106 protein-coding genes (2 of these 106 cut by a window edge) are annotated in these 115343 nt (G+C 38.8%); 71 read left to right on the top strand and 35 right to left on the bottom strand.

Annotation, left to right across the window (positions count from 1 at the left end):
* The 4 genes from ABXZ32_RS05175 to tatA all read right to left on the bottom strand — a co-directional run.
* A protein-coding gene (locus ABXZ32_RS05175) for an OmpA family protein (protein ID WP_354617604.1) crosses the window boundary here: on the bottom strand, positions 1–523 show its 5' end (the start). 2123 nt of this gene lie to the left of the window's left edge; the window shows 523 of its 2646 coding nt (coding positions 1–523); it begins with the start codon at positions 521–523; the stop codon falls past the left edge of the window.
* A 337-nt stretch (positions 524–860) separates the two neighbouring features.
* On the bottom strand, positions 861–1784 hold the full coding sequence (locus ABXZ32_RS05180; protein WP_354617605.1) for a PorP/SprF family type IX secretion system membrane protein: 924 nt from the start codon (positions 1782–1784) through the stop codon (positions 861–863).
* Between the two features lie 40 nt (positions 1785–1824).
* On the bottom strand, positions 1825–7008 hold the full coding sequence (locus ABXZ32_RS05185; protein WP_354617606.1) for a T9SS type B sorting domain-containing protein: 5184 nt from the start codon (positions 7006–7008) through the stop codon (positions 1825–1827).
* Between the two features lie 427 nt (positions 7009–7435).
* Positions 7436–7627: a twin-arginine translocase TatA/TatE family subunit gene (gene tatA / locus ABXZ32_RS05190; RefSeq protein WP_354617607.1), complete on the bottom strand. Its 192-nt coding sequence runs from the start codon at positions 7625–7627 to the stop codon at positions 7436–7438.
* A gap of 199 nt (positions 7628–7826) precedes the next feature.
* Between tatA and ABXZ32_RS05195 the strand changes: the two genes are divergently transcribed.
* From ABXZ32_RS05195 to purD, 20 genes are all read left to right on the top strand, one after another.
* The gene (locus ABXZ32_RS05195) at positions 7827–8696 is read left to right on the top strand and encodes a M23 family metallopeptidase (protein ID WP_354617608.1); all 870 of its coding nucleotides are present in this window, start codon (positions 7827–7829) and stop codon (positions 8694–8696) included.
* A gap of 7 nt (positions 8697–8703) precedes the next feature.
* Positions 8704–10209 carry a GH3 auxin-responsive promoter family protein gene (locus ABXZ32_RS05200; protein ID WP_354617609.1) on the top strand — a complete coding sequence of 502 codons (1506 nt, stop codon included), beginning with the start codon at positions 8704–8706 and terminating at the stop codon, positions 10207–10209.
* 81 nt (positions 10210–10290) lie between these two features.
* The gene (locus ABXZ32_RS05205) at positions 10291–11976 is read left to right on the top strand and encodes a DUF6909 family protein (protein ID WP_354617610.1); all 1686 of its coding nucleotides are present in this window, start codon (positions 10291–10293) and stop codon (positions 11974–11976) included.
* A gap of 3 nt (positions 11977–11979) precedes the next feature.
* On the top strand, positions 11980–13035 hold the full coding sequence (locus ABXZ32_RS05210; RefSeq protein WP_354617611.1) for a hypothetical protein: 1056 nt from the start codon (positions 11980–11982) through the stop codon (positions 13033–13035).
* Between the two features lie 3 nt (positions 13036–13038).
* Entirely contained in the window at positions 13039–14064 is a 1026-nt protein-coding gene (gene rfbB / locus ABXZ32_RS05215; protein ID WP_354617612.1) for a dTDP-glucose 4,6-dehydratase, read from the top strand.
* Positions 14065–14146: 82 nt separating this feature from the next.
* Entirely contained in the window at positions 14147–14500 is a 354-nt protein-coding gene (locus ABXZ32_RS05220) for a four helix bundle protein (protein WP_354617613.1), read from the top strand.
* A gap of 62 nt (positions 14501–14562) precedes the next feature.
* Positions 14563–15426, top strand: a complete 864-nt coding sequence (rfbA, locus tag ABXZ32_RS05225) for a glucose-1-phosphate thymidylyltransferase RfbA (RefSeq protein WP_354617614.1) — start codon at positions 14563–14565, stop codon at positions 15424–15426.
* Between the two features lie 245 nt (positions 15427–15671).
* A complete protein-coding gene (gene rfbC / locus ABXZ32_RS05230; RefSeq protein ID WP_354617615.1) occupies positions 15672–16217 on the top strand; it encodes a dTDP-4-dehydrorhamnose 3,5-epimerase in 546 nt (181 codons plus the stop codon).
* Positions 16214–16996: a dTDP-4-dehydrorhamnose reductase gene (gene rfbD, locus ABXZ32_RS05235; protein WP_354617616.1), complete on the top strand. Its 783-nt coding sequence runs from the start codon at positions 16214–16216 to the stop codon at positions 16994–16996. The genes rfbC and rfbD overlap by 4 nt, the downstream gene beginning before the upstream one ends.
* Positions 16997–17011: 15 nt before the next feature.
* The gene (wecB, locus tag ABXZ32_RS05240; protein ID WP_354617617.1) at positions 17012–18151 is read left to right on the top strand and encodes a non-hydrolyzing UDP-N-acetylglucosamine 2-epimerase; all 1140 of its coding nucleotides are present in this window, start codon (positions 17012–17014) and stop codon (positions 18149–18151) included.
* Positions 18152–18702: 551 nt separating this feature from the next.
* Entirely contained in the window at positions 18703–19974 is a 1272-nt protein-coding gene (locus tag ABXZ32_RS05245; RefSeq protein ID WP_354617618.1) for an oligosaccharide flippase family protein, read from the top strand.
* Positions 19961–21301 carry a hypothetical protein gene (locus ABXZ32_RS05250; RefSeq protein WP_354617619.1) on the top strand — a complete coding sequence of 447 codons (1341 nt, stop codon included), beginning with the start codon at positions 19961–19963 and terminating at the stop codon, positions 21299–21301. The genes ABXZ32_RS05245 and ABXZ32_RS05250 overlap by 14 nt, the downstream gene beginning before the upstream one ends.
* A complete protein-coding gene (locus ABXZ32_RS05255) occupies positions 21291–22244 on the top strand; it encodes a hypothetical protein (RefSeq protein WP_354617620.1) in 954 nt (317 codons plus the stop codon). The genes ABXZ32_RS05250 and ABXZ32_RS05255 overlap by 11 nt, the downstream gene beginning before the upstream one ends.
* Positions 22225–23319: a glycosyltransferase family protein gene (locus tag ABXZ32_RS05260; RefSeq protein ID WP_354617621.1), complete on the top strand. Its 1095-nt coding sequence runs from the start codon at positions 22225–22227 to the stop codon at positions 23317–23319. The genes ABXZ32_RS05255 and ABXZ32_RS05260 overlap by 20 nt, the downstream gene beginning before the upstream one ends.
* A 3-nt stretch (positions 23320–23322) precedes the next feature.
* The gene (locus ABXZ32_RS05265; protein ID WP_354617622.1) at positions 23323–24549 is read left to right on the top strand and encodes an O-antigen ligase family protein; all 1227 of its coding nucleotides are present in this window, start codon (positions 23323–23325) and stop codon (positions 24547–24549) included.
* A 4-nt stretch (positions 24550–24553) separates the two neighbouring features.
* Complete coding sequence (locus ABXZ32_RS05270; protein ID WP_354617623.1) at positions 24554–25543, top strand: hypothetical protein; 990 nt, start codon at positions 24554–24556, stop codon at positions 25541–25543.
* 15 nt (positions 25544–25558) lie between these two features.
* On the top strand, positions 25559–26311 hold the full coding sequence (locus ABXZ32_RS05275; RefSeq protein WP_354617624.1) for a glycosyltransferase family 2 protein: 753 nt from the start codon (positions 25559–25561) through the stop codon (positions 26309–26311).
* 83 nt (positions 26312–26394) lie between these two features.
* Positions 26395–27567, top strand: a complete 1173-nt coding sequence (locus ABXZ32_RS05280) for a glycosyltransferase family 4 protein (RefSeq protein WP_354617625.1) — start codon at positions 26395–26397, stop codon at positions 27565–27567.
* 240 nt (positions 27568–27807) lie between these two features.
* Positions 27808–28794 (top strand): UDP-glucuronic acid decarboxylase family protein, encoded by a 987-nt coding sequence (locus ABXZ32_RS05285; protein ID WP_354617626.1) that lies wholly within the window; start codon positions 27808–27810, stop codon positions 28792–28794.
* Positions 28795–28884: 90 nt separating this feature from the next.
* On the top strand, positions 28885–30159 hold the full coding sequence (purD, locus tag ABXZ32_RS05290; RefSeq protein ID WP_354617627.1) for a phosphoribosylamine--glycine ligase: 1275 nt from the start codon (positions 28885–28887) through the stop codon (positions 30157–30159).
* Between the two features lie 82 nt (positions 30160–30241).
* Here the strand turns inward: purD and ABXZ32_RS05295 are convergent, their stop codons facing one another.
* Positions 30242–30463 carry a DUF6341 family protein gene (locus ABXZ32_RS05295; protein WP_354617628.1) on the bottom strand — a complete coding sequence of 74 codons (222 nt, stop codon included), beginning with the start codon at positions 30461–30463 and terminating at the stop codon, positions 30242–30244.
* Positions 30464–30502: 39 nt separating this feature from the next.
* On the opposite strand from ABXZ32_RS05295, the gene ABXZ32_RS05300 reads away from it, so the two are divergent.
* Genes ABXZ32_RS05300 through ABXZ32_RS05310 form a run of 3 tightly spaced genes read left to right on the top strand, consistent with a single transcriptional unit; the run spans position 30503 to position 33135 of the window.
* Complete coding sequence (locus ABXZ32_RS05300) at positions 30503–31441, top strand: DUF6427 family protein (RefSeq protein ID WP_354617629.1); 939 nt, start codon at positions 30503–30505, stop codon at positions 31439–31441.
* A 31-nt stretch (positions 31442–31472) separates the two neighbouring features.
* Positions 31473–32078, top strand: a complete 606-nt coding sequence (locus ABXZ32_RS05305; RefSeq protein ID WP_354617630.1) for a DUF4254 domain-containing protein — start codon at positions 31473–31475, stop codon at positions 32076–32078.
* Positions 32062–33135 (top strand): glycosyltransferase family 9 protein, encoded by a 1074-nt coding sequence (locus ABXZ32_RS05310; protein WP_354617631.1) that lies wholly within the window; start codon positions 32062–32064, stop codon positions 33133–33135. Before ABXZ32_RS05305 ends, ABXZ32_RS05310 begins: the two co-directional genes overlap by 17 nt.
* A gap of 9 nt (positions 33136–33144) precedes the next feature.
* Here ABXZ32_RS05310 and ABXZ32_RS05315 read toward each other — a convergent pair whose 3' ends face one another.
* The 4 genes from ABXZ32_RS05315 to ABXZ32_RS05330 form a co-directional block, all read right to left on the bottom strand.
* Positions 33145–33759: a TetR/AcrR family transcriptional regulator gene (locus ABXZ32_RS05315; RefSeq protein WP_354617632.1), complete on the bottom strand. Its 615-nt coding sequence runs from the start codon at positions 33757–33759 to the stop codon at positions 33145–33147.
* A gap of 235 nt (positions 33760–33994) precedes the next feature.
* Entirely contained in the window at positions 33995–35050 is a 1056-nt protein-coding gene (gene arsS / locus ABXZ32_RS05320; RefSeq protein ID WP_354617633.1) for an arsenosugar biosynthesis radical SAM (seleno)protein ArsS, read from the bottom strand.
* Between the two features lie 106 nt (positions 35051–35156).
* Positions 35157–35492: an arsenosugar biosynthesis-associated peroxidase-like protein gene (locus tag ABXZ32_RS05325; RefSeq protein ID WP_354614135.1), complete on the bottom strand. Its 336-nt coding sequence runs from the start codon at positions 35490–35492 to the stop codon at positions 35157–35159.
* A gap of 582 nt (positions 35493–36074) precedes the next feature.
* The gene (locus tag ABXZ32_RS05330) at positions 36075–38033 is read right to left on the bottom strand and encodes an Ig-like domain-containing protein (protein WP_354617634.1); all 1959 of its coding nucleotides are present in this window, start codon (positions 38031–38033) and stop codon (positions 36075–36077) included.
* 663 nt (positions 38034–38696) lie between these two features.
* Here ABXZ32_RS05330 and ABXZ32_RS05335 point away from each other — a divergent pair.
* Both ABXZ32_RS05335 and ABXZ32_RS05340 read left to right on the top strand, forming a co-directional pair.
* Entirely contained in the window at positions 38697–39692 is a 996-nt protein-coding gene (locus ABXZ32_RS05335) for an NADP-dependent oxidoreductase (RefSeq protein ID WP_354617635.1), read from the top strand.
* A gap of 391 nt (positions 39693–40083) precedes the next feature.
* Complete coding sequence (locus ABXZ32_RS05340) at positions 40084–40920, top strand: patatin-like phospholipase family protein (protein WP_354617636.1); 837 nt, start codon at positions 40084–40086, stop codon at positions 40918–40920.
* Positions 40921–40972: 52 nt separating this feature from the next.
* Here ABXZ32_RS05340 and ABXZ32_RS05345 read toward each other — a convergent pair whose 3' ends face one another.
* Complete coding sequence (locus ABXZ32_RS05345; protein WP_354617637.1) at positions 40973–42022, bottom strand: ferredoxin--NADP reductase; 1050 nt, start codon at positions 42020–42022, stop codon at positions 40973–40975.
* A gap of 476 nt (positions 42023–42498) precedes the next feature.
* Here ABXZ32_RS05345 and ABXZ32_RS05350 point away from each other — a divergent pair, with 476 nt between their 5' ends.
* From ABXZ32_RS05350 to ABXZ32_RS05440, 19 genes are all read left to right on the top strand, one after another.
* Complete coding sequence (locus ABXZ32_RS05350; protein WP_354617638.1) at positions 42499–43971, top strand: DUF5687 family protein; 1473 nt, start codon at positions 42499–42501, stop codon at positions 43969–43971.
* 29 nt (positions 43972–44000) lie between these two features.
* Complete coding sequence (locus ABXZ32_RS05355; RefSeq protein WP_354617639.1) at positions 44001–44696, top strand: ABC transporter ATP-binding protein; 696 nt, start codon at positions 44001–44003, stop codon at positions 44694–44696.
* A 143-nt stretch (positions 44697–44839) separates the two neighbouring features.
* On the top strand, positions 44840–47398 hold the full coding sequence (gene porW, locus ABXZ32_RS05360) for a type IX secretion system periplasmic lipoprotein PorW/SprE (protein WP_354617640.1): 2559 nt from the start codon (positions 44840–44842) through the stop codon (positions 47396–47398).
* A gap of 4 nt (positions 47399–47402) precedes the next feature.
* The gene (locus tag ABXZ32_RS05365; RefSeq protein ID WP_354617641.1) at positions 47403–47822 is read left to right on the top strand and encodes a bactofilin family protein; all 420 of its coding nucleotides are present in this window, start codon (positions 47403–47405) and stop codon (positions 47820–47822) included.
* Positions 47800–48027: an AtpZ/AtpI family protein gene (locus ABXZ32_RS05370; RefSeq protein WP_354617642.1), complete on the top strand. Its 228-nt coding sequence runs from the start codon at positions 47800–47802 to the stop codon at positions 48025–48027. Before ABXZ32_RS05365 ends, ABXZ32_RS05370 begins: the two co-directional genes overlap by 23 nt.
* A gap of 5 nt (positions 48028–48032) precedes the next feature.
* Positions 48033–48434 carry a DUF6168 family protein gene (locus tag ABXZ32_RS05375; RefSeq protein ID WP_354617643.1) on the top strand — a complete coding sequence of 134 codons (402 nt, stop codon included), beginning with the start codon at positions 48033–48035 and terminating at the stop codon, positions 48432–48434.
* An 81-nt stretch (positions 48435–48515) separates the two neighbouring features.
* Positions 48516–49694 (top strand): F0F1 ATP synthase subunit A, encoded by a 1179-nt coding sequence (gene atpB / locus ABXZ32_RS05380; protein ID WP_354617644.1) that lies wholly within the window; start codon positions 48516–48518, stop codon positions 49692–49694.
* Positions 49695–49729: 35 nt separating this feature from the next.
* Positions 49730–49918, top strand: a complete 189-nt coding sequence (gene atpE / locus ABXZ32_RS05385; protein WP_062056832.1) for an ATP synthase F0 subunit C — start codon at positions 49730–49732, stop codon at positions 49916–49918.
* Positions 49919–50013: 95 nt separating this feature from the next.
* On the top strand, positions 50014–50514 hold the full coding sequence (locus ABXZ32_RS05390) for a F0F1 ATP synthase subunit B (RefSeq protein ID WP_062056830.1): 501 nt from the start codon (positions 50014–50016) through the stop codon (positions 50512–50514).
* A gap of 9 nt (positions 50515–50523) precedes the next feature.
* Complete coding sequence (gene atpH / locus ABXZ32_RS05395) at positions 50524–51063, top strand: ATP synthase F1 subunit delta (protein WP_354617645.1); 540 nt, start codon at positions 50524–50526, stop codon at positions 51061–51063.
* A gap of 50 nt (positions 51064–51113) precedes the next feature.
* On the top strand, positions 51114–52694 hold the full coding sequence (gene atpA / locus ABXZ32_RS05400; RefSeq protein WP_354617646.1) for a F0F1 ATP synthase subunit alpha: 1581 nt from the start codon (positions 51114–51116) through the stop codon (positions 52692–52694).
* A gap of 121 nt (positions 52695–52815) precedes the next feature.
* Entirely contained in the window at positions 52816–53676 is an 861-nt protein-coding gene (atpG, locus tag ABXZ32_RS05405) for an ATP synthase F1 subunit gamma (RefSeq protein WP_354617647.1), read from the top strand.
* A 150-nt stretch (positions 53677–53826) separates the two neighbouring features.
* Positions 53827–54342, top strand: coding sequence for a hypothetical protein (locus tag ABXZ32_RS05410; protein ID WP_354617648.1), 516 nt, complete (start codon positions 53827–53829; stop codon positions 54340–54342).
* A gap of 51 nt (positions 54343–54393) precedes the next feature.
* Positions 54394–55857, top strand: coding sequence for a lipopolysaccharide biosynthesis protein (locus ABXZ32_RS05415; protein WP_354617649.1), 1464 nt, complete (start codon positions 54394–54396; stop codon positions 55855–55857).
* Entirely contained in the window at positions 55854–56288 is a 435-nt protein-coding gene (gene dut / locus ABXZ32_RS05420; RefSeq protein WP_354617650.1) for a dUTP diphosphatase, read from the top strand. The genes ABXZ32_RS05415 and dut overlap by 4 nt, the downstream gene beginning before the upstream one ends.
* A 95-nt stretch (positions 56289–56383) precedes the next feature.
* Entirely contained in the window at positions 56384–57400 is a 1017-nt protein-coding gene (locus ABXZ32_RS05425) for a sugar phosphate nucleotidyltransferase (RefSeq protein ID WP_354617651.1), read from the top strand.
* A gap of 25 nt (positions 57401–57425) precedes the next feature.
* The gene (locus ABXZ32_RS05430; protein WP_354617652.1) at positions 57426–58346 is read left to right on the top strand and encodes a tetratricopeptide repeat protein; all 921 of its coding nucleotides are present in this window, start codon (positions 57426–57428) and stop codon (positions 58344–58346) included.
* 11 nt (positions 58347–58357) lie between these two features.
* Entirely contained in the window at positions 58358–59137 is a 780-nt protein-coding gene (locus ABXZ32_RS05435) for a DUF4292 domain-containing protein (protein ID WP_354617653.1), read from the top strand.
* Position 59138: 1 nt separating this feature from the next.
* The gene (locus ABXZ32_RS05440) at positions 59139–60368 is read left to right on the top strand and encodes a murein hydrolase activator EnvC family protein (RefSeq protein WP_354617654.1); all 1230 of its coding nucleotides are present in this window, start codon (positions 59139–59141) and stop codon (positions 60366–60368) included.
* 33 nt (positions 60369–60401) lie between these two features.
* On the opposite strand, the gene ABXZ32_RS05445 is transcribed toward ABXZ32_RS05440, so the two are convergent.
* Together ABXZ32_RS05445 and ABXZ32_RS05450 are read right to left on the bottom strand one after the other, a co-directional pair.
* Positions 60402–60917, bottom strand: a complete 516-nt coding sequence (locus ABXZ32_RS05445) for an acyl-CoA thioesterase (RefSeq protein WP_354617655.1) — start codon at positions 60915–60917, stop codon at positions 60402–60404.
* A 57-nt stretch (positions 60918–60974) separates the two neighbouring features.
* Positions 60975–61919 carry an HU domain-containing protein gene (locus ABXZ32_RS05450; protein ID WP_354617656.1) on the bottom strand — a complete coding sequence of 315 codons (945 nt, stop codon included), beginning with the start codon at positions 61917–61919 and terminating at the stop codon, positions 60975–60977.
* A gap of 104 nt (positions 61920–62023) precedes the next feature.
* Here ABXZ32_RS05450 and dprA point away from each other — a divergent pair, with 104 nt between their 5' ends.
* Positions 62024–63127, top strand: a complete 1104-nt coding sequence (gene dprA / locus ABXZ32_RS05455) for a DNA-processing protein DprA (RefSeq protein WP_354617657.1) — start codon at positions 62024–62026, stop codon at positions 63125–63127.
* A 273-nt stretch (positions 63128–63400) separates the two neighbouring features.
* Here dprA and trpS read toward each other — a convergent pair whose 3' ends face one another.
* Positions 63401–64369 (bottom strand): tryptophan--tRNA ligase, encoded by a 969-nt coding sequence (gene trpS, locus ABXZ32_RS05460; RefSeq protein ID WP_354617658.1) that lies wholly within the window; start codon positions 64367–64369, stop codon positions 63401–63403.
* A 72-nt stretch (positions 64370–64441) separates the two neighbouring features.
* Between trpS and ABXZ32_RS05465 the strand changes: the two genes are divergently transcribed.
* The gene (locus ABXZ32_RS05465; RefSeq protein ID WP_354617659.1) at positions 64442–65200 is read left to right on the top strand and encodes a lysophospholipid acyltransferase family protein; all 759 of its coding nucleotides are present in this window, start codon (positions 64442–64444) and stop codon (positions 65198–65200) included.
* A gap of 70 nt (positions 65201–65270) precedes the next feature.
* On the opposite strand, the gene ABXZ32_RS05470 is transcribed toward ABXZ32_RS05465, so the two are convergent.
* From ABXZ32_RS05470 to recA, 4 genes are all read right to left on the bottom strand, one after another.
* A complete protein-coding gene (locus ABXZ32_RS05470) occupies positions 65271–66758 on the bottom strand; it encodes an outer membrane beta-barrel protein (RefSeq protein ID WP_354617660.1) in 1488 nt (495 codons plus the stop codon).
* An 18-nt stretch (positions 66759–66776) separates the two neighbouring features.
* Entirely contained in the window at positions 66777–67310 is a 534-nt protein-coding gene (locus ABXZ32_RS05475; protein ID WP_354617661.1) for an RNA polymerase sigma factor, read from the bottom strand.
* A gap of 37 nt (positions 67311–67347) precedes the next feature.
* Positions 67348–67770 carry a hypothetical protein gene (locus ABXZ32_RS05480; RefSeq protein ID WP_354617662.1) on the bottom strand — a complete coding sequence of 141 codons (423 nt, stop codon included), beginning with the start codon at positions 67768–67770 and terminating at the stop codon, positions 67348–67350.
* An 88-nt stretch (positions 67771–67858) separates the two neighbouring features.
* Complete coding sequence (recA, locus tag ABXZ32_RS05485; protein ID WP_354617663.1) at positions 67859–68866, bottom strand: recombinase RecA; 1008 nt, start codon at positions 68864–68866, stop codon at positions 67859–67861.
* Between the two features lie 307 nt (positions 68867–69173).
* Between recA and trhO the strand changes: the two genes are divergently transcribed.
* From trhO to ABXZ32_RS05525, 8 genes are all read left to right on the top strand, one after another.
* A complete protein-coding gene (gene trhO, locus ABXZ32_RS05490; protein ID WP_354617664.1) occupies positions 69174–70205 on the top strand; it encodes an oxygen-dependent tRNA uridine(34) hydroxylase TrhO in 1032 nt (343 codons plus the stop codon).
* Positions 70206–70440: 235 nt separating this feature from the next.
* Positions 70441–71625 carry a PSP1 domain-containing protein gene (locus ABXZ32_RS05495; RefSeq protein WP_354617665.1) on the top strand — a complete coding sequence of 395 codons (1185 nt, stop codon included), beginning with the start codon at positions 70441–70443 and terminating at the stop codon, positions 71623–71625.
* A complete protein-coding gene (locus ABXZ32_RS05500) occupies positions 71618–72100 on the top strand; it encodes a gliding motility lipoprotein GldH (protein WP_354617666.1) in 483 nt (160 codons plus the stop codon). Before ABXZ32_RS05495 ends, ABXZ32_RS05500 begins: the two co-directional genes overlap by 8 nt.
* Positions 72100–74430 (top strand): transglycosylase domain-containing protein, encoded by a 2331-nt coding sequence (locus ABXZ32_RS05505; protein WP_354617667.1) that lies wholly within the window; start codon positions 72100–72102, stop codon positions 74428–74430. Before ABXZ32_RS05500 ends, ABXZ32_RS05505 begins: the two co-directional genes overlap by 1 nt.
* A gap of 111 nt (positions 74431–74541) precedes the next feature.
* A complete protein-coding gene (locus ABXZ32_RS05510; RefSeq protein WP_354617668.1) occupies positions 74542–75243 on the top strand; it encodes a CoA transferase subunit A in 702 nt (233 codons plus the stop codon).
* A 2-nt stretch (positions 75244–75245) separates the two neighbouring features.
* Positions 75246–75899, top strand: coding sequence for a CoA transferase subunit B (locus tag ABXZ32_RS05515; protein WP_354617669.1), 654 nt, complete (start codon positions 75246–75248; stop codon positions 75897–75899).
* Between the two features lie 380 nt (positions 75900–76279).
* Positions 76280–76801: a GNAT family N-acetyltransferase gene (locus ABXZ32_RS05520; protein WP_354617670.1), complete on the top strand. Its 522-nt coding sequence runs from the start codon at positions 76280–76282 to the stop codon at positions 76799–76801.
* Positions 76802–76824: 23 nt separating this feature from the next.
* The gene (locus tag ABXZ32_RS05525; RefSeq protein ID WP_354617671.1) at positions 76825–77979 is read left to right on the top strand and encodes a serine hydrolase domain-containing protein; all 1155 of its coding nucleotides are present in this window, start codon (positions 76825–76827) and stop codon (positions 77977–77979) included.
* Here the strand turns inward: ABXZ32_RS05525 and ABXZ32_RS05530 are convergent.
* The 5 genes from ABXZ32_RS05530 to ABXZ32_RS05550 form a co-directional block, all read right to left on the bottom strand.
* Positions 77976–79133 (bottom strand): methionine aminotransferase, encoded by a 1158-nt coding sequence (locus ABXZ32_RS05530; protein WP_354617672.1) that lies wholly within the window; start codon positions 79131–79133, stop codon positions 77976–77978. The two genes, ABXZ32_RS05525 and ABXZ32_RS05530, sit on opposite strands and share 4 nt — an antisense overlap.
* Positions 79134–79183: 50 nt before the next feature.
* Positions 79184–79678: a very short patch repair endonuclease gene (locus ABXZ32_RS05535; protein WP_354617673.1), complete on the bottom strand. Its 495-nt coding sequence runs from the start codon at positions 79676–79678 to the stop codon at positions 79184–79186.
* A 109-nt stretch (positions 79679–79787) separates the two neighbouring features.
* Positions 79788–80534 (bottom strand): succinate dehydrogenase/fumarate reductase iron-sulfur subunit, encoded by a 747-nt coding sequence (locus ABXZ32_RS05540; protein WP_354617674.1) that lies wholly within the window; start codon positions 80532–80534, stop codon positions 79788–79790.
* Positions 80535–80587: 53 nt separating this feature from the next.
* A complete protein-coding gene (locus ABXZ32_RS05545; protein WP_354617675.1) occupies positions 80588–82591 on the bottom strand; it encodes a fumarate reductase/succinate dehydrogenase flavoprotein subunit in 2004 nt (667 codons plus the stop codon).
* 2 nt (positions 82592–82593) lie between these two features.
* Positions 82594–83262 carry a succinate dehydrogenase cytochrome b subunit gene (locus tag ABXZ32_RS05550; RefSeq protein ID WP_354617676.1) on the bottom strand — a complete coding sequence of 223 codons (669 nt, stop codon included), beginning with the start codon at positions 83260–83262 and terminating at the stop codon, positions 82594–82596.
* A 328-nt stretch (positions 83263–83590) separates the two neighbouring features.
* Between ABXZ32_RS05550 and ABXZ32_RS05555 the strand changes: the two genes are divergently transcribed.
* Positions 83591–84556 carry a succinylglutamate desuccinylase/aspartoacylase family protein gene (locus ABXZ32_RS05555; RefSeq protein WP_354617677.1) on the top strand — a complete coding sequence of 322 codons (966 nt, stop codon included), beginning with the start codon at positions 83591–83593 and terminating at the stop codon, positions 84554–84556.
* A gap of 104 nt (positions 84557–84660) precedes the next feature.
* Here ABXZ32_RS05555 and ABXZ32_RS05560 read toward each other — a convergent pair whose 3' ends face one another.
* Positions 84661–87519: a WD40/YVTN/BNR-like repeat-containing protein gene (locus ABXZ32_RS05560; protein ID WP_354617678.1), complete on the bottom strand. Its 2859-nt coding sequence runs from the start codon at positions 87517–87519 to the stop codon at positions 84661–84663.
* A gap of 277 nt (positions 87520–87796) precedes the next feature.
* Between ABXZ32_RS05560 and ABXZ32_RS05565 the strand changes: the two genes are divergently transcribed.
* Complete coding sequence (locus tag ABXZ32_RS05565; protein ID WP_354617679.1) at positions 87797–89089, top strand: aminopeptidase P family protein; 1293 nt, start codon at positions 87797–87799, stop codon at positions 89087–89089.
* Positions 89090–89174: 85 nt separating this feature from the next.
* On the opposite strand, the gene brnQ is transcribed toward ABXZ32_RS05565, so the two are convergent.
* Complete coding sequence (gene brnQ, locus ABXZ32_RS05570; protein WP_354617680.1) at positions 89175–90470, bottom strand: branched-chain amino acid transport system II carrier protein; 1296 nt, start codon at positions 90468–90470, stop codon at positions 89175–89177.
* A gap of 270 nt (positions 90471–90740) precedes the next feature.
* Between brnQ and ABXZ32_RS05575 the strand changes: the two genes are divergently transcribed.
* Positions 90741–90995, top strand: coding sequence for a hypothetical protein (locus ABXZ32_RS05575; protein WP_354617681.1), 255 nt, complete (start codon positions 90741–90743; stop codon positions 90993–90995).
* On the opposite strand, the gene thiL is transcribed toward ABXZ32_RS05575, so the two are convergent.
* Positions 90996–92045 (bottom strand): thiamine-phosphate kinase, encoded by a 1050-nt coding sequence (gene thiL / locus ABXZ32_RS05580; RefSeq protein WP_354617682.1) that lies wholly within the window; start codon positions 92043–92045, stop codon positions 90996–90998.
* A gap of 105 nt (positions 92046–92150) precedes the next feature.
* Between thiL and ABXZ32_RS05585 the strand changes: the two genes are divergently transcribed.
* The 12 genes from ABXZ32_RS05585 (at position 92151) to ABXZ32_RS05640 (ending at position 102159) form a co-directional block, all read left to right on the top strand.
* Positions 92151–92369, top strand: coding sequence for a hypothetical protein (locus ABXZ32_RS05585; protein ID WP_354617683.1), 219 nt, complete (start codon positions 92151–92153; stop codon positions 92367–92369).
* Positions 92370–92595: 226 nt separating this feature from the next.
* Positions 92596–92925 (top strand): HesB/IscA family protein, encoded by a 330-nt coding sequence (locus ABXZ32_RS05590; protein WP_354617684.1) that lies wholly within the window; start codon positions 92596–92598, stop codon positions 92923–92925.
* Positions 92926–92985: 60 nt separating this feature from the next.
* Complete coding sequence (gene sufB / locus ABXZ32_RS05595; protein ID WP_354617685.1) at positions 92986–94431, top strand: Fe-S cluster assembly protein SufB; 1446 nt, start codon at positions 92986–92988, stop codon at positions 94429–94431.
* 50 nt (positions 94432–94481) lie between these two features.
* Positions 94482–95234 (top strand): Fe-S cluster assembly ATPase SufC, encoded by a 753-nt coding sequence (gene sufC / locus ABXZ32_RS05600; RefSeq protein ID WP_062056757.1) that lies wholly within the window; start codon positions 94482–94484, stop codon positions 95232–95234.
* A gap of 69 nt (positions 95235–95303) precedes the next feature.
* Positions 95304–96620 (top strand): Fe-S cluster assembly protein SufD, encoded by a 1317-nt coding sequence (sufD, locus tag ABXZ32_RS05605; protein ID WP_354617686.1) that lies wholly within the window; start codon positions 95304–95306, stop codon positions 96618–96620.
* 181 nt (positions 96621–96801) lie between these two features.
* A complete protein-coding gene (locus ABXZ32_RS05610) occupies positions 96802–98016 on the top strand; it encodes an aminotransferase class V-fold PLP-dependent enzyme (protein ID WP_408016793.1) in 1215 nt (404 codons plus the stop codon).
* 209 nt (positions 98017–98225) lie between these two features.
* Entirely contained in the window at positions 98226–99287 is a 1062-nt protein-coding gene (locus ABXZ32_RS05615; protein WP_354617688.1) for a zinc metalloprotease, read from the top strand.
* Between the two features lie 74 nt (positions 99288–99361).
* Entirely contained in the window at positions 99362–99793 is a 432-nt protein-coding gene (locus ABXZ32_RS05620; RefSeq protein ID WP_354617689.1) for a hypothetical protein, read from the top strand.
* Between the two features lie 37 nt (positions 99794–99830).
* Positions 99831–100253 carry a SufE family protein gene (locus tag ABXZ32_RS05625; protein ID WP_354617690.1) on the top strand — a complete coding sequence of 141 codons (423 nt, stop codon included), beginning with the start codon at positions 99831–99833 and terminating at the stop codon, positions 100251–100253.
* Between the two features lie 43 nt (positions 100254–100296).
* The gene (locus tag ABXZ32_RS05630; RefSeq protein WP_354617691.1) at positions 100297–100626 is read left to right on the top strand and encodes an SUF system Fe-S cluster assembly protein; all 330 of its coding nucleotides are present in this window, start codon (positions 100297–100299) and stop codon (positions 100624–100626) included.
* A gap of 27 nt (positions 100627–100653) precedes the next feature.
* Entirely contained in the window at positions 100654–101157 is a 504-nt protein-coding gene (locus ABXZ32_RS05635) for a DUF2480 family protein (RefSeq protein WP_354617692.1), read from the top strand.
* A gap of 69 nt (positions 101158–101226) precedes the next feature.
* Positions 101227–102159 carry a DUF3078 domain-containing protein gene (locus ABXZ32_RS05640; RefSeq protein ID WP_354617693.1) on the top strand — a complete coding sequence of 311 codons (933 nt, stop codon included), beginning with the start codon at positions 101227–101229 and terminating at the stop codon, positions 102157–102159.
* Between the two features lie 693 nt (positions 102160–102852).
* Here the strand turns inward: ABXZ32_RS05640 and hflX are convergent.
* Entirely contained in the window at positions 102853–104064 is a 1212-nt protein-coding gene (gene hflX, locus ABXZ32_RS05645; protein WP_354617694.1) for a GTPase HflX, read from the bottom strand.
* A gap of 76 nt (positions 104065–104140) precedes the next feature.
* Here hflX and ABXZ32_RS05650 point away from each other — a divergent pair, with 76 nt between their 5' ends.
* Together ABXZ32_RS05650 and ABXZ32_RS05655 are read left to right on the top strand one after the other, a co-directional pair.
* Positions 104141–105115 carry an endonuclease/exonuclease/phosphatase family protein gene (locus tag ABXZ32_RS05650; protein WP_354617695.1) on the top strand — a complete coding sequence of 325 codons (975 nt, stop codon included), beginning with the start codon at positions 104141–104143 and terminating at the stop codon, positions 105113–105115.
* A gap of 192 nt (positions 105116–105307) precedes the next feature.
* Positions 105308–107518, top strand: coding sequence for a S8 family serine peptidase (locus ABXZ32_RS05655; RefSeq protein ID WP_354617696.1), 2211 nt, complete (start codon positions 105308–105310; stop codon positions 107516–107518).
* Here ABXZ32_RS05655 and ABXZ32_RS05660 read toward each other — a convergent pair.
* The 9 genes from ABXZ32_RS05660 to ABXZ32_RS05700 form a co-directional block, all read right to left on the bottom strand.
* On the bottom strand, positions 107515–108228 hold the full coding sequence (locus ABXZ32_RS05660) for a 3'-5' exonuclease (RefSeq protein ID WP_354617697.1): 714 nt from the start codon (positions 108226–108228) through the stop codon (positions 107515–107517). The two genes, ABXZ32_RS05655 and ABXZ32_RS05660, sit on opposite strands and share 4 nt — an antisense overlap.
* Positions 108229–110019: a DUF4153 domain-containing protein gene (locus tag ABXZ32_RS05665; protein WP_354617698.1), complete on the bottom strand. Its 1791-nt coding sequence runs from the start codon at positions 110017–110019 to the stop codon at positions 108229–108231.
* Between the two features lie 254 nt (positions 110020–110273).
* Positions 110274–110747 carry a methylated-DNA--[protein]-cysteine S-methyltransferase gene (locus ABXZ32_RS05670; RefSeq protein ID WP_354617699.1) on the bottom strand — a complete coding sequence of 158 codons (474 nt, stop codon included), beginning with the start codon at positions 110745–110747 and terminating at the stop codon, positions 110274–110276.
* The gene (locus ABXZ32_RS05675) at positions 110747–111973 is read right to left on the bottom strand and encodes a hemolysin family protein (protein WP_354617700.1); all 1227 of its coding nucleotides are present in this window, start codon (positions 111971–111973) and stop codon (positions 110747–110749) included. Before ABXZ32_RS05675 ends, ABXZ32_RS05670 begins: the two co-directional genes overlap by 1 nt.
* Before the next feature lie 368 nt (positions 111974–112341).
* Complete coding sequence (locus ABXZ32_RS05680; protein ID WP_354617701.1) at positions 112342–112851, bottom strand: DinB family protein; 510 nt, start codon at positions 112849–112851, stop codon at positions 112342–112344.
* A 108-nt stretch (positions 112852–112959) separates the two neighbouring features.
* Complete coding sequence (gene hemB, locus ABXZ32_RS05685; RefSeq protein ID WP_354617702.1) at positions 112960–113934, bottom strand: porphobilinogen synthase; 975 nt, start codon at positions 113932–113934, stop codon at positions 112960–112962.
* 92 nt (positions 113935–114026) lie between these two features.
* Positions 114027–114413, bottom strand: a complete 387-nt coding sequence (locus ABXZ32_RS05690; protein ID WP_354617703.1) for a YchJ family protein — start codon at positions 114411–114413, stop codon at positions 114027–114029.
* 12 nt (positions 114414–114425) lie between these two features.
* Complete coding sequence (hemF, locus tag ABXZ32_RS05695) at positions 114426–115328, bottom strand: oxygen-dependent coproporphyrinogen oxidase (protein ID WP_354617704.1); 903 nt, start codon at positions 115326–115328, stop codon at positions 114426–114428.
* A gap of 3 nt (positions 115329–115331) precedes the next feature.
* On the bottom strand, positions 115332–115343 hold the final stretch of the coding sequence (locus ABXZ32_RS05700; protein ID WP_354617705.1) for a DUF6973 domain-containing protein. It continues 450 nt past the right edge of the window; the window shows 12 of its 462 coding nt (coding positions 451–462); its start codon lies off the right edge, out of view; it ends in the stop codon at positions 115332–115334.

Raw genomic sequence — 115343 nt, forward strand, 5'->3', positions numbered from 1 at the left:
ATGGTAATGGAGAAACAGATTTGTCCTTCGGGTCAATTTTATTGGCTTTGCCACCATTATCCACGTTCATCAACCAGAAAGGTTCGGTATAGGAACCATTCAATTGGGAATTACAAGAATTAATTGCTTTGTCCAAAGAATCGTATTGTGCCAAGTAGACATAGTTAAGGCCATTGTCAGCATTGCTTATAAAGCCGGCGTCAAAACCTTTACCTTTGAGTTTTTGCACCAATTTTTTGGCATTGGTCAAGTCAGAAAATACACCAGAAACGATGTAATACCCTTCATCTGCACCTTTTAGATTATAGAAAGTTCTACTGTTGATATTATTTTTTGCAGCCGTTCTTTTAAACGCTTCCCCAGAAACTCGCTTGCTAGGGACCGTTGAGTAAATGTTTCGACTTTTGTTATAATGTGAAACAGAGGCATAATCGCCATTACTTGCTGTATAATTCTTCTTTATACCCTGGGCGCTGCATAATATAGCGAGAAGGAATATATAGGTTGTAAGAAGGTTTTTCATTGGTGCAGCTATTAATTGGGAACTTGTCTTTAAAATCTTTAATTGATAACGTAAAAAGTAACTCATTTATTGAGTTGTTGTACTGTTCTGATTTTCAGTAAGTTTAAATCCTTATTGTCTTTAAACTACGAATTTAACGGATGAAGTGCCATTCGATTACTTTTTGTTGTGAAAGTGATGCATTTTGTCGTAAACAAGGGGTTTATGCTTAGGAGAAGAATCTAAAAACTTCATTTTTCGTGTCAATTAGGGATGAATGAAACTAAATCTAATCGTGTTGGATTTGTATAAATAATAGGAATATAAGTTCGTAAGTAGATTTTTCATGGTTGGTTAATTAGAAAAATCTCGGGGATTTTAGCTTTTTATCTTTTGAAATCAATTGATATCTAAAAAATATCTCATGAGTTCCCTGGTTATAATTATTTAGATCATTAATACTATAGTCATAAGCATATCCCAGATCGATTTTGGGATTTATTTGAAAGCCAAAAAGGCCACTCAACGAATCCTCCCTTCTATAGTTTACCCCTAAATTTAAAGTTTCGTATACTAGGAAGTTAAGCGAAAGGTCAATGGACATAGTGCCTCCTATAACATTCTTGACAAAAAATGAGGGTTTAAATTTCAAATCGGGATTTAGATCAATTACATATCCACCGATAAAGTACAAATGTGTTCTATCCGATGCCTTGGATTCTGCTATGTCATCATAATGTTTTCCGGGCATGATATTGGGGGTGGAGGCGCCGAGGTAGAACGTGTTCGTATAATAAAAGAGACCGGTGCCAATTGTTGGTAGCACTTTGCTATTAATATTTTCATTAAAGGCGGCTTCTGGATCCCTGTATCTACCCTTGGACCAATCAAGGCTTAAAAATTTTATACCAACTTTCATTCCAAGCGCCAATCTATCTCCCTTGCGGTTCAAGATTAAATTGTGGGCATAGTTTCCATCTATATAGGTTTCTTGCGCTGGACCCAGCTCGTCATGTAATATAGAAAGACCCATCCCATTAAAAATACCTACCGGAGTTTCTATACCGAATGTTATGGTTCTTGGAGAGCCCTCAATACCAACCCATTGCGACCTATAAAGTGATATAATGCTTAAATGCCCCCTTGACCCTGTATATCCCGGATTAACAGTCATGGTGTTAATATTATATTGGGTATATTGGGGTTCTTGCTGTGCCTGGACAATTGCTGTTATAAGAAACGGCAATAGTATTATTAAACTTCGTATGGTTTGGGGGATCATTAATGTTTACTTATCTGATTTGTGAAATTGTTAGTTTGTGTTATCGACTAATATATAACCATCCGCTCTTGGTAGGTGTTGCTTCATCGCCGAAGTCCAAAAGATAATAATAGGTGCCAACCGGTAAATTTTCGTCGGAGCCATTAAAACTTTTTACCGAAACGGTGCCTCGCCAATCATTTTTATACCCTTTGGTTTCAAATACTTTGTTTCCCCAACGATTGAAAATCTTTAGGTTGTTTAAAGGGTAATCTTCAATACATTCTATAAAGAAAACATCGTTCAGTCCGTCGTTGTTTGGTGAAAATTCATTGAAAACAATTATACAATCATCCTGAATAGATTTTTCTTCCAATAGATCAATACCTGATTCGGCCATATCATTTTCTGAAACTGGGTCTATTTGGTCTGCAAATGAAAGAATAGCTATATTGACATATTCATTTATTTCGGTTACTGTAACTATCATTTCTAATTGGGTAGCTGAGCCAACACTAAGAAGTGGTATTTCCCATAAGGATGTTGTTCTATTATAACTTCCACTGGCCGCAGCTTCTGATACCAATTGGTATCCCAATGGTAATACATCACTTATTTCCACATTGGTCGCGTCATAAGGACCGTTGTTGGCAACCATAACCGTAAAAACAACGGTATCACCAATGCTAGCTTGTTGCTTGTCTATTGTTTTGCTAATTGCAAGATCTACAGTAGGCGTGGGGATGGTATGGCTGTCCTCATCGTCTTCGCTTTGGTTACTTGTTTCATTATCTGGGGAGGAATCTGGGTCATCTTGGTCAACCTCTGTTATCACTGCAATGTTCTTGTACTCATCCAAAGCTCCAGTAGGAGGATTTACAATAGCCTCGTAGGTCAGGACATGGCTTCCAACAGAAAGATTCGAGATATCCCATGTTATGGCATTATTGGACAAGGTGCCACCATTATTTATCGCCCCTATGTTAAAGCCGCTAGGGACTTGGTCCACCACGGTCACATTAGTTGCGTCATTGGGGCCTTCATTTGTAACCGTCAATGTGAATAGTATGGTATCTCCTACATTTGGGTTGGAGGTGTCTGAAGTCTTGCTCAAACTTATATCGGACATCTCATTAATAGCGACACCAATCTCATCTGAATCGTTAGATGAATGTGTATCTAACTGATCCACGAAAGATAAAGAAGCTATATTATTGTAATCGTTTATGGATGTTACAATAACTGTCAAATCCAAACTGACGGATTGCCCTACTTCAATGCTTGGGATTGTCCACATTGAGCTTGAAGGGTCATAGCTTCCACTTGTAGTAATTGAGGATACAAATTCATATCCGGCAGGCAGTACATCGGTTATACCCACATTAGTGGCAACATATGGCCCACTATTTGTAACCGCAATGGTAAAAACAACCGTATCCCCGATAAAGGACTCTGATTTGTTGACCGATTTATCAATGGCCAAATCTACAGTTGGTGTGGGAATAGTATGGCTGTCCTCGTCATCCTCACTTTGATCATTGTCATCATTGTTCGGTGCAGAATCAGGATCAACTTGGTCCATCTGGGTAATCTCAGCAATGTTTTTGTATTCATTAGCCGTTCCTAGTGGGGCATTTATTATCGCTTCGTAGGTCAGCACATGTGTTCCAACCCCTACAGAAGGCAAAATCCATGTAATTGTATTTGCGTTTAAAGTACCTCCATTGCCTATGGTGCCAATAGAGAATCCACTTGGCACATAATCCACCACGGTCACATTAGTTGCGTCATTGGGGCCATCATTGGTCAAAGTCAATGAAAATAGTACGGTATCCCCTACATTGGGATTACTGATATCCACATGTTTGTTTAAGCTTATATCAGCCGTACCGTTCACCTCTATGGTAATCGAATCGGTGTTTTCACATCCATTTGCATCGGTACCGGTTATGGTAAAAGTGGTTGTTGAGAATAAAACGATCGGTATGCCGTCTACTGCACCGTTGTCCCACATATAAGAATCTGCTCCCGATCCAGTTAAGGTTACCGATTCCCCTGAATTTATTTTCATGGAAGAGGCATTGGCCGTAACTACCGGAGGTGTGTATACTGTTAGTGTGACAGAAGCCGAAGCATCGGCAGGACATATATAGGTGTCATTTGATACCATCACACGATATTGATTGCCATTATCTGAAATTGTCGGATTGGTAATTTGTAATGTGTCTGTTTTAGTACCACTATAAATACCGGTATCACTTAGATCAACCCAAGTAGTACCGTCAAATAATTGCCACTGGTAGTGGTCTGTCCTAATAGCTGTGACTTTAAAGGTTGCGTTATTTTCTGGACATATTTGTACATCTGTAGGTTGAGTGGTAATAGTAGGAGCTGTATTCTCTCTAAATTCATAGATGCCATTATTATCGATGTCCTCTGGTGTTTGATACGTTGCGCCAATCACTACACCATCGGCATTTGTTTTTGGCGGGTTGCCCAATCCGTAATATTCATTATCCCCCTTATCAGCATTCATGTTGAAATATGCTTCATTGGCATCACTACAGCCATCATCATCACTATCTGTATCCATATAATCCGGACCTTGAGTACCATCAGTATTCCTAATAGAATAATTGATTTTTCCACTATCCACGGCTGTTTCTACCACATCCGCCAAACCGTTGGCGCCAAAACTTCCGTTTACAATACCATTGGTGTGTGGTTGTCCGTGACCAGCTTCTACAGCATCATATATACCGTCATTATCAACATCTAAATCCAGTTGATTGGTGACTCCATCGGAGTCGTTGTCCAAGCCAAAGACTTGAGGATCGACATAATTGGTGACACAGCCAAATTCAATGTTGTGTTGTCTTTCAGTAGAGGAAGCCCCGGGAATTCTTGCTACGGCACCTACACGAATTGTTATTTCTGATCTGGAATTATAATTGACACCGAAATTAACTTGGGATTGCTTATTATTTGCTCCCGGATAAGTTTTGTTGCCCCCTGTTCCTATCACCCAATTTCCATCTGTAGACATGGTCAGTTCCGTTGGATTGGCAATCACATAACTGGTAGGATTATAGCTCCAGGTTTGTTCCGCATATTGATTCGTCCCATCTATATCATTAAAATTCATGAAAATCTTGTCCAGTACAACAGGTGATGATCCTCCGGATGTGACAAACCTAATTTTATATTCAATCAGACCCTGCTCCCCCTTATTGGAAAAATTAAAGGCCGTAAAAGGTCTAAAAGCAGCTTTATCCACACTATTATTATCAATGTCCTTAACTGTTGCATTATAGATTTGTACAATTGTGACTAGGGCGTCAGTACCGAAGGTTACATTCGGGATTCTATAAACTGCGCCTTGTTTTAGGGCAACCCCTGAGAGCAAAACTGCATTTGCACTGAAATCCAGAGTAGTTTCACCCCCACATTGCGGTTGGGAATTGTCTATAATCGTGTTTAATTCTTCCACATCAGGGATACCATCATTGTCATCGTCCAAATCTGAACGATCCAGTATGCCATCTCCATCCGAGTCATCAAAAGGAGGAGGAATATCCTCAAATGTTTGAACGGTAACAAGGGCAATATCACAAAAGCCAGTAGTGTCACATATTTGATATTCAAAGGTATCGACCCCTATATATCCTAGGTTTGGAGTATACTGAATTTCTCCTGTTGCTGTTGAGATAGATATAGTTCCATTTGAAGCGTTTAAAAGGCCGTTGTTATTTATGGAGGTAATATCAATATTATTGTCAAAATCCTTATCATTATCAAGGACCTGTATGACAATTGAATTGTTTTTCATCACAGATTCCGTGTCATCCTTTGCACAAGGTTGGGCATAAACGATTACTGTAGTTGCGTTGGAAGGGTCAGGTGTACAGCCTTCACAGGGAGCTATGTTTAACTCATAGGTTCCCGGCTGGTTCACTGTAATCTCATCAAATCCGACTCCCTCCATTTCATTGGTCCCATCTAAAAAGGTCACCCCTTCTGTTAGGGATTTCCAAAAATAAAGGGCTGTTGAGGATTTGAAATTGGCCTGTAGTGAGAGTGTTTGGGTAGGAGTACAACTAGTAAAATTATCAGGCACTGCTAAACTCGTGTCAATTCTACCCTCCTTGGCAGACCCTAAAAATGGAAATGGTCCTGAAAAATCGACCAATCCGGAATTGAAAGATGCGGAGCCCCTTGTTTTAACTAAAACGGCACTGTATGGAAAATAACATGTCCCTTCCATCCCAAAAATAGTGGCAGGGTCAAAACCCAGACCAGTGAAATTGATGCCAACCTCCGCCAAAGATTCCTTGCTATATGTGCTCGAAGGGGATAGGTCAGTGTTAAAAGTTCCCCAAGGCGGGGCCTTAGTGGGGGTACCATTAATTTTGCTGTAGGTATTCCCTCCATAGTTTACATGGGCGTATCCGAACTTTGAAGTAGTGGATTCTCCATCAAAACCGGTATATGTAAAACCGGTATTGGTAATATAATCTGATCTTGAGATCCAAATTCTAATGTCCAAGCTGATGACACTGGATCCGGAATAATCAAATCCAACATCCAAGTCTCCTATTTTAGTGACCTTACCATTGTTGTCAAATTCCCACGCCGTATGGCCTTCATCCGTTCCGACATTGGAAAAAGTATTTCCTGTTAATTTTAATTCTTCTATAAAAAACTCAACATCAGTATAATGTGCGCCTCCATTATCCGAGGTACTCACGGCCATATTCACCCAGAGTTCATCGGTAGGTTTTATGCCATTACGTCTAACATGGACAAATGCATCTACAATATCCGCTTTTTTTGAAATGGAAGAAGGTTTAACAACCCAATTAGCTGGGTTGTCCCCATTTTTTCCATTTCCAAAAGAAGTCTTATCATTTTTTTCGGCAATATAGTCATGGGCAAATAAGGAGCCATACCACAACTTTCCATTGATGTTACTGTAGTTGGGGTTACTCATAAAAGCTTCAAATGCCTTATTTTCACCTGTGTCGATGTAATTTTTAAACAATGCAAGATTGCTCTCGTCAATTACCCCTTGCCCAGAAGTACCAATAAACCAATCGTCAATATTCACGTTGGGGATCCCGGAATATGTGTCGGCCTCGATTCCAAAATCTGCTCCATTGCCCGACTGCGCGCGCATTCCATTGGACGCTAGTAGGAATATAAAACAGCAGAAAAGAACAACTTTTTTACGTGTGTTATGTGTCATTAATATAATTTCATAGGGTTACCCCTATGGGGGGATTATTATTTTTAATATTGTTTAACGTCTATTTGTAATGGGACGTATCCGCAAAGCTAATAGATAACCAAAAAATAGTTAAGTTATTGTTGTGTGCTGAGGTTTAGGTGTGGTGTACAATTGATTTTGTGTAGTGACTACTAATAAAAGGGAGTTAAACAAAACTTCTGAAGCCCTTTAAACTCAATTCTTCATCGACAAAATACAGCAAGGGCAAATTTATTCGAAAATAGAAATTTACTCGATCAGAAATGTAGCAACTTAATAGGGAGAAATACTTTAATATGGTACTTGGGTCTGGATAGCTATTAATAGGAAACAGGAAGTAACTTAGTTGGAGGGGTGTTAAACAAAAAAACACCCACTAGGGGTGTTTTTTACTTAATGTATAAGATTATTTTTTTTCTTCGATTTTGTCTTTTGGAGCATCATCTTCCTTAGATGCGTCTTTAAATTCTTTAATTCCACTTCCAAGTCCACGCATTAATTCTGGAATTTTCTTTCCGCCGAACAATAAGAGAATGACCAAAACCACTATAACTATTTGCCAAGGGCCAACTGCTAAAAAAATGTTAGATGATATCATTTTAGATGATTTAAATAGACCACAAAGGTACTAAAAAAGTAATAAGTAATCAGTTATTATTACAAAGGAAATAGTAATTTAACTTTGTAAACCAAATCCCATTTATCAGCGTATACATTTTAACTGTCAATTGGTTGCAGGGGGTAGAATTATCAAAACTCCTCTGAATTATTCGACAGTAACATTATATTTGTAAACTATGGCCAAGAAAGGTAAAAAAAGGAAAGAAATCAAAAAGAAGCTTTTGCATAAGTATCGCTTGGTGATACTTAATGAAAATACCTTTGAAGAGAAGATTTCCTTTAAATTAAGCCGGTTGAATGTTTTTGTTACCGGCTCCCTTTTGATTTTTGCCCTGATTGCCTTTACTACGGTACTTATCGCCTTTACCCCCTTACGGGAATATATCCCAGGATATTCTTCAACGAAACTTAAAAGACAAGCCACTGAACTGACCTATAAAACGGATTCATTGGTGACCGTATTAAATTATACCAATAAGTATCTTGATAATATCAGAATGGTGCTGAATGGTGATATTGCTAATAATCAGGTCAATAGGGATTCGTTGTTCGAGCAGTTCAAACTGGATCCGTCTTCTATCGACCTTACCCCAATTAGGGAAGATTCCTTATTGCGGGAACAGGTTGCAATGGAGGACAAGTACAGTTTGTTTGAAAGGGACATCAAAGATGTGAACCTGGTTTTGTTTCCTCCAGTAGGGGGAACTATAACGCAAGAATATAACCCTCAAAAGAAACACTATGCTGTGGATGTTGTGGCGGTAACAAATACTCCCGTAAAAGCAGTGGCGGACGGAATGGTGATTTTTTCTGAGTGGACGGCTGATACAGGTTATGTCATCATTTTGGAACATAAAGACGGATTACTATCGGTTTACAAACACAATGGTTCGCTAAATAAGCACCAAGGGGAAATGGTTAGGGCTGGGGAGGTCATTGCGTCTGTTGGCAATACTGGTGAACTTACTACTGGACCCCATCTACATTTTGAACTTTGGAACAATGGTGGTCCGGTCAACCCGTTGGATTTCATCGATTTTAAATAAATAACCTATGTCTATAAAATCGTTTGCAGCACGGATTTTTGCAAGGCGAATTGCGAAGAAAAATGCCAAATGGATCAATGATCCTCTTAAGGCACAGGAAAAGGTGTTTTTAAAGTTGATTAAAGAAGGATCACGGACGAAGTTTGGGCAAGACCATAATTTTGACAGCATTAAATCATATTCGGATTTTTCCAAAAATGTCCCAATTCGGGATTATGAAGAGTTAAAACCGTATGTGGAAGAAGTTATAAAGGGTAAGGAAAATATCCTTTGGCCTGGAAAACCGGCCTATTTTGCAAAAACATCGGGCACCACCTCGGGCGCCAAATATATTCCTATCACCGATGAATCCATCAAATACCAAATAGAGGCCTCTAGAAATGCCATCTTGAATTATATTGATGAAACTGGGAACGCAGATTTTGTGACCGGTAAAATGATATTCCTTCAAGGAAGTCCAGAATTGCAGGAGAAAAACGGAATTAAATTGGGGCGGTTATCTGGAATATCCGCCCACTATGTTCCCAATTATCTTCAGAAAAACCGCTTGCCATCCTGGGAAACAAACTGTATTGAAGATTGGGAAACGAAGGTCAACGAGATAGTTAAGGAAACCGAAAATGAGGATATGACCGTAATTGCGGGAATTCCTTCCTGGGTGCAGATGTACTTTGAAAAATTGAATCAAAAATCAGGGAAGAAGGTGGGAGAACTATTTAAGAACTTCCAGCTATTTATCTATGGGGGCGTTAATTTTGAACCCTACCGCGCGAAATTCGAAAGTTTGATGGGTAAAAGGGTGGACAGTATAGAACTGTTTCCGGCCAGCGAAGGATTTTTTGCCTATCAAAATTCCCAAAAGGAAAAGGGCATGCTCCTGCTGTTGGATTCCGGTATTTTTTATGAGTTTGTAAAATCCGATGAATTTTTTGAAGAGGACCCTAAGCGTCTAACGATAAAAGAAGTAGAACTCGGGGTCAATTATGTCATGATCATTTCCACGAATGCTGGATTATGGGCGTACAACCTAGGAGATACCGTTCAGTTTATTTCTTTAAAACCTTATAAAATAATAGTATCAGGGAGGATCAAACATTTTATATCCGCCTTTGGGGAACACGTGATTGGAAAGGAAGTGGAGGAAGCCATGCGAAAAGCAATCTCTGTAACTGACGCCAGGATCAATGAATTTACAGTGGCCCCCCAGATTGCACCGGAAGGCGATCAATTGCCTTATCACGAATGGTTGATCGAGTTTGAAAAAGAACCTTCAGATTATCAAAAGTTTATTAAGGTGCTTGATCAAGAATTACAAGATCAAAATAGTTACTACTATGACCTTAAAGTGGGTAAGGTGCTGCAAACGTTAAAAATAACACCAATCAGACAAGGTGGCTTTAACGACTACATGAAATCTCTTGGAAAGCTGGGGGGGCAGAATAAAGTACAGCGTCTGTCTAACGATAGGAAGGTTGCCGATGCATTGGCAAGGTATGTCGCAGGAAGTAAATAGTCCTTAAAATATCCAGATTTTAGAAAATAAGCGCACTTATGGGTTATCCTAAATAATAAGTGTAATTTTGCAGGCAGAATTATGAATAAATTGAAACATACAACAAGGGCTCAAGAATCTACCAATGCCATTGAGCGATTATATATTACGATGCGCCACCTTTTTAATAGGGGGTTTTACAAGCCAATGGGCATTTCAGGGGAAACCTTGAGAAATGCCTTATTGCAATTGAGACCAGAGATTTATGGTTCCATTGCTGAGGAAAAAACTGAATTGAACGGTTTGATTTATGTCTTGGAGCGCTTGCCTGAAGGTATTGAGCAATGTAGATTTATCAACCTTACCTCGGACGAAGGATATGGGAAGTCGCACTTTAAACCAATTATTCCCCCAAAAAGAAGGAGAAACTGCTACCGTATAGACGATGAGCAGATGAACATTGAGATTACCAGGGGCCGTTCCGATATTTATGACATTCTTACCCACCTGACTTTCTTATTTATAGAATCCCAGAAAATAGCCAAAAGGGTCTTGATAGAGGATACCGATAGGACCATTAGGGACTGGGTGAAATTGGAGGAGGCCATAGCGAAGAACAAACTGACCCAGACCGAAAGGGAGGTGGCATTGATCCATACTGCCAATATCCTGGGAAGATCCTTTACCGAGGCCATAGAAATACACAAAAAGTTCGCAACGAAAGCAGAACCGGAGCGATTTCTTAAGATCGTTTACTGGCTGGGCAAGTTGGCCATTGAAGAAGAGACTACCGGCAATAAGAGGGCTATCACCTTTACACCTTTATTGAGGGAGCGTTTGGGCCACCACATTCATGGAGAACGATGGGCAAATGATATAAAGGAAACATTAAAAGCACATGGTCTCTTGGAAAGACCCATTCATATCATTAGTGCCAATATGCATAGTGTCATGAATTCCTTGTTCGCAAAAAAGGCGTTGTCCAAGGAGTATGGCAAATCAGCTTCATTAGAGATTTATGAGGCGCTTAGTTCACCTGAAAACGGTGCCCTGAGAAACAAGGTAATATCCGTGGCGAAGAAGAATGGAATGATTTCTTTGGACGATACTTCTGGTACGAATATAGATGTGCAAATATTTGATACTGCCAAATTGGGCAAGGATGCCTGTTGTTTTGAATTGAATGAAAATATTCCCGATGATAAAAAGCCCGTCATTTTTGTGATGGACTACGCATTCGGAGAACAGGCCTATGAAACTATTGACGAGTTTTTAAAGCCTTATAAGAAGAAAAAAAACCAAGAGGTATTTTTAGATGTGGCATCTATTTCCATTATGGGAAAAGCGGGCATACTGGAAGGAGGCAAGGGAGATTTGATGATCCCAACTTCCCATATATTTGAGGGAACGGCGGATAATTATCCATTTAAGAATGAGTTCACCGCAAAGGATTTTGAAGGGAACGGGCTCAAGGTATTGGAAGGCGCCATGATAACGGTTCTGGGGACCTCCTTACAGAATAAGGATATTTTGAAATTCTTCCACGAATCCACCTGGAATGTAATAGGCTTGGAAATGGAGGGAGTACATTACCAAAAGGCTATCCAAGCGGCTTCCAAGGTGCGCAAGAGCATTAGGGAAGATGTAAAGGTGCGATATGCCTATTATGCCTCTGACAACCCTTTGGAAACGGGGAGTACTTTGGCTTCAGGTGGTTTGGGAACCACAGGGGTAAAACCCACCTATTTGATCACTGATAAAATACTAACACAAATATTTAATTCATAATATATGTCCAACCAGCAACCGGTAAACAGCAATTCATCTTCCGAGGAAGTAGATTTGGGACAATTGTTCCAAATGATTGGTAATGGCTTTAAGAAGTTCTTCAACTTTATTGGAAATATTTTTAAAGGCATCTTTAAGATTATAATCCACTTTTTATTATTCATTCAAAAGCATTTTATAAAGTTTGCGATTGCAGGGGTTGTAGGATTGGCAATAGGGGTATATCTCGATATTATCAAAGAGCCCAAATACATTTCTACTATGGTGGTAGAGCCTAATTTTAATAGTGTCCAGCAATTGTATAACAACGTCACTTTCTATAATGAATTGGCAAAATCACAAGATTCCTCGGCATTGGCAGAAGCTTTGGACATTACCCGTTCTGAGGCTGGGCATATTAAGATGTTCAGTGTGGAGTCCTATTCCGATGAAAACCAAAAAGTGCAACTTTTTGATAAGTTTGTGAGGAGTTTGGATACGACCACACAGAAAGCCATTGATATGGAGAAATATCTTTTGAATTTCAACTCCCTTGATGCAAGATTTCATACTGTTTCTGTAACTGCAACAAATAATTCCATTGCCAAAAAGATACAGCCCTCCATTATCAATTCTATCTCCAGGAACGATTATTTCAACTTACAAAAGGACATCAGTGATATTAATTTGAACTTACAGGATAGCATTTATAAGAAGCAGATCAATGAAATAGACTCCCTTCAACTTTTGTACAAAAAGGTAATGATTAAGGAAGCCGACAAGCCCATGCAAGGTACTAGTATTAGCTTGGGCGAAAATGGCGGAAAGGAAAATAAAGAATTGGCTTTGATCAATAAGATGGAAGAGCTAAAGACAAGTTTGGTTCTTTTGAATGAAGAACGTGCGAATAAATCAAGTATCCTTAACGTTATTTCAGCTTTCCCTAGAAGGGGAGTAGAAGTAAAGGGGGTATGGAACAGTTTCAAATTTTGGATTCCTGTTGGTCTTATTGGACTTACATTATTAGTACTAAGTATTCTTGAACTTAATACCTATTTAAAAAATTATAAAAAGGAATAGGCTATGAATATTTTGGTCACGGGGGGAGCAGGTTTTATTGGGAGCAATTTTATTAACTATCTCCTGAAGGCCGATATACATTCTAACGTAATCAATTTGGACGCCTTAACCTATGCTGGAAACTTGCATAACACGGCTCAATTTAAAAATAACATTCGGTATACATTTGTTAAGGGGGATATTTGTGATACAGAGCTAGTAGACCAAATATTTATGGAATATAGTATAAATGCAGTAGTGCATTTTGCTGCTGAATCACATGTCGATAATTCCATTTCGGGTCCATTAGCCTTTATTAAATCAAACATAGAAGGGACATTTGTACTTTTGGAAGCCGCACGAAAGCATTGGACAAATGGGCCATTTATTTTAAAAGAAGGATTTGAAAAGGCAAGATTTCATCATATATCAACAGATGAGGTATATGGTAGTCTAGGACCAAAGGGATACTTCAAAGAAAGTACGCCTTATGCCCCAAACAGTCCTTATAGTGCATCCAAGGCATCTTCTGATTTTTTAGTTCGAAGTTATCACCACACCTATGGCTTAAATGTGGTCACTACCAACTGTTCTAATAATTATGGCCCCCATCAACATGATGAAAAGTTGATTCCCACCATAATAAGAAATGCGATTAAGGGAAGAGACATCCCTATTTATGGAGACGGGAAAAATATAAGGGATTGGTTATTTGTAACTGACCACTGTAAAGGAATATGGGAGGTTTTTAAAAAAGGCAGTTCAGGAGAAACGTATCTTTTTGGAGGAGGAGTAGAAAGGACAAATTTACAAATAGCAAATAGTTTGTGTAGTATTTTAGATGCTATAGCCCCAAAAAAGGAAGGAAGGTATGTGGACCAAATTATCTTCGTTAAGGATAGGCCAGGCCACGATTATCGTTACGCAATTGATTATTCTAAGGTTGAGAAGGAAATAGGTTGGCAACCACAAGAGAATTTTGAAACAGGTTTGGAAAGGACAGTTGGTTGGTATTTAGGAAAGTACGGAAAAGTAGACGAGATGGATTAATGCGGAAATAGTAGAAATAATACGGTTTTGAGTTATGATAGTTATGTTGTGATGGAGTTATAATAAATTCAAATAGAAATTAATGGAAGTTAAATCCCATAAAGATCTCAAAGTATGGAAAGAGTCAATGGAGTTGGTTATAATAATTTATGCCGCTACAAAGGAATTTCCCAAGGATGAACTTTACGGATTAACCAGTCAGATTAGGAGAGCATCAATATCTATACCATCAAATATAGCTGAAGGAGCAGGTAGAAATGGATCTAAAGAATTTATTCGTTTCTTGTATATTGCCTTAGGTTCGTTATCCGAACTTGAAACACAGATTGAAATAGCTCTCAAATTAAACTATGTAAAAAATTTAGACGATGTCATTTTGAAAATTATCTATATCAGAAGAATGTTATCAAAATTGATCACAAGTCTAAAACAATAAAGCTTTTTACAACCCATAACATAACAACATAACATGCGTAACAAGATAACAGTTTTAAAAAAATGAAAGGCATTATTTTGGCAGGTGGTTCAGGTACAAGACTTTATCCCATTACCATGGTGATGAGCAAGCAACTGATGCCGATATATGACAAGCCGATGATTTATTATCCGCTGGCCACATTAATGTCGTCTGGAATTAAGGAAATACTTATTATAACAACACCCGAGGACACAGTCTTGTTCAAGAAACTATTGGGTGATGGTAGCCAATTAGGATGTAAATTTACCTATGCTACACAGGAAAATCCGAATGGTTTAGCAGAAGCCTTTATAATTGGAGAGGACTTCATAGGAAAGGACAACGTGGCACTGATCTTAGGCGATAATATATTTTATGGCACTGGGTTATCAACTTTATTGCAGGAGAATAACGACCCTGAAGGTGGTATTATATACGGCTACCACGTCCAAGATCCTGAGCGGTATGGGGTGGTGGAGTTCGACAGTCAAGGTAATGCGATAAGTATTGAGGAAAAACCAACACATCCAAAATCAAATTATGCAGTACCAGGGATTTATTTTTATGATAATAACGTGGTGAGAATTGCAAAGGAGATCAAACCAAGCAAAAGGGGAGAGTTGGAGATAACTGATATTAATAGAGCCTATTTGGCACAGGGGAGACTAAAAGTGAGTATTTTGGATAGGGGTACAGCATGGTTGGACACTGGAACATTTCAGTCTTTAATGCAGGCCTCACAATTTGTTGAAGTAATAGAGGAGCGTCAGGGACTTAAGATAGGCGCCATAGAGGAGGTTGCATATACCATGGGATATATTTCCAAAGCTCAACTTCATAAGTTGGCAGAACCCCTTTTAAAAAGCGGGTATGGCAAATATCTGATTGGTCTGACAAGAGAATAGCTGGATGATGAGTTATCTAGTTAAGCAGTTACGCCGTTATGAAGCCTAAAATACTTTAATTATGAATTTCCTATTGAATATCTATAATGAATTCAGACGAAGAAAGGAATAAGGGGGTGTTAAAAGCAGATTAATAGAAAAAAGAATTAACTCGTTAACTAAGTAACGAAATGAAGAAGAAGTTAATATGAAACTCTTTAACATCTTCACAAAATAACAGGATAACAACATAATAATATATAATATTGAAAATTACAGAAACCCCATTAAAAGGTTGTTATATTTTGGAGCCGATCACATATGAGGATGAAAGGGGAGTTTTTTATGAATCATACCATAAAGACAGGTTTGAGAGAAGTATCGGGGGAAAGGTAGATTTTGTTCAGGACAATGTTTCTATTTCTAAAAAAGGAGTTCTACGAGGTCTACATTATCAAAAAAGAGATTACGCTCAGGCTAAATTGGTACATGTAGTGAAGGGGGAGGTATTGGATGTGATAGTAGATATAAGAAAAGGAAGTCCATCCTTCGGGAAACATTTTAAAATGAAGCTTTCGGATGAGAATAGAACTTCAATTTTTATACCAAAAGGTATGGCACATGGGTTTTTGGCATTAACAGATCATGTCATATTTTCCTATAAGTGTGATGCTATATACAATCCCAAATCAGAGGCAGGTATTTTATATAATGATCCAGTCCTGGATATTAATTGGGAAATGGCAGAAGACGATTTAATACTTTCTGAAAAGGACCTAAAGCTACCTTTGTTAAAAGATCTGAAATTATGAAGCGGGTATTAGTCACTGGAGCTTCAGGGCAATTGGGGCTGAGTATTCAAGATATTCGTAAGGACTTTCAAGAACTGGAATTTGTCTTTAAAGATAGAAGTCAGCTGGACATAACCAGTGAGGATCAAGTAAAGGATATTTTTGATTATGGAAATTTTGACTACTGTATTAATTGTGCCGCTTATACGGATGTGGAACAAGCAGAAAAAACTCCTACAATCGCCTATAAAATTAATGCGGAGGCAGTAAAGCATATTGCCTATGCGTGTAAGGAGAATAAGGTAGTTCTGATTCATATCTCAACGGATTATGTTTTTGATGGGGAAAAAGGCCTTCCATATACAGTTGATGACCTTCCAAACCCAATCAATGAATATGGGAAGTCCAAATGGGAAGGCGAAAAACACATTCAAGAAATACTAAACCAATATTTTATCATTCGAACTTCTTGGTTGTACCATAAGGAACATGGTAAGAATTTCTATAAAACTATTCTGAAAAAAGCTGAAAAAAGGGAAACCATATATGTTACCGATGAACAGGTTGGTAGTCCAACTGATGCTGCAAATTTAGCGCAATTCATTTTAGGTCTAATTAACAATGAGGATTCTACTTTTGGAATTACTCATTATACTGACGGTGAGGCTATGACATGGTATGATTTTTCAAAGAAGATAATCGCAGAAAACGATTTTAGTAGTATGGCCACAGTTGTCAGAGATAATAATTATCGTAGTTTTGCGCGAAGGCCACGAAATAGTGTTCTGAATATTCTGTGATAACAAAAAAGTAAAATGAAAATAAAGAATCTGATCATTTTTGGAACTAGACCAGAAGCAATTAAAATGGCGCCTTTGGTTAAGGATTTTCAAAAACACTTTGACCAATTTGACACTAAGGTGTGTATTACGGCCCAACATAGAGAAATGTTAGATCAGGTTTTGGAATTCTTTGAAATTACCCCCGATTTTGACTTAGATTTAATGAAGCCTAATCAGAACTTATATACTCTGACCGCCGAAATTATTACCAACTTAAAACCTGTTCTAGAAAAGTTTCAACCGGATTATGTCTTTGTACATGGCGATACCACCACCACCATGGCTGCTAGTTTGGCAGCTTTTTATGCTGGTGCAAAGATTTGTCACATAGAAGCTGGACTTAGAACCTTTAACATGCACTCTCCATTCCCAGAGGAGATGAATCGAAGTGTAACCGGGGTAGTGAGTAACTTACATTTTGCGCCTACAACAACCTCTAGAGATAATTTACTTAGAGAGAATAAAAAGGAAGAGAGTATTATTGTAACTGGAAATACAATAATCGATGCCTTGTTATTTAGCGTCAAAAAGGTGAATAGTAACGATTTTATAGATGCTGAAGTTGTCAAATTAAAAACGATTTTAGATCCCAATAAAAGATTGATTTTAGTTACCGGCCACAGAAGGGAAAACCATGGCCAAGGCTTTATTAATATCTGTGAAGCCTTAAAAGCCATTGCCTTGGATAATCCGGGCACTCAAATTATATATCCTGTTCATTTAAACCCGAACGTACAAAAGCCAGTTTATGAAATCTTGGGGAACATCGAAAACATATCTTTAATCGCACCCCTTTCTTATCCTGCCTTTGTATGGCTCATGGAAAAGTCTTATTTAATTATTACTGATAGTGGTGGGGTTCAGGAAGAAGCACCTAGCTTGGGAAAGCCAGTTTTGGTAATGCGCGATACCACTGAGAGACCAGAGGCCGTTGATGCAGGTACAGTGCTTCTGGTTGGCACAGATAAAGAAAAAATTATTACCGAAACCACAAGGCTCTTGAACGACGCCCAAGCATATGAGCAAATGGGTAAATTACATAATCCTTATGGAGATGGAGAGGCCTGTTCTAGAGTGATTGACTATATCCTGAAATTAAATAACAAACCATAAACTAGGACCCTAATTTTAAAACTAGCGAAGGGGCAAAAGCTTAGATAAATAAAAAAACTAAAGTCAACAAATACACCAGAAGTAGTAATGATAATCCTTGGTTTTATCCGGTTTTCTTCTGCTACCTTGATTTAGTATATAAATTTACCTTTTATGCTATAGATATTATTCCAAATGCAATAGTCTCTATTATAAGGTAAAATCTAAAAAAAAGATCAAGACATAACTTTAAGGGAAGTCATAAATGACGGCTGATTCAAAAAAACGCTGTTTTGTAAATCTCATTTTAGTTCATATACTGTAGTACTAAAGTTGTTTACGGTTAAAATTTAAAATTATAATTATTTAGTTAAAAATTTAATTTTGATAGTTGAAAATGGATGTGAATAAATCACATATAAGGTTTATTAAATTTTTTCCATAAAATAATTAATCACAAAAAACCGATCGTAAAATAATCCCGAAACATATTTGAAATATGTGAATGGTTTATAATTTTTATGATGATCTGTTTGCATAAAACAACATCGTTAGCTTTTCACTAAAATTAAATGGCTCTAAAAAATAATAATTTTCTTTTCACAAAAGACTTAAGAAAGATATTTGTCAATTTTGGATATCTTTCATTACTTCAACTTATTGGGATTATTGGGCCAATTGTTATTTTTCCATATCTCATTGATAAACTAGGAAAGGAAAACTACGGTCTTATTATATTTGCGCAAGCAACTGCAACTTTTTTTGTAGTGCTAGTTAATTTTGGTTTTAACATCACTGCAACCCAAGAAATCTCTCAATACAGAAACAACAAAAATAAAATAAGTGAGATAGTTAGCAGTGTTCTGATATTAAAATGTTTACTAATAATTTTTAGCATAATACTTCTAACTGCCATTATACCATTCATTCCAGAGGCTAAAAACAACTATCTTCTTTTTTACGTTTCTTTATATCTATGTTTGAATGATCTTGTTTTACCTATTTGGTATTTTCAAGGCATTGAAGAAATGAAATATATTACTTATCTGAATTCTTTTTCTAAAATTCTTACGCTTATTTTAATTCTGGTATTAATAAAAACTCCTGAAGATTATATAAAAGTTCCTATTATCTATTTGGTATCTGGCATTATAATAGGTTTCATTGCAATGCGTATAATTTTTGTTAACCATAAAATTAAATTTGTTTATTTAGGTATTCGAAAAACCCTAAGCTACGCTAGGAGTAGTTTTTATATTTTTTTATCCAGAGCCAGTTTTGTTTTAATGGAAAGTTCCAGTAAAATTATTATTAACTCGTTTTTTGGACTTAGTGAGCTTGCAGTCTATGATTTTTTATTGAAAATAACTGAAGCTTTAAGAAAGCCTTTTTCTTTGTTAAGTCAAGCTTTTTTTCCTTATTTATCGAAAACTAAAAACATGAAAATGTCCAAAAGGATACTAATGTACTCAACTTTAGTAAGTTTTTTTGTATATATAGCCTTAGTCTTAGCTTCGGATAGAATCACATTATTTTTTCTTGATTTATCAGAAATTGACAATGTTTTCTATGGATTTTTAATCTTAGGCTTCTCAATACCCTTAAGTTGCTTAACTTGGGGTTTAGGTGAGAACGTCCTAGTTGTGAAAGGACATCTAAAAGAATATAATTTTAGCACTATACTTCAAATAGGTATATATTTTTTATTTGCTGGTGTTCTTTATTTGATGTTTGGTACTCTTACATTTAAAATGATTTTATTGCTTTATGTTATACCAATATTTTTTGAGGTATTACTGAGGTTATATTTCGTAAAAAAATTCAAAATATTTGGAAATACTTAAACTTAATAAAGAAGATATTTTAGTATTAATTTTTCCATTAATTTTTTTATTTAATGGTGTAATACCCTATTTACTATTAATTCTTTGCTGTATTATTTCTTTGTCTCAATATTTGAAGCAAGATAAAATTCTATTGTACACATTGCTATTAATAAATTCTTATCATTTATTTGGACAGAGTATTTATAAAAATAATTTTCTCTTTATTTCCATAATATACTTTTTGATAATTATACTTTTTCTGGTTGAAATAAAAAGTCTTAAAAAGATTCCCCAAATTATTATTCCGTTCATCGCGTTCTTTTTTATAAGGATTGGATTAGGGGTATATTTCAATTTTACAATTAAATATGCTTTAGTTGAGACTATATTATTCCTTTCATTTGCCTTTTTTTTACTCCTTTTTTATAATAACCAAGAAGACCATGATCAATTCCTAAAAACCCTTAAAAAGTATGTTTTATATTATTTCCCTTATTTGACCCTTATCTCATTTTTGAAGGGTGAAATGATAGACTTAAAACCATATTTTTTAGATGAATTTAGCCACTTTTATTTGATAAGTATTTTTCCAATTATTCTCTTTACTAAGGCCTCAAAAAACACCAAAATTGCGTTAACCCTTTTTCATTTAATTTTCATTTTTATTAGAATAAAATACTTGTACATAAGTAGCTTTGCTTTTATTGGTGCTGGATTAGCTATTTTATTAATAATCACCACAAATTTTTCGAGAATTTATAAGTATGTAGCTGTTATATGCCTTATAATAATCTCTTTTCTTTTCATTATGAATTATGCTAGTGTCTTCGGAAAACATAAAATAGACCAAATTACTCAAACAATTACCGTATTAAAGGACATTCAATCCGTAAAAGATTTGAAAAAAATCCCGAATTCTCCGAAAACAAGAATTATTGAAGTTTTGAACATCAACAAAGAGCTTTACCAATCTGGAGCTATGACTGTTTTTTTTGGAAAGGGTTTTGGTAGCTACTTTACAGATGAAAATTATTCATTTAAAGATTTCAATGTAAGGTTAGATGATTCCGCCTTCTCTGAAATTGAATTAATTAAAGAGAAATTTATGCGGCCACATAATACTATACCTTATATATTTTTGAAAATGGGTTACTCAGGTCTATTCTTTATATTATTTATTATTATATATGTTTTTCTAAAAATTCCTAAAAATGATTGGTTAATGTATTCATTTATTCCATACTTCTTAATCCTTTTTGGAGCAGGATTAAAAAACTTTATTATCATGGGTATTTTGCTAGGAATTATTTTTAATTATAGTAAAAACAAAGTTTATGAAAGCTAGAATTGTAGTTATAGATTTATTAGCTGAGGCTGGCCACACTAAGTTTGTTCAGGAAACCCTTAAAATATTAGATTTAAAATATGATGTGTTATTCGTTTCCTCCAATAGCTACTTGCAAAAAATAAAATTTTCTAATTCCATAACATTGAATGATGAATTATTCCATTATAAAAATAAATATGAATTCGTAAACTCTCAAAGGAGAGTTATTAAAAAAATATCAAACCTGAACATTATAAAAAGGAGTGATCATATTCTATTAACTAGCTTTGAAAACATTTCACTTTCCCTCTTTTGGAGAAGAAAAAACAAAACATTTTTATACTTACATAACAACCTTGACCGAGGAAAACTAAGCTCGTTTCTTTTTAATAGAATTAATTCGAATCTTTCATTTTTTGTTTTTGAAGAGTACATTAAAAATTATCTAAAAAAACTTAGTAATGAATGTTATCATATTCCACATCCATTAAGTCTAATTGAACATAAACCTAAAAGCACATCCCCTAAAGATTTCATTTTTGCGCCTAATCTAGAGTTTAAAAGTTTAAGCTTTAAAAAAGCATTGGCTTTTTCTCAAAAATCGGGATTACCTTTGATTTTAAAAGGAGAGATAATGAATAGATATGGACAAAATGTGATAAGTAAACCATACTTTGAAAATTATACAGATTTAATATACAATGCCACATATATAATTTTAAACATTCCATATAATTATAGAATTAGTAATATATTCTATGAGTGTATGAGCTTTAATAAAAAAATAATCCTTTTAGAGGGTTATGGGAAATTCGGTGCCGAAATGAAAAAGTTCTATCCTTACAATATTTATGTTGGTGATTTAAATGATGTGGAGTTTAACAATTTGAATAATAGTAAATTCTTACACCAACATAGTGTTAAAAACATAATTGAAAAATATGAAACAATATTTAAATAAAAATATCCTAATTGTTGAAAATTTTTTTCCATTACAAACAAGAAGTTTAAGAATAGAGAATAGTCTTTTAAATAGTGGTTTCAAGGTTCATTCAGTAATGTGGAATAGAAATGGTGTGATTGTAAAAGAACATAAAAATCACATTGTTTTTACTAAAATTTCAAGGAATAAATTGAGAAAATTATTATCAATTTACTCCTACTATTGTTTCATTAAAAAATTATTAGTTAAAAATCATTATGATGTTATAATTGCCTCGCATTGGGATATGTTATTTTTGTGCAGTTGTTTAAAACAAGGCAATCAGAAATTGATTTACGACAATCTTGATATGCCAACGCATAGCAACTATTTTATTAGATTCATATTTAGGTTAATTGAAAATATAAGTTTGATTAAAACAGATGGTATAATATTTGCTTCTCGATTTTTTAAAGATTTTTATTCTAAAAAGATTCATTCAATTACTCTAGAAAATAGACCTCTAAAAAAAATAATGTGTGGATTTGACAATAGAAATATTGTCACAAATAATACTTTAAATTTATCATTTTTCGGGACCTTGAGATATAAAGCTAGTTTGATGCTGCTGATGGACGTAATTGGTAATCTCGATAGCTTCACGCTCACTATAAGAGGTTCCGGTTTTGCAGAAGATCTAATTAGTCATAAAAATAAAAATAACTTCTCCAATATACTTTTAAATACAGAATGGTATAATTATGAGGATTTGGGTAAGCTTTTTACGTCTGCTGATTTAATTTGGGCTGCTTATCCAAGCAAGGATTTTAATGTTAAAAATGCTATTTCAAATAAATTTTTTGAATCTTTAGTCTTTAATAAACCCGCTATTTTTGCTAAAGACACTAAACTGGGGGATTTAGTAGAGAAATACAACCTAGGCTTTACGGTGAATCCATATGATTATCAGTCAATTAGTAATTTATTGATTAAACTAAATGAAGATAAAACACTTATCCATTCAATAAAAAAATCTCAGCAGCAGTTTAAAAATGCAGATAATTTTTGGGAAGATTATGAAAAAGATTTAATGCAATTCATTCAAAAAATATAAAGGATGCTTGATAAAATAAATGTTATCAATAATATATCATTTTTTTTATTACTCCTATTGGGCACTATGCCATTAATGCCAACAGGGGTTTTATCAATTTCTATAATATCATATTTAATATTTGTCTCGGTTCTATTTTTGCTAAAAAAAAATGACAATTTAGACTCTTTTGATTATAAGTATATATTATCTCAAATTTTATTTTATGTACTTTTTTGTATTTCATACTTCTACTCTGAAAATTCCGTTTCTGGATATAAAATAATTCAACACTCGTTACCTTTAATATTGTTCCCTGCTGTTAGTATAATTTCCCCTAAAATAAAGAAAAAAGATCTAGAGATTATTGCAAAGGTTTTTGTATTATCTTCTTTGTCTCTTGCCTTTTATATTATTATATCATTATTTAGTAAATATGGCATGTACAAGGTATTCAATACCTCAATAGTATTCCATATGCTAAGAGAGAATTTTTTTTATATAGATATTCATCCAATTTACACGTCAACTTATTTTATTTTTTCGAGTTTAATTATTGTCAAGTATTTAATAAATAGTCAAAAAACAATAAGAATTCTAATTGCAATTCCCTTATTAATAATTCTAACATTAGCCACTGCGATTTTAGCATCGAAAACAGCCTTAATACTTTTATTTACAAGTAATCTTGCAATTATATTATTCTCAAATAAAATAGCATTTAAAAATAAATTCATTTTCCTATTTCTCTTAATAACTCTTTTTACGATAGCAATTTTAAAGGTTAAAACTATAAATTCGAGGTTTTTTGATTTATTTAATTCTTTCAACAGGGAATATTTATTTGATCTAAAACAAAATTCAACAAATTTAAGAATGCAAATATATTCCTGCTCCATTTCAGAATCAGTAAAAAACTTTTGGATAGGTGTTGGAGTTGGTGATGTACAGCAAACTCTAAATAGTTGTTATGAAAACAATAACTATCAAAACCAAAGCATAAGTGCTCATAACTTTTATTTAAGAATACTATTAAGCTGTGGAATTATTGGATTAATATTTTTCATTTGCTCCATAGCATCTAACTTAAAAATTGCTTTTGATAAAAAGTCTAGCTTATTTATAAGTTTTAGTGCTATATTTATTTTGTTAATGTTAGTTGAAGACTATTTAATCAGAGCCTATGGCGTAACTTTATATGCCGTTTCCAACCACCTCATGTATATATACAAAGTAGAAAAAAGAAAATAAGGTTATGAAAGTTTATTACGTAATATCTATTTTTTTATTTTCTAATTTTTGCAATTCTCAAAATCCAAATATTTATTTAGATAAGTTTTTAGAAAGTAAGTTAACAGAAATAGAAAAAACTTGGAATGAAAGAGGTTATTGGGGAAAGGGATTTGAAAATAAAGACAATAGATACAACGAAGCAATTACGTTTTACTTGTCTATAGAAACAGAAGAAATAAGTTATTATAATTCACGAATAAAAAAAGCTATATTATTTAGTATTGAAAATTTACAGAATAAGGAAGGGGCTTTTATTCAGGAAGGAGAATCTAGTCACATTAGAACATCTCTCTTTTTACATGGTCTTGCAAAAGTTGCTAATAAATATCCCGAAATATTTAATCAAGAGAAAATTAGAATTTCCGTAAATAAAGCAGTGAAGTGGCTAGAAACGCCGCACAAGTTTTCAAGTAATCATAATATGGCATCAATGTTGGCCTTAAAATCGCTATACAATGTCACCTGCAATAATTCATATTTAAAATTACATCATTTTTATAGAAATATTATTTTAAGGGATTATAATGAAAGTGGGTATTGGCCAGAAGCTCCTAAGGACTGGAACAATACGCTAAATACACCATACCTGTTTGTCCAACATTTTCTACTTGAAGAATATTTATTAAATAATACGGACGAGCATATTACTAAGTTAAAGAATAACCTAAGTAATTTTATTTACAGTAAAATTAATTTAAAAACTTGTTCCGTAGATGTGCGAGGATCCCTGGGGAATTTTAAAAAAAATAATGTCGAGAATCTAAGATTCTCTGTTGCATCTTTTTTTTGGTCATCAGAAATTTTTAAAAAACTAAGTAATCATCAAAGAAATTCTATCTTAGAAAAATGTGTTAATAATTTCAAATTGGAGACAGAAAAGGCAGAAATATTAAACAATACCGATGTCTTTTATAGATTTGGTATTATTAAACCGTTAATTATTAAACATTAAAAATAAAATTCATTAATGACGCCAAAAGTTTCAATCGTAACTCCAACTTACAATTCAGAAAAGTATATTGAAGAAACTATTAAATCAGTACTAAATCAAAGTTATACCAATTGGGAAATAATAATAATTGATGACAAATCATCCGATAATACTTCAGAAATTGTAAAAGCATATCAATTAAAAGATACGCGGATTTATTTTTTTCAATTACAAGAAAATTCGGGCTCTGCTATTGCAAGAAATACTGGAATTGAGAGGGCCACAGGGGACTTTTTGACTTTTTTAGATGCTGATGATATTTGGATGCCAAACTTTATAGAAGTAAGTATTAATGTATCAACTAAAAAAAAATGTCCATTTGTTTTTTCGTCATACAAGAGGTTTGATGAAAATTTAAACCCTCTATTAAAAGATTTTATAGTTCCAGATAAAGTTACATATACCGATATATTAAAATCAAATCCTATAAGTTGTCTTACAGCATTTATTAATATTAAACAATTAGGCAAAAAATACATGCCTAATCTTCGTAAAAGACAAGATTTCGGACTTTGGTTGCAATATTTAAAAGATATAGATTTTGCTTTAGGAATAAAAGAGCCTTTAGCAATATATAGAATTAGGAAATCATCATTATCTAGAAATAAACGGAGTTTAATAAAATATCAATGGTTGTTTTATTATAAAATTGAAAAATTAAACTTTTTTTACTCTGTATATTATTTGGTTAATTGGATGGTAAGGGGGTATTTCAAATATAGAAGTTAAATCATTAAGAAAAGGAATCATAGAGCTTAATTTTGCATTAAAACTTTCTTTACTTTTACCAATCTTATTTAAACGTAAATAATTTGTATTTTCTAGAAAGTGTTATATTCTTGTTTATCGGTGCATTCCTTCTAACCTACTTGACAATTCCAAAAATTATTAGAGTTGTTGAGTATAAACGTCTTATGGATTCGCCTAACTCTCGAAGTTCACATGTTAGGCGAACTCCTACATTAGGGGGCGTGTCATTTTTTTATACCTTAATTATTGCATTATTTTTTATAAAAGGATGGAACTCTTTTGATGAAGGAATGTATATTATTCCAGGGCTTACTATTCTCTTTATTATAGGTTTAAAGGATGATTTAGTCGTATTGTCTCCTGGCTCAAAGTTAATAGCGCAAGTTTTGGCTATTTCTTTTGTTTTAGTAAATGAAGGTTTCACTATTTATTCCCTTAATGGATTTTTAAACATTAACGAGATTCCCTATTATTTATATATCGTTATTGGCGGTTTCATGATGTTAACGATTATCAATTCTTATAATTTAATTGATGGTATTGATGGATTGGCTTCAGTAGTGGGAATTGTTATAATGGTAATTTATACTACAATATTTTATTTAACGGAGGAATATTATTATGCACTTATCGCCATTACGATCAATGCTAGTTTAATGGCTTTCTTGGGTTTTAATATTTCCTCTGATAGAAAAATATTTATGGGAGATACTGGTTCTTTGATTGTGGGTTTTATTATTAGTATTCTCACTCTAAAATTTTTAGCTTTAAAGCCACAAACGTATACAGACCTGCCTTTTTTATTGGAAAATGCGCCATTAATAGCGATTAGTATATTAATAGTGCCACTCTTCGATACCGCTAGGGTTTTTGCCATTAGACTCGCAAATAAAAAAGGTCCCTTTTCCCCAGATCGAAACCATACTCATCATGTTTTAATAGATTATTGGGGACTTTCCCACAAACAAGCAAGTTTTATCATTGGGTTTTTTAATTTAATATTTGTAATGCTTTTTATTGTTTTAGGAAGTACGGCGAAAAATCTTGGGATGGTAATTATGTTAGTTTCCGTAGTGTTATTTCTTGGATTTATATTTTTTAAGTACAATTATAATTTCACCACTTTAAAGCAGAAAATATTACTCAAAAGAAAAGTCGATAAGTTTAAGATTAAGGTTGAGGACTCTGGCAAAAATAAAAAAACCAAAAAAAAATCTAAAAATACCCCAAAGTAACTATTAATAGAGAAATAGGATTAGACCCAATTAAAATTGACATCTTCTATATAGAAAACTGGTCCCTCATCCTGGATATTAAGATAGTATTCCTAACCGTGTTAAATGCCATCAAAGGGGAGGAGAAGGCATATTAATACAAGTAATCCTTTATTTTGGCTGTTAGTCTTGAATAATCCCACCATGAAGTTTATTATAGTATTTTCGATACTTTTATAGGAGTAAGCAAAAACATAAAGAATGAAAAGAGTCTTAATTACTGGGGCAGCAGGGTTTCTAGGGTCACACTTATGTGATCGTTTTATAAAAGAGGGCTTTCATGTCATCGCAATGGATAACCTCATCACGGGAGATCTTAAAAATATTGACCATCTCTTTCATCTGGAACAATTTGAGTTCTATCACCATGATGTAACCAAGTTTGTTCATGTTCCTGGAAAGCTAGATTATATTCTTCATTTTGCATCGCCCGCAAGTCCGATCGATTATTTGAAAATTCCAATCCAAACCCTAAAGGTAGGGGCTTTGGGTACACATAACTTATTGGGGCTGGCAAAGGATAAGGGGGCCAGAATCCTTATTGCCTCTACTTCGGAGATTTACGGAGACCCATTGGTGCATCCACAGACCGAGGAATACTACGGCAATGTGAACACCATAGGGCCAAGAGGGGTCTACGATGAAGCCAAACGCTTTCAGGAATCCATTACAATGGCATACCACCGCTTCCACGGAGTAGATACCCGTATCGTTCGAATCTTCAATACTTATGGTCCTAGAATGCGGCTTAATGACGGGCGTGTTATCCCAGCTTTTATGGGACAAGCCTTGCGAGGGGAGGATCTTACTGTCTTTGGGGACGGTTCTCAGACAAGATCGTTTTGTTATGTCGATGACGAGGTGGAAGGAATCTATCGTTTGCTTATGAGTGATTATACGGATCCAGTTAATATTGGAAATCCGCATGAAATAACAATTAAAGACTTTGCAGAAGAGATCATAAAATTAACCGGGACAGATCAAAAGGTTATTTACAAACCGTTGCCAAAGGACGACCCTATGCAAAGACAACCGGATATTTCCAAAGCCAAGGAGATTTTGGGATGGGAGCCCAAGGTAGGTAGAGCAGAGGGGATGAAGAAAACCTATGATTATTTTAAGTCCCTTTCTCAAGAGGAATTGGTGAAAACGGAGCACCGCGACTTTGCGGATAGAAATAAAAATTAGAAAGGGTTTATTAAATTTCAATTTGTTATTATTTCAAGGAATAACATGATTTTCATACTCAATCTGTATTTTTGCCCAAAACTATAGAAAATGAACATCCTGATTCTTGGTGCTGGTGGTCGTGAGCATACCTTAGCATGGAAATTAAAGCAAAGTCCTAAACTAGATCAACTTTATGTTGCGCCAGGAAATGCTGGTACAGCCTCCATTGCAGAAAATTTATCCATTGGGGTGAATGATTTCGAAGCCATAAAAAAGGCGGTTATATCCAAGAACATAAACATGGTAGTAGTGGGCCCCGAAGATCCATTGGTGAATGGCGTCCATGATTTCTTTTTAAACGATTCCGAAATAAAACATATACCTGTCATTGGTCCCCAAAAAGCAGCTGCTACGTTAGAGGGCAGCAAGGATTTTGCCAAGGAATTTATGATGCGCCACAATATTCCTACTGCGGCATACCAAAGCTTTACAAGTGATACGTTGGAAAAAGGCTTTGCTTTTTTGGAAACCTTGAGCCCCCCCTATGTGCTTAAGGCCGATGGCTTGGCTGCGGGTAAAGGAGTGGTAATTCTAAATGACATTGTAGAGGCAAAAAAGGAACTGCAGAGTATGTTGGTAGATGCCAAATTCGGAAATGCAAGTGCTACAGTGGTCATTGAGGAATTCCTTTCTGGTATCGAACTGAGTGTTTTTGTTCTTACAGATGGCAAGAATTACAAGGTTTTGCCAACAGCCAAGGACTATAAACGTATTGGAGAAGGTGATACAGGATTGAATACAGGCGGCATGGGGGCCATTTCACCCGTTCCATTCGCCAATAAGGCGTTTATGGAGAAGATACACGAACGAGTGGTGAAACCTACCGTAGAAGGGCTTAAAAAGGACAACCTGCCTTATAAAGGATTTATCTTTATTGGCTTGATCAAAGTCGGAGAAGAACCTAAAGTGATCGAATATAATGTCCGCTTGGGGGATCCGGAAACCGAAGTGGTATTACCTAGAATTCAGAACGACTTAGTAGCCGTTTTTGAGGCAGTGGCCAATCAAACCCTGGATCAAATAGATCTAAGAATAGATGAAAGGACCGCTACAACAGTAATGACCGTTGCCGGTGGCTACCCAGAAGCCTATGAAAAAGGAAAAGAAATTATTGGATACGACACTATTTCTGATTCTTTGGTATTTCATGCTGGTACTACCCTAAAAGACGGAAAAGTGGTTACCAATGGCGGAAGAGTCATGGCGATTACGTCTTTCGGAGAAAATTTCAAAGAAGCTTTAGCTTTATCCTACCAAAATTTAGAAAAACTTAATTTTGACGGGATGTACTACCGTAAGGATCTTGGGTTCGATCTGAAATAGAGGGAAATGTATGGAATAGAAAATCCGCATTGGATATAGATTTCTATATTCAATGCGGATTTTGTTTTTATTTTAAATCCTTTTAGATGTAGGAATGAGCCGTTGCGTCCTTGCTCTCTTCCCCGCTATCGTTGTATTTTTTTAGTTGTAACATCCAATATACCATTGCAGCCGTGCAAATGATCATAAAGATCCAGTTTAAAAAATTGGCCGCCCACCAATTTTCCATAAAACGCAATTGGTCAAATGGCCAAAACAAGTAGTTTACAAATAAATCCGCGATACCTTCAAAAAATGCTGTCATCTTATTTATCTTTACCTTGCAAAAGTATAAAAACCTAGGATGATTTCAAGCATTTTTGGAAAAACAAAACCCATTAACTACATTATTTTGTTGGTGTTTTTGTTTTTGTTCTATTGGTTTTCCCATTTGTTCCTTTTTGCACAGACGGAGCTATCCGATGAACTTCTATATAAAATGGGATTTTTGATCCTTTTAATGTTCAGCATTTTTTTGGTTGACTTCATTGTAAAGCGCAACAAACTCACCAAAACCAATTCTTTCGCCATCTTGTTTTTTACCATGTTAATGGTGGTTTTCCCCGAGGTGCTTACCGACGAAAATGCCATTTGGTGCAACCTCTTCCTTTTGTTGGCCGCAAGAAGATTACTTAGCATAAAATCCCTAAAGAATATTAAAGTAAAGATATTTGACGCTTCACTATGGATCGTAGTGGCCAGCCTGTTTTATGACTGGGCCATAGTATACATTGTTCTTGTCTATATAGCTATTTACCTGTATGACCCTAAAAATGGGAGGAACTGGTTGATACCTTTTACCGGCTTTTTCACGGTGGCCATGATTTCCTATGCCATCCTATTGATAATGGACAATCCGACCTTTTTGGAAAAGCACTATCAATTCGATTTTGAATTCAATGTGGCTTATTTTACACATGTTGGGAACAGTATTAAATTGGTAATCTATATACTGATGACGGCAATAGCCGGGTTAGTGGCATTTGTTAAACTCCGTACCTCAGGCTCTGGAAAGATCATTGCGATGCGACTGATAGCCCTGTACTTTTTCATTTCCATGATTACTGTCGTGCTTTTTTCTGCCGATAATACGTATCCTGTATTGATGACTTTCTTTCCCGCAGTTATTTTCTTTACCCATTACATAGAATCCATAAAGAAGCCCAACATGAAGGAGATAGTACTGATAGCTGCTGTACTTGTTCCCTTCCTTATCTTCTTTGGGAATATTTTGAATAAATAAAAAGTATCTTTGCCCTAAAATAAGCGGAAAAATGTTCAGTGAATTTGCCTATACCATTTTCGAAGAAAGTATACAGAAGTATCACGTAAAGGATGATGTTTATCAAGAATTTTCAAATCCTTATGAAAAGGATAATATCGCCCATTTGTTATATCGAAAAAACTGGATCGATACGGTGCAATGGCATTATGAAGATATCATAAGGGATCCAAATATTGAGCCAGGTGCAGCATTGGTATTGAAGCGTAAGATTGATGCCAGTAATCAGGATAGAACGGATTTGGTAGAGTATATCGATAGTTATTTTCTGCAAAAATACCAATCGGTTGAAAAGAAGCCGAATGCCACCATCAACACTGAGAGTCCAGCCTGGGCGATAGACCGACTTTCAATTTTGGCCTTGAAGGTGTACCATATGAAGGAGGAGGCAGAGCGTATTGATGCTTCGGAAGAACACGTATCAAAATGCCAACAAAAGTTGAACACCCTCTTAGAACAAAAGAAGGATCTGTCCTTGGCAATTGACCAATTACTGACGGATATAGAAGCTGGCAATAAGTACATGAAAGTCTACAAACAGATGAAAATGTACAACGATGAGGAATTAAACCCAATTCTTCGTGGCCAAAAAGGGTAACATTTCTTTAAAATCAAAAGATAGCACTCACCTTTTGGTGATCAGGTTGTCTGCCATGGGAGATGTGGCCATGACGGTCCCGGTGCTGTCTGGCTTGGTAAGCCAATATCCAAATGTTCAGATCACCGTTTTAACCAGAAGCTTTTTTGCCCCCTTATTTCAAGGGATCCCTAACGTAACTGTCTATGCGGCTGACGTAAAGGGGAAACATAAGGGTGTAGTTGGACTATTTAGCCTTTATAAGGAGCTTAAATGCCTTGGCGTAGATGCAGTCGCTGATCTTCACAATGTACTGCGAAGTTCCATATTAAAAGGATTTTTCAGGCTGACCAACATACCCTTCGTGCAGGTTGATAAGGGTCGCTCTGAAAAAAAGGCGCTAACCTCTAGTGCCAAAAAAATATTTAAACCGTTAAAATCCACTCACCAGCGCTATGCTGATGTTTTTGCCATATTAGGATTCCCTGTTAATTTAGAATCGGTTACCCCTGCATCAAAAAGAGAAATGTCTACAACCGTCCAAAAGGTTGTAGGGCCAAAAGCTGAAAAATGGATCGGAATAGCACCATTCGCAGCATTTGATGGAAAAATGTACCCGTTACCACAAATGCATAAGGTGGTTAAGGCGCTTAATGAAAGTACCAATTATAAAATACTATTGTTTGGAGGGGGTAAGAAGGAAGAAGAACAATTGGAGACCTGGGCAATAGAGTTCAGCAACTGCGTAAACATGGCGGGAAAGATTACTTTCGAAGAGGAATTGACCGTTATTTCCAACTTAGATCTCATGCTGGCGATGGACAGTGGAAACGCTCATTTGGCCGCGATCTTCGGAGTACCCACCATAACCATTTGGGGAGTAACCCATCCTTATGCCGGTTTTTATCCCTTTAAACAGAACATTGATAATGCTTTATTGGCCGATAGGCATCAATACCCACTAATCCCTACTTCTGTATATGGTAATAAATTCCCCAAGGGTTATGATAACGTGATGGATACCATAACCCCTGAGGCTATCATTGCTAAAGTTAATTCGGTTTTAAAGAGAGAGTAGAATTCTTCCTTAGGCTACAGCTTTTTGTGAGATCAACTTAAAGTAGTTTTTCAATTGTTGGACATACTTATAGCGTAACATTTTTGAATTGCCCTCCACCATTAAGGTGCGCACCCCTATATAAGATGAGATCACATAAGTGGCAACGGCCTCACTGTCTACATGTCGGTCTACATATCCATCTGTTTTTCCTTTTTGCAAGGTCGTAATCAGATTTACCTCCCATACTTTCATAATATCCGTAAGATATTTCATGATTTCAGGATTCTTTCCATTGAACTCAGTGATAAAGTTGCTCAACACAAATCCGAAATCCATATTATTGTGCTCTGCCGTTTCAAGGGCATCTTCTATAGACTTGGAAATAACGTTTAAAGGGTCTTCCTGACCTTCAATGGGCTCCACAAGCATACTGTAGACTTTTTGGAACAGAAGGTTCTGTACGATACTAATAAAAAAATCTTCCTTGGATTGAAAGTGGTAGTAAAAAGCTCCTTTAGAAAGGGACAGCTTTTTTAAGATATCATCAATACTGGTGTTGTAATATCCTTGTTGATAAAACAATTCTAGTCCAGTGCTCTGCATACGTTGCATGGTAGCCATGCGTTTTAGGTTCTTTTCCATAAGATTTGGGTTTTGGGGTAAAACAGACCCGAGAGTCTTTAACAAAGAACAGACAGATATAGGATTTGGTAAATATTAAAAGACGTATCGCACGATAAAATCGTTATAACGGGTATTTTCTACAAAAAAGGAGCGTTTTTAAAAAATAAACCGACCAATCAGTTGGTAATTGGTCGGTTTAAATCTCGGATAAAGTGTAATTGCACCTTAATTTTACTTTATACAAGGGCCTAAATTAGGCTACTGTACCCTGACAACTGCTCCCTGCACCTGCTGTGCAGCCATAACAATGTTGTGATATAATAATATTTCTATCATTTAGGATATCCTCATTGTAGTCCTTTATATGTTTTACCTTACTGGCAACTTTTAGGTCTAGCATCTGGTTAAAGTCACAATCGTACAACCACCCGTCCCAACTTATAGAAATGGTATTGGTGCACATTACGTTTGCTACCGCGGAAGGATTATAGGCCTCTACTAAGGCATACATATAGTCTTCATAGTTCTCGGAAGCTATCAAATAATCCAAAAAGCGTGCAATGGGCAAATTGGTAATCGCAAAGAGATTATGAAAATCTATGTCGAAATCTTCTTTTAATGCCTTTTTAAAATCACGCTCCAGGGCCGCTTGGTCTCCCGGCAGATAGGCGCCAGAAGGATTGTATACCAAATCTAATCGCAAATCACTATTTGGCATGCCATATCCAACAGCGTTCAATTCCTGTAATGCTTTAATGGATTTGTCAAAAACTCCGTCCCCACGTTGCTTGTCCGTTTTACCTCTAGTATAGTGGGGCATAGACGAAATTACGTGTATGTTGTGTTTTTTGAAAAATTCAGGAAGATCGTAGTATTTTTTATTGGCCCTGATGATGGTCAGGTTAGATCGGACAATAAAATCCTGAATACCTGCTTTGGATGCTTCCTCTACGAACCAACGAAAATCGGGATTCATTTCTGGGGCACCACCTGTAAGATCCAAGGTATGGGCACCCGTATTTCTGATGACCTCTAAACACTGTTCCATGGTATCACGGGTCATAATTTCCTTCCTGTCCGGTCCTGCATCCACATGACAGTGCTCACAGACCTGGTTACACATGTAGCCCACATTGATCTGTAGTATTTCCAATTTCTTGGGTCGAAGGGGGAAATGACCTATCTGGGCAATTTTATCCTTAAAGTATGGGAGTTCCCCCTCTTCGAAGATACCGCCGTTTAGGATATCCAATTGTTTGTTGCCAATTACAAGCTCGTCATGTCTTGCTTTTAAAGATTTTGTTGCCATTTGAATTGTATTCAATATTTAGTACGCACATCCTTGAAAAGATTACAGAAAAAAGAGGCTTTTCTATTCTTATAAACTCAATGCTACGGCGTAGCAATATTTTATTTTACATGGATAGTTTGTCGTACTTTTTCATCATTTGTACACCATGAACTAGGGTTGCCCCACTTTCTATGGCCGCTCCCACATGGACCGCTTCCATCATTTCTTCTTTGGTAATTCCTTTTTGCAATCCATCCTTAGTATAGGAATCGATACAATAGGGACATTTTACCACGTGTGATACTGCCAAGGCTATGAGCGACTTCTCACGGGCGGTCAAAGCTCCTTCCTCGAATACCTTTCCGTAATAGTCGAAAAATTTTGTTCCTAATTCTTCACTCCAATCGGTAATCTTGCCAAACTTCCTTAAATCTGCTGGATCGTAATATGAATCTGCCATTTTTTTATTTTAATGGTTATTGTATTTATATGAATTATCACCGTAATTATATGCAATTCCTTGTAGTTGTCTATGGGAAAAAGGAAATATCTCTGAATTGACGTAACAGCCAGAGATGGGTGACAACATTAACTTCAAGTAAATAGGGCTTATTTGTAATGATACGGACTCATTTTATCAAATTTAAAATTTTGGAGTTTCGTACTTTGTTCAGTTTACATATAAAGTTGTAAGCATACATATTATAGCTATACATGTACCTACGTTAAATAGGTGTTAAGGGTTTGGTCGAACCCCCAACTTTTAAATTACAAGATTTTAAAAAATTTAACAGCTTGTGATTTTTTTAAAGGCGATAAATGAAATTCCTTTAGTTTATGTTGTATTATCCCATTTGGTCTTTCATAAGTAACGTCATAAAATAAAAATATACTTCCAAAATTTTATCTAGAAATTGACTAATTCGATAGCATGGTAAAGAAAATGATTTTGATAGTATAGGTACATAATTCAATTAGATGTTAAAAAAAATCAGCTTCAATATTGAAGCTGATTTTTTTTAATTAATACAGATTTTGATGACTATTCCCTGATAATAGGAATAGTCTGCTTCGAATTTGATGATATAATTGAAAGGTAATATACCCCTTTTGTCTGTTTTCCAATATTGGACAATTGTAAATCAACTTCCGTTTGGGTTGGATTGGCAGTAAATCTTCCTTGTTCGAGTTGAATGCCCAGCGAATTGGTGACGCTATAGGTGTATGAGCCCGAAGTGCCCTCTGGTAGTTTTAGAGAAATTCTCCCATCACTTTTTACTGGATTGGGGTAGGCTAAGGTTTTAGCAGTGGTTGACGAACTGTTGCCAACATTAAAAACAATGGTTGTATTTGCAATTACACTGCCAGAGCCACTGCCTCCTGAATATGCGACAGCATTTAAATTATAAGAACCCACCGGGAGATTATTGGAGGAGTAATTTCCATTCGTATCACCGAATAATGCATAAGGTGCAAAGGACTCCGTCCAGTTTCTCGATAATGCACCGGTAAGTTTAAACACTACACTCTTGGTGTTTGTAGGGGCATTAGCCCTAATATTTACACCTTTAGAATTATTGGAACTCAATGTTGTCCCATTGGAAATTGAACTAATAGTAGAGTTGGTAGTAGAATTGACCAAGTCAAAGCTTATAGTCGGAGTAGAGGGGTTGGAAGGATTGGACGGTTGACCTGAACCAGCAGTAATATTGATGGTTTTGCTGGCCGTTGCTTCTAGATTGTCGGTTACAATAGCTTTTATTTCATGATTACCTGCTGAAATTCCCACAATATTGTGAGGTGTAAAATTTGAACCATCCGTATCTACCAATGAACCGTTTACAAATATTTGATGTTTGGTAATGCTTCCATCGCTATCGCTGGCAGATACCCCAATGGAAACTGTACTACCTACAGTTACTTGCTGCCCGTCAACCAAAGTTGTAAAGTTGACTGAAGGAGCCTTATTGCCACCTGCTGGAGGTGTCGGGTCTGGAGGTGGAGGTGAACTTCCTCCTACAGTGAAATTAACCGTTGCCGAGGTGCTTGCTCCCCTATTATCGGTTACTGTAGCCTTAACGGAATAATTACCTGCACTTAGTTGGTTAAGTTGATGCGGAGTATACGATGAGCCGTCTGTATCAACCAATGAGTTGTTAACATAAATTTCATGCTTTGATATACTTCCATCCGAATCACTTGCTGATAATCCAATGGATAAATTACTACCAACTGAAAAATTCTGCCCATTAGTAATAGTTGTAAAGCTAACGGTAGGGGCTTTATTTCCACCTGTTGGAGGTGTTGGATCTGTTGGTGGTGTAGAGCCTCCGCTACAATTGGTCTGGGCGTTAGATAAATTTTGGGCTTGTGCTGCGGAATAGTTGCTTTCTTTGTAAAGGACCATTCTATCTATCATGTGTCCAGAAGATCTACCGCCTACTTGAATGGAATATACACCAGCTTGGTTAAAAGTGGTGTAAATAACATGTCCATCGTTATCACTAGTTAAAGCAGTCCAATTCCAATCAATCGTACTGGTATAAATTTTGAAATAGCCGCCGGAAGTAGTACCATTTGCTACTGGAGATTTGCCTGAACCTCCTGGGTATACCTTATGTGTTCCCTTTAATCCATAAAAATCAGAGCCATTGATTTTTAGCCAGGAATCGTTGTGTTCAGTAGTGGGTTTAGTACTTGCGATTATACCAATTTTATTTCTCCAAATAAACCGATACGTTCCAGGAGAGTTAATTCTAACGCTATAGCTTATGATAGAATTATTGGGATTGCCAAAAGAATCATTGCCACGATAGGCCAATGCTGAATTGGCCGATGCCCCAGGAATGGATTCCTTTTTCCAACTACCCGCTAGTTTTGATTCCATTTCCAGAATTGCAATTCCATTTTTTTCCTCGAAATCGACTCCAGTACACTGGGCGTAAAGTTGATCATAACAGACCATGTTAATTAGCAGTAAAAGAATAATTTTTATTTTCATAATTCATTGGTGTTAGGTGAGACTTCTATTTATTTAATTATGGATATAAACAATTATAGAGCATATCAAGCCTAGAGCTCTATATGACTTTACACAGCGTTGTAAAAAGTAAATATATCTTAATGAACGACTCTTAAATAAATGTTAATGGGGGAGGTTGCAAATACATACGAAACCCACTGTAATCACCTAACATTCAAAAATTTAACATTAATTATGAGACTTTGGGAATAGTAGCAAATCTAATTCATGGTAAGCACGATATTTAACCTTAAAGCAAATTTTAATAGCTCTTTCAATTGATAAATCTTTGAATTTGTATTTTGCGAGGTTAAGGGAATATGTGAATTAAACTCTGAGATGGTTTAAAAAAAAATTGCGTGGTATTAAGGTCGTTATAAGCTATTGAGTTTTTAATTTGATGTGCACAATTCTTAGTGAATTTTAAGATTTTGTTGTTTTATAATCCCGATATGAGAAATAATCTAAGTCTTATGGTCAATAATGGGGGTAATAGTTATATAGTTTTGTTAAAGGCATTACAGATTGAATGAACTAAGATTTTGTGGCTATCTTAGTATCACAAGTTATTTTCCATTCGATTATGGAGGATATTTAGGTAAGAATAGAAAAAAATTATTCAACAGAACATACAATGAAATTATGAGCAAGACTATTTTACTGGACAACAGACCTGAAGGAATGCCAAAAACGTCCGATTTTAAAATCATAGATGAAAAAACTCCTGAAATCAAATCAGGGGAAATCCTTTTAAAGACAAACTATATCTCTGTAGATCCATACCTAAGGGGCCGCATGAGGGATGTTAAATCCTACATTGCCCCATTTGAGCTACAACAGCCTATTGTTTCAGGAATTGTTGCTGAGGTTCTGGAAACCAAAAACAGCAATTTTGATAAGGGCGATTTTGTTACGGGGAATTTGTCCTGGAAAGAAGAGCAAGTCTCCACAGGCGAGGGTTTAATGAAGGTAGATCCCAAAAAAGCGCCATTATCCGCTTATTTGGGAATATTGGGAATGACCGGACTAACAGCATATTTGGGCCTCACTGAAATTGGTAAGCCTAAAAAGGGAGAAACTTTGCTGGTTTCAGGAGCTGCTGGAGCCGTTGGGAGTGTAGTGGGGCAAATAGGAAAGATTTTAGGATTGAGGGTCGTAGGAATTGCAGGCACGGATGAAAAGGTGGCCCTATTAAAATCGGAATTTGGCTTTGATGATGCCATCAACTACAATACCACTGAGAACATGGTAAAGGCCATAGCCGAAACTTGTCCGAATGGAGTGGACGTTTATTTTGACAATGTGGGGGGCGATATTTCAGATGCCGTATTTTTTAATATCAATAAAAAAGCACGACTTGTTATCTGTGGTGCCATATCTGTCTATAATGAGACCGAAATGCCCAAGAGTATCAGTGTACAGCCTTTTTTAATAAAAAACAGCGCTCTCATGCAAGGATTCATCATTTTTGACTTTGTGGACAAGTACCCAGATGCCATGAACCAATTGGGACAGTGGTTGGGTGAAGGAAAATTATCCTATAAGGAGACCATTGTGGAAGGCTTTGAAGCAACACCCCAAGCCTTTATAGATCTTTTTAAAGGAAAGAATAAAGGAAAGATGATTGTAAAAGTTTAAATCGAACTTTTTACAGTAACTTATTTATCATAATCTACAAGAATATAGATATGCTAGAAAGCCTGTTTTCTATTAAGGGGAACAGGTTTTCTTGTTTTTTGGGACAAAAACATGACATATATTGATAGTTTTAAAAATTGGAAGAGTATTTGATATAAGTTCCTGAACCGACCAGGTAGTCGGTTATATCACTGTTTACTAAAAGATTATTTTGAAATACGGAGGGTTGGCTGAGCGGTTTTAACGCTAAAGTGCTCAAATTGTTTTGATTTGGGCAGTTTTGGAGCTAATAACAGACCAAACAGTTTGTTGTTTCTTGCTCTTTAACAAACCTAAATCAGTGTTTTAAAGAGTTGAAATAGGTATTTTTAGTGATTAGTAAGGCAAATTTTTGTTTGAAGTAGTTGGAATCAAGAAAATGGGTAGTGTAATGGAATTAGAGGAGTTACAATCGAAATCAGTGGGCCTGGTATTATCTGGAGGTGGCGTAAAAGGCATTGCCCACATAGGCATGCTCAAGGCTTTAGATGAATATGGGATCGGTGCAAATGTCATCGCAGGAACCAGTGTGGGAGCTTTGGTAGGGGCACTTTACGCTAACGGAAATTCCGTTTCGGACATGCTTCATTTTTTTAAGGAGACTCCCTTGTTCCGATATAATTTCATGACCATTTTAAAACCAGGGCTCCTGGATACGGAACGCTACTTCGATTTGTTCAAGGCCTATTTTCCAGAGGATTCCTTCTCCAAATTGCATCGCAAACTCCATGTGGTGGCTACAGACCTTCAAAGGGGAGATCAAAAGGTGTTTTCTGAAGGAGAATTGATCAGGCCTTTATTGGCTTCCGCAGCATTGCCCCCACTTTTTAGTCCAGTAAGTATACAGGGAAATTTATATGCAGACGGCGGAATCATGAACAATTTTCCATATAACGAGATAAACGAAACTTCAGATTTTATTATTGGAAGCAATGTTTCAAGTGTAAAAGAAATAGGAAAAGAGGGTATTAGCACCTCATTTCAGCTTGCCAGTAGAACCACGGCCCTAATGATCTATGCCATCAATAAGGAAAAAATTCAAAAATGTGATTTGGTCTTTGAGCCCAAAGAACTGGAACTAATCGGAATCTTGGATAAAAAAGGGATAGAAAAGGCTTATGCCATAGGCTATGAGCACGCTGCTAGGAAATTGGAAGAGGTTTTGGGAAAAGTAAAAGTGCTAAAATAAAAAACACCACTGACGAAGTGGTGTTTTTAGGTTTTTATACTGCTATAATGGTCTATACGTCATCGTAATCTACCTTTAGTGTTGGGGTAATAGGATGCGCCTGACAAGTTAAAATTAATCCTTCCGCTATTTCTCCATCGGTCAAAATCTGGTTTTTCACCATTTCGGCCTTACCTTCGGTCACCCTCGCGATACAACTACTACATACCCCACCTTGGCAGGAATAGGGAGCGTCTATGTTTTCTTTTAGAACGGCATCCAACACCAACGCCTTTTTGTCCATGGAAAAGGTAAATTCCTCATCATCCAAGGTTATTGTAATTTGGGCCTGACCTTCAACGTGCAAGGGCAGCTCATCCATTATTTCGGTTGAGGTAAATAGCTCAAAGTGAATCTTATCCTCCGAAATGCCATCTTCTTTTAAAGTATCGGTAACCAAGTTGATCATGGCTTCCGGCCCACAAAGGTAATAATCATCAAAAATGATATCCTTGTGCTTATTTTTTAAGGTATAATTTATTGTTGAAATATCAATTCGTCCAAAAAGTGAATCCGCCTCCTGCTCCTGGCTACAGATAAAGTGAACAAAAAACCGATTGGCATATTCCAATTGAAGTTTTACCAATTCGGTGTAAAACATGGTCTCTTTGTACGATTTGTTCCCATAGACCAGCATGAATTTGTTCTTGGGGTTACTTGCCAAAACAGTGCGGGCAATGCTAATGATTGGGGTTATTCCACTACCGGCTGCAAAAGCGGCTATGTTCTTTACTTTATCGGTGGGTTTGAAGGTAAACCTTCCTTCAGGGGGCATTACTTCCAATACATCACCAGCGGAAATTTTGGAATTGGCATAGTCCGAAAAACCACCCTTGTCCACTTTCTTCACCCCGATGGTAATATTCCCACAGGTTGGAGAAGAACTGATGGAATAGGCTCTGCGCAATTCCTTGCCCTTGATCTCTTTTTTTATAGTGATATACTGACCGGACGTAAACAAAAAAGTCTGGATGAGGTCCTTTGGAATGGTAAAAGTAATCGCAACGGAATCTGGTGTAAGAGGTTTTACATGGTGAACCGTGAGGGAATGAAAATCTGCCATAGTTAAAATTTCCAGCAAAATTAAGCAAAGACTACTTGATACGAAATTGGAAACTTAAAAATTTACACCTAAAATTAGTAGGTATGCGAAAATTAAGCATATTTGAGTCTATAGATGTGTAAATGGGAAATTCCAATTTGTATAAATTCTATCTTTTTTTAGCTACCGGAAGAGTATTATAAAAAGTACGGGTACGAGATTGTCAAAAAGGTAAAGGAATTGATCAAAGGGGAGCTACCGTGAAAACATTAAAATTCAACATTTTGTCCCTCAAATATCTTGCTGATCAATTTTTTTTACTGGACTACATTTCTTCTTGATCTGATGTGCGATTGCGTTTTATTTAATAGTCATTGTTATCCCTCCAAAAGCTGAACAACTTCTATCAGAGGCCTACCCAGAATATAAATTGACCTAATATTGTAACAATTTGCCTTTAAAAAATACTAACCTCCTAGTAAAACAAACCAACCCTTATGTTTAAGCACTTTATCAACCTGCAATGGAAATCGTTCATCAGGTCTGCTTCCTTCAAGACCAATGTGGCCTTTAAAATTCTTATGGCTTTTGGAGCCCTCTATTTTATTGCGATATTTTTATTTTTGGGGGTAGGAGTATTTTATATCATCGAAAAAGCAGAAATAGGAGATCCGTTGGTCATCGTGAACAAATACCTGATCTATTACCTGGGGATGGATCTTTTTATCAGGTACATGATGCAAAAAATGCCCATTACCAATATAAAACCTTTGTTGTATCTGCCTTTTAAAAAACAACAGGTCGTCAACTATTCCCTGGGTAAGGCAGTGGTTTCCTTCTTCAATATAGCGCATGCTTTCTTCTTTATACCTTTTTCCATTGTGCTCTTGATCGAAGGGTATAATCCTATTGGGGTTATTGGTTGGCATTTGGGAATGCTGGCCCTGATTTACAGTAATAACTTCATTAATATCTTGGCCAACAATAAGGATAGCGTTTTTTATACAGCAGCTGCTATTTTGGTAGTTTTGGGAGGATGCCATTATTTTAACCTTTTTGATATTACGGTTTTTACCGCTCCCTTTTTTGATGCTTTATACAATCTGCCGTGGATAGCCTTGCTTCCTTGGGTATTATTAATAGGTCTTTATATGGCGGCCTACACTTATTTTAAAAAACATATGTACCTGGATGCAGGTCTGGCCGTTAAACAGACAGAAGCCAAGACCGAGGATCTGAACTGGCTGAACCGTTTTGGCAACCTAGGGACATTTTTGAAAAACGATATCAAACTGATCAAGCGCAACAAACGCTCAAGGACCTCGGTGATCATGAGCTTTTTCTTTATCTTTTATGGCTTTCTATTTTTTACAGGGGCAGTGGAGACCTATGAACATCCAGTTTGGCAGATTTTTGCCGGTATTTTTATCTCGGGCGGCTTCCTTTTTAGTTTCGGACAGTTTGTACCCAGTTGGGACAGTTCCTATTATCCCCTTATGATGAGTCAGAACATTAAATATAGGGAGTATCTGGATTCCAAGTGGTACCTCATAGTGATCGCAACAGTAATTAGCACCGTAATAGCGTCCTTTTATCTTTATTTTGGTTGGGAAGCCTATTTAGCCGTCCTGGTTGGCGCTATTTACAATATTGGGGTCAATTCCTATCTGGTGCTTTGGGGAGGAGCCTATATAAAAACGCCCATTGATCTCACCTCCAACAAAAAAGCATTTGGGGACAAACAGGCGTTCAATGCCAAAACACTCTTGTTGACGCTGCCTAAATTATTGTTGCCTTTGGGATTCTATGCCTTGGGCCATTATACGATTAACCCTACGGCCGGCTATATTTTGGTGGCCCTAGCCGGGATTTTGGGATATGCCTTTAAAAACCCTGTATTTAAAATGATAGAGGGTATCTACAAAAAGGAAAAATACAAGACCCTTTTGGCCTACAAACAAACCAACTAACCCATCTTTATTTTAATCAAAATTATACCATGATAACAGTTCAACAACTTACAAAAACATACGGTTCAGCTACCGTTTTGAATATACCACATTTAGAAATCCCTAAAGGTCAGAGTTTTGGTCTTGTAGGAAATAACGGAGCAGGGAAAACCACCCTTTTCAGCTTGTTATTGGACCTGATACAACCTACAACAGGTCAGATTGTAAATCATGAGGTACAGGTGGATAAGAGCGAAGCATGGAAGCCCTTCACTTCTGCTTTTATCGATGAAACCTTTTTAATTGGGTATCTGACACCAGAGGAATACTTTTATTTCATAGGGGAATTAAGAGGACAGAACAAAGCCGATGTGAATGCCCTTTTGGCCGGGTTCGAAGACTTTTTCCATGGAGAAATATTGGGCCAAAAGAAATACTTAAGAGACTTGAGCAAAGGGAACCAAAAAAAGGTAGGGATTGTGGCCACGTTTATCGGAAACCCAGAAGTCATCATCTTGGACGAGCCTTTTGCCAATTTGGACCCGACCACACAGATTCGCCTAAAAGAAATCATTAAAGAACTGACCGCACATAGAGACGTTACCGTTTTGATATCTAGTCACGATCTCATTCATGTTACCGAAGTTGCGGAGCGTATTGTGGTACTCCACAAAGGGGAAATCGTGAACGATATTAAAACCTCTACGGAAACTTTGAAGGAGTTGGAAACCTTTTTTGCGGGGTAGGCGCCAAACTTAGATTCGGAGGCGTAAAGGTGATTTAGTTGTGAGGTATTTTCCTCTATTTAAAAATAAAGGTATTTTTACCGACCAACGGTATAATAAACGGGTTATTTTTTAGTTTAGGATACGTACGAATACCACTTATTTTGAAGCTTCGTTTTAAACTTATATTGGGTATTGCCTTTGGGGGACTGCTATTTAATGCATGTTCCACTAAAAAGGATGCCTTTATCAATCGCAATTGGCATGCCCTAAACACCAAGTACAACGTCCTGTACAATGGGAACATTGCCTTTGAAGAAGGTAGGGAAGAGCTCAATTCCACCTATCAGGATAATTATTGGGAGGTGCTCCCTGTGGAACGATTAAAGGTAACCGATGAAATAAAACTCGATTCCGAAGACAATAACCCTAACTTTTTACTGGCCGAGGAAAAGGCGTCCAAAGCAATTCAAAAGCATAGTATGGATATCAAAGACGAGGAGCGCAATCCGGAAACGGACGAGGCTTTTCTTCTTCTTGGTAAATCGAGATATTTCGACCAGCGGTATATCCCTGCCTTAGAGGCCTTCAACTACATCCTGAACAAGTACACCGAAAGCGATAAGCTTAATGAGGCTACCATCTGGAGGGAGAAGGTACATATCCGGCTGGAAAATGAGGATCTCGCCCTTAAAAATTTAAAACGACTTTTAAAATACGAACGGTTAAAGGATCAGGAATATGCTGATGCCAGGGCCATGATGGCGCAGGCTTATATCAATCTGAAAGCCCCTGATACCGCAATACAACAATTAAAAATTGCCTCGGCCTACACCAAAAAAAACCAAGAAAAAGGCAGGTATTATTTCATCGTTGGCCAACTCTACAATCAATTGGGATATAGGGATAGTGCCAATTATGCTTTTGATAAGGTAATTGCACTGAACAGAAAATCGCCAAGGGTATATATGATCAATGCCCATCTTCAAAAAATCAAAAACACCGAAGTTACCCCTAAGAACAAACAGATCTTGTTCGAATATCTAACGGAACTGGAAGAAAATAGGGAGAACAGGCCCTTTTTGGACAAAATATACCGTCAAATAGCAGAATATCACCTAGAAAACCAATCGGACAGTTTGGCCTTGGCTTATTTTAATAAATCCATAAAGGCTACTAGGAACGAACCTCGATTGAATGCCTTGAACTACGAAAATCTGGCAGAATATAATTTTGACAAAAACGAATATAAGGCCTCCGGAGCCTATTATGACAGCACCCTAACCAACCTTGTCGTAGATTCCAAGAAATACCGTTCCATAAAAAAGAAGTTGGACAATCTGGAAGATGTTATTGCCTACGAGGATGTGGTGCAATATGCAGATAGTGTCATTACCATTTATAAGATGCCAAAAGAAAAACAACTGGCTTATTTTGAAGGGTACATTGCCGATATGAAGGCCAAAGAGGAAGCGGACATCAAGAAGGAAAAGGAAAAGATCACTGCTGGTTTTGCGGCCTTTGTAGATTCCAAAGGGGGTAAAGAGAATCAAGGTAAATTTTATTTCTACAATATCACCAGTTTGGGTTACGGTAAGGCCGACTTCAAAAATAAATGGGGAGACCGCGAGCTGGAAGACAATTGGAGATGGTCCAGTAAAAACATCGCACAACAGACCGGGCAGTCCGATGTGGAGGTAGCAGATGCTGGTGCTGTGGAGGCTCCAGAAATAACGGAAGAGCAAAAATATTCCACGGAATACTATATGGGACAAATCCCAACCAACCCCGAAGTTATAGATAGCCTGGTGACCGAAAGGAATTTTGCCAATTATCAATTGGGGGTCATTTACAAAGAGAAATTTAAGGAAAATCTATTGGCAGCCAATAAGTTCAATGATGTCTTAAAGTCAAATCCAGAGGAGAGACTAGTCCTTCCCTCTAAATATAATTTGTATAAGATCTACCAGGAAACGGGGAGCCCGCTTGCCAATGGCATGAAGCAGGATATTATTGAAAACCATGCAGATTCCCGCTACGCAGTTATTTTGTTAAATCCCGAAGCTGTTTTAGCTGATGCTTCGGATAGTCCCGATGCACGGTATGCGGCTTTATACAGACAGTATGAAAACCAAAATTACTTGCAGGTCATAGCTGGGGCGGAAGAAAATATAAATAGATATACCGGGGATGAAATTGTTCCAAAATTTGAGATCCTAAAGGCAAATGCCATCGGAAGGATAGAAGGATTCGAGGCATTTAAGGAGGCCTTGAACTATGTGGCCCTTAACTATCCGAATAACCCAGAAGGGAAGAAGGCACAGGCTATGGTAGAAGAGCAGCTGCCAAAATTGGAACCCAAAGAATTTTCACAAGAAACAGAATCTATTGGTACAGGGAACTGGAAACTGGTATTTCCCTTTAAGATTCGCGACAATGAAAAGGCCCTCGAGCTCAAGGAGAAATTAGAGAAATCCATCAAAGATTTAAAGTACCGCAACGTAGTTTCCAAGGATATTTATAATTTGGAAGATCAGTTTGTAATCGTGCATGGTTTCAGATCCAAGGAATTTGCACTGGGCTATGCCGAGCTACTCAAAAACAATAAGGATTACCGAATTGCTAATCAGAATTTTGTAATTTTATCCAACAACTATAAAATCATTCAGGTGCACAAAAACCTGGAGGAATATAAAAAGTTGAGATTAACCCCAAAACCCTAGAACGATGTTTTCAGACAACAAAAAGACCCGTGTAGTCACGGAAATTGGCGGACAGCCCAACCGAATTGAAAAAAACACAAAGATCAAAGGCGATATCGTCTCTGAAGCCGATTTTAGAATAGATGGTAAACTGGATGGCAACGTTAAGACCTCTGGGAAAGTCGTGATTGGCAAAGATGGGTATATCCACGGGAAAGTGGAATGCGTCAATGCTGATATAGAAGGAAATTTTAATGGAGAGCTTTTGGTGGATGACCTACTGACCTTAAAAGCATCAGCTGTCATAGAAGGGACCGTTGTAGTATCTAAACTGGCAGTTGAACCAGGAGCAACTTTTAATGCTGCCTGTACCATGAAAGGTAAAGGTGGTACTGCCGCAATAAACAAGACCACCACAGCCAATGGATCAGCCAAAGCCTCCTAAGAATAAGAACACAGGCCTTCAGAATGCAGCAAAACTTTCAGGTGTTGGCATTCAAATGGGCCTGACCATATATTTAGGAAATCTTTTAGGCTCATGGTTGGACGGAAAGTTTGAGACCACATATTTGGAAATTTCAATTACGTTAGCGGCAATATTTTTATCCATGTACTCCATGATCCGCCAAGTTAACAACCTTAATAAATAGAAAAATTGTTAAAAAAGGTCCTCTTCCAAGTCCTCCTTTTTGGGTTTTTATTTTTTTTCGGATTTTACGCCCATCGTTTCATTTTAGAGTCAAATGAAATTTTGATTGAATTTCCGCTGTTCCAGATCTATCTTTTTCACGCCATTTTTTCGCTGATAATCTGTGCTTCCTTTCAGGTATTATCCACTTACGAAAAGTTCGCTTCCCAGCTTGGATTTATTTATTTGGGAACCTTCCTTTTAAAGCTGTTGCTATTCGCAATTATTTTTAACGGTTTATTGTTTAATAAAGAGGCTAACTCCTTGACAAATAAGATCTCACTTTTGGTCCCAGTGTTCATATTTCTCTTTTTTGAGGTGATTTTAATCGCTAAAATATTGGGTAAGGCCGGATACGAGAATAAATAATTTGAAAAAAGTTTGATTATTATTTTTAATAACTACCTTTGCGCAAAATTTTAAGGGAGCCAAATTTTTGAAAATTTCATAATGAAGATAGTATCCAAATACTTTAGCAATATTGCCTTATTATTCATTCTTCTAACCAGTTTCAATGGTTACTCTACTTCTGAACCTGCCCAAGAAGGGCAAGTCAGTGGGCAAGAGGAGGTTTCAGAATACATCTTACACCACATTAAAGATGCTCACGACTTTCATTTGTTTTCATATACAAATAGTGAAGGGGAGCGTAAGCATGTTGGGTTTCCACTACCGGTAATCGTATGGTCTAGCAATGGCTTGGTGACATTTATGTCATCGGAGTTTCACCATGATGATAATGGGGAGGTACTTGTAGAAAGAAACGGACTTAAATTTGCGAAAGTTCACAGTAAAATATATGAGTTGCCAGCAAGTGCTGAAGCGGCTGAATTTGACGAAGAGCACCATATAGAAAATGGAGCAAAGGTGTTGGACTTGTCGATCACAAAAAGTGTTGTCGGAATTTTGCTTGTTGGATTATTGATGCTTTTAGGTTTCTCGGCCCTGGCAAGACAGTACAAGAACAAGAGCATTCCTACTGGCTTTGGTCGTGTTCTAGAGCCATTGGTGATCTATGTTAGGGATGAGATTGCAAGACCAAATATTGGCGAAAAGAAATACAGAAAATTTACAGGGTATCTATTAACCGTGTTTTTCTTCATTTGGATATTGAACCTTTTAGGTTTAACCCCATTTGGATTTAATGTAACCGGTCAGCTTGCAGTAACAGCTGCACTAGCTATCTTTACCTTGATCATATATACAGTTAGTGGTAATAAGGATTACTGGCAACATATTTTATGGATGCCTGGAGTTCCTGTTCTAATTAGACCAGTATTGGCTATTATTGAATTGGCAGGAGCATTTTTGATCAAGCCTTTCTCATTGTTGGTTCGACTTTTCGCGAATATATCAGCGGGCCATATCGTGGTAATGAGTTTGATAGCAATTATGTTTACCTTGAAAAATAGTTTAGGGGTGGTAGGTGCAACCGGACTTTCCTTAGTGTTATCATTTTTTATAACATTGATTGAAGTATTGGTAGCGTTTTTACAGGCCTATATTTTTACAATGCTTTCCGCCTTGTTTATAGGTATGGCGGTAGCAGAACACGATCATGATCATGCACATGACGATCACGGTCACGAAGTTCCCGATGCAGAAGATGTCAGAGAGAATTTCATTTAATAAGAGTTTGTTTAATTTAATATAAATCAATTACTATGTACAATTTAATTGGAGCAGGTTTAATCGTAATCGGAGCAGGAATTGGATTAGGTCAAATCGGTGGAAAAGCAATGGAAGGTATTGCTCGTCAGCCAGAGGCAACTAACAAGATTCAAACAGCAATGATTATTATTGCCGCACTTTTGGAAGGTTTGGCATTCGGAGCATTATTCTTAGGAAAATAATTCGAACAAAAACAGTAAAACATGTTTCTGCAACGGTTGGTTGCAGAACATGTTTTCAAAATTAAACAAAAAAGAAAATTTAATTTTTCAAGATAATGGATACTTTATTAAACGATTTTTCACCGGGATTATTTATCGTTCAGACAATCTTATTGCTGGGATTGATTTTTCTAATGGTAAAATTTGCATGGAAACCTATTCTTAATTCTTTAAATGAAAGAGAAGAAGGAATTTCTGATGCACTTGCTGCTGCTGAAGCCGCAAAAAAAGAAATGCAGAACGTAACTGCAGATAGCGAACGCCTTTTGAAAGAAGCACGTGTAGAGCGTGAGTCCATGATCAAGGAAGCTCGTGAGATGAAAGAGAAAATTGTTGCTGATGCTAGGGAATTGGCCCAAGCGGAAGGTGATAAAATGATCAAGCAGGCACAAGCTGCCATCGAAAGTGAAAAGAAAGCTGCAGTAGCCGATATAAAGAATCAAGTAGCTACTCTTTCTGTTGAGATAGCAGAAAAAGTAATTAAAGGTCAATTGTCCAATGATAACAAGCAATTACAACTTGTTGAGGATATGGTTGGTGATATTAAGCTTAACTAATTAAAGGATATGAACGAATCTAGAGCAGCGATACGTTACGCCAAAGCTATTTTGGACTTGGCAGTGGACAATAAAGCCACTGACGCCGTAGAAAAAGATATGCGTTCTGTATTGACCACACTTCGCGACAGTAAAGAATTGCATCAGATGATGGCTAGTCCTGTTGTGAATAGTGAGGCTAAAAAGAGCGTTCTTTTAGAAATTTTCAAGGGTAGTAATGCTATCACCACAGGGTTGATAGATATCCTTGTATCTAACAAGCGTATAGGCCTTTTGAACGATGTTGCAGAAAAGTACATCATACTAAACGAAGAGTTGAAGGGCGAAGGGGTTGCTTTTGTAACCACTGCGGTACCTTTAAGCGCTGATTTGGAGAAGAAGATATTGGGGAAGATCTCAGGATTGACACCAAATAAAGTGGTTGTTCAAAATTTCGTGGATGAAAGCATCATAGGTGGTTTTGTGCTTCGAATGGGAGATATGCAATTCGATTCCAGTATTGCAACCAAACTGAGCAATTTAAAAAGAGAGTTTACAAATAGTTTATAATATTAAATTGGTCAAGGCAATTAAATGTCTTGCGTCTTATATCTAATAACATGGCAGGAGTAAAAGCCGCTGAAGTATCAGCAATATTGAAAAAACAGTTATCAGGATTCGAAGCCTCAGCTTCATTGGATGAAGTAGGTACCGTATTACAGATTGGTGATGGTATCGCAAGGGTCTACGGTCTTTCCAATGTCCAATACGGAGAATTGGTAGAGTTTGAAGGAGGCCTTCAAGGAATCGTTCTTAACTTGGAAGAAGACAATGTTGGTGTGGTTTTGTTAAGTCCATCAAGAGACATTAAAGAAGGATCTGTGGTTAAACGTACGCAAACTATTGCCTCTATCAATGTAGGTGAAGGTATTGTTGGTCGTGTAGTAAACACCTTAGGTGCTCCTATTGATGGGAAGGGACCAATTGCTGGCGAAACTTATAAAATGCCATTGGAGCGTAAGGCCCCAGGGGTAATTTTCCGTCAGCCGGTAAACGAGCCGTTACAAACAGGTATCAAGGCAATCGATGCCATGATTCCAGTGGGTAGAGGTCAGCGTGAGTTGGTTATTGGTGACCGTCAGACTGGAAAGACTACGGTTTGTATCGATACCATTCTAAACCAAAAAGAATTTTACGATGCAGGTGAGCCTGTATATTGTATATATGTAGCTATTGGCCAAAAGGCTTCTACAGTTGCAAACATCGCAAAAACATTAGAAGATAAAGGGGCTTTGGCCTATACCACTATCGTTGCTGCAAACGCATCAGATCCTGCTCCTATGCAGGTGTATGCACCATTTGCAGGAGCTGCAATTGGAGAGTACTTTAGAGATACTGGTCGTCCAGCTTTGATTATCTATGATGATTTGTCAAAACAAGCTGTGGCTTACCGTGAGATTTCCCTATTGTTGAGACGCCCACCGGGACGTGAGGCATATCCTGGGGATGTATTCTACCTTCACTCCAGATTGTTGGAGCGTGCAGCAAAAGTTATTGCTGACGATAAGATTGCAAGTGAGATGAATGATCTTCCTGAGGTCTTAAAACCAATGGTTAAAGGTGGTGGATCATTAACTGCATTGCCAATTATTGAAACACAGGCAGGTGACGTTTCCGCTTATATCCCTACCAACGTAATTTCTATTACTGATGGGCAGATATTCTTGGAGCAAGATTTGTTCAACCAAGGGGTTCGTCCAGCAATTAACGTGGGTATTTCGGTATCTCGTGTTGGAGGTAACGCACAGATAAAGTCAATGAAAAAGGTAGCAGGTACCTTGAAACTGGATCAGGCACAATTCCGTGAATTGGAAGCGTTTGCTAAATTTGGTTCTGATTTGGATGCTGCAACATTGAACGTAATTGAAAAAGGACGTAGAAACGTTGAGATATTGAAACAAGCCCAAAATGATCCTTTTACTGTAGAAGATCAGGTAGCTATTATTTACGCAGGTTCTAAAAACTTGTTGAGAAATGTGCCTGTTGAGAAGGTAAAAGAATTTGAAAGGGATTATATCGATTTCTTGAACGCCAAGCATAGAGATGTATTGGATTTACTAAAAGCAGGGAAATTGACAGATGAGGTTATAGATACTTTGACCGCTGTTTCAAAAGATCTTTCTGCTAAATACGTAAAATAATATAGGGGTTGAAGTTGGGTGATGAGAGTTGCCCAACTTTATATTCCATGAGGTCAAACATTTAGATAAGTAAGGATTTTTAAGACAACCTTAAACCTCTTTACTCAACACTAAAATACAAATGGCAAACTTAAAAGAAATACGTAATAGAATAGGTTCCGTTTCCTCAACGATGCAGATCACCAGCGCCATGAAAATGGTTTCGGCTGCAAAATTGAAGAAGGCCCAGGATGCCATCACGGCAATGAGGCCTTATTCGGATAAGTTGACTGAACTATTACAAAGTCTAAGTGCAAGCTTGGATGCTGATGCTGGTAGTAAATTTTCTGAGAACCGTGAGGTTAAAAAGGTATTGATTGTGGCCATTACCTCCAATAGGGGGCTTTGTGGAGCTTTCAACACCAACATTATCAAGAAAAGTACTCTCTTGGCCAAAGAAACCTATGCTGGGAAACAGGTAGAGTTTATGGCAATTGGTAAAAAGGCAAATGATATCCTTGCCAAGAAATTTAAAGTCGTTTCAAACCATAGTAAGGTTTATGACGATCTAAATTTTGACAATGTTGCTGTCATTGCTGAAGATCTAATGGAGCTTTTTGTCAATGGGACTTATGATAAGATTGATATTGTTTACAACAAGTTTAAAAACGCTGCCACACAGATCGTGATGACAGAGCAGTTTCTTCCAATTATTCCTGTAGAAGGGGAAGCGCCTAATAACGCTGATTACATTTTTGAGCCTTCTAAATTGGAGATTGTTGAGGAGCTAATTCCTAAGTCGCTAAAAACGCAACTGTACAAAGGAATACGTGATTCTTTTGCCAGCGAGCACGGTGCCCGTATGACAGCGATGCACAAGGCTACCGATAATGCTACTGAATTGAGAGATCAATTGAAACTAACTTACAACAAGGCGAGACAAGCTGCCATTACCAATGAAATCCTTGAGATTGTTGGTGGGGCTGAGGCTTTGAACAACTAAAGTGTAACACTTATCCTTCCAAGAGGATTATCACAATATAAACCCCACTTTTCAAGTGGGGTTTTTTTATGCTCGTTAGTGTAGAAAACTTTATATTGTATCTTGGCATTACTTTTGGTTTAATACCATTAAACACTTGAAAACCGCATCATGAAATCTATCAAAACTAACATTTTAAACTTTTTAATACTTAGTATCGGTCTCACCTCCTGTTCTTCCCAAAAGACACTACAGACCGAGGTTCCTTTTGAGATCGGTGTGGCCACCGTACAAGAGTGGATGGGTGGAAAGGAAGAAAGTGGAACAGGTCATTTGGTGTCGGTTCCTGTTTTGAACATTACAAAAGATGTGAGATTCCAGGAAATGTTCTATCATGGACAGGTAGTACAGGTTACCACTGAATCCCATGGCAACGGTTTAATGATCAAGGGAAATTTTACCCTGGCACCCCAAAAACCGGATATAATAATGCATGCCGATCCTAAAAAAGAGGTGGGGAACCAGCCTCCATCATTGCAGGAGAATTCCGTCAAAGATTTTCCTTTTGATCATAAGCCACAGGAGGCTGTTCTGAGTTATATTATTAAGAATCGGGTAAAATATGTAAAGATTTCTGGGATGAAGGAGAAGTCGCCTCTCATTTATTCAACGAAACCAAAGAACTAACTTTGTATTGAGGGTTTTAATAACTACTTTTAAACCCTAACTTTAGCACATTTGAATCCGTTAAAAAAACTTTTTAAACAGACCTTTATCTATGGTTTGGCTACGGTATTGCCCAGAATGCTATCGTTTCTTTTAACGCCCTTGTATGTTACGGTTCTTGCGACAGATGGGTATGGGGAAGTTTCTATAATTTTTGCATGGTTTGCCATCTTTAACGTACTACTTGCCTATGGCATGGAGACCGCCTTTTTTCGTTTTTATCACGATGCCGGGCTCAACAAAAAAACAGTTGTTACCACATCTTTGCTATCCATAGGGGGCTCGTCCTTACTATTTATGCTCCTAGCTTTTATGTTTAAGGGAGCGGTTTCCTCCTTCAGTGATATAGAACCTCAATTTATTACCTATGCCATTTGGATCCTAGTATTGGATGCCTTGGTGATCATTCCGTTTTCTTGGTTGAGGGCAAACGAGAAGCCGATGCGATATGCCCTGGTGAAAATCACCAATGTGGTGATCAACCTCGGGCTGAATTGCTTTTTCCTTATCGCACTCCCCATACTAGCTGAAAAGAGCCCAGATTCCATTTTAAGCAGTCTCTACAAGCCTAACTTTGAAATCTCCTACATCTTCATTTCAATGCTTATTGCAAGCGCCATAACCCTCTTATTGATGTTGCGCCTTTACCTTAGAAGGCCTTACGTCTTCGATCGGGTACTATGGAGCAGTATGATAAAATATGCGGCGCCTGTGTTGATTGCGGGAATTGCCTTTACAATCAATGAGGTGTTCGATCGCATTATGTTGGATTGGCTTTTGCCAGATGATATTGCCGAGAGTGAGATTGGGAAATATTCGGCTTGTTACAAGCTCACGTTATTTATGACCTTATTCGCAACCGCTTTTAGGATGGGCATAGAACCTTTCTTTTTTAGTCATTCCAAAAGTGATAACCCACAAAAGGCCTATGCACAGATTACCAATTATTTTGTGATCTTGGGAAGTGTCATTTTACTCTCTGTCGTGGTCTTTGTAGACGTCCTCAAACTGATCATCGTTCCCAATTCGGATTATTGGGAGGCCATGTCCGTGGTGCCCATTATTATATTGGCCAGTTTTTGTTTGGGTATCTATCACAATCTATCGGTTTGGTACAAGGTCACGGACCGTACTAAAATAGGCGCTTATATTTCTATTGTTGGAGCAATCCTGACCATTGTTATCAATTATGTATTTATCCCCTATTTTGGTTATAAGGCCTCAGCAGTGGCTACCCTTGTTGCATATGGCACCATGATGGCTATGTCTTTCTATTTTGGCAAAATGTATTATCCCATCCCTTATAATTTCCGTAAAATTGTATTCTATTTGCTAATATCCACTACTTTTTCTGTCCTGTCATTTTATCTTTTTGATAGAAATCTGTTGGTAGGAATTGTACTTTTGCTGCTGTTCCTTGCTATGGTCATGAAATTGGAGAAAGAACAACTAAAAAAAATATTTCTTAAAAAATGAAAATCAATATAATCAATAGTTCTAACCATCCTTTGCCACATTATGAGACGTTGGCTTCTGCCGGGATGGATTTGCGCGCCAATATCACTGAATCCATCACTCTTGAGCCATTGGAACGCGCTATTATACCAACTGGTCTATTTATCGAATTGCCCATCGGGTGTGAAGCCCAGGTTAGGCCCAGAAGTGGATTGGCTGCCAAGAAAGGGGTAACGGTATTAAATGCCCCCGGGACAGTGGATGCTGACTACAGGGGAGAAATAGGCGTTATCCTGGTAAACTTATCCAATATACCTTTTACTGTAGAGAACGGGGAGCGAATCGCACAGTTGGTGATCGCCAAACATGAGCGTGCCGAATGGACCGAAGTGGAGAAATTGTCCGAAACCGCAAGAGGCGAGGGCGGATTTGGCAGCACCGGGGTAAAATAGAAACAGCTAGATTTATGTGCTGGCAAGGCCTTAAATCCAATATTAATTAATAAAATATTTCCCAGTTTGGGAATAACGATAAACAAAGTTACATTATGAAGATTATTGTACCTATGGCGGGCAGAGGATCCCGTTTAAGACCACATACCTTAACCGTGCCTAAACCATTAATTCCAGTGGCCGGTAAACCTATTGTACACCGTTTGGTGAGTGACATTGCCAAGGTGCTTGGAGAGGAGATAGAGGAAGTTGCCTTTATATTGGGTGATCCTGCATTTTTTGGAGAGGATGTGGTGGAGAGTTTGAAGGAATTGGCCCAAAGTCTAGGTGCAAAAGCTTCCATTTATAGACAAGATCAGCCCCTAGGTACCGGGCATGCTATAATGGCAGCCAAGGAATCCTTGAGCGGACCAGCGGTAATTGCCTATGCAGATACATTGATCAGAGCCGATTTTGATCTGGACAAGTCTGCCGACAGCGTTATTTGGGTAAAACAAGTGGACCAACCCGAAGCCTATGGAGTAGTGAAACTAAACGATAGCGGGAATATTGTGGAGTTGGTGGAAAAGCCGGCGAAATTTGTTTCTGATTTAGCAGTTATAGGGATCTATTACTTTAAGGATGTTGCCGTCCTTAAAAAGGAGCTTCAATATGTGCTGGATAATAATATTGTGCATGGAGGGGAATATCAGATCAATGATGGTATCAAACGCATGATGGAAAAGGGCATGAAATTTGCTCCAGGTAAGGTAGAAGAGTGGATGGATTGTGGCAATAAAAATGTTACCGTGGAAACCAACAGACGTATGTTGGGCTTTTTGGAAAAAGATGGGGAAAAATTGGTGTCTGATACGGTTACCTTGGAGAATGCCCAAATAATAGAACCTTGTTTTATCGGGGAACACGTTGTCTTGAAAAATACCACCGTGGGCCCATACGTATCCATAGGAGATCATACGGTAATTGAAAATTCTACCATAAAAAACAGTCTTATACAAAACAGGAATAAGATTAGCAATGCCAACTTGGATAATGCTATGGTGGGCAATCATGTAGTCTTCAATGGTAATTTTGAGACCATTAGTATTGGAGATTATTCCGTAATGGAATAAAGATTTCTCAAAAGGGAAATAGGTTATGAAAAAAAGACTGCATTTTCTTTTGCTTCTAATGGCGGTTTTTATGACCGTAGGGCAAGGTATTGCCCAAGAACCCGAAGAAAGTGCAGAGGTAACCTTGGAAACGGTTTCAGATGAATTTCAAGAGAAGTTTTTTGAAGCCTTAAAACAAAAGGGAATAGAAAATTATGATCGCGCCATCAATCTATTTTTAGAATGTAAAAAGATAGATGAAGATAATCCGGTCATTGATCATGAGCTTGCCAAATGCTATGTCTTGAACAGGGATTACATTAATGCTCAGACTTATGTGCAAGAGGCCATAAACATGGCCCCTGAAAATTTCTGGTACCTCCATACCCTAGTTGAGATCGTAGAAAAGCAAGGGAATTCCTTTGATGCAGTAAGGGCCGCTATTCCATACAATAACCAGGTTTTAAGAGAGAATTTGGCCCAGATCTATTATGATCGCCAGAACTATGACAATGCCCTGTTTGTACTGGAAGGACTAAAAAAAACAATTGCCATTGACAAATTGAGGATGAAACTGGCCGAAGCCAAAGGAGAGGGAAACGTCGGGACCGGGGAAGAGGAGATAGAACAACCTGCTGAAAAGGATGAAAACCCTTTGGCATTGTATACGAAGCGAATTGCGCAATTAATTGAAAATAAAGATTTTACCCAGGTGGGCGATATTTCAAAAGAAGCCCTGGAATCATTTCCGTTACAACCCTATTTCTATTACACTAGAGGGTTGGCTTTGAATCAATTAAGCAAATTTAAAGAGGCAATTGCCATAATGGAGGAGGGATTGGATTACCTGTTGGACGATCAAGAACTCGCAAATAAATTTCACAAAGAATTGGCAAACGCTTATAAAGCATTGGGAAATTCTTCAAAGGCAAATATGTATCTTAGTAAAATAAAAACAGGGTCCTAAATAGAATGAAAATGAGATTTTTAAAGATACCAAAATTGATGGCTTATAGCCTTTTTGCGTTGTTGGTATTTTCCTGTAAATCCAATAAGGTGTTAACCGATGGCACGTTGGATACAAATTTGTCCGCAAAAACGATAATAAAAAACCACTATAACAATCAGCTCAATTTTAAAACCTTGAGCGGGAAGGTGAAAATTGATTATTCCGATGGGGAATCATCCCAAGGGGTGAGTGTAAGTCTGCGTATGGAAAAGGATAAGGCCATATGGTTTAGTGCGCCATTAGGGGTAGTAAAGGCCTATATTACACCAGAGAGAGTTAGTTTTTACAATAAACTCGATAATGAGTATTTTGATGGAGACTTTTTATATCTCAGCAATTTATTGGGGGTGGAGCTCAATTTTGAAAAAGTACAAAATATGTTATTGGGTGAAGCAATATTCGATTTAAAGGATGGGAAATACGATACCTCCATTAGCGAAAATAACTACCAGTTAAAGCCCAGGAAATCCTTGGAGCTTTTTAAGACCTTGTTCGAAATAGAGCCCAAGAATTTTAAAATGGCAGCCCAGCAGGTAGCACAGCCCTTGGAGAAAAGAATATTGGAAATACAGTATAAGAACTATCAAAAAATTGATAAACGGGTGCTTCCTAACGAAATTGGAATATTTGCCATTAACGGAGATAATACCAACACTATTTCCATAGAATATCGCAATATGGAATTCAATAGAGCGGTTAATTTTCCGTATAAAATACCAAATGGTTTTAAAGAGATAGTACTGAAGTAATATGAGCGTTAAGACCTTGATTCGTATATATCTCACCTTGTTTGTAGTTCTGTTCATTGGGACCGGAGCATTTGCGCAAACCAATGAACAAAAGGCATTGGAAGCTAAGCGCGAACAGCTTCAAAAGGAAATAAAAAGTATCAATAGATTGTTGTTTGCCGAGAAAAAGGAAAAGGGCAATGTATTAGAGCAAATGGAGGCGTTGGCACAAAAAATAAATGTGCGCCAACAGTTAATCAATGTGACCAACCAGCAATCCAATCTACTCAATAGACAGATCAACACCAACATAAGGAATATCTCGAAGCTTAGGGATGATTTGGAAACCCTCAAGGACGATTATGCCACCATGATCCAAAAGTCATATCAAAATAAATCCCAACAAAGCAGGTTAATGTTCTTATTATCCTCCGAAAACTTCTTTCAGGCCTTTAAAAGATTGCAGTACCTAAAACAATATACCCAATATAGAAAAGAACAGGGAGAACAGATCGTGGTTAAAACGGACGAATTAACCCAGTTGAACAGGGATCTCACTGATCAACGCAAGGTGAAGGACCAATTGATTGCGGAGAATTTGGTGGCCAAAAATGAATTGCAAAAGGAGCGGGCAGACCAACAGGTGCTGTTAGCCACTATTCGTAAGAACGAAAACAAGTATACCGCGGCCATAGATAAGAAAAGACAGGAAGCACGAAAAATTGATCAACAGATAGATGCACTGATCCGAAGTGCCATTGCGGCAAGTAATAAAAAGGCTGGAGGAAGTACTGGCAGCAGTAAGTTTGTACTAACCCCAGAGGCAACTATTGTTGCTAATAATTTCTCGGCCAATAAGGGCAAATTAGACTGGCCTGTGGAGAGGGGAATTGTCAGTCGTGGATTTGGAGTTTACAACGATGCGGTCTATCCTGGCATAAAGCACGAAAACAATGGAGTTATCATCGCTACGGACGAAGGGTCCAAGGCGCGTTCCATTTTTGAAGGGGAGGTTATTGGTATTATGGCAGTTCCTGGAGGAAATATGGGAGTGCAGATCAAACATGGTAATTACATCAGCACCTATTATAACCTTTCTAAACTATACGTAAAGAAAGGGGATAGGGTCGCAAGAAAAGAAGAGCTGGGCGAGATTTATACCAATCGGTCTAACGGTCAGACCCAGCTTAAGTTCTACCTCTATCAAGATGCCAATAGATTAAATCCTGAAGACTGGATTTATCGCTTATAGTACACTTGAACTAAATTTTTTATCCCTTAACTACTACTCTTCCATAAACAGCGCACGAAGCTCTGTAGCGTCTTTAGGCTTCATTTTACCCGCTAGTACAAGGCTAAGCTGTTTTCTACGTAAAGCTGCAGCAAAACGCTGCTTTTCAAGGTCAGTTTCAGCATTGAGCTTTGGTACTGTGGTCGGGATACCGGTATCATCAACGGCTACAAACGTATATATGGCCTCATTGGCCTTTGTACGTTCTCCACTGAAGCGATCTTCCATCCAAACATCAATGAAAACCTCCATAGAGGTTGAGAATGCCCTAGAAACAGCTGCTTCCACAGTCACTACACTTCCAAGGGGCACAGCCCTATTGAAGGCAACATGATTAACTGAAGCGGTTACCACAATTCTTCGGCTATGTCGGCGTGCGGCGATACTCGCTGCTCTGTCCATACGGGCCAGAAGTTCACCTCCAAATAAATTGTTTAATGGGTTGGTCTCACTAGGGAGTACCAAATCGGTCATAATAGTCCTTGAATCACTAGGAGTCTTAGCCTGCATACTTAAAATTTTTTGCAAAGATACACCTATATTGTGGGGCAAAAAGAAGAAGTGCGATTATTCTTGGAACAACCAGGCGTCGCTTGATTCCGTGCGTTTTATTTCCCTTAGGTACTGCAGTGCTTCGTCCACATTGGTGAAAGTTCCATAGGCTACAAGATGTAGGCCGTGTTTGTTAACACCTAGATTGGTGGCTTCAAATCCTTTTTCTGATAATTGGGACACCTTTTTATCAGCATTTTCTTTAGCCCTAAAGCCGCCTGCAACAATATGGTAGTGAACCTGGTCCTTTTTAGTGATCTCCAGATTTAAAGCGGGCAGTTCCAAAGGAGCCGAATTGAAAAATGTGGCTTCCTGTATATTTCTTGCTACTTGCTCTTGGGCTTCTTCCTGCACTAATTGTTGGTCATTTACGGTATTGTTGTAAAAACGCAATCCAGTGAGACCTGTGGCGAAGGCCAAGAGGATTACAGCTGCATATTTTAAATAAGGCCTAAAACTTCTTGATTGCTGCCTAACTTCAGGTGTAATTATAAAAGGAATTTTATCTTCCAATTCCACCACTTCTTCCTTTAAGGTTTCTCTTACCACCGGGGCAGTAACAAAAGAGGAAAGGCCAAATGAGGTAGTCAAATAATTCACTTGGTTGGAGGGTTGAAATTGTATTTTATGGTCTTTATTTTCCCATAACTCCCCAACATTGGGCAAAGTTAAACGCTTGCCATCTTTTAAGGTCTGTTTCCAAGCACTGGATTCTTTTTCAATGCGTTGCAACATTTCCTCATAGGAAATTTTCTCAGATTCAGCCATGTAGGATACCAATAATCCATCGTTGGAAGAAAGTTGTCCATTAAAAGAAATCACTTTTGAAGGTGGGGAAAAGGAATGGGAATTACTGTGGATTACGGCAGATTTCATCTGCGTTAAAAAGCCTCCAAATCCGGGCATAATTACGCAATTGTAGCGATATAGTAGCTCTGCTATGTATTGTTCAGTTCCCATGACGGCAAATATTGTTATAAATTTAACCTTTTCAAAACCTATCACCTAACTTTTTATTAACATTTTATTTTCTGTATTTTTAGATAAAATAGAACCGACCACAAATGACTAGTGATGAATTGATTGCAGTTTTAAGGCTTCAGAGTATTCCGAATATTGGCGATGTCACTGCTAAAAAAATAATTTCACATTGTGGAAGTGCGGCCGAGGTATTCAGTCAAAAGGCTCACCATTTGTTAAAAATTGATGGTATTGGTACCCACACCCTTCGGAATTTACAGGACAAAATACATCTGGAAGCGGCTATTGCCGAACTGGAGTTCATCCAAAGTCAAAACATTGACTATACCTATTTTAAGGATGAAGATTATCCTAATTACCTTAAGCATTGCATAGATGGCCCCATCCTGCTCTTCAAGAAAGGCACAATACAACTTCAGGAAAGAAAGATAATCAGTGTTGTGGGAACAAGGAACATTACCAGTTATGGAACTGCATTTTGTGAGCGTTTTATAGAGGAAATAGCGCCATTAAATCCAATTATCGTAAGTGGATTTGCATACGGGGTAGATATTTGTGTCCATAGGGCTGCAATAAAGCATGGGCTGCAGACCATAGGATGTCTCGCACATGGTCTCAATCAAATTTATCCTAAATCCCATGGGAGATTCACTTCTGAAATAGAGCAAAATGGAGGGTTTTTCACCGAGTTTTGGAGTAATAGCAGTCCTGAAAGGGAAAACTTTTTGAGGCGTAATAGGATTATAGCCGGATTGAGTGAGGCCACTCTTGTGGTTGAATCAGCTGAGAAAGGGGGTAGCCTTGTCACTGCGGATATTGCACATAGTTATAATCGGGATGTCTTTGCAGTTCCGGGGAGGGTGCAGGATAAGTACAGTATGGGCTGTAACAATCTCATCAAACAACAAAAGGCACATATGCTCTCTTCTGCTGCGGATCTGATCTACCTACTTGGATGGGAAGTAAAGGATGTGTCATCTAAATCGGTGCAAAAGCAATTGTTTGTTCAGATGGATGAGCTTGAGTATAGTATTCATTCTTATTTACAGAAAGAAGGGAAACAAGTCCTGGATGACATTGCTCTGGAATGCCAAATTCCAATTTTTAGGGTTTCGGCCACACTTTTCAACATGGAAATGAAAGGGGTGGTAAGGCCATTGCCCGGAAAATTGTTCGAAGCTATTTAGGTATTGGATACACCCGCCTTTTTTATGTAAAAGACCAGTCCTGTGAGCTATAAATGGGCGCAGGGAACATTTTGAGCTTTAAGTGTCACAGACTGTCTGGTCTGTAACAGCGGTATGGATAAACTTGGTTTGGCAAAAAATTACACTTGGTCGATAAATTCCAATCACATACCTCCAAAAAAAACTATTCAAAGCAAATAAGATGCCCCACAAACAGACCAGCTGGTCGGTTTATGGGGCATCTCAACTTTTATGGTTTTATAGGTCTTATTGCTAGTAACCTACTTTATTTCTCACTTTTGCCAAGACACCGTCCGCTACTTTTTTTGCTTTTTCAGCCCCTAAAGACAAAGCTTCGTCCACTTCTTCCAAGTGGTTCATATAGTAATCGAACTTTTCACGGGCCTCGCCAAATTTGTCAACTATAACCTCGTACAAGGCCTGTTTGGCATGTCCGTACCCATAGTTGCCGTTAATGTAATTGGATCTCATTTCTGCCACTTGTTCGGCAGAAGCCAGTATTTTGTAAAGGGCAAATACGTTATCCGTATCTGGATCTTTCGGGTCTTCCATAGGTGTACTATCGGTTTGGATCCCCATAATTTGCTTGCGCAATTTTTTATCCGTTTGAAATAAATCAATAAGATTACCCTTGCTCTTGCTCATTTTGGCCCCGTCTGTTCCGGGAACATACATTGTTTCTTCCTGTACCTTGGCTTCGGGGATTACAAAAGTTTCCCCTAATTGGGCATGAAAACGTGAGGCAACATCCCGGGTCATCTCTATATGTTGTAATTGATCCTTGCCCACAGGGACGATGTTGGCATCATACAGTAAAATATCCGCAGCCATTAGCATGGGATAGGTAAAAAGACCAGCATTTATATCCTCTAATCGGTCAGCCTTATCCTTAAAAGAATGTGCAAGGGTCAGACGTTGGTAAGGAAAAAAACAGCTTAAGTACCAACTCAATTCGGTCACCTGTGGAATGTCACTTTGTCTATAAAATACAGTTTTGTCAATATCCAGACCAAAGGCCAACCAGGTAGCTGCAGTGGCGTAAGTGTTGTGTCTCAGCGTTTTTCCATCTTTTATCTGCGTCAGCGAATGCATATCCGCAATAAATAAAAATGAATCGTTTTTTGGGTCCTGTGCCATTTTTATAGCTGGCATTATAGCTCCTAAAATATTTCCTAAGTGCGGGGTTCCCGTACTTTGTATACCCGTTAAAATTCTTGACATTTGTTTTATTTCAAAGAACCGCAAAGGTAAAATAAATACTAAAACACAATTCAAATTGTTACTTTTGATTTCATGCTTTCAATTCTGAGAAAATTTGGCCACATTCTATACCGTATTTGGTTCTATATTTTGGTGGCCTTGCCTATCCTTATCTTTTTTCCTTTTTTGATATTTTTTTCCCTTTCGGAAAAATGGTATCCACAATTTTTTTGGATGGCCCGCAATATTTGGGCGAATACCATTTTATACGGCATGGGATGTGTCCCCAGAATATGTTATGATGAAAAATTGGAGCGAGGAAAGAGCTTAATGTTGGTGGCCAACCATACCAGTATGCTAGATATTATGATGATGCTCAGGGTAAGTAGCACTCCTTTTGTATTTGTTGGTAAAAAAGAATTGGTAAATATTCCTTTATTCGGATTCTTTTATAAAAGGGTATGTATAATGGTGGACAGGGAAGATGCGCGTAGCAGGACAGGTGTTTACAGAAGGGCTCAAAAAAGATTGAACCAAGGACTCAGTATTTGTATATTTCCAGAAGGTGGAGTACCTGAGGAACATGTCTTATTGGATTCTTTTAAGGACGGGGCCTTTAAAATGGCCATAGCCCATAATATTCCAGTAGTTCCTATTACCTTTTATGACAATAAAGACCGTTTCTCATTTACTTTTTATAGCGGGGGACCTGGCAGGACCAGAGGGAAAGTGCACCGGTTTATTGAAACCAAGCATTTAGCGGAGACTGATAAAAAAAGTTTACGTGATGAGGTAAGGGCTGTTATCTTGTCCGACCTCGAAAAGGATTTGGAACAAAAGCACTACAAGTAAAAACGCCAAGAACAATTGTCCTTGGCGTTAGTCGTTCATATTGCTAAATGAGTAAAACGAACCAATTTCATTAGAATTTAAAGTTGAAGCCACTATATATTCCTACAGAGAATGGTTTGAAATCTCCGGCCGAGTTGGAAAAAGTGTTCAGCTGATATTTGAATACCGGTTCAATATTCAATTTTATTTTGGGCGTAAACTTATAATTTAGGCCAAATCCAATATTGGAACTAAAATTGACGTCATTGATATTGTTCGCTTCTCCAATCTCTGTATTTAGGCCATCTGCTTCTAGAAGCACGGCATTATTGGTTAAAAACAAAGAGCTAAATCCACCAACAAGACTGATTCCAAAATCCTTGTCCAATAGGGCATAATTCAGTTCCAAAGGAATCTCTAAATACCCAAACTGTTGTATCATGCTTCCGTTTTTTGATGGGGTTTTTCCCGAAACTTCACCCTGAATATTTGCAGAAGGCTTCACATTGTTAGTGCTTACTACAATTAAATTGTTGGCGTTGTCCGCGTAATCTATGTTGGCCAAGCTGCTTTTGCTAGTGGTGGCAAAGGAGGAGGTGAACTTAACATCGTTGGTGTTGTAGCCATAGTCGACCTTATGCACCCCTGAGCGCACACTTAATTTTTTGCTCACCTTATAGGATACAAAGACCCCGTAACTCAAATTGACATTCCCTGATTTTGAGTTGGATGAGAATTCAGGATGAATAGGGGAGCCTGATCCAAAACCATTAAAATATACTGGCGCTACACTCGGTTCCAAAGACCATTTATTTGTGTCGGTATCGGCAATAATATTCTCGTTTTCTTGTGTATTTATTTCGTCATAGATCGATTTTTTAGCAACTGGAGTTTTGGGTTCTTGATTTGCTATTTTGGTGGCTTCCGAACTTAAAGAATTAGGATCTAAAGTATTTTTTTTTGTGTCCATTTTCAGAACATCGTCAGGAGAAATATTTTCCTTTCGAGTGTCACTGATTCCTACAATCGAATTGTTTTTTTCCTTCTGCCCAAGCGCATTGGAAGGTTCCTTTGTATATGTGGAAGCAATAGCTTCTTCTTTATTATTTTCTTTGGCAGGGTTGGTGAAATTGGTAGGTACACTCCTAATCGATTTTGAAGTGGCTTTCGGGTTAGAGGATGAAACTGCCCAAGAACTTTCTTGTTGTTGGGTTCCCAGATTGCCTGTCTTCGTACTATTCTGATTTTTTTCAGGTGCTTCACTAGTGGTTAAGGCATTCTCGTTGGATTCCACATCCCTTTTATTTTCATCAACAATACCTGGTGTTCCTAAATTCTTCTGCTCTGTATCCGTTATAATGGAATTGCTGTTTAAATCTGTTGCACCGGGTTGAGCTACATAAAAGAGAATTGCCAATAAAGCGGCAACTCCTCCCAGGGTCCACCAAAGTGGCAGTACGCGTCTCGATTTTTTGTTTTTGTCCAAAGAAGCCTCAATGGACTTCCAAACATTCTCGTTTGGCAGTTCATGTAAATCGTTGAGTTTCTCTTGAAACAAGTTGTCCAAATTCTTTTTCATCAGTATGTATGCTGTTGCTTATAAAGCGATATTTATTAATTCTTTTTCAATTTTTTCTTTCAAGATCATACGTGCCCTTGCCAAATTGGATTTGGAGGTACCTACTGAGGTACCTAGTAATTCTGCAATTTCCTTATGGCTGTAACCGTCCAAAACATAAAGGTTAAAGGTCAACCGGTATTTGTTGGGCAAATCCTGTATGTATTTGAGTAGAATAGGTAGTCCCACTTCCACATACCCGGTCTCAACCGTCACTTCCTCCTCAACATTATCCGTTATTACAGACAGATATTCTTCCTTCCTATATTTTTGAAGCACTGTGTTAACCGTAATCCTTTTTAACCAGCCTTCAAATGAACCTTTAAATTTGTATTGGTCAATTTTCTGGAAAATGGTAATAAAACTGTCGTGCAAGTTGTCTTCGGCTTCGGTTTTATTTCGTGAATACTTTAAACAAACCCCAAATAATTTTCCAGCATACTGTTTGTACAGTTGCTCCTGCGCTATTCTATTGCCTTTTTTGCAATTATGTACGAGCTCTTTTAAACTCAAAGTGCGGGTTGGATTGTTTGTGTTTTACATTCCGTTTTTATTCTGTGGTAACTGGAACTTCTATTTCCAAATATTCCGATTCACCATTTTCATTCTCACCAGTCCAAAACCTAAAGACGTAAGTGTCAGTGTAAAGTACCAAAAAATTAAATGATACGTTAATTTCTTCCGAAATTTCTGCACAGTTGCCATCACCAGAAAATGTAGATCCAACTACTACAACGTCCCTGACGGTGGTGTCCAGTTTAGCCACATCGAAGCCCTCAAAATAGGTGCAATCGTTAGGACGCTTATACGTTACGTTAATTTGATAGGTCTTATTGACCTCAAAAGACTCCGGCAGTGCTACACTCTCAATAGGGAGGGAAACATAATAAAAGTCAGAATTATCGTCAACATCACAAGAACTGAAAGTGATGGTGGTTAAAACGATTAAAAAAAAGCACAAAGCCCGTTTCATAATATACTATTGTTTTAACCGAAGATGGGGCGTTATTACAAAGGTTGCGTATAAAACGACAAAATCCCGATTAAATCGGGATTCTGTATTATTTCTTAACTGCCTTGATGGCTTCCGTAATCTTGCCTTCCAGTTCTTCCAGTAATTCCGGATTGTCGTTCATGAGGTTTTTAACAGCATCCCTTCCCTGTCCAAGTTTGGTGTCCCCATAACTGAACCAAGAGCCGCTTTTCTTTATTATTTCATATTCTACACCCAGATCTACTATTTCTCCAACCTTGGAAATTCCTTCGCCATACATGATGTCGAATTCAGTGGTTCTAAAAGGAGGTGCAACTTTATTCTTAACTACTTTCACCCTGGTCTTGTTCCCTTGAACATCACCATCTGTATCTTTTATTTGGGTAGATCTTCTAATGTCTAAACGAACAGAAGCATAAAATTTTAGGGCATTTCCACCTGTGGTTGTTTCGGGATTCCCGAACATTACCCCTATTTTTTCCCTTAACTGGTTAATAAAGATAACCGTACATTTTGTTTTGCTAATAGATCCCGTCAGTTTACGAAGAGCCTGTGACATCAACCTTGCGTGAAGACCCATTTTTGAGTCGCCCATTTCCCCTTCTATTTCACTTTTTGGAGTAAGTGCCGCAACAGAATCTATTACGACAATATCAATAGCTCCCGAACGGATCAGATTGTCCGCAATTTCCAGGGCCTGCTCCCCATGATCGGGTTGGGATATAATAAGGTTGTCTATGTCTACCCCTAATTTTTGTGCATAAAAACGGTCAAAAGCATGCTCTGCATCAATAAAAGCCGCAATACCACCCAACTTTTGAGCTTCTGCCATGGCGTGAAGGGTCAACGTAGTCTTACCTGATGATTCCGGACCATATATTTCAATGACCCTACCTCTTGGGTAACCGCCTACTCCCAAAGCAATATCCAAACCCAAAGATCCGGAAGGAATGACTTCCACATCTTGTACAACACTGTCTCCCATCTTCATAACAGCCCCTTTTCCATATGTCTTGTCCAGCTTGTCCAGTGTAAGTTTTAGTGCTTTTAATTTCGCGTCTTTTTCAGTGCTCATGTGTCTTTTTATTAGGTGCGCTAAATTACCATTTCTTTTTTCATATTACAATGGAGAAGCAACCTTTTTGGAAAAGCTGCATCCTTATAGGAACTAACTCAATTTAATGGTCCCTATTTTATGTAGGGGCCATATAAGTCGACCTCTTGAAAAGTCTATTGAAAGAGAAAACACAGTCAGTGGTTGACTATAAAAGGGCCCAGGAAGTATCCGGGGCCCTTTTTATTTGTTCTAAAAATTAGAATGACTATTTTTGCACTTTCCCGAGTATTTCGGGACTATTCTTTAACTTAAATATTGGTATAGCATGCAACTGTACAATACATTAAGCGCAAAAGAAAGGGAAGTTCTTATTGAGGAAGCTGGGAAAGACCGGCTTACCATTTCTTTCTACAAGTACGCGCATATCGGGAACCCCGAAATTTTTAGGAACCATCTGTTTATTAACTGGGACGCCTTGGAGGTGTTGGGCAGGATCTATGTTGCCAAAGAAGGCATTAACGCCCAATTGTCCGTGCCCGCAGAAAACTTCGAAGCCTTTAAGACCCATCTGGATACCATTACCTTTTTAGAGAACGTGAGGCTAAATATTGCCATTGAGCACGACAATAAATCCTTTTTAAAATTAAAGGTGAAGGTGCGGAATCAAATTGTGGCCGACGGCTTGAATGAAGGCACCTTTGATGTGACAAATAAAGGAGTTCATGTGGATGCGGAAATGTTCAATCAGTTGATTGAAGATCCCGATACCGTTTTGGTGGACATGCGAAACCACTATGAAAGTGAGATAGGGCATTTTAAAAATGCAATCACCCCAGACGTTGATACCTTTAGGGATTCTTTGGATATTATTGAAAAGGATTTGGCAGACCATAAGGAGGACAAAAAGTTGGTGATGTACTGTACAGGAGGTATACGCTGTGAAAAGGCAAGTGCTTATTACAAGCACAAAGGCTTCAAGCAAGTATACCAGCTTGAAGGGGGAATCATAGAATACACAAGGCAGGTTGGGGACAAAAATTTGGAGAATAAATTTTTGGGAAAAAACTTTGTCTTTGACCATCGCAGGGGAGAGCGTATTTCGGATGATGTGATCGCCAATTGCCATCAATGTGGCAATCCATGTGACACCCATGTCAACTGTGCCAATGAGGCCTGTCACTTGTTGTTTATCCAATGTGAAGAATGTGCCAAAGTCATGGATAACTGTTGTTCGGACGATTGCAAAGAAATTCATGCGCTACCTTTCGAAGAGCAAAAAGAACTTAGAAAAGGGAAAGTGGTCAGCAATAAAATTTTCAAAAAAGGAAGGTCTGAGGTCTTGAAATTCAAAAAATAGGCTCCCCAAATCTTAGAGGTAGATATTTCTTGCAATTCAAATATGCCAAATATGGTGTGTTTTATACCTGGAATATGAATAATTTGAGCAGTATGCCGCTAAGGTAGAGGCGAGTACTCAATTGTAGGGTTTATTTCGCTTCTGCCACAAATTATACTATCTTTACATTTAAGTAATTATTTATGAACCTTTTTTAGTAATAGCCTTGGTTATTTACTAAATCAATATATAAAATATGGGTTGTAGCAGTTGTTCAACTGGTAAAGACGGACAGCCGCGTGGATGCAAGAACAATGGTACTTGTGGAACCGATGGTTGTAATAAACTGACAGTTTTTGATTGGCTTTCTAATATGTCGCTTCCTAACGGGCAAAAGCCGTTTGATTGCGTGGAAGTGCGTTTTAAAAATAGCAGGAAAGAATTTTTTAGGAACACGGATAATATCACACTTTCTATAGGAGATATCATTGCCACTCAGGCCAAAACAGGGCATGATATTGGTATGGTCACCCTTACCGGGGAATTGGTAAAGGTGCAGATGAAAAAGAAAAAAGAAGATCCCAACGATAAGGATCTTCCTAAAATCTACCGTAAAGCATCACAAAAAGACATTGATATCTGGCAGAAGTGCCGGGACCGGGAAGAGGAAATCAAAAAACGGGCCCGTGAAATTGCCATTGCACTCAATCTTCAAATGAAAATCTCCGATGTGGAGTTTCAAGGCGATGGATCTAAAGCGACATTCTACTACACTGCCGAAGAGCGCGTAGATTTTAGACAGTTGATAAAGGATATGGCCAAGGCCTTTTCCATACGTATTGAAATGAGGCAAATTGGATACCGACAAGAGGCACAACGTCTTGGGGGTATTGGGTCTTGTGGACGGGAACTATGCTGTTCTACATGGCTGACAGACTTTAGGTCCGTCAGCACCGCCGCAGCGCGCTATCAGCAATTGTCCCTTAACCCGCAGAAATTGGCAGGTCAATGCGGTAAGCTTAAATGTTGCTTAAACTATGAGTTGGACGTATACCTGGATGCCTTAAAAGACTTTCCATCCCAAGAGACTAGGATCTCCACAGGAAAAGGGGTAGCTTTTTGTCAAAAAGTAGACATATTCAAGAGTATGCTCTGGTTTTCCTATAGGGATGAGCCTGCCAACTGGCATGCTTTGACCAAGGATCAGGTCAATGAAATACTTGAAAAAAATAAGAACAACGAGAAGATTGCCAGCTTAGAGGAGTATTCAGCAGACAATGAAGTGGTAAGCGTAGAAAAGGAAAAAGTTTTCGAAAATGTCGTAGGACAAGATAGCCTTACCCGATTCGATAAACCTAAGCAAAAACGGAAAAGGAATAAAAGCCAAAACCAAAATAACAAGCGTAGAAACAATAAAAAACGACCCGCTAATAATGCTTAAGAATATCTTGCCGATTCTTGTACTCATGGTGCTGGCTTCCTGTGAAACCAATACTGTGCGTTCGGAATATAAAGCTACAAACGATGGGTATTGGAACAAGGACAATATCGTATCCTTCAAGTTTACAGAACAGGATACCATCTCCAAACACAATATCTTTATCAATATCAGAAATGACGAGACCTATTCCTATAGCAATCTATTTTTGATCGCAGAACTTAATTTTCCTACTGGGGAGACCATCAAGGATACCCTGGAATATGAGATGTCCAAACCGGATGGGGAATGGCTCGGAACGGGGCATGGAAGTCTCAAAGAGAATAAATTATGGTATAAGGAAAACGTCGTTTTCCCTGCTAAGGGCGTATATACTTTAGAAATTTCTCATGCCATGAGAAAAAATGGCAGTGTGGAAGGGATCATGGATCTTAAAGGAATAACAGACGTTGGTTTTCAAATAGAAAAAAGTAATTAATGGCAGCCGCTCCAAAGAAAAAAAAGAACACAAATTTTTCCAAGTACATCAAATGGTTTTGGATCATGTTTGCCTCGGGGATAGGGGCATTGGCACTCTTATTTTTATTAGCTTCTTGGGGGGTATTCGGGGAATTGCCCTCGTTTGACCGTCTGGAAAACCCACAGACCAATCTGGCTACGGAAATCATTTCCTCTGACGGAAAAACACTAGGCAAATTGTATCTGGATGACAATAGGACCCCTGTGGTTTATTCAGAATTGCCACAGAACCTAATAGATGCGCTCGTGGCGACCGAGGATGCCAGGTACTATGATCATTCAGGAATTGATGCTAGGGGAACCTTTAGGGCAGTGGCCTATTTAGGGACCAAAGGTGGGGCAAGTACCATCACCCAGCAACTGTCAAAATTATTATTTACGGAAAGGGCATCGGCAAGTACTTTGGACCGAATTCTCCAGAAAATGAAGGAATGGGTCATTGCGATCCGTTTGGAACGACAGTATACCAAGGAAGAAATCATAGCCATGTATATGAATATCTATGACTTCGGTTATGCAGCTGATGGGATACGTTCTGCCTCTAAAATCTATTTTGGAAAGGAACCAAGAGACCTTAAGGTTGAAGAATCTGCAGTTTTGGTGGGCATGTTAAAAAACTCCTCCCTTTACAATCCAATACGTAGGGAAGAGTTGGTGTTCAATCGTAGAAATACTGTGTTGGAGCAAATGGCCAAATACGACTATATCACTGAAGAGGTGAGTGATTCTTTGCAGGCCACAAAAATGGATATCAATTTCAACCCTGAATCCCATCGGGAAGGACTGGCAACCTATTTCAGGATGTACATTCAAGGCTTTATGAACAAATGGGTAAGGGACAACCCAAAACCGGACGGGGATAAATACAACATCTACCTGGATGGTCTAAAGGTCTATACAACCATTGATTCCCGTATGCAACAAAATGCTGAAGAGTCGGTACAGGAGCATATGAAAAAGCTGCAGGCAGAATTCTTTCACCAGAATACCCCTGATAGAAATAAAACAGCTCCTTTCTTGGACATTACGCCGGAGGAGGTGAACAGCATTATGGAAAGGGCCATGAAATCCTCTGATAGATGGAGGATCATGAAAAATGATGGGAAATCCGATAAGGAGATTAGAGCTTCTTTCAAGGTGCCTACGGAAATGACCGTTTTTGATTGGAATAGTCCCACAAAGGAAAAAGATACACTTCTTACCCCATTGGATTCCATCCGGTACTATAAATCCTTTTTAAGAACCGCTATGATGTCCATGGAACCGCAAACAGGACATGTAAAGGCATGGGTAGGAGGCTTAAATTACAAGCATTTCCAATACGATAACGTGATTCAGGGCGCTCGTCAGGTGGGTTCTACCTTTAAGCCTATCGTTTATGCCGCAGCCATAGACCAATTGCGTTTATCTCCATGTGATGTGTTATCGGATATCCTATATTGTATTGAAGCACATAAACATGGAAATATGGAGGCGTGGTGTCCTTCCAATTCAAATGGCAAATATTCCGGAGAGAATATGACACTTAAATACGCACTGGCCAATTCCGTAAATACAATTACGGCCCAATTGATGGACCGTATAGGGCCAAAATCTGTGGTGACCATTGCAAAGAATTTAGGAATCTCCTCCAATATCCCTGAAGTGCCATCTATCGCCTTGGGAACACCCGATATCAACGTGTATGAAATGGTAGGGGCCTATGGTACCTTCGCAAACCAAGGGGTTTATGTGAAGCCTGTAATGCTTACCAGGATAGAAGATAAAAATGGAACCGTGCTTTATGAATATATTCCGGAAACTAAGGATGTATTGAGTAAGGATGTAGCCTATGCCATGGTAAATTTAATGGAAGGGGTTACCCAAGGAGGCTCAGGTACACGATTAAGGACCTCTGGATCAAAAGACCAAACGGTTTATAAAGAAGTGATCACTGGATATCCATATGAATTTAAAAACCCAATTGCCGGTAAAACGGGAACTACACAAAACCAGAGTGATGGTTGGTTTATGGGGATGGTCCCTAATTTGGTGACCGGAGTATGGGTTGGGGGAGAAGAACGGGCCACCCATTTTAAAAGTATTACTTATGGGCAAGGAGCTTCTATGGCACTTCCTATTTGGGGGCTTTACATGAAGAAGAATTACGCCGATAAAGATTTGGGAATATCCGTAGAGGCTTTTGAAAAGCCAGAGGAATTGAGCATCAATGTGGATTGTAACAAAATTGATGAAGCGGCTCCTGGCACGAAAAAACCGACTGATGATTTGGATGATCTGGACTTCTAGCTTATTAATTCTAGAACTATCTCGATTTCATATCCACAGCCAAACCTAATGCATATATACGTTATGTCTTAGGGATGTTTTTTGTAAATTACCTGTACTAAACTTCATTATATGATATCTAAAACTGTAGGATCTGTAGAAGAAGCCTTGAAAGGCGTAAAGGATGGAATGACCTTTATGTTTGGAGGTTTTGGTCTCTGTGGAATCCCGGAAAATGCAATAAACGAGCTTGTACGAATTGAAATAAAGGATCTTACCTGTATTTCCAACAATGCTGGTGTAGATGACTTTGGACTTGGCCTCCTATTGCACAAGCGTCAAGTAAATAAAATGATCTCCTCTTATGTAGGGGAGAACGATGAGTTTGAACGCCAAATGTTGAGCGGGGAACTCGACGTGGAATTAACGCCCCAAGGTACATTAGCTGAAAAATGCAGGGCTGCTCAAGCTGGATTTCCTGCCTTTTATACCCCTGCCGGTTACGGCACGGAAGTGGCAGAAGGAAAGGAGACCCGTGAGTTTAACGGTAAAATGTATGTACTGGAAGAAGCCTTTAAGGCCGATTTTGCCTTTGTAAAGGCATGGAAAGGGGATGAAGCTGGGAATCTTATATTTAAGGGAACCGCGAGAAATTTCAATCCATGTATGTGTGGGGCTGCCAAAATAACCGTAGCAGAGGTGGAGGAGCTTTTGCCTGCGGGTGCCTTGGATCCGAATGAGATACATGTGCCCGGAATCTTTGTAAATAGAATATTCCAAGGGAAGGACTACGAGAAAAGAATTGAGCAACGAACCGTAAGACAAAGATCATAGTTATGTTGGATAAAAACGGAATAGCAAAGCGAATTGCCAAGGAAGTAAAGGACGGATATTACGTCAACCTCGGTATTGGTATACCAACCTTGGTAGCCAACTTTGTAAGGGAAGACATAAGTGTAGAATTCCAAAGTGAGAACGGGGTTTTGGGGATGGGTCCCTTTCCGTTTGAGGGAGAGGAAGATGCCGATATTATCAATGCAGGTAAACAGACAATAACCACCTTGCCAGGAGCTTCTTTTTTTGATTCTGCAACAAGTTTTGGAATGATCAGAGGGCAACATGTGGACCTTACCATTCTTGGGGCCATGGAAGTCTCTGAGAATGGGGATATTGCCAATTGGAAAATTCCTGGAAAAATGGTAAAGGGCATGGGAGGAGCCATGGATCTGGTGGCTTCGGCCGAAAATATCATAGTTGCCATGATGCATACCAATAAGGCCGGGGAATCCAAATTGCTAAAAAAATGTTCCCTTCCACTAACTGGTGTGGGTTGTGTAAAAAAAATAGTGACCAATTTGGCTGTTTTGGAAGTGACACCAAAAGGATTTAAATTGTTGGAAACCGCACCGGGTATAAGTGTGGAAGATGTCAAAAAGGCAACTGAAGGCACCTTGATCATTGAAGGAGATATTCCAGAAATGGCGCTTTAAACCAATTCAGATAGGTAGTTCATCGGACAGACCTATTTTTTTATTTTTTTTGCCACATTTTGCATGATGTTCACAACAATAATTTTGATAATTCCATAAATCGAAATATATTTAGGGCGAACCTAAAAATTAAACCCCAAATTTAATTTTTGCCTAAATTAATGTTATGGACTTACAAATTAACCATTTGCCTGAAGAGGAAGTAATTTACATTGATCGTAGTGGTTTTTACAGAGGTGTACTAGCCTTGGTAAAAAAGCTTTTCATGTTGTAAACTTCTTTTTAGAAAAAGATCAAAGAGCAATGTCCCTGACATTGCTCTTTTTTTATGCCTAATTTTCGTTATCTTCAATCGCCTTTTAAGCAACAAATTTTACCCAATGGAATTACGGCTTCAAAAATGTGAATTAGATCAGTTGGATCTTCTAGTCAAACTATCAAGAAAGACCTTTATTGATGCGTTTGAAAAGGATAATAATCCGGAAGACTTTGAAAACTATCTCGATTTTGCCTTTGACCCTGATCGTATTGCGGATGAGGTTTTGAATGCAGATTCTGATTTTTATTTTGTGTATCTAAACCAAGAGGTAGTTGGGTATTTTAAATTGAATCAACTTCAGGCTCAGACCGATATCAAAGACGAGAATTCCTTCGAGTTGGAACGCATTTATGTATTAAACGAGTTTCAAGGAAAGCAGATAGGCAGGTGGATGCTGGAACAGGTCAAAGCTTTGGCAAAGCATAAGAATAAGACCTTTGTTTGGTTAGGGGTTTGGGAACACAACACAAAAGCAATCGCCTTTTATGAAGTTTATGGGTTCCAGAAATTTGGAACACATCCTTATTACATAGGTAAGGACAAGCAGACAGATTGGTTGATGCGTTGTGATATTGATCAATAATTACAGATTAAAAAACAGAAAATATGAAAGGAGTGGTACTGGCGTTCATTTTTGGACTGATATATATCTCGGTTAATGCCCAAGCATCTTACTATTTCCCATCAAAAAGCAGTGTATGGGAGCAAAGAAGCCCAAAGGATTTCAAAATAAAAAATGAAGTTTTAGAGGAGGCAGTCTCTTTTGCTAAGGCCAACGAATATAGCGGTTCAAAGGATTTACGTATCGCTATCCTTGAAGGGTTCAAAAGCGAACCTTTCCACGAAATTTTGGGTCCCACTAAAAAACGTGGGGGGCCGGCAGGGATGATCCTTAAAAAAGGATATCTCATTAAGAGCTGGGGGGATACCAAAAGGGTAGATATGACCTTTAGTGTTACCAAAAGTTTTCTTTCTACGATGGCTGGCTTGGCCGTTGATAAAGGGTTGATCTCAAATGTGGACGATAAGGTTGGTGACTATATTTGGGATGGAACGTTTGATGGAGAGCACAATAGTAAAATTAGTTGGAGGCATTTGTTACAGCAAAATTCTGACTGGTCTGGGGAACTTTGGGGAGGTAAGGATTGGGCAGATAGGCCGCCAAAAGAAGGGGGTCTTGATGATTGGAAATATAGAACCTTGCAGGAACCTGGCACTGTTATGGAATACAACGATGTACGTGTAAATGTCTTGGCTTATGCCTTAACTCATGTCTTGCGCAAACCTTTGCCTATGGTTCTAAAAACGGAACTAATGGATAAAATTGATGCCAGTACCACATGGCGATGGTTTGGGTACGACCATGCTTGGACGGAAATTGATGGGGTTCAAATGAAATCTGTTACTGGTGGCGGTCACTCGGGGGCAGGAATATTTATCAATACAGAAGATATGGCCCGGTTTGGTATGTTGTTCCTGAACGATGGAAAATGGAGGAATGATCAGTTGATTAGTAAAAAATGGATCACGGATGCAATTTCTCCTTCTGGTCCCAATCCAAATTATGGGTTTATGTGGTGGCTAAATACCAAGGGCGATAGGAACTGGAAACAGCTATCGGACAAAATCTACTATGCCGCAGGGTTTGGAGGTAATTTTATTGTTATTGATAAAGAGAATGATCTCGTAGTGGTTACGCGCTGGTTGGAGCCTTCAAAGATCGAAGAGTTTATGGGAAAGATAAGTCGGTCGTTCAATTAGATTTCCATAAGGATATCAATAGCTTTTTGTAGGGTATCATCCTTTTTGGCAAAGCAGAATCGAAGCTGATGGTGGTCGGTTTGGTCCAAATTAAATCCTGAAACAGGAATACTGGCTATTTTGTGGTCAATGGCGAGTCGCTTTGCAAAGTCATGGTCTGGCTCATGGATAATCTGGCTATAGTCGAGCAACTGAAAGTAGGTGCCCTGGGCAGGGGTAAATGTAAATTTGGTTCCGTCCAGCCCAGAAAGAAACAGATCTCTTTTTGCCTGGTAAAAGGCATTCAACTCTAAATAATGTTCAGGATTCTTCAAATATGAGGTCAATGCTTGTTGTAAAGGATGGTTGGCACAAAAGATATTAAATTGGTGTACTTTTTGAAATTCACGCATCAATTCCTTTGGGGCAACACAGTAACCCATCTTCCAACCCGTTATATGAAACGTTTTTCCAAAAGAAGCACAAACAAAACTTCTAGAGGCCAGATCAGGAAAGGAACTTGCAGAATGGTGCCTTTCTCCATCAAAAATTATGTGTTCGTATACTTCGTCACTCAAGAGAATGACAGCTGTATTTTTCAAAATTTCCTGTAAAGTCAGCATGTCCTCTCTGGAGAATACTTTTCCAGTGGGGTTATGGGGAGTGTTGATGATGACCATCTTCGTTTTGGGATTTATTTTTTTCCGGAAGTCTGACCAGTCCATTTTATAATCCTTGCCTTGCAGCTGCACGAAAACAGGAACACCTCCATTAACTTCAATAGCCGGTTCATAACAGTCATAAGCGGGTTTTATGACAATTACCTCGTCATTAGGGCGAATAAAGGCAGAGATGGCAGTATAAATGGCTTGTGTTGCGCCTGCGGTAACGGTAATTTCTGTTTCTGGATGATATTGGGCGCCATGAAGACTCTCGATCTTGTCAGCAATCACTTCCCTCAATGGCAATATCCCTTGCATAGGAGCGTATTGGTTGTAATCTGCCTGCATCGCATCGGTAGCCAATTTTATGAGTAGTGGGTCTGGAGCAAAATTGGGGAACCCTTGTGAAAGGTTTAAAGCATTTTGCTCGGCTGCCAATTGGGACATGATGGTGAAAATGGTAGTGCTCACCTTTGGTAATTTACTTGTAATAGTTGGCTTGAATGGTTGCATAGGTCTTGTTGTATCATAAATGTAGGATATTTTGACGACATCCTTTAGCCTCAAGATTTAGGGAGGGATTGTCCCTTTTCCAGATGCCTCAAATGTGAAATAACCTGATGTAAGCATTCATCCAGTTCTTTTATTATTTCCTTCTCCCAGAACCTAAACACTTTATATCCCTTAGTTTTCAAGGCGAAATTTACTTCCCTATCCCGCTGTAGGTTGCGTTCTATTTTTGGAATCCAAAACTCCCTATTGGTCTTGATTTTTGCCTTTCGTTCCTCCCAATTGAAACCATGCCAGAATTCACCGTCTATGAAGATGACGGTTTTGTATTTTTTAAGCACAATATCGGGCTTGCCAATGAGTTTTTTGTAATCGATGCGGTATCTGTATCCGGCCGCCCAAAGGGCCTTTCTAAAAAGTAGTTCGGGCTTGGTATTCCTGCCCCGAATTTTGGCCATGATTTTGGAACGTTCGGGAGTGGTGTAAAAACCCGATGCCTCGTTGAAGCGAGGAACTATTATTCGTTCTTCATCATAGACCTTGGACATGTTTAAAGATAAAGTATTTTTTAAACACAAGTACAGGCAAATAAAAACCCCATTCCTGAAAAGGGATGGGGTTTGCTTCTGAAATATCAGAAAAATCTATTCTATAGTTTTATCCTTTTATATTGGCACTTAGGTATTCCCTATTCATCCTAGCGATGTTCTCCAAAGAAATTCCTTTTGGACATTCTACCTCACAGGCACCGGTGTTGGTACAGTTACCAAAACCTTCCAGATCCATTTGGCGTACCATATTCTGAACCCTTTCTGTAGCTTCAACTTGACCTTGAGGCAATAATGCAAACTGTGATACTTTTGCAGAGGTAAACAACATAGCACTTGCGTTTTTACAAGCCGCTACACAGGCCCCACAACCAATACAGGCTGCAGCGTAAAAAGAGTCGTCTGCGTTTTCTTTGTTGATAGGAATGGCATTGGCATCAACAGTGTTTCCTGACGTATTCACGGAAATGTACCCACCAGCTTGTTGGATCCTATCAAAGGAGCTCCGATCTACAATTAAATCTTTAATCACAGGAAAAGCTTTAGCTCTGAACGGTTCAATAACGATAGTATCTCCGTCGTTGAATTTACGCATGTGCAATTGGCAGGTAGTCACCAAACGATCTGGACCATGTGGCTCCCCATTGATCTGCATGGAACAAGACCCACAAATACCTTCCCTACAATCATGGTCAAATTCTACAGGCTCTTCTCCTTTAGTAATAAGGTCTTCGTTTAGGATGTCCATCATTTCCAAGAAAGACATATCCCCATCGACACCATCGATAGGATAATCCTTAATTTGGCCTTTTGTGTTGGCATCTTTCTGACGCCATATTTTTAGATTCAGCTTCATAGCTTTTGCTTTGTTGTTAGTAGTTGGTAGTATACACCACCATCAGCGGTAACCTATTTATAACTTCTAGTCTTTAATTCTATATTTTCGTAAATCAAGTCTTCCTTATGAAGAATAGCTTCTTTTGGTTCGCCTTTGTATTCCCAGGCAGAAACAAACTTAAAGTTTTCATCGTCCCTTAGGGCTTCTCCTTCTGGAGTTTGATACTCTTCACGGAAGTGACCTCCACAAGACTCGTTTCTAGTTAGGGCATCTTTTGCGAACAATTCTCCCAATTCCAAGAAATCTGCTACTCTACCAGCTTTTTCCAATTCTTGGTTTTTTGTTTCAGGACTTCCAGGGACACGTACATTTTCCCAGAAATCAGCTCTTAGAGCAGATATCTCGTCAATGGCCTCTTGAAGTTCTTTGGCGTTACGGGACATTCCACATTTGTTCCACATGATCTTTCCTAATTTCTTGTGGTAATAATCTACAGAATGAGTACCTTTTCCTGCCTTCAATTTAGCAATCCTATCGCGAACTTCTTTTTCTGCGGCTTCAAATTCAGCGGTGTCGGTTGGAATTTTTCCAGTTCTAATATCTTTGGATAGGTAATCTCCAATAGTGTATGGCAATACAAAATATCCGTCTGCCAATCCTTGCATCAAGGCTGAAGCACCTAATCTATTTGCTCCGTGATCGCTAAAGTTGGCCTCCCCGGCAGCATAACATCCTTCAATGGTAGTCTGTAGGTTGTAATCAACCCAAAGTCCGCCCATTGTATAATGCACTGCAGGATAAATTTTCATCGGTGTTTTATATGGGTTTTCATCCACAATCTTTTCGTACATCTGGAAAAGGTTACCGTATTTGGCCTCAACTACCTCTTCACCCAATTGACGGATGGTATTGTCATCGGCATCCTTTAGTCCGGAGGTCAATGCTTTTTCCTTACCATATCTCATGATGGCAGCAGCAAAATCCAAGTAAACGGCTTCTCCTGTTTTGTTCACACCAAAACCGGCGTCACAACGTTCTTTGGCTGCTCTAGAAGCCACATCACGTGGCACCAGGTTACCAAAGGCTGGATATCTTCTTTCCAAGTAGTAATCCCTGTCTTCTTCCTTAAGTTCTATTGGTTTTAATTTTCCATTTCTTATGGCTTCGGCATCTTTCTTATGCTTTGGTACCCAGATACGCCCATCATTACGTAATGATTCTGACATCAACGTCAATTTTGACTGATGATCTCCAGAAACGGGAATACAGGTAGGGTGGATTTGTGTATAACATGGGTTGGCAAAGAAAGCTCCTCTTCGGTGTGCTCTCCATGCGGCCATTACATTACTTCCCATAGCATTGGTAGAAAGGAAAAATACATTCCCATATCCACCAGAGGCTAAAACTACAGCATGTGCAGAATGACGCTCAATTTCACCGGTAACCAAGTTACGGGCAATAATTCCACGGGCCTTTCCATCAATCTTTACCAAATCCATCATTTCGTGACGGTTGAAAGATTGGATTTTTCCTCGGTTTATCTGTCTGTTCATAGCAGAATAAGCACCAAGCAATAATTGTTGTCCGGTCTGACCTTTGGCGTAGAAGGTACGTGAAACCAACACCCCACCAAAAGAGCGGTTGTCTAATAATCCACCATAATCACGTGCAAAAGGAACCCCTTGAGCCACACATTGGTCAATTATATTAGCAGAAACTTCTGCCAATCGATATACGTTGGCTTCACGGGAACGGTAATCCCCACCTTTTACAGTATCGTAAAACAAGCGGTAGTTACTATCACCATCTCCCTGATAGTTTTTTGCAGCATTAATACCTCCTTGGGCAGCAATGGAGTGCGCCCTTCTTGGAGAATCCTGATAACAGAAAGTCTTTACGTTATAACCTAGCTCAGCCAAGGTTGCAGCGGCAGAGCCACCTGCAAGTCCAGTACCTACTACGATAACATCAATGTTACGTTTGTTGGCAGGGTTGACAAGGTCAATTGCATTTTTATGATTTGTCCATTTATCGGCTAAAGGGCCAGATGGAATTTTTGAATCCAATATTCCCATAATTAATGTGTAATTGGGTTAAAGTGATGGTATAAGGCGATGAAGGCAAACCCTAATGGGATTACAATCGCATAGATCTTCGTGAACTTTTGAATCGCTGGAGTGTATTTGTTGTTGACCCCCATAGTTTGGAAGGATGAGGCAAAGCCATGCAACAAATGTAATGCCAACAAACCGAAGGAAATCACATATAAAACCGTACGCCATATTGGCTCGAATTTCTCTACAGTTTCCGCATAGTATCTCGTTGGATCCTGGGGACTGCTCTCAATGTATTTGTAGGTCATTTCATGTACCCAGAAATCATAAAAATGCAATGCCAAAAAGGCCAAGATCACAGCACCCGAAACAATCATATTTCGCGATACCCAAGGGGCGTTGGAACTTCCGTTGTACTTTACGTACTTCACCCCTCTTGCTCTGTTGTTCTGTATTTCCAGTACAAATCCCATTACAAAATGAACGATCACCCCAGCGATCAAGATCGGCTGAAGTAGATATTGCACCAGTGGATTGTAGCCCATAAAGTGCGACCATTCGTTAAAAGTGTCGGGAGCAATTACCGAAGTAATGTTGATGGTAAAATGTTGCCCAAGAAATAAGACCAAAAAAAGGCCAGATAAAGCCATTACTACTTTTCTGGCGATAGATGATTTTGTCAAACCACTCATTAGTTATTAGTTTTAATGACAAATTTACAGTACAGGAGAGTTATTAACAAACTTTAGACAGTATTACTGCTATTATTTAGAACCAGTTTAAAGAACTTTTCAACAAGTTTAAGTTTTAGGGCGAAAACGATTTAGATTATTCAAAAATGTTCAACAAAAGCAATATCTAATTTTTGTATTTTTTTAACGACTTAGGAGTAGAATTGTAGCTATTTTATTTGAAAGATAATCCCGGAACTTAGGAACTAAACCTAGGGAAGGCTTACTTTTGGAGCTAGATTTATGACATCAGGAAACATCTCCCTGTAAGAGGATAAGGAAAAAAGATATGGAATTAGTAAAAGAAAATAAGGATATCGTAATTAAGGGGGAGCGTGTATCTCCAGGACAAGCAAAACTGTTACATATCAATATAGATCGACTCCCAACGGGAACGATGATCGACATCCCTATTTACGTTTTCAATGGGAAAGAACCTGGACCAACAGTGCTTATTCAGGCGGGACTCCATGGAGATGAGATCAATGGGATTGAGATCGTACGACGGATGTTGCACAAAAAGTATTTCAAGGTGAAAAGAGGTGCTGTTTTAGTGGTGCCTTTATTGAATGTCTTCGGATTTATACATTTTTCCCGTGATGTGCCGGATGGAAAGGACGTCAACAGAAGTTTTCCTGGAAGCAAAACAGGGTCTTTGGCAAGTAGGATTGCCCATCACTACACTTCAGAAATATTCCCACAGATCGATTATGGTATTGATCTTCACACGGGAGGTGCGCGTCATAACAACTTCCCTCAAGTACGGTATACTGAAGGAGATCAGGCCAGTAAGCAAATAGCGGATATCTTCAATGCCCCTCTTACTTTTTCTTCCGATCTGATCAACAAATCTTTTCGAAAGGCCAGCTTTAGAAAGGGGATTCCAACGATAGTTTACGAGGCAGGGGAAAGCATGCGTTTTGATGATTTTGCCATCAAACGGGGGATTCAAGGGATTCTAAACGTTCTTATCAATTTTGAAATGATAGACAGGATCAATCCTTTGTTGAAAAAGCAAGAGCGAAGCAAACATCTTTTATCTAAAAAATGGTTGCGGGCCCCAACGGCAGGTATGTTTATCCCAAAGGTGACCAATGGTTCTGAAATTACAAAAGGTCAGGTATTGGGCATTGTAGCCGATACTTTTGCCACCTACAATAAGGAAATAAAAGCTCCCTATGATGGCTTTGTATTTTGTATTAACAATCAGGCTGTGGTGAATCAGGGGGATGCCCTTTTTCACGTTGGGAAATAAGGAATTTGTTCTGATGGATTAAGAAACAAATTTAATAGAAGGAAATAAAAAGCCCCGAACCATTTGGATCGGGGCTTTTTATTTGTAATAAACATTCAATCGGACTATTTCAATTCGAAAGTTACTTTTTCCGTGCTTCCATTTCCAGATACCTCCAGGGTGTATTTTCCTTTGGGCAGGTACGTTTTGCCATCTCCCGCTTCCTTCAGCTCCATTTTGTTTTTCTTTAGAAATGCAGATTTTCCTGCTTTGGAAAAGGCTACGTCATAAGACAGCACGTTAAAACCTTTATTGGCTTGTATTTGAGCCTGACTCACCTCTATACCGTCATCGGTCAATACTTTGGAGGTAAAATCACCCGCTTTGGCTGTATAAAATGTAAGGTCTATACCTGGGGTGCTGGGTTTGGACCACGAGCTCCACGAATTGCCCCATCTTCCGGAATGGTTGATATCCTCAACCTTGAACACCACAAGATTTTTGTTGAGATCGCTGGCCTTTATTTGCTGTAAGTGAGCAATATCGGCCTTATATATACTCCGACCATGGGTGCCCACCAATAAATGCTTCGCCTTTGCCTGGATTTTTAAATCGTGCACCGCAACCTTTGGAAGTCCTTCTGAGAAAGCCTCCCAAGTTGCTCCTTGGTCAAAAGAAACATAAACCCCGTTGTCTGTTCCTACAAACAATACATTTTCATTGGTTGGGTCCTCAATAATGACATTAACAGGAGATACCGGAATATTATTTGCAATGTTTTTCCAAGTCTTCCCGTAATCGTTGCTCATATAAACATAAGGGGTAAAATCATCCCATCGGTATCCGTTCAAGGTGACATATACCCTTTCCTTTTTGTGTTGTGAGGCCACCACTCGGCTCACCCAAAGTTCAGCGGGTTTGTTATTGCCGGTCGGGTTTAAAAGCTCCCAGCTGTTGCCACCATTTTGTGTTACTTGAACAAGGCCGTCATCACTACCTGTATAGATCAATCCAAATTTAAAGGGAGATTCAGAAATAGTCGCTAACGTACCATAAGCTACGTTGCCTTCTTTTCCGCCATTGGTCAGGTCTCCAGAAATGGTTGCCCAATCATCGCCTTGGTTCATGGATCTGTGTAATTTGTTCCCTCCCAGATATAAGATATCCTGGTTATGGGAAGAGAGTAAAATTGGGGTTTGCCAATTAAAACGATATGGGGTTTCTCCCAATTCGTGCTTGGGTTGAATATACGTTTGTTTGTCCTTTTCCAAATCCAATCTATAGTAGTTTCCGAACTGATATCCGGTATAGACTATGTTGTGGTTCCTGGAGTCGATCTGCACCTGCATCCCATCTCCGCCCATAATCGATTTCCAAGGATATTGTCCATTCTGGTGCCACTCTGTGTTTTCCTCGGAATTATGGGCACCTACCCAAACGCCATTGTCCTGAAGTCCGCCATATACATTATACGGTTCCTCATTGTCCACATTGATGTAGTAAAACTGTCCTACGGATGGGGTATTGTTCTTGATCCAATGGGCGCCATCGTCATAGGAGATATTGACTCCCCCATCATTACCGTTCACAATATGGCCGGACATATTTGGGTCGATCCAAATTGAATGGTGGTCAGAATGCACGTTGTCCCCATTGATGGAAGTATATGTTTTTCCACCATCATCGGACTTAATAATAGGAACACCTGCCAAATACACCTTATCCTTATTATTGGGATCAACGGCAATTTGAGCAAAATAATACCCGTAGCTATAAAATAGGTCGTCTATATATTTTTCGTTGCGCTTCTTCCAGGTTTTTCCTCCATCCTCACTTCTGTAAACTTCGGCGCCTACAACAGGCGTATCGAACAACATGGAATTTGCATCCTCCAAATAATTGGCGATATCTATGGGTTTTACTGTACCGCTTTCTACCAATTGCTTTACGTTATTGGCGCGGTATTTTTCTTGAAAACCATTGGTCTTTAAGAATTCATTTAATTTTTTGTCTTCCAATTTTAAGAAGGTTTCTACGCTCATGGTTTTAAAATCCTCTTTGGTCAGGCCTTCTGACTTCTTTTCGGATGCACCTGTTTTTTCACGTCTAAACTGACTGTCATGAACGGCGTAAACCGTGTTTTCATCAAAGACGGCCAAGCCTATTCTACCAACACCGTCTCCGGTTGGGAATCCGCTTTGGGGAGTGGAAACCTTATTCCAAGTGGTCCCTCCGTCCGTACTTTTATAAATTCCGGACCCATTACCATTACCGATAAAATCCCATGCCTTTCTATCCTTTTCCCAAGATGCAGCATATTGGATGTTGAAATTATTGGGAGCCATGGCCACGTCTATGATCCCCGCATCCTTTGAAACAAAAAGGGTTTTGTTCCAAGTTTTGCCACCGTCAGTGGTTTTAAAGACACCTCGTTCCTCGTTTGGCGAGTACAGATGTCCGGTAACACCAACCACCACCTCGTTTGGATTGGACGGGTTTAAGATTATTCTTCCGATATGGTGGGAGTCCTCCAGACCCATTTGTTGCCATGATTTGCCCTTGTCCGTGGATTTTAAAATTCCAATCCCCGCGTAGGAAGATCGGGATGCGTTATTTTCCCCGGTACCTACCCATATAGTTCCGGTCTTCCAATCAACGGCAATATCCCCCACATTCTGGGTCATACTATTGTCCATGACCGGGGTAAAAGATGTGCCATTGTTATTGGTGTACCATAATCCACCAGACGCATAGCCTACGTAAAATTCTGTTGGGTTGCTAGGGTTGACATCAATATCAACTACACGGCCGCTCATGATGGAGGGGCCAATATTTTTGAACGGAATATTTTTCACCAATGAACTGGCGTCCATTGACTCCTTTTGCTGGAGGGCTTTTTGGATTTCAGCCTTTTGGGTTGGGGCTATTTGAGCGGATCCAATTACTGTGGATACCAAGATAACTGATAAGAATAATTTTTTCATTGAAGTAAAATGAGTTAGAGAATAGGGGGTAAGTTAAGCAATTTGTTCCATTGCCAAAAGTGTTTGTACAATGGGGTAATTGTGATGGGTCCAAGCGGAGCATTGTATAAATAAAAGTTAAAGAAATTTAATTACTGGCCGCTTTTTTTTGATTGGATATTGATTTCGCTACTTTTGGGAAATTCGAAAAATTTATGGAAAACCTAAAATAAAGAAGCTGTAAAAAACACTTGTTTTTGAGGGCTCCATGTAATAAGAAATTAATCAAAATCAACAGATGAAATACGATCTAATTCCCAATTCATTATTTATTAAAAACCGCAAAAAGTTTATGGCTCAAATGAAGCCTAAGAGCATTGCTGTTTTCAATTCCAATGATGTATACCCTATAGGTGCAGATAGTACCTTGGCCTTTGAGCAACATCGGGATATTTTTTACCTAAGTGGTGCGGACCAGGAAGAAACCAGATTGCTTCTTTTTCCGGATGCCATGGATAAAAAGCACAGGGAAATACTGTTCGTGACCGAAACCAATGATCATATTGCGGTATGGGAAGGTGAAAAACTGACCAAGGAGAAGGCTACTGAAGTTTCGGGGATAGAAACTGTTTATTGGTTGAGTGATTTCGACAAGATATTCTTTGACCTCATGACAGAGGCAGACACTATTTATTTCAACACCAATGAGCATTACAGACAAGCTGTTGTCACCGAAACACGGGAAGACCGCTTTATTAAGAAATGTAAGGCAGATTTCCCAGCCCACCAATGGGCAAAGAGCAATCCCATTTTGCAGGAGATCAGAGGTATTAAGGAGCCAGAAGAATTGGATATAATGCAGACGGCCTGCAATATCACCGAGAAAGGCTTTAGGAGATTGTTGGGGTTTGTAAAACCTGGTGTCTGGGAGTACGAGATAGAGGCGGAGCTGATGCATGAGTTTTTGAGGAATAAATCCAAGGGCTTTGCTTACACTCCTATTATTGCTTCTGGGAACAATGCCAATGTGCTGCACTATGTGGTCAATAACCAACAGTGTAAGGATGGGGATTTGTTGTTGATGGATGTTGCGGCGGAATATGCCAATTATTCAAGTGATCTCAGTAGGACTATCCCGGTAAATGGAAAGTTTACAGCACGTCAGAAAGCAGTTTATGAAGCTGTGCTCAGGGTGAAAAATGATGCAACCAAAATGTTGGTGCCTGGAACAATCTGGGCAGAATACCACAAAGAGGTGGGGAAAATGATGACCTCGGAACTTCTGGGCTTGGGCTTGCTGGACAAGGCCGATGTGCAAAATGAAAATAAGGACTGGCCAGCGTACAAAAAGTATTTTATGCACGGTACCAGTCACCATATTGGGCTCAACACCCATGATTATGGACTATTAAAGACCCCAATGAAGGCAAACATGGTCTTTACGGTAGAACCTGGAATTTATATTCCTAAAGAAGGTTTTGGAATTCGTTTGGAAGATGATGTGGTGATCCAGGAAAAGGGAGAACCTTTCAATTTAATGGGCAATATCCCGATTGAAGTTGAGGAAATTGAATCGTTGATGAATCAATAATGCCTAAGTTCCGAGATTGGTTCTCAAAATGGCAATAAACAATATCTTAAAAAAGTGGGGCTTTAAACAGCCCCACTTTTTTTATCTAACTTAATGATTCCCTATTGTTTTTTGGAGACTTTGGTTCAAGAAGATTCGCAATTATAAAAGTTGCAAAAGCGGGCAATACCCATCCTAGGCTGTAATCGCTCAAAGGAATAAAAGGGTTTATCTTTTCCATGTAGTTCCCAAGGCTTATGCTGTTCATGAAATCGGGGATACTAAAAATGATAGTCATTACAATTACCGCCCTAAAAACAAAGGTCGTCGCCCATTTCTCCGGTGCCACGTTCAATAAGATCAGTACTATGGTAATTGGGTAGATGAACATAAGGGCCGGCAAGGCCACTGCAATAATGTAAGCTACATCAAACTGTCCCATAAGGACACCCAACAGACATCCGATAACGGCTGTGATGGTAAAGGCCAATTGTGATTCCTTAAAGCGTGATTTTATGAAGTCGGCCGTACCAGTTACTATTCCTACCGCCGTAGTAAAACAAGCCAAACTAACCAAAAGACTTAAAAACAGATTGGCAGTACTGCCGAGGGTATTTGTGCTTATGCCGGTCAGTAAGGCGACCCTTGTAATTTGCGGATCAAACCTGTCAAACATCAGGGCACCAGATAGAATAAGCCCTGCGTAGATTAAAAAGAGGGCCAAGCCGGCCAACCATCCTGCACGGCGGATAAGACTTCTTTTCTCAGCATAAGAACCCGTACTTTTTAGATTGATGGAAACAATGATCACTCCTCCCACCACCACGGCGCCAATGGCATCAAAAGTCTGGTAACCTTCGAGGATGGCATCGGTAAAAGGACTTTTAAATTGGGAAACCCCAAAATTGAAATCTTCAAAAAATAGGGTTGTGCCTGTGATCAACAATAGGATTAATATAATGGCCGGGGTCAGTATTTTGCCTAAAATATCCAATAGTTTGGATCGGTTTATCACAAAAAGAAAGACCAGAGCAAAGTATATAATACTGGTAAGGAGATAGGGGGTTTCAAAAAAAGGTTGAATAGCGATCTCATGGGTCACCGAAGCTGTCCTTGGGGACGGCAAACCAATGGAAATAGCGTATATAATAAGGGAATAGACCAAGCTGAATGTTGGGGACACTTTTTTACCAAAATCGAAGATGGTTCCCTGTAGTTTTGCGTGTGCCAAAATTCCCATGATGGGGATAAGCACTGCGGAGATGCAAAACCCAAGGGTCACCAACCACCATAGATCTCCAGATTTAAAACCCAATAATGGAGGTAATATTAAATTTCCCGCACCAAAAAACAAGGAAAAAAGGGCAAAGGCGGTGATTAGGGTTTCTTTGGTCTTATTCATATTTGGCAAAAAAAATCGAGCGAAAGATAATGGAAAATCACTTACGGCAAAACGTGTATTTCATCGGACAAAAATAAGGGGGGTCGAGAAAAAGAGTTGCGTTCATCGAAAAAAGTAAAAAAAACATCCAATTCACCCAATATTAACGTATCTAATAGCGTTGTTAAATTAAAGCAGTTCAATGAGTTGCTATTACCCCGAAGAAACCTAGTCTAACTTTTGCATTTAAGGTCCCCAAACCGAACCAATGCGCACCTAAAAACCTACATTATGAAAAAAGTATTTTCTAACTACGGCACAAAGCTCAGCTCCTTTTGCTGCGGCATTTTTGGACATCACTACGCGGTATCAAAAAGAGTTACCTTTCACATTAAAGAGTACAAATGTATCCACTGTCAAAAGGAAGTGACTACGGATGTTAGTGGCAATCTTTCTAGTTTGACCCCTGAACGCCAGGATATCAATAATACCCTTGAACATTTATATCAGAAAAAACATAGGACTACCACGCAACAAGTTGCCTAATTAGTCATTGGAAAATGAATTCCAGCCCTGAGCGGTTAATGGAATTTTTGAATTATTCCTGGAGATTAAATGTGCCCCTTCGTTTTGATCTGTCATGTGCCCCACGACGGTTAAATTGGGATTGCCTTTTATTTTCAGGAATTCTTTTTGGTCTATAGTGAACAGTAGCTCGTAGTCCTCGCCTCCGCTGAGCGCTACCAAGGTGCTGTCTATATTAAATTCTTCACAGGCAGCTATTACCGTTGGATCTAAAGGAATCTTGTCTTCGAACAAATTACACCCAACCCCACTCTGTTTGCATAAATGCAATATTTCTGATGATAGTCCGTCACTGATGTCGATCATAGAGGTAGGTTTCACATCCAGTGTCTTTAATAGTTCTACAATATCCCTTCTTGCTTCTGGTTTTAATTGACGCTCCACAATATAGGTATACATGGAAAGGTCCGGGTTGCTGTTTGGGTTCACTTTAAAAACCTCCTTTTCACGCTCCAAGACCTGAAGTCCGCAATAAGCGGCTCCCAAATCTCCAGAAACCACCAGTAGGTCGTTGGGTCTTGCGCCGTTTCTATAGGTGATATCTTCTTCTTTTGACTCGCCAATTGCTGTGATGCTGATCAACATCCCCTTGGTAGAGGAAGTAGTGTCGCCCCCTACAACATCTACATTGTAGATTTCCGCGGCCAATTCCACGCCGCTATAAAATTCCTCGAGAGCTTCCAATGGAAAACGGTTGGAAACGGCTATAGAAACCGTAACCTGGGTCGCTTTGGCATTCATGGCATAAATATCGGATAGGTTCACCATCACGGATTTATAACCTAAATGTTTTAGCGGCATATAACTGAGGTCAAAATGGACCCCTTCAATCAATAAATCGGTGGAAATAACTGCCTTATTTTCCTTAAAGTCCAAAACCGCAGCATCATCGCCGATACCTTTAATGGAGGATTCATTTTTAAGGGTAAAATTTTTGGTCAAATGTTCTATCAAACCAAATTCCCCCAAAGACTCCAAAGATGTATTTTCTGTATTTTTATTTTCAAGCATGCTGCAAAAATAAGAAGGATATGTCTGATTAATACATAAATGGAATTTAATTTCCTGGATGACGGACAATAATTGTACATTGCTAAATTCTAAAATTGTAATACTATGAAAAAAGTTATTTTTGCGCTGGCTATATTAGCTTTCTCGACCTTTTCATTGGTTTCTTGTAGAGAGACCAAAGAAAAAACAATTGTTATTGAAAAAGAGGTAAAAGAAGAAGCGAAAGAAGAAAAGGGCATCCTTGAAAGAGCAGGAGAAAAGGCGGACAAAGAAGTAAATGAAGAAATCGATAAAAAAATTGAAGAAATCGGAGACGATAACTAAGATAGGCTAGTTCGCCCGAGTGTAATTTCCAATGAAAAAACCGACAAATTGTTCCTGGAACTTTTTGTTGGTTTTTTTTGTGGTTATGCGAATATTTAATTTCTTTAAAATTCATCGAACATAGGAAAAGCCTATACCTAAATACGTTATATTAATGTTAGGAAGTATGGGAAAACCCTACTTATACCTTATATTTGTAAATTATTTAGAATAAATCCAATTAGATATGATTAAAGTATCGGAAACAGCCAAACATAGAGTGGTCTCCCTAATGACGGAGAGCGGCTATAATGCGGAAAAAGATTATGTCCGTGTGGGTGTAAAAAGCGGAGGTTGCAGTGGACTTTCCTACGACCTTAGTTTTGACAATAAAATTGAAGAGTCAGATAAAATGTTTGAGGATAACGCGGTTAAGATCATTGTGGACAAAAAGAGTTTTTTGTACCTAGTGGGCACTACCTTGGAATACTCAGGCGGACTAAACGGGAAAGGGTTTGTGTTCAACAACCCAAATGCGCAGAGGACCTGTGGATGTGGCGAGAGCTTTTCATTGTAACAGGAACTTATCGAATAAAGAATAATATGTAAAATCCCTTTTGGGAGTAAAGTTGCTAATATGGCATATACAGAGGAAGAATTAAAGAAGGAGCTGGAGACCAAAGAATATGAATATGGTTTTTACACAGATATAGAATCGGATACCTTTCCAAATGGTCTTAACGAAGATATTGTTATGGCTATTTCCAAAAAGAAGGAAGAGCCACAATGGATGACAGATTGGCGATTGGAAGCTTTCCGTGTCTGGAAGGAAATGATAGAGCCGGAATGGGCCAATGTAAATTATACCAAGCCAGATTTTCAGGCTATTTCCTATTATTCAGCACCAAACAAGAAGCCAAAGTACGATAGCATTGATGAGGTAGATCCAGAATTGTTGGAGACCTTTAAAAAGTTGGGGATCTCTTTGGACGAACAAAAGAAATTGGCAGGTGTAGCCGTGGATATCGTGATGGATTCGGTTTCTGTAGCAACAACTTTTAAAAAGACATTGGCGGAAAAAGGAATTATTTTCTGTTCTATTTCCGAAGCCATACAAGAGCATCCTGAATTAGTGCGCAAACATTTGGGCACTGTGGTGCCTCAGAAAGACAATTTTTATGCAGCTCTAAATTCAGCGGTATTTTCTGATGGATCTTTCTGTTACATTCCAAAAGGAGTTCGCTGCCCAATGGAACTGTCCACTTACTTTAGGATCAACCAAGCAGGGACAGGACAGTTCGAAAGGACTTTGGTAATTGCAGACGAAGGCAGTTATGTAAGTTATTTGGAAGGGTGTACCGCACCGTCCAGAGATGAAAATCAATTGCATGCAGCCGTGGTGGAACTTATTGCCCTGGATAATGCAGAGATAAAATATTCAACAGTTCAAAACTGGTACCCTGGAAACAAAGAGGGTAAAGGCGGAGTGTACAACTTTGTTACCAAGAGAGGGATTTGTGAAAAGAACGCCAAGATATCTTGGACACAGGTAGAGACTGGGTCCGCAGTAACTTGGAAATATCCTTCCTGTATTCTTAAAGGAGATAATTCCATAGGTGAATTTTATTCTATTGCTGTGACCAATAACTATCAGCAGGCAGACACAGGTACTAAAATGATCCACTTGGGCAAGAACACAAGGAGTACCATTATATCCAAGGGTATTTCTGCCGGAAAATCACAGAACAGCTACAGAGGGTTGGTACAGATAAATAGCAGGGCAGAAAATGCCAGGAATTTTTCACAGTGCGATTCCCTATTGATGGGCAACGAATGTGGGGCTCATACGTTCCCATATATTGAAGTAAAAAATAAAACTGCACAGATAGAACATGAGGCTACTACGAGTAAGATCGGGGAAGACCAAATTTTCTATTGCAACCAAAGGGGAATAAATACGGAAAAGGCCATTGCCCTAATTGTAAACGGCTTTAGCAAAGAAGTATTGAACAAGCTGCCCATGGAGTTTGCTGTAGAGGCACAAAAACTATTGGAAATCAGTTTAGAGGGGTCTGTAGGATAACCGACGACCATACACAATAAGAGTAAGTTACTATATATAAAAAATTGAACATGCTTAAAATCAACAACCTACATGCAAGTGTAGAAGACAAGGAGATACTTAATGGGATTAACCTGGAAGTAAAGGCAGGAGAGGTGCATGCCATCATGGGACCCAACGGTTCTGGGAAGAGTACTTTGGCTTCGGTGATAGCCGGAAAAGAAGAATTTGAAGTGACTGAGGGTTCAGTGGAATTGGAAGGTGAGAATATGGAAGATATGTCACCGGAAGAAAGGGCCCACAAAGGGATTTTCCTTTCGTTCCAATATCCTGTGGAAATACCAGGTGTGTCCGTGACCAACTTTATGAAAACGGCCATCAATGAATCCCGCAAAGCAAAAGGTCAGGCAGATATGCCCGCCAATCAAATGTTGAAGTTGATCCGTGAGAAATCTGAACTTTTGGAAATCGATCGTAAATTTTTATCCAGATCCTTGAATGAAGGATTTTCTGGAGGTGAGAAGAAGCGAAATGAAATTTTTCAAATGGCCATGTTGGAGCCAAAATTGGCCATCTTGGATGAAACTGATTCCGGATTGGATATCGATGCCCTTCGTATCGTTGCCAATGGGGTGAACAAATTAAAAAGCAAGGACAACGCGGTAATCGTGATTACCCACTACCAACGTTTGTTGGATTATATAGTGCCAGATTTTGTACATGTATTGCACAATGGTAAAATTGTAAAGTCCGGTGGCAAGGAATTGGCATTGGAGCTGGAAGAAAAAGGATACGACTGGTTGAAACCGGAAACTGCAGTATAATTGGAGTGAACAGCACAGGTTTGTGGGCATGACCAACAAAAATGTGTTGAGAACTGAAAATTGAAAAAAATGGATTTAAAAGAGAAATTGGTTTCTTCCTTTATGGCTTTTGAGAACAATGTAGATGTGGACCATCCGGTACACGACATCCGTTCGGAGGCCATTAAGAATTTTGAAACTAAAGGATTCCCTACCAAAAAAGAGGAAGCTTGGAAATATACATCTTTGAACAGCCTGCTGAAGGTAGATTTCAGTGTGTTTCCTAAAAAAGAGACTTCCTTGGAATATAAGGATGTAAAAAGATATTTTTTACATGAGATAGATAGTTATAAGATTGTTTTTGTCGATGGGGTGTACAGCTCTTATCTATCAGAGACAACCCATGACGGAGTGGATATCTGTTTGATGAGTTCTGCATTGAACAAACCGACCTACAAGGCGGTAATCGATGTGTATTTCAATAAAATAGCTTCTAAAGATGAGTCTTTGACTACGTTGAATACAGCCTTTAGTAAAGAAGGGGCGTATATCTATATCCCAAAAAACAAGGTGCCCAAAAAGCCGATAGAGATCATTCACTTTTCTACTGGTAATGAGGCGGCCATGATGTTGCAGCCCCGCAGCTTGATTGTAGCGGAGGAAAATGCCGAATTACAGGTTATTGAGCGCCATCAAAGTCTAACTACCAATGAGGTGTTTACCAATTCTGTGACCGAAATCTTCGCGGCCAAAAGCGCCAATGTAGATTACTACAAGGTGCAGAACGATAGCGCTTCGGCTTCTTTGATAGACAATACGTATATAGACCAGAAAGATAAAAGTGTGGTAAGGGTGCATACGTTCTCCTTTGGAGGAAAATTGACCCGTAACAACCTTAACTTTTACCAGAATGGAGAATATATAGATTCTATCATGAAAGGGGTAACCATTTTGGGGGATAAACAACACGTGGACCACCACACCTTAGTGCACCATATTGAACCTAACTGTGAGAGTCACCAGGATTACAAGGGGATTTACGGCGATAATTCTACAGGGGTCTTTAATGGAAAGATCATTGTGAATAAAATAGCCCAAAAGACCAACGCATTTCAGCAGAACAACAATATTTTGGTCAGTGATAAGGCTACCATCAACACCAAACCACAATTGGAAATTTTTGCAGATGATGTAAAATGTTCCCACGGTTGTACCATTGGTCAGTTAGATGCAGACGCCTTGTTTTACTTGCAGTCTAGGGGTATCCCTATGAAGGAGGCAAGGGCCTTGTTAATGTATGCTTTTGCCAATAATGTATTGTCCAGTGTGCGTATTCCAGAACTAAAAACAAGAATCAATAAGTTGATCGCCAACAAATTGGGGGTTAATTTAGGTTTCGATCTATAAACTCGTAGTATACCGAGTACTTTAACCTAAAAGGGGCCAATTGGCCCCTTTTTTAATGATTTCCGTTTTGAGTTTTAATTAAGGAATACTCATATTTTTGGTATTATTTTAACGAATGTTCAACTTGGTTTAATGGACATATAGTCAAATAGTTGTTACCTTTGTAACTATGGAATTAGCTATGATGGACGTACTTAAAATCCGAAAAGACTTCCCTATTCTACAGCGGGAAGTGAATGGAAAACCTTTGGTGTATTTAGACAATGCTGCCACTTCACAAACTCCCCAACAGGTGATAGATGTGATCGTGGATTACTACAGCAGGTACAATGCCAATATCCATAGAGGGGTGCATACGCTGTCCCAAGAAGCTACAGATGTTTACGAGCAATCCAGACAAAAAATACAACAGCATTTTAATGCCGCCCATCCCTACGAGATCATATTCACCTCAGGTACTACCCATGCCATTAATTTAGTGGCCAATGGCTTTGCCTCCCTTCTTAATAAAGGAGATGAAATTATGGTATCCGCGTTGGAGCACCACTCCAATATAGTGCCATGGCAGATGCTGTGTGAACGCACAGGAGCCATATTAAGGGTAATTCCGATGGATCTTAATGGGGAGTTGATGATGGAAGAATATCATAAACTGCTAACCAATAAAACAAAACTTGTCTTCTGTAACCACGTGTCTAACGCCTTGGGAACCGTAAACCCAATTGTGGAAATCATTAATGCTGCACATAATGTAGGAGCCGCTGTTCTGATTGATGGAGCACAGGCAGCACCACATATTAAAGCTGACGTTCAGGAGTTGGATGTAGATTTCTATGTGGTATCTGCCCATAAATTATGCGGACCTACCGGGGTTGGCATGTTATACGGAAAAGAGGAATGGTTAAAAAAATTACCACCATATCAAGGTGGAGGGGAAATGATTGCTGAGGTAAGCTTTGAAAAGACCACCTATGCAGATCTGCCCCATAAATTTGAAGCAGGTACGCCAAATATCTGTGGCGGGATAGCTTTTGGAGCTGCCTTGGATTATATGAATGGGATAGGTTTTGAAGCTATTGCTGCTTATGAGCATGAGCTATTGGAATATGCCACGAAACAGCTTTTGGCCATTGAGGGCTTAAAGATTTATGGGGAGGCCAAAGAAAAGACAGCTGTGATTTCCTTTAATATAGAAGGAATCCATCCTTATGATATTGGCGCTATTTTGGACAAATTAGGGGTGGCTGTTAGAACCGGACATCATTGTGCACAACCCATCATGGATTTTTTCAAAATTCCAGGAACGGTTAGGGCCAGTTTTAGCTTTTATAATACCAAAGAAGAAGTAGATGTTTTAGTGGAAAGTGTAAAGCGCGCCAAAGCCATGTTACTTTAATTTTCGAGTTAATTTTAGGAAATGGGCAAAAGAGCCTCAAAAAAAGTCAATTTTTTTTGAGGCTCTTTTGTATGTTTAAACTTCACGGATTATCGATGAAATGCATCATTTAATCCGTGGCATTTTGTGAAAAATATTTAACAATATGTGAATGATATGTTAAATAATTATATATTAGGCATCGATAACTGAAAAAACCAACTCAAATTATGAAAAAAGTATTTTTAAGTTTTGCGGCCCTCGCAATGGTTCTAGTCTCCTGTGAGCAGGACCAAAATGATGCCAATCTTGACATTACTCAAGAAGTGCAGGTTGATATGAGCGATTTTACCTTATTGGTAGCAGATGATGATATCGCCGGGAAATCTGCCAATGCCGCAGACAAATGCCACTCCATGAAAAACTTGGAGTATCGCCTTCAAAAAAATCCAGGTCTCCAAAAGAAAATGTATGACATAGAATACCAGACCAGAAAAGCCATTGCCATGAAAAATGGTAACGGTAAGGGTAAGCCAGGCGGTGGTGGTGGCGGTGGAACTCCTCCCCCAATATATACCGGACCTGTTTCTATCCCGGTAGTGGTAAATATTATTGAGACAGTTGATGGGAATGTTACCCAGGCCCAGATCGATTCCCAAATAGCAATTCTTAACCAAGATTTTAACAACAACAACCCTAGAACAAGTAATGTGCCAAGTGAATTTGCAGGTTTGGTGGCTGATACTGATATCACCTTTACTTTGGCCAATGTGGTACGTAAAGTGGATACCAGAACTTCTTGGGGTACCAATGATGCCATGAAGCTTTCTTCACAAGGAGGGATCGATGCTACGGACACATCCAACTTTTTAAACATTTGGGTATGTGAAATAGGCGGCGGAATCTTAGGTTATGCCCAATTTCCTGGCGGATCTGCCACTACTGACGGAGTAGTGATAGGTACAGATTTCTTTGGTGAAACTGCTGCCGGAGGAATTTATGGTAAGGGGAGAACGGCCACTCACGAAGTGGGTCACTGGTTGAACCTTCGCCACATCTGGGGAGACGGTAGATGTAGACAAGATGATTTTGTAGCCGATACGCCTACTTCTGATGCACCAAACTACAACTGTCCATCTTACCCAACCGTAAATTGTCAATCAAATGATATGACCATGAACTATATGGATTACGTACAAGATGATTGTATGTATATGTTCTCCAATGGTCAAAACGATAGAATGAGAGCTTTGTTTGTACCTGGAGGAGCAAGGGAAGGTCTTGTTAATTAGTCAACCAACCTTTAATTAAAAAGGCGCCCAATGTGGCGCCTTTTTTTGTAATATTAGGTGTTAATTTGAAAAGCATGAAAGTATATATATTATTACTGATATTGGTTCTTCCAACGATGGGATGTGCCCAAAGGACGGCAGATATCTCCCAATTAAAATCTATCAATTATACCGCCAGCACCCGGGGATTTTATCTGAATATTGAGATCAATGAGGAAAATATCATCGTGGAACGAAGCAGGGACAGCGATAGCTCTTCAAGCAAGCAATTGAGTGACGAAAAATGGCAGCATTTAGTTACCCTTATCTCCGAATTTGATGTCCGCAAGTTGGATAAGATGGCATCCCCATCCAAAAAGAGTGAAGTGGACGCCGCAGCAATAGCCAATCTGGAAATTGAAACCCAAAACCATCTGTATTCTTGTTCCTTTGATCATGGTAATCCTCCTGAGCCCTTAAAGCGGTTGATGGAGTACATGTTAACCTTGTCTGAAAGTATTGAATAGGTAGAAGAGTTATTGTACCTTTGGGCAAAATTTAGTTATGTCTATAAAAGAGATACAGGAAGAGATTGTAGATGAGTTTTCCATGTTCGAGGATTGGATGCAGCGTTATGAATATATGATAGAGCTGGGGAAATCCTTACCTATGATAGAGGAGCAATACAAGACCGATGACAATATCATCAAAGGCTGCCAGAGCAAAGTTTGGGTACATGCAGAATTGCAGGATGACAAACTAGTTTTTACAGCAGATAGCGATGCCATCATCACCAAAGGTATCATCGCCATTTTAATCCGTGTCTTTAGCAATCAAAAGCCAAAGGATATCATGGAGGCAGACACCCAATTTATTGATGAGATCGGCCTTAAAGAGCACTTATCGCCCACTAGGGCCAACGGTTTGGTCAGTATGATCAAACAATTGAAAATGTATGCAATAGCTTACCAAACACAATTAAGTTAAAAGGGTCCGGAAATCATCGGGTAACCCCTAAAAGGAAATAAAAATGAGCGAAGAAACAACTGTAGATACCCAAGAATTGGGTGAAAAAATAGTCAGAGTAATAAAGACCATATATGATCCGGAAATTCCTGTGGATATCTACGAATTGGGATTGATCTATGATGTCTTTGTCAATGAGGACAATGAGGTTAAAATTTTAATGACCTTAACTTCTCCGAACTGCCCCGTGGCCGAATCATTGCCTATGGAAGTCGAAGAGAAAGTAAAATCAATAGATGTTATTAAAGATGTAGAAGTAGAAATTACTTTCGATCCGCCTTGGACACAAGACCTTATGAGCGAGGAAGCCAAGTTGGAATTGGGAATGTTGTAGAAAGAAACTTTATTAAAAGCTTACCAAATGTCTGAAATAGTAAACCGAGTGGCACAAAGTGCCTTGGTCACCTTTAACCTGGAAGATCACTACCCCAAAGGGGAGCGTATTCTCTTGGATATAAAGGACTGGTTGTTTGAGGGCTTTATTTTAAGGGAAAAGGAATTTAGGGCGGCCATCAGTAGTCATAACTGGGAGCAGTATAAGGATGCTTATGTGGCCCTTACCTGTTCCACGGATGCCATTATACCTGGGTGGGCCTATATGTTGATTGCTACCGAATTGCAGCCACACGCCAAAAAAATGTTGATTGGTAACCTAGAGCAATTGGAGACTTCTCTCTATCAATCCATCATAGAAAAATTGGATCTGTCCGAGTATAAAGATAAGCCGGTCATAATTAAGGGTTGCAGTAACAAGCCTGTTCCTCCCAACGCTTATTTGTGGATCACTTCAAAAATGCAGACAGTAGCAAAAAGCGTAATGTACGGGGAAGCCTGCTCCTCGGTGCCCCTTTATAAGAGGAGGTAGAATACACATCAAGTTTGTTATAATTATCATTTCTTACCTTTGTTGTCTTAACGATAAACACTGAAAAGAATGAAAAAGATACTTATGGTCCTTGTGCTTGTTGCCGGGACAATGGGGACCTATGCCCAAACCGTGGAAGAACTTAAAGCAGAAATGAAACCGAAAAAGGATTCAGTAGCTGCCATCCAGTCCAGAATAAAGTCCATCCAGAGTAAGATTGATGCCATGCCAGGTTGGAAGATAGGAGCCTTTGGAACGATTGGAGCAACCATTTCAGAATTCAACAACTGGTATTCAAAGGGTATCCCTAATTCTTCAGCGGGGAACATTGGTTTTACCGTTAATTCCTATGCCAATTTAAAGCAGGATAAATTCTTTTGGAGAAATGCTGCCAATATTAATCTGAGCTGGGTTAAGATTGATGATACGGACGACCCAACGGATGATGATACATTTAGACAGGCCAATGATGTCTTTAACATCACATCCCTATATGGTCACAGATTGAACAAGAAGTTTGCTATCTCTACCTTAGGGGAATACAGGACCACGATCTTGAGCAACTTTAACGATCCTGGGTATTTGGATCTTGGTGTGGGTGCCACATGGACCCCAATTGATGATCTTGTAGTGGTGGTACATCCTTTAAACTACAACTTCGTATTCAGTAAGGGCGACAATGTTTTTGAATCTTCCTTGGGTGCCAAGATCGTAGCGGATTATACCAGACAGCTGGGAGATATCAGCTTTAAAACCAACCTATCCGCTTTCCAAAGTTATAAGAGTGCTGATTTCTCCAATTGGACGTGGACCAATTCCTTTGGTTATACCTTGTGGAAAATGATTGGGGTAGGGTTCGATTTTGGTTTGCGTAAGAACAAGCAAGAGGCCTTAAACTACGCCCTTAATAACCAGACCCTGCCAGATCCTACACCTACCTTTGACACGGTAGATAATAAGCTGCAGACCTATTGGATATTAGGATTGAATTATTCCTTCTAAACCATTTATACATATAAAAAAAGCCCTCTTAATAGAGGGCTTTTTTAGTTTCGTAGGGTTCGCAAACTTGGGGTTTGTCTTTGGTTAAGTACAGATTTTGGGAATCGTGCACTTTATGATTAAGTATAGTTTTATTTGGGGTATCTATCTCTTAATTACAATGTAAAGATATGGTGAAAGCACAGTATTCACTTAATTTATGTTGTGAAGGGAGTCTATTCTGTTGTGAAATAATAAACGGTTTATTTTCTCCGATGAACGGTCCGCTTTAACTTAAAATGGGTTGGGATCAGTGCGTAAATGTAAGAATTGGAGTGTAGGACTATTTCAGGAAGAAAATAGCCAATGTCTGCTTTAATTCGTATTGAATATGAACCAAAAAAAAGCCCTCTGTAAAGGGCTTTTTTGATAGTCAAGTAGGTTTGAAAAATTTAGTTTGGCTCCGATAAACTACCGGCATAATTCTTTAAAAGTTCAAGTGCAGATTTGGGAATCATAACACTTTATTGCTAAAGCGATGGTTTTATTTGGGGATAAACACTATCACTTAATTTTTAATACATCGTAAAGATATGTCTTAAGTTCCTTCTGCCTAAATTTTTGATGTGAACCTATTATAAAATGTGGTGTAACAATAAACTGTTGTTTTTTTTCGACGAACAGCACTTTTGTCCAATGGTATTTTCCGTCATTTTAGTACTCGTCCAATTGCTCTGGATACAAAAAGTTGTTATAAGGAAAACGGGTAACATGAATATCCCTTACCTCATCGTAAACCCTTTTTCTAAATTCGTCCAGATTTTCCTTGTTCAGGGCGGAGATGAATATGGCCTTGTCCCCAACCTTTTGCATCCAGGTCTTTTCCCATTCTTCCAAGGTGAAGTGTTTCTGGGTTCTTTCGGTCATTAAATCATCGTCATCGATGGTTTCGTGATGGTACTGATCTATTTTGTTAAAGACCATAATGGTTCTTTTGTCCGCACTGTCTATTTCATCCAAAATCTTGTTCACAGATTCTATATGTTCTTCAAAGGTAGGGTGGGAGATATCTACCACATGAAGTAGGAGATCTGCCTCCCTGACCTCGTCCAGGGTGCTCTTGAAACTTTCTACCAATTGGGTAGGCAGCTTGCGTATGAATCCAACGGTATCTGTTAATAGAAAAGGCAAGTTGCCAATGACCACCTTCCGAACGGTAGTGTCCAAGGTGGCAAAAAGTTTGTCCTCTGCAAACACCTCACTTTTACTGATCACATTCATCAGGGTAGATTTCCCCACGTTGGTATATCCAACCAAGGCCACCCTTACAAGTGCTCCTCTGTTACCTCTTTGGGTTTCCATCTGCCGGTCAATTTTCAGCAGTTTCTTTTTTAGAAGGGCAATACGGTCCCGTACAATACGTCTATCCGTTTCAATCTCTGTTTCCCCTGGACCTCTCATTCCAATACCCCCTTTTTGGCGCTCCAAGTGAGTCCAAAGTCCTGTCAGTCTAGGCAATAGATATTCGTATTGGGCAAGTTCTACCTGGGTACGGGCGTAACTGGTCTGGGCGCGTTGTGCGAAAATATCCAATATTAGAGAGGTCCGATCCAAGATCTTACAGCGGAGTTCCCTTTCAATATTTCGTTGTTGGCCTGGTGAAAGTTCATCATCGAAGACAACGGTACCTATGTCATTTTCTGCAACGTAGGCCTCTACTTCCAATAGCTTACCACTTCCTATATATGTTTTTGGATTTGGTACGTCTATACGTTGTACAAACCGCTTGGACACTTCCCCACCTGCGGTGTAGGTAAGAAATTCCAGTTCATCTAAATATTCCTTTACTTTTATTTCGTCCTGTTCCCTATGGATCACTCCAATAAGAACTACTTTTTCATATACAATTTCTTTCTTCTCTATCATAGGATTATATAAAGTACAAATCTAATGAATAGTTGCCAAGCGATTTTCGTATTTTTAACCCAGAACATAAAAATGAATGCTTTTTACATCTTCCAGAACAAAAACAAGTGAAAATCTGTACACGGTTGCCTTTTATAATTTGGAAAACTTGTTCGATATAAGAAGGAATGACCATATTTTGGACGAGGATTTCACCCCAAACGGAATAAAAAGTTGGACGCCAAAAAGGTACGGGAAGAAGATTGTAAACCTAGGACGGGCTATATCCAGGATAGGTGAAAAGTTCAACCAACACCCCCCAGTATTGATTGGGTTATCGGAGGTAGAGAATGAACATGTGCTCAACGACCTGTTATCTACAGAAAGTTTGTCAAAATCCGGTTATGGTTTTGTTCATTTCAATTCCCCTGATGAGAGGGGCATAGATACGGCCTTACTTTATAGAAAGAATTATTTTAAGGTGATCCAAGCCGAGCCAATACCTCTAAATGTGCATAGCCTGGAGGGCGTAGTGGATAGGACCAGGGATATTTTATATGTGCATGGAAGTTTAAATGGCGAAGAGGTACATCTTTTCATTAACCATTGGCCTTCCCGAAGAGACGGGGATGTGGCAACAGCCTATAAAAGAATCCAAGCAGCCGATACTATTAAGGACTATATGACGGAATTGGAGAAAACCCACGTGGATCCAAACTATATCGTCATGGGAGATTTTAATGATGATCCCAGTTCCGAGAGTATAAAAAAGTTGGTCACTTCCAAACAACTGTACAATCCCATGGAGAAAATGCTTACGCCTTTCCGGGGAAGCGCCCAGTACAAACGCAGGTGGAACCTGTTTGATCAGATCATAGTTTCCCATAATTTTTTTAATTACGAAAAAGGAACCCATAGTTTCGCCCATGCCAATATTTTTGATGAGCATTTTTTAAAGGAAGGAAAGGGCAAATACAAGGGCAGTCCATTGCGCACCTTTGTGGGGAACAAATACAAAGGAGGGTACAGTGACCATTTCCCGGTATACATCCAATTTAAATTCAACACATAAGCAGCCATATTTTATATAGGTAATATCCAATCCTTTCCTGCACCTTTTAGGGACTACAAAAAGACATTTTAGACTACAAAAAGTCGTAAATACGAAAACAATAGTGCATTTCATCGAAAAAAAGATGTTTTTTATCGATAATATGATGTATTGTCCTACATTTATCATCCCAATCTTAATGAACCTACTTTTATGGATACTAATATTCCTACAAGTCTCCCAACTTGTAAGCGTATTGTTCTAACGCTTACGCTACTTGCTTCCTTTCTGACTTTTGGTCAGAACAGGCAACAGGCGTTGCAAATCCAAGAGGAATATATCGGTTCCAAAATTCAGTCTTTCACTTCCGAGCTTAAAAAGGATTTTACAACTTCAAGGTCAAAAATGTTGTCCATGGCTAAGGCCAATGGATGGAAACTTTCTGAAACCTTGGAAAATGGAAATTTTGTGGAACTACAAGATGTAGGTCCAGATGGCTCCCCAATTTACTATAGTACTTTTAGCGATAATGTAAGTCAGGTTTCAAGAGCAAGTGCCTTATATAGTAACGGTAGTTTGCACCTTGATCTTTCCGGAGAAGGAATGCAGGTTGGTGTATGGGATGGTGGTGTTGCATTAGCTTCCCACCAAGAGTTCGATACAAGAGCCAATATCGGTGATGCGGGTAATACGATCAGTGCCCATGCTACCATGGTAATGGGAACCCTTATTGCTTCTGGTGTTAAAGAAAAGGCCAAAGGTGTTGCATATAAGGCCAATGCCACCACACATGACTGGTCTAGGGATAAAATTGAAGTAGCCGAAGCGGCTGCTAATGGTCTTTTGTTATCTAACCATTCTTATGGGATTAAAAGTGATAGGGTGCCAGAGTGGTATTTTGGTTCTTATATTAAGGTATCCCAAGATTGGGATAAAATAATGTTCAATGCACCTTATTACTTAATGGTAAGTGCTGCAGGTAATGCCCAGAGAATGGGTGACAATTCACAACCAATATATGGGAAGTCATCTGATGGTTTCGATTTGATGTTAGGTTTTGCTGCCTCAAAAAATGGAGTAACGGTTGCTGCTGCAGATACCAGAATTAATACTGACGGTTCCTTGGCATCGGCCACGGTAGCCAATTACAGCAATTTTGGTCCTATGGACGATAGTCGTATTAAGCCGGATATCGCTGGGGGTGGAAATAATATCTATGCTGCCAATTCTTCAAGTGCTTCAAGTTATGATACATCTTCAGGTACCTCTATGGCTACCCCGGGAATCACTGGTTCCATGTTATTGTTACAAGAATATTATGAGCGTTTAAACGCTACCTTTATGAAGGCGGCCACCTTAAAAGGGATTGTTTTGCATACTGCTGACGATGTTGATGCTCCGGGACCTGATTTTAAAATGGGATGGGGTGTTATGAATACCGCAAAAGCAGCTGAGTTGATTACCAATAAGGACTATGCCTCTATCATTTCTGAAGAAACATTAAATGATGGGGAGACCTTTTCTATTACAGTTACAGCCGATGGTAACAATCCTCTTAAAGCTTCTATCTCATGGACCGATCCTGCTGCGGAATATGTAAACAGAGGAATATTAAACGATGTAACTCCTGCCTTGGTAAACGATTTGGATATTAGGATCCTAAAAGATGGCAAGGAATTTTTGCCTTGGAAACTAAGTGCTGCGAATGCTACTGCTGCTGCTACCAAAGGTGACAATTATGTTGATCCTTTCGAGAGAGTGGAAATAGACAACGCCTCTGGAGAGTATACCATTATCGTAACCAACAAGGGAAGTCTAAAAGATCAGTCTCAAAATTTTTCCATTCTTGTTTCCGGTATCAAAACCAATGATTGTAAGATCAACGTGCCAACTGGGGTTTCTCTTGATGAAGCAACCGAAGAGGCTGTAAATGTAACTTGGAATGCACAGGTTGATGCCCTTTTTGAAATACAGTACAGAGAAATTGGTAAGGCCGATTGGAATGTTGATTATCAGTACGAGACTACCAATGCCTTAAAAGGGTTGGTGAAAGGAAAGACTTATGAAGTTAGATTGAGAACTTTTTGTAGCGCGAATGTGATGTCTGAGTTTACTTCTGAATTGGAGTTTACTTTTGACGGGGCATCGACTCAAATGGAAGAAGAAATTGTAATGGAAGAGCTTTCCATTTCTGAGCCACTGAAATTGGCCATCTATCCAAATCCTGCTGTGGAGCAAATTAGCATAGACAGTGCGGTTTCCCAAAATGCACGATTCTCTATCGTCAACACAATGGGCTTAACAGTGAAGACCGGAGAGGCCAGTCAGAGGAAAATAGATGTGGCGAATCTTGCTGCCGGACTTTATATCCTTACGGTTCAAGATTTGGAAGGCGTAAAGTCAACCAAATTCTACAAAAGCTAAACGCGGACAATATCATATTCGTCCAAAAGATCCTCATTTCTTAATCGCAGAAATACCTGTACCGTTGTGATCACATCCAGTTCACAATATTTAATTATTCTATCTATATCATTCTCCTTATAGTACACGTCCTTTACCATGCTCCCATCTATGTCTTCTTTTGGTGAAGGAATGCCTAGGACATTTGCCATTAGTTTTAGAGAGGTAAAATGCTTGTAATCGCCAAATTTCCACAACTCCATAGTATCTAAATGTGGAATTTCCCAGGGCTTTTTCCCGAACAGATCCAGTTTTGCGGGCAAATCAATACCATTAATGATCATTCTTCTGGCGATATAGGGAAAATCAAATTCCTTCCCATTATGGCCACAGAGTAAATATTTGGGATGGTTGAAATAAGAATCCAAGAGATTTTTGAATTCCTTTAAGAGGCTTTTTTCCTCCCCGTGAAAACTGGTGACCCTTAGGGTTCTGGCTTCTCCCTTATGGGTGAAGTATCCCACAGAAATACATACGATCTTGCCAAACTCGGCCCAGATGCCCGCTCTTTCATAAAATTCTTCGGCAGTAAAATCTTCTTTGCGCTGGTATTTTGATTTCAGTTCCCAGAGTTCCTGCTTTCCTCCATCAAGTTGTGAGAAAGTTTCGTGTTCAGGCACCGTTTCAATATCGAGGAACAAGATGTGTTCCAGGTTTATTTTATGCAACATCTAGTATTTTTTTAAAAAAAGAAAGGCCTTGGCGTTGTTTATTTGAACAGAATCTTTTTCCATAAAAAATCCCAATTCCGTAAAAATAAGTTCAGCTTCAATACTATCATTTTTTGCTACAAAAACCAAATCCTTGTCCCTTATCGAATTAAAATCAATATAGGAGGTCAGTCTTTTAAACCCCTCTTTCATGGGGATGGTCAGCACTTCTTTTTGATCTTCTTGCTCTATGACCAATTCTGTCTTAGTGTTGCTAAAAAGCACCTTAAACGGACCTATCGTTAAGTTTCCTCTCTCATAGTCGTTAAAGTTCAAGGCAGCAAAATGATCATAATCCGAAATGTCATAGGAATGTACCTTTTCATTCGGATCGTAATAGCTAAAGTAATTGTTTCGATGGTCCATTATATCCTCGGCATCAGGGTCCAAATAAATCCCCAAGGAGTCCAATATGCGTTCTGTGGGTAGGTAACTATATCTGGTATAAGTCTCTGTACTATCCTTAAAGGCGTTATCTATGGAGATGCCCGTTACCTCGTTTAAGAGAGGGATGGCATCCCTTTCGTTGAGGTAGATTAAAATGGATCGCAGCTGCTCGATATCTGAACCAGAAGCCATCCCCTTATTTTTTTTAATATGGGAATAGACTTTTTCAAATTGTTTTGCCTGACTGTGCTTGGATACTGTAAAGGCACCCCAAAAGCCAAAGGAGACAAACAACGCGATCAAAAATAGGGAGATGGGCAGAATGCGGAGCGACTTCTTTTTACTGAGTAATAAGTACAGGGTATTCCCTGTAATCCAAAGTGCTAGTGCAAATACAAAATATCTGTTTTCTGTTATACCGTAATCAGCGATACGTCTGATGATTGCTATAAACAGTAAAATCAACAAGGGGCTCAATAAAATGTAAAACAGGGGGTAGAAGTAATTGATGGACCAAGATTTTAAGGTTTTCTGTACCGGGTTGATCAAAACTTGGATCAGAAAGCCCAAAAAGGCCAATGCGGTTACTAAATAGGAGACCCACCCTTTAGGCAGTTCCCAAGCAACAATAATTTTAAAACTATAGGCGTAAAGAATCAAAATATAGAGCAAAGCCAAAGGAATAAGGATATAGGAAACCAGAACCTCAAGGGCCTTTTCATATTTCACCTTTGTCTGTCCCATAATATCCCTTGGAAAGTTGGCCATAAAGATCCAGCTGTTTACAATGCCGAGGCAAACGATAAAAAGCTGACCGTAACGCTTGGCATCTAGGTCATAGTCGAACAAAAATTTTACAGCCGTCATGGCCAATACCAGGCCAAGGTAAAGAATTCCCGAAAAGAATAGACTTCTGACAATTGAGGTGGCTATATTTTTTAAATAATTCCAATATGCCGGACTGTTCCATGTAAATGCAAATGGTGCGAACAAGACAAATAAATGTCCCGCTAAGAGATACAGGAAAAAACGCGTAAAGAACTTAGGATTTATGTCGAATTCAATAAAATCTGGTAATTGGATATAAAAGAGAAGCAAAAGCAGGAGGACCATAATCTTAAGCCACCACCATTTTTTTGGATTTGCGGTTTGCTCTATCAAAAATTGTGTGCCTGTAAGCCAGCTAACCCCTAGGATGAGGGTCAATACCTTGCCGCCGTGCTCTTCAAAAAGGGTAGTGGGCTGGTATTCTATAATATAAATCCCAAATAAGGTACCGAGTACTACCCAGCTTAGGGTCAGCGGAAATCTCTGGAAAGCATCCCTGGCTTTGGAAATGATTTCCTTTATTGATGGTAGGTTCATAGGTTGGTGTTTCTCTATTAAAGATACGTAATTTTGCATACGATTTTAACACAAGGCCTTAACCGTCTGTTTTGAAAAAAGGAGGTAGAGTAGATTTAAGGCAAACCGACCAGTAGGTTGGTTTTGTGTTTAAAGTATAGTGGTGAATGAATCAGGAGTAGGATTGAAAAATAGGGAATATCCGATGAACTGCATTTTTTGGGAACAGTGGGATAAAAATGGAAGCAATAACCAACTGAGTGGTCAGTTTTTTTTTAAAAAAGGGATTGTTGTTTAGCTGGACTTTCGTGTTCCAAAAGCCATTTTTTACGGTGCAATCCCCCCGCATAGCCGGTCAAGGACCCATCACTCCCAATAACCCTATGGCATGGTACTATCACCCAAAGTGGATTTTTACCATTCGCGGCAGCAACTGCCCTTATGGCTTTAGGGTCGCCCAAGGTTTTGGAGAGGTCCAAATAGGAAACCGTTTTTCCATAAGGAATTTGTTCCAGGGCCTCCCATACCTTTTTTTGGAAATCTGTTCCTTCCGGATTTAATGTTAGGCTAAACTGCGAACGCTTGCCCTCAAAGTATTCATTGAGTTGGTATACGGCATCCTCCAATTCTTCGGGAATAACATCCGTTAATTTCTCTTCGGAATCCAGAATGGTTACATTGGATAATCCGAATTCATCACCTTCCAGTTTAGCAATCCCTAATGGCGTCTTGATGAAAGCTGTTTCCATTACTTGTCTTCTTTGGTAAGGTCTTTATTCGGATTTTCTTCCTTTGCCTCATTGGCATTACTGTTGTCATCCTCTGGGTTAACGGATTTGTCGTTACTGGTTTTGGAGTTATCTGGCTTAGTATCATCTATGATACCCGATCTTTTGGCCCTTTTTTGCCAATTTTTACGTGCCAGATGTTGCAAATTCTCCGTATCATCACTTTCATCCATGATTTCAAGTCCCAACAAGGTCTCTATGACGTCTTCCATGGTGACCAACCCGCTTACGGAGCCGTATTCATCTACCACGAGGGCAATATGTGCCCTCTTGGATATAAATTGCTCAAATAGTTCAGGAATGGGCTTGTTGCGCTCCACAACCAGAATATCCCTTTTTATATCCGATAAGGGGGTGTCCCCCTCTTCATTGATAATAGCTTCCAAGACCTCATCTTTGAGGACAAAACCCGAAATGTTATCTTGGCGTTCATTATATACTGGGATTCTAGAGAACCTGAGCTTTTGGTTGGCCTCACGAAAATCTTTGATACTTATCTTTTCAGAGGCGGTTTTCATAACAGATCTTGGGGTCATAACGTCTTTGGCCACAATCTGGTCAAATTTCAAAAGGTTTTTGATCACGGTTGATTCTGACTTTTCAAAGACACCTTCCTCATGCGCAATATCGGCCATTGCAGTAAAATCTTCCCTGCTAAGAATGCTTCCATGATGCCCTTTACCGCCAATGAGTTTGGTGAATAGCTGCAAGACCCATAACAACCCCGTCCATTTGAGGCCCAAGACCATTATCTTTAATGTTTTTGCACTGAAATTCGCCAATTTTTTCCAATAGGTGGCGCCAATAGTTTTTGGAATGATCTCAGAAGCCACCAAAATTAAGATGGTCATGATGGTGGAAACGATTCCAACCATTGCTTCTTCTGTGAAAGGGATTCCGAATAGACTTTTCTCACTGCTGCCATAGAGTTCCACATAGGCAACTTTTGCCTGAACCCCCACTAAGATGGCTCCAACCGTGTGTGCAATCGTGTTAAGGGTCAAAATGGCAATTAAGGGTTGGTCAACATCCTTCTTAAGATCCTCCAGGATTATGGCGAAATGTTTCCCCTCCTTCTTTTTCACATTGACAAAGGTTGGAGTAATACTGAGAAGTACCGCCTCCAAGATGGAACATATAAATGATACAAGAATGGAGATGATGGCAAATAAAATGAGTAGGCCCATATAGTTTTTAAAATTCTAAGGTAAGCATAATCTGAAAAAGACAATAACCCTAAACAAATAGATTGTAATCCTTTCGTAATATTCAATGTTGGCCATATGAGATGTTCTCTTGAAGTAGGCTTGTTTGATCCCTAGAAATAAGCTCCAAAACTATTGCTTTTAACACTGAAAACGAAACCCTTTGGTCTATTATGCCAAATGGTATCATGAAATATTCGTGATGCCAAATGTGAAATAGTTAGTAAAGTAAAAGAAAAGGTAAATAGGTTCAAGTAATTATAATATAATAGATTACAATTTATTTAAAGAGTATCTATAAAGAAATAATAAATTATTAGTGATTATTTCAAAGGGTGGCGGGGAGACGTTTACCACCCAGTATATTTTGGGGGTTCAATGTTGTTGAGGTTGAGGTAAACGATCAGTTGACCTCTATGATGGGTCACATGATCCTGCAATAAGTTCAACATTTGAAACTTTGTTTTTTCGCCGGCGAAGAAGTCCACCTTTGTTTTTAGGTCTTCTGGTGATGAGTTTTTTATGGCTTCACCAATGAGGTCAAAACAATTGGTGAGTTCTAAAATGGTCTGCGTTTTTAAATTATTCTTCTCATCCGTTGAACCATCTGATTTTTTAAAATTGAAGTAGGTGCTCCCAAGCCATTCCATGTTCTGTTGAATATGTTTTAACTGTTCTACAAAGGTCATTTCCCTGCTGGTAGGTTTGTAGTCGTATTGTTCAAGGGGCATGGCTTGAGCAACTTCTAAAAGATAGGTTTTGGAGTTCTCCCATTTTTCTAGAAAAGCGGGAATAGTCTGGTCTTGGGAGTGTGCTTGAATTATAAAAAGACTGAAGAGTATAAAACTGAGAATTTTCATTTTGACTGTAGCGTATTGTTTATTTTTCGGTTGTAATTTACTCAAAAAAAATGCCTTTACATGATTAATGTAAAGGCATTTATATGCAATTTGGGAAGGCTATTGGCCTTATCCCATTAGTTTAACCGCGTCTTTGGCAAAATAACTGGCGATGATGTTGGCGCCCGCCCTTTTTATGGCCAAGAGTTGCTCCATCATTACGGCATCATGGTCCAACCAACCTTTTTCAGCAGCTGCCTTTACCATGGCATATTCTCCGGAAACCTGGTATACGGCTACCGGGACATCAACGGCATTTTTTATTTCACGTACAATATCCAAATAACACAATCCTGGTTTTACCATTATAATATCTGCACCTTCATCTATATCCATTTCAGTTTCCTTAATGGCTTCAAAACGGTTGGCGGGATCCATCTGGTAAGTTTTCTTATCACCAAAACCTGGGGCAGAATCCAAAGCATCCCTAAAAGGGCCATAAAAAGCACTGGCATATTTGGCACTGTAACTCATGATGCCCGTATTTACAAGACCTTCTTCTTCCAAGGCTTCACGGATGGTCAAGATTCTACCATCCATCATATCACTAGGGGCAACAAAATCAGCCCCTGCAAAGGCATGGGATATACTCATCTCTGCCAAGACTTCAGCAGTTTCATCATTGATGATCTGTCCATCTTTTACAATTCCGTCGTGACCATAAGAGGAATAAGGATCCAAAGCTACGTCTGTCATCACTAGCATGTCCGGGCAGGCGTTTTTAATGGTCTTTATGGCCCGTTGCATCAAGCCATCTGGATTTAGGGCCTCAGTGCCCTTATTGTCCTTTAAATTGTCTGGAACTTTTACAAAGAGCAAAACCGCGCCCAAGCCCATACTCCATAGCTGTTGTACTTCTTTTTCCAGATTGTCTAAACTTAACCTGAAGTAATTGGGCATAGAGGGGATTTCTTCTTTTACACCTTTTCCTTCAACTACAAAAAGGGGAACCAGAAAATCACTAGGGGTAATAATGGTTTCACGAACCAAAGTACGAATGGATTCGTTGGTTCGTAGTCTTCTATTTCGTCTTAGAGGGTACATAGTTTATGTTATTTTAGAACAGCAAAGATAAGGGAACGCTAAATGCTTATATTAGTTCTTTACTTTGATGTCGATTAATATGTTTTCTATACTTATTCTGCCAGGCCAACATACATCCAATGGCCATTTTCCCGTTCGAAGGCAGATTTTTCATGTAGGACCTCCACTTTGCCATCTTTGTAAAAATAGGCATTGAAGGTTACGGTCCCTGAGTTGTCCTTTCGAGAACCTTGAGTGGTCTCCACGATCTCCAACCTTATCCAGTTCACAGATTTTGCCCAGTTCACAATAGCCTTCTTTTCTTTTAAAGGGCGAGTGGAGGAATGATGGCTATCCATCAGGTAATCCCCATTGGCCAATACAAAGGCCGTATATCTGGATCGCATCAATTGTTCTGCCGTTACTGCATCTGAAATGTTCTGATGCGATATTTCACAACAATCGGTATATTTTTTATCGTTTCCACAAGGACAGTACATATATCGCAGTGATTAAACCCAATTTTTGGGTGATATTAAAACTTCTAGTAAACGTTCTTCTTCACTACCTTTTTCCGGGTGGTGGTCATACACCCATTGCACATGTGGCGGAAGGCTCATCAAAATGCTTTCGATGCGACCATTCGTCTTTAAGCCAAATAAAGTGCCCTTGTCATGTACCAAATTAAATTCCACATAGCGACCGCGACGTATCTCCTGCCAATCCCTTTGTTCTTTAGTAAATGGAAGGTCCTTTCTTTTTATAACAATCGGTACATAAGCCTCCAGAAAGCTATTTCCCACCTCTGTCACAAAGTTGTACCAGTCTTCCATATTCATGTCGGCTGTAGCCTTGCAATAATCAAAAAAGAGTCCGCCTACCCCTCTGGCCTCACCTCTATGCGTATTCCAGAAATAGTCATCGCACTTTTTCTTATAGGTCTCATGGAAGGTGGGGTTGTGGGCATCACAGGCCCTTTTGCATATGGCATGGAAATGTGTTGCATCCTCATCAAACAAATAATAGGGGGTAAGATCCTGTCCTCCTCCAAACCATTGGTCAACGATATTCCCTTCCTGGTCATACATTTCAAAATACCGCCAATTTGCGTGAACTGTGGGTACCATCGGATTCTTAGGGTGAAGGACCAAACTCAGGCCACAGGCAAAAAAATTGGCATCTTTCACACCAAAATAGTCTTGCATACTCTTGGGAAGTTCTCCGTGCACCCCTGAAATATTAACTCCGCCTTTTTCAAAAACATTGCCGTTTTCTATGACGCGGGTGCGACCGCCACCACCTTCGGGACGCTCCCAGATATCCTCCTTAAAAGACGCCAGACCATCTACTTCTGCCAGTTTTGAAGAAATGGTATCCTGAAGCTGAAGTATATAGGCGTAAAATTTATCCTTCATTATTTAATCTTTTAA

The organism is Sediminicola luteus (assembly GCF_040566555.1).
In the GTDB taxonomy this organism is placed as follows: Bacteria; Bacteroidota; Bacteroidia; order Flavobacteriales; family Flavobacteriaceae; genus Sediminicola.

Excerpts from the sequence above, each read along its gene's own strand:
- ABXZ32_RS05680 (WP_354617701.1), bottom strand. The coding sequence starts at position 112,851 with ATGAAAATTCTCAGTTTTATACTCTTCAGTCTTTTTATAATTCAAGCA.
- ABXZ32_RS05445 (WP_354617655.1), bottom strand. The coding sequence starts at position 60,917 with ATGCAGGCTAAGACTCCTAGTGATTCAAGGACTATTATGACCGATTTG.
- trhO (WP_354617664.1), top strand. The coding sequence starts at position 69,174 with ATGCAACTGTACAATACATTAAGCGCAAAAGAAAGGGAAGTTCTTATT.
- ABXZ32_RS05500 (WP_354617666.1), top strand. The coding sequence starts at position 71,618 with ATGCTTAAGAATATCTTGCCGATTCTTGTACTCATGGTGCTGGCTTCC.
- ABXZ32_RS05330 (WP_354617634.1), bottom strand. The coding sequence starts at position 38,033 with ATGAAAATAAAAATTATTCTTTTACTGCTAATTAACATGGTCTGTTAT.
- ABXZ32_RS05520 (WP_354617670.1), top strand. The coding sequence starts at position 76,280 with ATGGAATTACGGCTTCAAAAATGTGAATTAGATCAGTTGGATCTTCTA.
- atpA (WP_354617646.1), top strand. The coding sequence starts at position 51,114 with ATGGCAGGAGTAAAAGCCGCTGAAGTATCAGCAATATTGAAAAAACAG.
- ABXZ32_RS05390 (WP_062056830.1), top strand. The coding sequence starts at position 50,014 with ATGGATACTTTATTAAACGATTTTTCACCGGGATTATTTATCGTTCAG.
- atpH (WP_354617645.1), top strand. The coding sequence starts at position 50,524 with ATGAACGAATCTAGAGCAGCGATACGTTACGCCAAAGCTATTTTGGAC.
- ABXZ32_RS05295 (WP_354617628.1), bottom strand. The coding sequence starts at position 30,463 with ATGACAGCATTTTTTGAAGGTATCGCGGATTTATTTGTAAACTACTTG.
- ABXZ32_RS05495 (WP_354617665.1), top strand. The coding sequence starts at position 70,441 with ATGGGTTGTAGCAGTTGTTCAACTGGTAAAGACGGACAGCCGCGTGGA.
- ABXZ32_RS05655 (WP_354617696.1), top strand. The coding sequence starts at position 105,308 with ATGGATACTAATATTCCTACAAGTCTCCCAACTTGTAAGCGTATTGTT.
- atpE (WP_062056832.1), top strand. The coding sequence starts at position 49,730 with ATGTACAATTTAATTGGAGCAGGTTTAATCGTAATCGGAGCAGGAATT.
- ABXZ32_RS05505 (WP_354617667.1), top strand. The coding sequence starts at position 72,100 with ATGGCAGCCGCTCCAAAGAAAAAAAAGAACACAAATTTTTCCAAGTAC.
- hemF (WP_354617704.1), bottom strand. The coding sequence starts at position 115,328 with ATGAAGGATAAATTTTACGCCTATATACTTCAGCTTCAGGATACCATT.
- ABXZ32_RS05410 (WP_354617648.1), top strand. The coding sequence starts at position 53,827 with ATGAAATCTATCAAAACTAACATTTTAAACTTTTTAATACTTAGTATC.
- ABXZ32_RS05610 (WP_408016793.1), top strand. The coding sequence starts at position 96,802 with ATGATGGACGTACTTAAAATCCGAAAAGACTTCCCTATTCTACAGCGG.
- ABXZ32_RS05515 (WP_354617669.1), top strand. The coding sequence starts at position 75,246 with ATGTTGGATAAAAACGGAATAGCAAAGCGAATTGCCAAGGAAGTAAAG.
- ABXZ32_RS05220 (WP_354617613.1), top strand. The coding sequence starts at position 14,147 with ATGGAAGTTAAATCCCATAAAGATCTCAAAGTATGGAAAGAGTCAATG.
- ABXZ32_RS05625 (WP_354617690.1), top strand. The coding sequence starts at position 99,831 with ATGTCTATAAAAGAGATACAGGAAGAGATTGTAGATGAGTTTTCCATG.
- ABXZ32_RS05270 (WP_354617623.1), top strand. The coding sequence starts at position 24,554 with ATGAAAGTTTATTACGTAATATCTATTTTTTTATTTTCTAATTTTTGC.
- ABXZ32_RS05260 (WP_354617621.1), top strand. The coding sequence starts at position 22,225 with ATGAAACAATATTTAAATAAAAATATCCTAATTGTTGAAAATTTTTTT.
- trpS (WP_354617658.1), bottom strand. The coding sequence starts at position 64,369 with ATGTCAAGAATTTTAACGGGTATACAAAGTACGGGAACCCCGCACTTA.
- ABXZ32_RS05470 (WP_354617660.1), bottom strand. The coding sequence starts at position 66,758 with ATGAAAAAGAATTTGGACAACTTGTTTCAAGAGAAACTCAACGATTTA.
- ABXZ32_RS05325 (WP_354614135.1), bottom strand. The coding sequence starts at position 35,492 with ATGGCAGATTCATATTACGATCCAGCAGATTTAAGGAAGTTTGGCAAG.
- hemB (WP_354617702.1), bottom strand. The coding sequence starts at position 113,934 with ATGTACCCTCTAAGACGAAATAGAAGACTACGAACCAACGAATCCATT.
- ABXZ32_RS05670 (WP_354617699.1), bottom strand. The coding sequence starts at position 110,747 with ATGGAAACAGCTTTCATCAAGACGCCATTAGGGATTGCTAAACTGGAA.
- ABXZ32_RS05335 (WP_354617635.1), top strand. The coding sequence starts at position 38,697 with ATGAGCAAGACTATTTTACTGGACAACAGACCTGAAGGAATGCCAAAA.
- dut (WP_354617650.1), top strand. The coding sequence starts at position 55,854 with ATGAAAATCAATATAATCAATAGTTCTAACCATCCTTTGCCACATTAT.
- ABXZ32_RS05525 (WP_354617671.1), top strand. The coding sequence starts at position 76,825 with ATGAAAGGAGTGGTACTGGCGTTCATTTTTGGACTGATATATATCTCG.
- ABXZ32_RS05590 (WP_354617684.1), top strand. The coding sequence starts at position 92,596 with ATGATTAAAGTATCGGAAACAGCCAAACATAGAGTGGTCTCCCTAATG.
- ABXZ32_RS05545 (WP_354617675.1), bottom strand. The coding sequence starts at position 82,591 with ATGGGAATATTGGATTCAAAAATTCCATCTGGCCCTTTAGCCGATAAA.
- ABXZ32_RS05355 (WP_354617639.1), top strand. The coding sequence starts at position 44,001 with ATGATAACAGTTCAACAACTTACAAAAACATACGGTTCAGCTACCGTT.
- ABXZ32_RS05365 (WP_354617641.1), top strand. The coding sequence starts at position 47,403 with ATGTTTTCAGACAACAAAAAGACCCGTGTAGTCACGGAAATTGGCGGA.
- arsS (WP_354617633.1), bottom strand. The coding sequence starts at position 35,050 with ATGGCAACAAAATCTTTAAAAGCAAGACATGACGAGCTTGTAATTGGC.
- ABXZ32_RS05210 (WP_354617611.1), top strand. The coding sequence starts at position 11,980 with ATGTCCAACCAGCAACCGGTAAACAGCAATTCATCTTCCGAGGAAGTA.
- ABXZ32_RS05285 (WP_354617626.1), top strand. The coding sequence starts at position 27,808 with ATGAAAAGAGTCTTAATTACTGGGGCAGCAGGGTTTCTAGGGTCACAC.
- ABXZ32_RS05185 (WP_354617606.1), bottom strand. The coding sequence starts at position 7,008 with ATGACACATAACACACGTAAAAAAGTTGTTCTTTTCTGCTGTTTTATA.
- ABXZ32_RS05465 (WP_354617659.1), top strand. The coding sequence starts at position 64,442 with ATGCTTTCAATTCTGAGAAAATTTGGCCACATTCTATACCGTATTTGG.
- ABXZ32_RS05430 (WP_354617652.1), top strand. The coding sequence starts at position 57,426 with ATGAAAAAAAGACTGCATTTTCTTTTGCTTCTAATGGCGGTTTTTATG.
- ABXZ32_RS05255 (WP_354617620.1), top strand. The coding sequence starts at position 21,291 with ATGAAAGCTAGAATTGTAGTTATAGATTTATTAGCTGAGGCTGGCCAC.
- rfbB (WP_354617612.1), top strand. The coding sequence starts at position 13,039 with ATGAATATTTTGGTCACGGGGGGAGCAGGTTTTATTGGGAGCAATTTT.
- ABXZ32_RS05650 (WP_354617695.1), top strand. The coding sequence starts at position 104,141 with ATGCTTTTTACATCTTCCAGAACAAAAACAAGTGAAAATCTGTACACG.
- ABXZ32_RS05180 (WP_354617605.1), bottom strand. The coding sequence starts at position 1,784 with ATGATCCCCCAAACCATACGAAGTTTAATAATACTATTGCCGTTTCTT.
- rfbD (WP_354617616.1), top strand. The coding sequence starts at position 16,214 with ATGAAGCGGGTATTAGTCACTGGAGCTTCAGGGCAATTGGGGCTGAGT.
- purD (WP_354617627.1), top strand. The coding sequence starts at position 28,885 with ATGAACATCCTGATTCTTGGTGCTGGTGGTCGTGAGCATACCTTAGCA.
- ABXZ32_RS05575 (WP_354617681.1), top strand. The coding sequence starts at position 90,741 with ATGAAAAAAGTATTTTCTAACTACGGCACAAAGCTCAGCTCCTTTTGC.
- wecB (WP_354617617.1), top strand. The coding sequence starts at position 17,012 with ATGAAAATAAAGAATCTGATCATTTTTGGAACTAGACCAGAAGCAATT.
- ABXZ32_RS05450 (WP_354617656.1), bottom strand. The coding sequence starts at position 61,919 with ATGGGAACTGAACAATACATAGCAGAGCTACTATATCGCTACAATTGC.
- thiL (WP_354617682.1), bottom strand. The coding sequence starts at position 92,045 with ATGCTTGAAAATAAAAATACAGAAAATACATCTTTGGAGTCTTTGGGG.
- atpB (WP_354617644.1), top strand. The coding sequence starts at position 48,516 with ATGAAGATAGTATCCAAATACTTTAGCAATATTGCCTTATTATTCATT.
- ABXZ32_RS05200 (WP_354617609.1), top strand. The coding sequence starts at position 8,704 with ATGTCTATAAAATCGTTTGCAGCACGGATTTTTGCAAGGCGAATTGCG.
- sufC (WP_062056757.1), top strand. The coding sequence starts at position 94,482 with ATGCTTAAAATCAACAACCTACATGCAAGTGTAGAAGACAAGGAGATA.
- ABXZ32_RS05660 (WP_354617697.1), bottom strand. The coding sequence starts at position 108,228 with ATGTTGCATAAAATAAACCTGGAACACATCTTGTTCCTCGATATTGAA.
- ABXZ32_RS05535 (WP_354617673.1), bottom strand. The coding sequence starts at position 79,678 with ATGTCCAAGGTCTATGATGAAGAACGAATAATAGTTCCTCGCTTCAAC.
- ABXZ32_RS05265 (WP_354617622.1), top strand. The coding sequence starts at position 23,323 with ATGCTTGATAAAATAAATGTTATCAATAATATATCATTTTTTTTATTA.
- ABXZ32_RS05195 (WP_354617608.1), top strand. The coding sequence starts at position 7,827 with ATGGCCAAGAAAGGTAAAAAAAGGAAAGAAATCAAAAAGAAGCTTTTG.
- ABXZ32_RS05275 (WP_354617624.1), top strand. The coding sequence starts at position 25,559 with ATGACGCCAAAAGTTTCAATCGTAACTCCAACTTACAATTCAGAAAAG.
- ABXZ32_RS05675 (WP_354617700.1), bottom strand. The coding sequence starts at position 111,973 with ATGGGCCTACTCATTTTATTTGCCATCATCTCCATTCTTGTATCATTT.
- ABXZ32_RS05630 (WP_354617691.1), top strand. The coding sequence starts at position 100,297 with ATGAGCGAAGAAACAACTGTAGATACCCAAGAATTGGGTGAAAAAATA.
- ABXZ32_RS05510 (WP_354617668.1), top strand. The coding sequence starts at position 74,542 with ATGATATCTAAAACTGTAGGATCTGTAGAAGAAGCCTTGAAAGGCGTA.
- hflX (WP_354617694.1), bottom strand. The coding sequence starts at position 104,064 with ATGATAGAGAAGAAAGAAATTGTATATGAAAAAGTAGTTCTTATTGGA.
- ABXZ32_RS05540 (WP_354617674.1), bottom strand. The coding sequence starts at position 80,534 with ATGAAGCTGAATCTAAAAATATGGCGTCAGAAAGATGCCAACACAAAA.
- recA (WP_354617663.1), bottom strand. The coding sequence starts at position 68,866 with ATGAGCACTGAAAAAGACGCGAAATTAAAAGCACTAAAACTTACACTG.
- atpG (WP_354617647.1), top strand. The coding sequence starts at position 52,816 with ATGGCAAACTTAAAAGAAATACGTAATAGAATAGGTTCCGTTTCCTCA.
- ABXZ32_RS05345 (WP_354617637.1), bottom strand. The coding sequence starts at position 42,022 with ATGGCAGATTTTCATTCCCTCACGGTTCACCATGTAAAACCTCTTACA.
- ABXZ32_RS05620 (WP_354617689.1), top strand. The coding sequence starts at position 99,362 with ATGAAAGTATATATATTATTACTGATATTGGTTCTTCCAACGATGGGA.
- ABXZ32_RS05550 (WP_354617676.1), bottom strand. The coding sequence starts at position 83,262 with ATGAGTGGTTTGACAAAATCATCTATCGCCAGAAAAGTAGTAATGGCT.
- sufB (WP_354617685.1), top strand. The coding sequence starts at position 92,986 with ATGGCATATACAGAGGAAGAATTAAAGAAGGAGCTGGAGACCAAAGAA.
- ABXZ32_RS05440 (WP_354617654.1), top strand. The coding sequence starts at position 59,139 with ATGAGCGTTAAGACCTTGATTCGTATATATCTCACCTTGTTTGTAGTT.
- ABXZ32_RS05305 (WP_354617630.1), top strand. The coding sequence starts at position 31,473 with ATGTTCAGTGAATTTGCCTATACCATTTTCGAAGAAAGTATACAGAAG.
- ABXZ32_RS05530 (WP_354617672.1), bottom strand. The coding sequence starts at position 79,133 with ATGCAACCATTCAAGCCAACTATTACAAGTAAATTACCAAAGGTGAGC.
- ABXZ32_RS05665 (WP_354617698.1), bottom strand. The coding sequence starts at position 110,019 with ATGAACCTACCATCAATAAAGGAAATCATTTCCAAAGCCAGGGATGCT.
- ABXZ32_RS05480 (WP_354617662.1), bottom strand. The coding sequence starts at position 67,770 with ATGAAACGGGCTTTGTGCTTTTTTTTAATCGTTTTAACCACCATCACT.
- dprA (WP_354617657.1), top strand. The coding sequence starts at position 62,024 with ATGACTAGTGATGAATTGATTGCAGTTTTAAGGCTTCAGAGTATTCCG.
- ABXZ32_RS05560 (WP_354617678.1), bottom strand. The coding sequence starts at position 87,519 with ATGAAAAAATTATTCTTATCAGTTATCTTGGTATCCACAGTAATTGGA.
- ABXZ32_RS05690 (WP_354617703.1), bottom strand. The coding sequence starts at position 114,413 with ATGTACTGTCCTTGTGGAAACGATAAAAAATATACCGATTGTTGTGAA.
- ABXZ32_RS05635 (WP_354617692.1), top strand. The coding sequence starts at position 100,654 with ATGTCTGAAATAGTAAACCGAGTGGCACAAAGTGCCTTGGTCACCTTT.
- rfbA (WP_354617614.1), top strand. The coding sequence starts at position 14,563 with ATGAAAGGCATTATTTTGGCAGGTGGTTCAGGTACAAGACTTTATCCC.
- ABXZ32_RS05615 (WP_354617688.1), top strand. The coding sequence starts at position 98,226 with ATGAAAAAAGTATTTTTAAGTTTTGCGGCCCTCGCAATGGTTCTAGTC.
- ABXZ32_RS05435 (WP_354617653.1), top strand. The coding sequence starts at position 58,358 with ATGAGATTTTTAAAGATACCAAAATTGATGGCTTATAGCCTTTTTGCG.
- ABXZ32_RS05555 (WP_354617677.1), top strand. The coding sequence starts at position 83,591 with ATGGAATTAGTAAAAGAAAATAAGGATATCGTAATTAAGGGGGAGCGT.
- ABXZ32_RS05205 (WP_354617610.1), top strand. The coding sequence starts at position 10,291 with ATGAATAAATTGAAACATACAACAAGGGCTCAAGAATCTACCAATGCC.
- ABXZ32_RS05245 (WP_354617618.1), top strand. The coding sequence starts at position 18,703 with ATGGCTCTAAAAAATAATAATTTTCTTTTCACAAAAGACTTAAGAAAG.
- ABXZ32_RS05350 (WP_354617638.1), top strand. The coding sequence starts at position 42,499 with ATGTTTAAGCACTTTATCAACCTGCAATGGAAATCGTTCATCAGGTCT.
- sufD (WP_354617686.1), top strand. The coding sequence starts at position 95,304 with ATGGATTTAAAAGAGAAATTGGTTTCTTCCTTTATGGCTTTTGAGAAC.
- ABXZ32_RS05370 (WP_354617642.1), top strand. The coding sequence starts at position 47,800 with ATGGATCAGCCAAAGCCTCCTAAGAATAAGAACACAGGCCTTCAGAAT.
- ABXZ32_RS05425 (WP_354617651.1), top strand. The coding sequence starts at position 56,384 with ATGAAGATTATTGTACCTATGGCGGGCAGAGGATCCCGTTTAAGACCA.
- brnQ (WP_354617680.1), bottom strand. The coding sequence starts at position 90,470 with ATGAATAAGACCAAAGAAACCCTAATCACCGCCTTTGCCCTTTTTTCC.
- ABXZ32_RS05565 (WP_354617679.1), top strand. The coding sequence starts at position 87,797 with ATGAAATACGATCTAATTCCCAATTCATTATTTATTAAAAACCGCAAA.
- ABXZ32_RS05585 (WP_354617683.1), top strand. The coding sequence starts at position 92,151 with ATGAAAAAAGTTATTTTTGCGCTGGCTATATTAGCTTTCTCGACCTTT.
- ABXZ32_RS05640 (WP_354617693.1), top strand. The coding sequence starts at position 101,227 with ATGAAAAAGATACTTATGGTCCTTGTGCTTGTTGCCGGGACAATGGGG.
- tatA (WP_354617607.1), bottom strand. The coding sequence starts at position 7,627 with ATGATATCATCTAACATTTTTTTAGCAGTTGGCCCTTGGCAAATAGTT.
- ABXZ32_RS05315 (WP_354617632.1), bottom strand. The coding sequence starts at position 33,759 with ATGGAAAAGAACCTAAAACGCATGGCTACCATGCAACGTATGCAGAGC.
- ABXZ32_RS05300 (WP_354617629.1), top strand. The coding sequence starts at position 30,503 with ATGATTTCAAGCATTTTTGGAAAAACAAAACCCATTAACTACATTATT.